111 protein-coding genes and 6 pseudogenes (1 of these 117 cut by a window edge) are annotated in these 111953 nt (G+C 62.2%); 44 read left to right on the top strand and 73 right to left on the bottom strand.

Translation table 11 applies throughout. The features are described from left to right. Window positions 1-422 carry the 5' portion of a TetR/AcrR family transcriptional regulator gene (locus tag RHE_RS06135; protein ID WP_011424536.1) on the bottom strand. The gene continues 196 nt to the left of window position 1, outside the view, so the window shows 422 of its 618 coding nt (coding positions 1-422); its start codon is at window positions 420-422; its stop codon lies beyond the left edge, outside the window. A 116-nt stretch (window positions 423-538) separates the two neighbouring features. On the opposite strand from RHE_RS06135, the gene gstA reads away from it, so the two are divergent. Next, complete coding sequence (gene gstA, locus RHE_RS06130) at window positions 539-1222, top strand: glutathione transferase GstA (protein WP_042119205.1); 684 nt, start codon at window positions 539-541, stop codon at window positions 1220-1222. Between the two features lie 9 nt (window positions 1223-1231). On the opposite strand, the gene nadE is transcribed toward gstA, so the two are convergent. The 4 genes from nadE to RHE_RS06110 form a co-directional block, all read right to left on the bottom strand. Beyond that, entirely contained in the window at window positions 1232-2065 is an 834-nt protein-coding gene (gene nadE, locus RHE_RS06125) for an ammonia-dependent NAD(+) synthetase (RefSeq protein ID WP_011424534.1), read from the bottom strand. 313 nt (window positions 2066-2378) lie between these two features. Continuing rightward, window positions 2379-3584 (bottom strand): adenylate/guanylate cyclase domain-containing protein, encoded by a 1206-nt coding sequence (locus tag RHE_RS06120; protein WP_011424533.1) that lies wholly within the window; start codon window positions 3582-3584, stop codon window positions 2379-2381. Between the two features lie 15 nt (window positions 3585-3599). Next, entirely contained in the window at window positions 3600-5219 is a 1620-nt protein-coding gene (locus tag RHE_RS06115; protein WP_011424532.1) for an MDR family MFS transporter, read from the bottom strand. Window positions 5220-5318: 99 nt separating this feature from the next. Beyond that, a complete protein-coding gene (locus RHE_RS06110; protein WP_011424531.1) occupies window positions 5319-6509 on the bottom strand; it encodes an HlyD family secretion protein in 1191 nt (396 codons plus the stop codon). A 137-nt stretch (window positions 6510-6646) separates the two neighbouring features. Between RHE_RS06110 and RHE_RS06105 the strand changes: the two genes are divergently transcribed. Beyond that, a complete protein-coding gene (locus RHE_RS06105) occupies window positions 6647-7546 on the top strand; it encodes a LysR family transcriptional regulator (protein ID WP_011424530.1) in 900 nt (299 codons plus the stop codon). Window positions 7547-7845: 299 nt separating this feature from the next. Here the strand turns inward: RHE_RS06105 and RHE_RS06100 are convergent, their stop codons facing one another. Continuing rightward, on the bottom strand, window positions 7846-8733 hold the full coding sequence (locus RHE_RS06100) for a branched-chain amino acid aminotransferase (protein ID WP_011424529.1): 888 nt from the start codon (window positions 8731-8733) through the stop codon (window positions 7846-7848). A 251-nt stretch (window positions 8734-8984) separates the two neighbouring features. On the opposite strand from RHE_RS06100, the gene RHE_RS06095 reads away from it, so the two are divergent. The 5 genes from RHE_RS06095 to zwf all read left to right on the top strand — a co-directional run bounded on the left by RHE_RS06095 (window position 8985) and on the right by zwf (window position 15133). Further along, complete coding sequence (locus RHE_RS06095) at window positions 8985-10028, top strand: zinc-dependent alcohol dehydrogenase family protein (protein WP_011424528.1); 1044 nt, start codon at window positions 8985-8987, stop codon at window positions 10026-10028. A 287-nt stretch (window positions 10029-10315) separates the two neighbouring features. Continuing rightward, a complete protein-coding gene (locus tag RHE_RS06090; RefSeq protein WP_011424527.1) occupies window positions 10316-10780 on the top strand; it encodes a cupin domain-containing protein in 465 nt (154 codons plus the stop codon). Between the two features lie 415 nt (window positions 10781-11195). Then, entirely contained in the window at window positions 11196-12476 is a 1281-nt protein-coding gene (locus tag RHE_RS06085; protein ID WP_011424526.1) for a hemolysin family protein, read from the top strand. Window positions 12477-12551: 75 nt separating this feature from the next. Continuing rightward, complete coding sequence (gene tam, locus RHE_RS06080) at window positions 12552-13322, top strand: trans-aconitate 2-methyltransferase (RefSeq protein ID WP_011424525.1); 771 nt, start codon at window positions 12552-12554, stop codon at window positions 13320-13322. A 293-nt stretch (window positions 13323-13615) separates the two neighbouring features. Next, window positions 13616-15133: a glucose-6-phosphate dehydrogenase gene (gene zwf / locus RHE_RS06075; RefSeq protein ID WP_011424524.1), complete on the top strand. Its 1518-nt coding sequence runs from the start codon at window positions 13616-13618 to the stop codon at window positions 15131-15133. Between the two features lie 11 nt (window positions 15134-15144). Here the strand turns inward: zwf and RHE_RS06070 are convergent, their stop codons facing one another. The 3 genes from RHE_RS06070 to RHE_RS06060 form a co-directional block, all read right to left on the bottom strand. After that, complete coding sequence (locus tag RHE_RS06070; RefSeq protein ID WP_011424523.1) at window positions 15145-15462, bottom strand: hypothetical protein; 318 nt, start codon at window positions 15460-15462, stop codon at window positions 15145-15147. Window positions 15463-15581: 119 nt separating this feature from the next. Continuing rightward, entirely contained in the window at window positions 15582-16037 is a 456-nt protein-coding gene (locus tag RHE_RS06065) for an NUDIX hydrolase (RefSeq protein WP_011424522.1), read from the bottom strand. 77 nt (window positions 16038-16114) lie between these two features. Further along, window positions 16115-16507, bottom strand: coding sequence for a hypothetical protein (locus tag RHE_RS06060; protein ID WP_011424521.1), 393 nt, complete (start codon window positions 16505-16507; stop codon window positions 16115-16117). A gap of 198 nt (window positions 16508-16705) precedes the next feature. On the opposite strand from RHE_RS06060, the gene RHE_RS06055 reads away from it, so the two are divergent. The 3 genes from RHE_RS06055 (at window position 16706) to RHE_RS06045 (ending at window position 22215) form a co-directional block, all read left to right on the top strand. After that, entirely contained in the window at window positions 16706-18262 is a 1557-nt protein-coding gene (locus RHE_RS06055; RefSeq protein WP_011424520.1) for a helicase HerA-like C-terminal domain-containing protein, read from the top strand. A gap of 376 nt (window positions 18263-18638) precedes the next feature. Next, complete coding sequence (locus RHE_RS06050) at window positions 18639-20234, top strand: ABC-F family ATP-binding cassette domain-containing protein (RefSeq protein WP_011424519.1); 1596 nt, start codon at window positions 18639-18641, stop codon at window positions 20232-20234. Between the two features lie 460 nt (window positions 20235-20694). Beyond that, window positions 20695-22215, top strand: coding sequence for an ABC-F family ATP-binding cassette domain-containing protein (locus RHE_RS06045; protein ID WP_011424518.1), 1521 nt, complete (start codon window positions 20695-20697; stop codon window positions 22213-22215). A 245-nt stretch (window positions 22216-22460) separates the two neighbouring features. Here RHE_RS06045 and RHE_RS06040 read toward each other — a convergent pair whose 3' ends face one another. From RHE_RS06040 to RHE_RS06030, 3 genes are read right to left on the bottom strand one after another with little or no spacing between them, the layout of a single operon-like run. Further along, window positions 22461-23240, bottom strand: a complete 780-nt coding sequence (locus RHE_RS06040) for a VOC family protein (RefSeq protein ID WP_011424517.1) — start codon at window positions 23238-23240, stop codon at window positions 22461-22463. Between the two features lie 51 nt (window positions 23241-23291). Then, on the bottom strand, window positions 23292-23759 hold the full coding sequence (locus RHE_RS06035; protein WP_011424516.1) for a DUF1579 domain-containing protein: 468 nt from the start codon (window positions 23757-23759) through the stop codon (window positions 23292-23294). Between the two features lie 43 nt (window positions 23760-23802). Further along, window positions 23803-24531, bottom strand: a complete 729-nt coding sequence (locus tag RHE_RS06030) for a DUF899 domain-containing protein (RefSeq protein ID WP_020920728.1) — start codon at window positions 24529-24531, stop codon at window positions 23803-23805. 87 nt (window positions 24532-24618) lie between these two features. Here RHE_RS06030 and RHE_RS06025 point away from each other — a divergent pair, with 87 nt between their 5' ends. After that, complete coding sequence (locus tag RHE_RS06025) at window positions 24619-25134, top strand: MarR family winged helix-turn-helix transcriptional regulator (RefSeq protein WP_011424514.1); 516 nt, start codon at window positions 24619-24621, stop codon at window positions 25132-25134. Window positions 25135-25342: 208 nt separating this feature from the next. On the opposite strand, the gene RHE_RS06020 is transcribed toward RHE_RS06025, so the two are convergent. Then, on the bottom strand, window positions 25343-25765 hold the full coding sequence (locus tag RHE_RS06020) for an organic hydroperoxide resistance protein (protein ID WP_011424513.1): 423 nt from the start codon (window positions 25763-25765) through the stop codon (window positions 25343-25345). Window positions 25766-25890: 125 nt separating this feature from the next. On the opposite strand from RHE_RS06020, the gene RHE_RS06015 reads away from it, so the two are divergent. After that, window positions 25891-26373, top strand: a complete 483-nt coding sequence (locus RHE_RS06015) for a MarR family winged helix-turn-helix transcriptional regulator (protein ID WP_011424512.1) — start codon at window positions 25891-25893, stop codon at window positions 26371-26373. Window positions 26374-26410: 37 nt separating this feature from the next. Here RHE_RS06015 and RHE_RS06010 read toward each other — a convergent pair whose 3' ends face one another. From RHE_RS06010 to RHE_RS05950, 13 genes are all read right to left on the bottom strand, one after another. Further along, window positions 26411-26647, bottom strand: coding sequence for a hypothetical protein (locus RHE_RS06010; protein WP_011424511.1), 237 nt, complete (start codon window positions 26645-26647; stop codon window positions 26411-26413). Window positions 26648-26787: 140 nt separating this feature from the next. Next, complete coding sequence (gene rpsU / locus RHE_RS06005) at window positions 26788-27024, bottom strand: 30S ribosomal protein S21 (RefSeq protein WP_011424510.1); 237 nt, start codon at window positions 27022-27024, stop codon at window positions 26788-26790. A 55-nt stretch (window positions 27025-27079) separates the two neighbouring features. Further along, on the bottom strand, window positions 27080-27364 hold the full coding sequence (locus tag RHE_RS06000; protein ID WP_011424509.1) for a hypothetical protein: 285 nt from the start codon (window positions 27362-27364) through the stop codon (window positions 27080-27082). Between the two features lie 168 nt (window positions 27365-27532). Beyond that, complete coding sequence (locus tag RHE_RS05995) at window positions 27533-27742, bottom strand: cold-shock protein (RefSeq protein WP_011424508.1); 210 nt, start codon at window positions 27740-27742, stop codon at window positions 27533-27535. A 249-nt stretch (window positions 27743-27991) separates the two neighbouring features. Beyond that, entirely contained in the window at window positions 27992-28726 is a 735-nt protein-coding gene (locus RHE_RS05990) for a L,D-transpeptidase family protein (protein WP_011424507.1), read from the bottom strand. Window positions 28727-28863: 137 nt separating this feature from the next. Continuing rightward, window positions 28864-29670, bottom strand: coding sequence for a L,D-transpeptidase (locus tag RHE_RS05985; RefSeq protein ID WP_011424506.1), 807 nt, complete (start codon window positions 29668-29670; stop codon window positions 28864-28866). A 98-nt stretch (window positions 29671-29768) separates the two neighbouring features. Further along, window positions 29769-30467, bottom strand: coding sequence for a nucleotidyl transferase AbiEii/AbiGii toxin family protein (locus RHE_RS05980; protein WP_042118117.1), 699 nt, complete (start codon window positions 30465-30467; stop codon window positions 29769-29771). 55 nt (window positions 30468-30522) lie between these two features. After that, window positions 30523-30726 carry a hypothetical protein gene (locus tag RHE_RS05975; protein WP_244425776.1) on the bottom strand — a complete coding sequence of 68 codons (204 nt, stop codon included), beginning with the start codon at window positions 30724-30726 and terminating at the stop codon, window positions 30523-30525. Between the two features lie 70 nt (window positions 30727-30796). After that, entirely contained in the window at window positions 30797-31720 is a 924-nt protein-coding gene (locus RHE_RS05970) for an alpha/beta hydrolase family protein (RefSeq protein ID WP_011424504.1), read from the bottom strand. Between the two features lie 116 nt (window positions 31721-31836). Further along, entirely contained in the window at window positions 31837-33462 is a 1626-nt protein-coding gene (locus tag RHE_RS05965) for a cisplatin damage response ATP-dependent DNA ligase (RefSeq protein ID WP_011424503.1), read from the bottom strand. 207 nt (window positions 33463-33669) lie between these two features. Then, a complete protein-coding gene (locus RHE_RS05960) occupies window positions 33670-34680 on the bottom strand; it encodes a ligase-associated DNA damage response exonuclease (RefSeq protein ID WP_011424502.1) in 1011 nt (336 codons plus the stop codon). A gap of 49 nt (window positions 34681-34729) precedes the next feature. After that, entirely contained in the window at window positions 34730-35533 is an 804-nt protein-coding gene (locus tag RHE_RS05955; protein ID WP_011424501.1) for an alpha/beta fold hydrolase, read from the bottom strand. Window positions 35534-35805: 272 nt separating this feature from the next. Next, complete coding sequence (locus RHE_RS05950) at window positions 35806-37596, bottom strand: methyl-accepting chemotaxis protein (protein ID WP_011424500.1); 1791 nt, start codon at window positions 37594-37596, stop codon at window positions 35806-35808. A gap of 457 nt (window positions 37597-38053) precedes the next feature. Here RHE_RS05950 and RHE_RS05945 point away from each other — a divergent pair, with 457 nt between their 5' ends. Then, complete coding sequence (locus RHE_RS05945) at window positions 38054-38776, top strand: helix-turn-helix transcriptional regulator (RefSeq protein ID WP_011424499.1); 723 nt, start codon at window positions 38054-38056, stop codon at window positions 38774-38776. A gap of 12 nt (window positions 38777-38788) precedes the next feature. Here the strand turns inward: RHE_RS05945 and RHE_RS05940 are convergent, their stop codons facing one another. Continuing rightward, window positions 38789-41086, bottom strand: a complete 2298-nt coding sequence (locus tag RHE_RS05940; RefSeq protein ID WP_011424498.1) for a sensor domain-containing protein — start codon at window positions 41084-41086, stop codon at window positions 38789-38791. Window positions 41087-41338: 252 nt separating this feature from the next. Here RHE_RS05940 and RHE_RS05935 point away from each other — a divergent pair, with 252 nt between their 5' ends. Then, window positions 41339-42706: a TIGR03808 family TAT-translocated repetitive protein gene (locus RHE_RS05935; RefSeq protein WP_011424497.1), complete on the top strand. Its 1368-nt coding sequence runs from the start codon at window positions 41339-41341 to the stop codon at window positions 42704-42706. A gap of 19 nt (window positions 42707-42725) precedes the next feature. On the opposite strand, the gene RHE_RS05930 is transcribed toward RHE_RS05935, so the two are convergent. Both RHE_RS05930 and RHE_RS05925 read right to left on the bottom strand, forming a co-directional pair. Then, window positions 42726-43190, bottom strand: a complete 465-nt coding sequence (locus tag RHE_RS05930; RefSeq protein ID WP_011424496.1) for a YbhB/YbcL family Raf kinase inhibitor-like protein — start codon at window positions 43188-43190, stop codon at window positions 42726-42728. Between the two features lie 87 nt (window positions 43191-43277). Then, on the bottom strand, window positions 43278-43517 hold the full coding sequence (locus tag RHE_RS05925) for a hypothetical protein (protein ID WP_011424495.1): 240 nt from the start codon (window positions 43515-43517) through the stop codon (window positions 43278-43280). 244 nt (window positions 43518-43761) lie between these two features. Between RHE_RS05925 and RHE_RS05920 the strand changes: the two are divergent. Further along, window positions 43762-44424: pseudogene (locus RHE_RS05920) on the top strand (glutathione S-transferase family protein). Window positions 44425-44428: 4 nt separating this feature from the next. Here the strand turns inward: RHE_RS05920 and RHE_RS05915 are convergent. After that, window positions 44429-45325 (bottom strand): LysR substrate-binding domain-containing protein, encoded by an 897-nt coding sequence (locus RHE_RS05915; RefSeq protein WP_011424494.1) that lies wholly within the window; start codon window positions 45323-45325, stop codon window positions 44429-44431. A 181-nt stretch (window positions 45326-45506) separates the two neighbouring features. On the opposite strand from RHE_RS05915, the gene RHE_RS05910 reads away from it, so the two are divergent. Beyond that, the gene (locus RHE_RS05910) at window positions 45507-45698 is read left to right on the top strand and encodes a hypothetical protein (RefSeq protein ID WP_042118114.1); all 192 of its coding nucleotides are present in this window, start codon (window positions 45507-45509) and stop codon (window positions 45696-45698) included. A gap of 167 nt (window positions 45699-45865) precedes the next feature. On the opposite strand, the gene RHE_RS05905 is transcribed toward RHE_RS05910, so the two are convergent. Together RHE_RS05905 and RHE_RS31490 are read right to left on the bottom strand one after the other, a co-directional pair. Further along, the gene (locus RHE_RS05905; protein WP_011424493.1) at window positions 45866-46327 is read right to left on the bottom strand and encodes a DUF2231 domain-containing protein; all 462 of its coding nucleotides are present in this window, start codon (window positions 46325-46327) and stop codon (window positions 45866-45868) included. A 1-nt stretch (window position 46328) separates the two neighbouring features. Then, window positions 46329-46543, bottom strand: a pseudogene (locus RHE_RS31490) (DUF2945 domain-containing protein). 210 nt (window positions 46544-46753) lie between these two features. On the opposite strand from RHE_RS31490, the gene RHE_RS05895 reads away from it, so the two are divergent. The 3 genes from RHE_RS05895 to RHE_RS05890 all read left to right on the top strand — a co-directional run bounded on the left by RHE_RS05895 (window position 46754) and on the right by RHE_RS05890 (window position 48364). Then, a complete protein-coding gene (locus RHE_RS05895) occupies window positions 46754-47410 on the top strand; it encodes an SDR family NAD(P)-dependent oxidoreductase (protein ID WP_244425775.1) in 657 nt (218 codons plus the stop codon). Further along, window positions 47407-47631 (top strand): hypothetical protein, encoded by a 225-nt coding sequence (locus tag RHE_RS34245; RefSeq protein WP_244425774.1) that lies wholly within the window; start codon window positions 47407-47409, stop codon window positions 47629-47631. Before RHE_RS05895 ends, RHE_RS34245 begins: the two co-directional genes overlap by 4 nt. A gap of 175 nt (window positions 47632-47806) precedes the next feature. Next, window positions 47807-48364, top strand: a complete 558-nt coding sequence (locus tag RHE_RS05890; protein ID WP_011424492.1) for a DUF2087 domain-containing protein — start codon at window positions 47807-47809, stop codon at window positions 48362-48364. A 49-nt stretch (window positions 48365-48413) separates the two neighbouring features. Here RHE_RS05890 and RHE_RS05885 read toward each other — a convergent pair whose 3' ends face one another. Continuing rightward, window positions 48414-48698: a hypothetical protein gene (locus RHE_RS05885; RefSeq protein ID WP_042118110.1), complete on the bottom strand. Its 285-nt coding sequence runs from the start codon at window positions 48696-48698 to the stop codon at window positions 48414-48416. Between the two features lie 41 nt (window positions 48699-48739). Here RHE_RS05885 and RHE_RS05880 point away from each other — a divergent pair, with 41 nt between their 5' ends. The 3 genes from RHE_RS05880 to RHE_RS05870 are packed head-to-tail and all read left to right on the top strand — an operon-like array spanning window position 48740 to window position 51394. Further along, complete coding sequence (locus RHE_RS05880) at window positions 48740-49744, top strand: ABC transporter ATP-binding protein (RefSeq protein WP_011424491.1); 1005 nt, start codon at window positions 48740-48742, stop codon at window positions 49742-49744. A 43-nt stretch (window positions 49745-49787) separates the two neighbouring features. Continuing rightward, a complete protein-coding gene (locus tag RHE_RS05875) occupies window positions 49788-50588 on the top strand; it encodes an ABC transporter permease (RefSeq protein ID WP_011424490.1) in 801 nt (266 codons plus the stop codon). Window positions 50589-50590: 2 nt separating this feature from the next. Continuing rightward, complete coding sequence (locus RHE_RS05870; RefSeq protein WP_011424489.1) at window positions 50591-51394, top strand: ABC transporter permease; 804 nt, start codon at window positions 50591-50593, stop codon at window positions 51392-51394. Window positions 51395-51410: 16 nt separating this feature from the next. On the opposite strand, the gene RHE_RS05865 is transcribed toward RHE_RS05870, so the two are convergent. Together RHE_RS05865 and RHE_RS05860 are read right to left on the bottom strand one after the other, a co-directional pair. Next, window positions 51411-52031 carry a glutathione S-transferase family protein gene (locus RHE_RS05865; RefSeq protein ID WP_011424488.1) on the bottom strand — a complete coding sequence of 207 codons (621 nt, stop codon included), beginning with the start codon at window positions 52029-52031 and terminating at the stop codon, window positions 51411-51413. A 291-nt stretch (window positions 52032-52322) separates the two neighbouring features. Next, window positions 52323-52679, bottom strand: a complete 357-nt coding sequence (locus RHE_RS05860) for a hypothetical protein (RefSeq protein ID WP_011424487.1) — start codon at window positions 52677-52679, stop codon at window positions 52323-52325. 140 nt (window positions 52680-52819) lie between these two features. Between RHE_RS05860 and RHE_RS05855 the strand changes: the two genes are divergently transcribed. Then, window positions 52820-53572 (top strand): DeoR/GlpR family DNA-binding transcription regulator, encoded by a 753-nt coding sequence (locus RHE_RS05855; protein ID WP_020920707.1) that lies wholly within the window; start codon window positions 52820-52822, stop codon window positions 53570-53572. 33 nt (window positions 53573-53605) lie between these two features. Here RHE_RS05855 and RHE_RS05850 read toward each other — a convergent pair whose 3' ends face one another. Continuing rightward, window positions 53606-54613 carry an asparaginase gene (locus RHE_RS05850; protein ID WP_011424485.1) on the bottom strand — a complete coding sequence of 336 codons (1008 nt, stop codon included), beginning with the start codon at window positions 54611-54613 and terminating at the stop codon, window positions 53606-53608. Between the two features lie 370 nt (window positions 54614-54983). Here RHE_RS05850 and RHE_RS05845 point away from each other — a divergent pair, with 370 nt between their 5' ends. Then, complete coding sequence (locus RHE_RS05845) at window positions 54984-56195, top strand: MFS transporter (RefSeq protein WP_011424484.1); 1212 nt, start codon at window positions 54984-54986, stop codon at window positions 56193-56195. Window positions 56196-56290: 95 nt separating this feature from the next. Next, a pseudogene (locus tag RHE_RS34240) lies at window positions 56291-56563 on the top strand (MFS transporter); the annotation flags it as partial. A gap of 76 nt (window positions 56564-56639) precedes the next feature. On the opposite strand, the gene RHE_RS05840 reads toward RHE_RS34240, so the two are convergent. The 5 genes and pseudogenes from RHE_RS05840 to RHE_RS05820 all read right to left on the bottom strand — a co-directional run bounded on the left by RHE_RS05840 (window position 56640) and on the right by RHE_RS05820 (window position 60322). Next, on the bottom strand, window positions 56640-57419 hold the full coding sequence (locus RHE_RS05840; RefSeq protein ID WP_011424483.1) for a class I SAM-dependent methyltransferase: 780 nt from the start codon (window positions 57417-57419) through the stop codon (window positions 56640-56642). Between the two features lie 160 nt (window positions 57420-57579). Beyond that, complete coding sequence (locus RHE_RS05835; protein WP_011424482.1) at window positions 57580-58575, bottom strand: NAD(P)H-quinone oxidoreductase; 996 nt, start codon at window positions 58573-58575, stop codon at window positions 57580-57582. Between the two features lie 77 nt (window positions 58576-58652). Continuing rightward, window positions 58653-59225, bottom strand: a pseudogene (locus RHE_RS32885) (GGDEF domain-containing protein); the annotation flags it as partial. Between the two features lie 143 nt (window positions 59226-59368). After that, window positions 59369-59611, bottom strand: coding sequence for a ribbon-helix-helix domain-containing protein (locus RHE_RS05825; protein ID WP_042118107.1), 243 nt, complete (start codon window positions 59609-59611; stop codon window positions 59369-59371). 162 nt (window positions 59612-59773) lie between these two features. Beyond that, window positions 59774-60322, bottom strand: coding sequence for an HdeD family acid-resistance protein (locus RHE_RS05820; protein ID WP_011424480.1), 549 nt, complete (start codon window positions 60320-60322; stop codon window positions 59774-59776). 171 nt (window positions 60323-60493) lie between these two features. Between RHE_RS05820 and betI the strand changes: the two genes are divergently transcribed. From betI to betA, 3 genes are all read left to right on the top strand, one after another. Then, a complete protein-coding gene (betI, locus tag RHE_RS05815) occupies window positions 60494-61114 on the top strand; it encodes a transcriptional regulator BetI (RefSeq protein WP_011424479.1) in 621 nt (206 codons plus the stop codon). A 1-nt stretch (window position 61115) separates the two neighbouring features. Next, window positions 61116-62579 (top strand): betaine-aldehyde dehydrogenase, encoded by a 1464-nt coding sequence (betB, locus tag RHE_RS05810; RefSeq protein ID WP_011424478.1) that lies wholly within the window; start codon window positions 61116-61118, stop codon window positions 62577-62579. Between the two features lie 168 nt (window positions 62580-62747). Beyond that, a complete protein-coding gene (gene betA / locus RHE_RS05805; protein WP_011424477.1) occupies window positions 62748-64397 on the top strand; it encodes a choline dehydrogenase in 1650 nt (549 codons plus the stop codon). Between the two features lie 11 nt (window positions 64398-64408). On the opposite strand, the gene RHE_RS05800 is transcribed toward betA, so the two are convergent. From RHE_RS05800 to RHE_RS05790, 3 genes are all read right to left on the bottom strand, one after another. Beyond that, on the bottom strand, window positions 64409-64882 hold the full coding sequence (locus RHE_RS05800; protein ID WP_011424476.1) for a DUF6644 family protein: 474 nt from the start codon (window positions 64880-64882) through the stop codon (window positions 64409-64411). A gap of 6 nt (window positions 64883-64888) precedes the next feature. After that, a complete protein-coding gene (locus RHE_RS05795; protein WP_011424475.1) occupies window positions 64889-65275 on the bottom strand; it encodes a DUF6152 family protein in 387 nt (128 codons plus the stop codon). A 116-nt stretch (window positions 65276-65391) separates the two neighbouring features. Next, entirely contained in the window at window positions 65392-65838 is a 447-nt protein-coding gene (locus RHE_RS05790; RefSeq protein ID WP_011424474.1) for an RrF2 family transcriptional regulator, read from the bottom strand. Between the two features lie 419 nt (window positions 65839-66257). Between RHE_RS05790 and RHE_RS05785 the strand changes: the two genes are divergently transcribed. The 7 genes from RHE_RS05785 (at window position 66258) to RHE_RS05755 (ending at window position 74715) form a co-directional block, all read left to right on the top strand. Further along, window positions 66258-66995 carry a phosphoadenylyl-sulfate reductase gene (locus RHE_RS05785; RefSeq protein ID WP_011424473.1) on the top strand — a complete coding sequence of 246 codons (738 nt, stop codon included), beginning with the start codon at window positions 66258-66260 and terminating at the stop codon, window positions 66993-66995. A 114-nt stretch (window positions 66996-67109) separates the two neighbouring features. Beyond that, a complete protein-coding gene (gene cysD, locus RHE_RS05780; protein ID WP_011424472.1) occupies window positions 67110-68063 on the top strand; it encodes a sulfate adenylyltransferase subunit CysD in 954 nt (317 codons plus the stop codon). A 1-nt stretch (window position 68064) separates the two neighbouring features. Further along, window positions 68065-69561, top strand: a complete 1497-nt coding sequence (gene cysN / locus RHE_RS05775) for a sulfate adenylyltransferase subunit CysN (protein ID WP_011424471.1) — start codon at window positions 68065-68067, stop codon at window positions 69559-69561. 436 nt (window positions 69562-69997) lie between these two features. Then, entirely contained in the window at window positions 69998-70270 is a 273-nt protein-coding gene (locus tag RHE_RS05770) for a hypothetical protein (RefSeq protein ID WP_011424470.1), read from the top strand. A 524-nt stretch (window positions 70271-70794) separates the two neighbouring features. Beyond that, window positions 70795-71235, top strand: a complete 441-nt coding sequence (locus RHE_RS05765) for a lipid-binding SYLF domain-containing protein (protein WP_020920698.1) — start codon at window positions 70795-70797, stop codon at window positions 71233-71235. A gap of 442 nt (window positions 71236-71677) precedes the next feature. Beyond that, the gene (locus tag RHE_RS05760; protein WP_011424468.1) at window positions 71678-72319 is read left to right on the top strand and encodes a peroxiredoxin-like family protein; all 642 of its coding nucleotides are present in this window, start codon (window positions 71678-71680) and stop codon (window positions 72317-72319) included. Window positions 72320-72423: 104 nt separating this feature from the next. Beyond that, on the top strand, window positions 72424-74715 hold the full coding sequence (locus tag RHE_RS05755; RefSeq protein ID WP_011424467.1) for a PBP1A family penicillin-binding protein: 2292 nt from the start codon (window positions 72424-72426) through the stop codon (window positions 74713-74715). 73 nt (window positions 74716-74788) lie between these two features. On the opposite strand, the gene RHE_RS05750 is transcribed toward RHE_RS05755, so the two are convergent. Continuing rightward, window positions 74789-75655, bottom strand: a complete 867-nt coding sequence (locus RHE_RS05750) for a LysR family transcriptional regulator (RefSeq protein WP_011424466.1) — start codon at window positions 75653-75655, stop codon at window positions 74789-74791. Between the two features lie 71 nt (window positions 75656-75726). Between RHE_RS05750 and RHE_RS05745 the strand changes: the two genes are divergently transcribed. Together RHE_RS05745 and RHE_RS05740 are read left to right on the top strand one after the other, a co-directional pair. Beyond that, complete coding sequence (locus tag RHE_RS05745) at window positions 75727-76698, top strand: quinone oxidoreductase family protein (protein WP_011424465.1); 972 nt, start codon at window positions 75727-75729, stop codon at window positions 76696-76698. A gap of 231 nt (window positions 76699-76929) precedes the next feature. After that, the gene (locus RHE_RS05740) at window positions 76930-77883 is read left to right on the top strand and encodes an NmrA/HSCARG family protein (RefSeq protein WP_011424464.1); all 954 of its coding nucleotides are present in this window, start codon (window positions 76930-76932) and stop codon (window positions 77881-77883) included. A 62-nt stretch (window positions 77884-77945) separates the two neighbouring features. Here RHE_RS05740 and RHE_RS05735 read toward each other — a convergent pair whose 3' ends face one another. Beyond that, the gene (locus tag RHE_RS05735; protein ID WP_011424463.1) at window positions 77946-78866 is read right to left on the bottom strand and encodes a LysR family transcriptional regulator; all 921 of its coding nucleotides are present in this window, start codon (window positions 78864-78866) and stop codon (window positions 77946-77948) included. Between the two features lie 112 nt (window positions 78867-78978). Then, the gene (locus RHE_RS05730; RefSeq protein WP_011424462.1) at window positions 78979-80016 is read right to left on the bottom strand and encodes a LacI family DNA-binding transcriptional regulator; all 1038 of its coding nucleotides are present in this window, start codon (window positions 80014-80016) and stop codon (window positions 78979-78981) included. Between the two features lie 535 nt (window positions 80017-80551). Between RHE_RS05730 and RHE_RS05725 the strand changes: the two genes are divergently transcribed. The 4 genes from RHE_RS05725 to RHE_RS05710 all read left to right on the top strand — a co-directional run bounded on the left by RHE_RS05725 (window position 80552) and on the right by RHE_RS05710 (window position 84617). Then, window positions 80552-82054: a DegQ family serine endoprotease gene (locus tag RHE_RS05725; protein WP_011424461.1), complete on the top strand. Its 1503-nt coding sequence runs from the start codon at window positions 80552-80554 to the stop codon at window positions 82052-82054. 175 nt (window positions 82055-82229) lie between these two features. Next, window positions 82230-82973 (top strand): SDR family NAD(P)-dependent oxidoreductase, encoded by a 744-nt coding sequence (locus RHE_RS05720; protein WP_042118104.1) that lies wholly within the window; start codon window positions 82230-82232, stop codon window positions 82971-82973. After that, on the top strand, window positions 82970-83878 hold the full coding sequence (locus RHE_RS05715) for a sigma-70 family RNA polymerase sigma factor (RefSeq protein WP_011424459.1): 909 nt from the start codon (window positions 82970-82972) through the stop codon (window positions 83876-83878). The genes RHE_RS05720 and RHE_RS05715 overlap by 4 nt, the downstream gene beginning before the upstream one ends. 538 nt (window positions 83879-84416) lie before the next feature. After that, window positions 84417-84617 carry a hypothetical protein gene (locus RHE_RS05710; protein WP_020920688.1) on the top strand — a complete coding sequence of 67 codons (201 nt, stop codon included), beginning with the start codon at window positions 84417-84419 and terminating at the stop codon, window positions 84615-84617. Window positions 84618-84773: 156 nt separating this feature from the next. On the opposite strand, the gene RHE_RS05705 is transcribed toward RHE_RS05710, so the two are convergent. The 7 genes from RHE_RS05705 to RHE_RS05675 form a co-directional block, all read right to left on the bottom strand. Beyond that, complete coding sequence (locus RHE_RS05705) at window positions 84774-84959, bottom strand: hypothetical protein (protein ID WP_020920687.1); 186 nt, start codon at window positions 84957-84959, stop codon at window positions 84774-84776. Window positions 84960-85151: 192 nt separating this feature from the next. Next, the gene (locus RHE_RS05700; RefSeq protein ID WP_011424456.1) at window positions 85152-85580 is read right to left on the bottom strand and encodes a hypothetical protein; all 429 of its coding nucleotides are present in this window, start codon (window positions 85578-85580) and stop codon (window positions 85152-85154) included. Window positions 85581-85591: 11 nt separating this feature from the next. Beyond that, the gene (locus RHE_RS05695) at window positions 85592-87448 is read right to left on the bottom strand and encodes a hypothetical protein (RefSeq protein ID WP_042118102.1); all 1857 of its coding nucleotides are present in this window, start codon (window positions 87446-87448) and stop codon (window positions 85592-85594) included. Continuing rightward, the gene (locus RHE_RS05690; RefSeq protein ID WP_042119204.1) at window positions 87445-87672 is read right to left on the bottom strand and encodes a hypothetical protein; all 228 of its coding nucleotides are present in this window, start codon (window positions 87670-87672) and stop codon (window positions 87445-87447) included. Before RHE_RS05690 ends, RHE_RS05695 begins: the two co-directional genes overlap by 4 nt. A gap of 4 nt (window positions 87673-87676) precedes the next feature. Further along, window positions 87677-88039: a hypothetical protein gene (locus RHE_RS05685; RefSeq protein ID WP_042118100.1), complete on the bottom strand. Its 363-nt coding sequence runs from the start codon at window positions 88037-88039 to the stop codon at window positions 87677-87679. Next, a complete protein-coding gene (locus RHE_RS05680; protein WP_011424454.1) occupies window positions 88039-88503 on the bottom strand; it encodes a lysozyme in 465 nt (154 codons plus the stop codon). The genes RHE_RS05685 and RHE_RS05680 overlap by 1 nt, the downstream gene beginning before the upstream one ends. Further along, a complete protein-coding gene (locus RHE_RS05675) occupies window positions 88478-88711 on the bottom strand; it encodes a DUF7940 domain-containing protein (RefSeq protein ID WP_011424453.1) in 234 nt (77 codons plus the stop codon). The genes RHE_RS05680 and RHE_RS05675 overlap by 26 nt, the downstream gene beginning before the upstream one ends. 401 nt (window positions 88712-89112) lie before the next feature. On the opposite strand from RHE_RS05675, the gene RHE_RS05670 reads away from it, so the two are divergent. Then, window positions 89113-91098 carry a hypothetical protein gene (locus tag RHE_RS05670; protein WP_011424452.1) on the top strand — a complete coding sequence of 662 codons (1986 nt, stop codon included), beginning with the start codon at window positions 89113-89115 and terminating at the stop codon, window positions 91096-91098. A gap of 215 nt (window positions 91099-91313) precedes the next feature. Here the strand turns inward: RHE_RS05670 and RHE_RS05665 are convergent, their stop codons facing one another. Beyond that, window positions 91314-91526, bottom strand: a complete 213-nt coding sequence (locus RHE_RS05665) for a hypothetical protein (protein WP_011424451.1) — start codon at window positions 91524-91526, stop codon at window positions 91314-91316. A 98-nt stretch (window positions 91527-91624) separates the two neighbouring features. Here RHE_RS05665 and RHE_RS05660 point away from each other — a divergent pair, with 98 nt between their 5' ends. After that, window positions 91625-92623 (top strand): acyltransferase family protein, encoded by a 999-nt coding sequence (locus RHE_RS05660; RefSeq protein WP_042118098.1) that lies wholly within the window; start codon window positions 91625-91627, stop codon window positions 92621-92623. Window positions 92624-92830: 207 nt separating this feature from the next. On the opposite strand, the gene RHE_RS05655 is transcribed toward RHE_RS05660, so the two are convergent. The 3 genes and pseudogenes from RHE_RS05655 to RHE_RS05645 form a co-directional block, all read right to left on the bottom strand. Then, the gene (locus tag RHE_RS05655; RefSeq protein WP_166486924.1) at window positions 92831-93775 is read right to left on the bottom strand and encodes a methyltransferase domain-containing protein; all 945 of its coding nucleotides are present in this window, start codon (window positions 93773-93775) and stop codon (window positions 92831-92833) included. 394 nt (window positions 93776-94169) lie between these two features. After that, window positions 94170-95524: pseudogene (locus tag RHE_RS05650) on the bottom strand (hypothetical protein). A 195-nt stretch (window positions 95525-95719) separates the two neighbouring features. Further along, window positions 95720-96325 carry a class I SAM-dependent methyltransferase gene (locus RHE_RS05645; RefSeq protein WP_244425771.1) on the bottom strand — a complete coding sequence of 202 codons (606 nt, stop codon included), beginning with the start codon at window positions 96323-96325 and terminating at the stop codon, window positions 95720-95722. A gap of 655 nt (window positions 96326-96980) precedes the next feature. Between RHE_RS05645 and RHE_RS33410 the strand changes: the two genes are divergently transcribed. Beyond that, on the top strand, window positions 96981-97136 hold the full coding sequence (locus RHE_RS33410; protein WP_166486883.1) for a hypothetical protein: 156 nt from the start codon (window positions 96981-96983) through the stop codon (window positions 97134-97136). Window positions 97137-97141: 5 nt separating this feature from the next. On the opposite strand, the gene RHE_RS05640 is transcribed toward RHE_RS33410, so the two are convergent. From RHE_RS05640 to RHE_RS05570, 15 genes and pseudogenes are all read right to left on the bottom strand, one after another. Then, window positions 97142-98563 carry a DUF885 domain-containing protein gene (locus tag RHE_RS05640; RefSeq protein WP_011424445.1) on the bottom strand — a complete coding sequence of 474 codons (1422 nt, stop codon included), beginning with the start codon at window positions 98561-98563 and terminating at the stop codon, window positions 97142-97144. Continuing rightward, window positions 98563-99000: a hypothetical protein gene (locus RHE_RS34235; RefSeq protein ID WP_244425770.1), complete on the bottom strand. Its 438-nt coding sequence runs from the start codon at window positions 98998-99000 to the stop codon at window positions 98563-98565. The genes RHE_RS05640 and RHE_RS34235 overlap by 1 nt, the downstream gene beginning before the upstream one ends. Further along, the gene (locus RHE_RS05630; RefSeq protein ID WP_011424444.1) at window positions 98997-100001 is read right to left on the bottom strand and encodes a tail fiber domain-containing protein; all 1005 of its coding nucleotides are present in this window, start codon (window positions 99999-100001) and stop codon (window positions 98997-98999) included. Before RHE_RS05630 ends, RHE_RS34235 begins: the two co-directional genes overlap by 4 nt. Then, window positions 99967-100383, bottom strand: coding sequence for a GNAT family N-acetyltransferase (locus RHE_RS05625; protein ID WP_042118087.1), 417 nt, complete (start codon window positions 100381-100383; stop codon window positions 99967-99969). The genes RHE_RS05630 and RHE_RS05625 overlap by 35 nt, the downstream gene beginning before the upstream one ends. Then, a pseudogene (locus RHE_RS05620) lies at window positions 100380-102204 on the bottom strand (hypothetical protein). Before RHE_RS05620 ends, RHE_RS05625 begins: the two are co-directional and overlap by 4 nt. Continuing rightward, window positions 102201-102908 carry a phage adaptor protein gene (locus RHE_RS05615; RefSeq protein WP_011424442.1) on the bottom strand — a complete coding sequence of 236 codons (708 nt, stop codon included), beginning with the start codon at window positions 102906-102908 and terminating at the stop codon, window positions 102201-102203. The pseudogene RHE_RS05620 and the gene RHE_RS05615 overlap by 4 nt, the downstream one beginning before the upstream one ends. Before the next feature lie 239 nt (window positions 102909-103147). Beyond that, on the bottom strand, window positions 103148-103708 hold the full coding sequence (locus tag RHE_RS05610; protein WP_042118085.1) for a hypothetical protein: 561 nt from the start codon (window positions 103706-103708) through the stop codon (window positions 103148-103150). Window positions 103709-103901: 193 nt separating this feature from the next. After that, the gene (locus tag RHE_RS05605; RefSeq protein ID WP_011424440.1) at window positions 103902-104687 is read right to left on the bottom strand and encodes a hypothetical protein; all 786 of its coding nucleotides are present in this window, start codon (window positions 104685-104687) and stop codon (window positions 103902-103904) included. A gap of 22 nt (window positions 104688-104709) precedes the next feature. Then, window positions 104710-105684 carry a phage major capsid protein gene (locus RHE_RS05600; protein WP_011424439.1) on the bottom strand — a complete coding sequence of 325 codons (975 nt, stop codon included), beginning with the start codon at window positions 105682-105684 and terminating at the stop codon, window positions 104710-104712. A 32-nt stretch (window positions 105685-105716) separates the two neighbouring features. Beyond that, entirely contained in the window at window positions 105717-106754 is a 1038-nt protein-coding gene (locus RHE_RS05595; protein WP_011424438.1) for a hypothetical protein, read from the bottom strand. A 92-nt stretch (window positions 106755-106846) separates the two neighbouring features. Then, window positions 106847-107158: a hypothetical protein gene (locus tag RHE_RS05590; RefSeq protein WP_011424437.1), complete on the bottom strand. Its 312-nt coding sequence runs from the start codon at window positions 107156-107158 to the stop codon at window positions 106847-106849. Between the two features lie 16 nt (window positions 107159-107174). Then, entirely contained in the window at window positions 107175-109280 is a 2106-nt protein-coding gene (locus tag RHE_RS05585; protein WP_011424436.1) for a hypothetical protein, read from the bottom strand. Further along, window positions 109280-110851, bottom strand: coding sequence for a hypothetical protein (locus RHE_RS05580; RefSeq protein WP_011424435.1), 1572 nt, complete (start codon window positions 110849-110851; stop codon window positions 109280-109282). Before RHE_RS05580 ends, RHE_RS05585 begins: the two co-directional genes overlap by 1 nt. Beyond that, window positions 110817-111287: a terminase small subunit-like protein gene (locus RHE_RS05575; RefSeq protein WP_011424434.1), complete on the bottom strand. Its 471-nt coding sequence runs from the start codon at window positions 111285-111287 to the stop codon at window positions 110817-110819. The genes RHE_RS05580 and RHE_RS05575 overlap by 35 nt, the downstream gene beginning before the upstream one ends. 18 nt (window positions 111288-111305) lie before the next feature. Further along, a complete protein-coding gene (locus tag RHE_RS05570; protein WP_004678143.1) occupies window positions 111306-111542 on the bottom strand; it encodes a spike base protein, RCAP_Rcc01079 family in 237 nt (78 codons plus the stop codon). Between the last annotated feature and the right edge of the window lie 411 nt (window positions 111543-111953).

The following is a 111953-nucleotide window of genomic DNA, read 5'->3' as shown; positions in this document are numbered from 1 at the left end:
TCGCCGTCAAAATCGCTGAGGCTGCGGCCGAGCACCTCGCGCACCCGTTCACGCTCGACCGCCTCAGCCGTCGCCGTGCCGATCAGCAGACAGCCGCGGGCGGCCGTTTCACCGTGAAGATAGATCGCCAGCGCGCTTTCATAGACCCGGGCGAGATTGTCGCGCAGCGGCAGCGATGGGTCGAGCGCTTGGGCAAGCGCATCCATGCCGTCCTGGCGATAAGCCTCCAAAGTATCAAGATAGAGATCCTCTTTGTCGCCGAAGGCGCCGTAAAGGCTCGGGCGGTTGAGGTTGGTCGCAGCACTCAGATTATCGAGCGAGGCGGCGGCAAAGCCCCGGTCCCAGAAGACGTCCCGCGCCTTGCCGAGCGCTGCCTTGGCGTCGAAAGCCCTCGGTCGGCCGCGCTTCTTCTCATCCTTCATATTTTGTACCGTCTCGCATTAAATTCTTGACGAAGGCTATTTTATGCGAAACAGTACAGATGTTCAATGATACCGAACAGGCGGCGTCAACCGCCTGCATGAGAGAGGAAATTGCCATGAAACTCTATATGACCGCCGCGGCCTGCTCGCTTTCGCCGCATATCGTCTGCCGGGAGCTGGGGCTCGATATCGAGCTTGTCGAGGTCGACCGGGAAACCCAGCGGACGAGCGACGGCAAGGACTATCTCGCCATCAACGGCAACGGCTATGTGCCGGCGCTGATGCTCGACGACGGCAAGGTGCTGACCGAGGGACCGGCGATCGCACAGTTCCTCGCCGACAGCGTGCCGCAAGGCGCGGCGATGCTGCCCGAGGTCGGCAACCTCAGACGCAACGAGGTGCAATCCTATCTGAATTTCATATCCGCCGAACTGCACAAGCCGATGGTACTGCTGTTCAACCCGGCTTATGCCAGCGTGCATGAGCAGATCCGCGCCCAGGTCGCAAAGCGGCTTTCCTGGCTGAGCGGCCGTTTTGCCGGACCCTATCTGACCGGCGAGGCCTTTACTGTGGCGGACGCCTATCTCTTCGTCTGCCTGAACTGGTCCCCCTGGACGCAGATCAATCTCAAGCAATGGCCGGCGCTGCACGGTTTCATGGCCCGTGTGGCCGCCCGCCCGAAAGTGCGCGAAGCACTGCGGGCCGAAGATCTCCGGGCCTTCGACGTCGATGGCGTCTATTTCGCGCCGAATGCCTATCTCGCCTCGTCGAATTGGACGGGTTCGCCGGTGCAGCCCTGAGCGCGCCCGTCAGAGCACGTTGACGGCCACCGGCAGCGCGCGCTTGTGGGCGGTGGCGCGATAGGCGGCAAGGATGCGGCGACGCGCGATCTCGCCGACCGGCTTGCCTTCGAGGAAATCGTCGATCTCGTCGTAGCTGACACCATAGGCCTCCTCGTCGGGGCGCAGCGGCCGCTGGTCTTCGAGATCGGCGGTCGGGACCTTGAAGATCAGCTCATCCGGCGCACCGAGCCGCTTTGCCAGCAGGCGGACGCGGCGTTTGTTGAGGCCGGCGAGCGGCAGAATGTCGGCGGCGCCATCACCGAATTTGGTGAAGAAACCCATGACGGCCTCGGCCGCATGATCAGTGCCGATGACGAGGCCGCCGAGCGCGCCGGCCAAAGCGAATTGGGCGATCATGCGCTGGCGGGCCTTGATGTTGCCGAGAATGAAATCCTGCCGGCCGGCATCGGCAAAGGCAAGACCGCCATCTTGAGCGGCGGCCAGCATCGCATCCGCCGCCGCCTTGATGTTGACCACCATCGAGCGGTCGGGACCGATCGTTGCAAGCGCCCTCTCCGCATCGGCCTCGTCCGCCTGGACGCCATAGGGAAGGCGTACGGCGACGAATTCGGCCGCATGGCCGCCGCCACGAAGCTCCCGCACGGCCTTCTGAGCCAGCAAAGCCGCCGTCAGCGAATCGACACCGCCGCTGATGCCGAGGACATAGCCGCGCATGCCCGAGCCGACGAGATAATTCTTGAGGAAAGCGGTTCGCCGTTCGATCTCTCGCTCGGGGTCGATATCGGCGGCGACACCCAGTTCGCGGATGATCTCGGCTTGTTCGTCGAACAGCACGGTCATAAGCTCCTCCTCCCGGCTTACGGAATTCCGGCGCCACTATGGCGAAAAGATGGGGGAAGACGAAGCCGTTTCGGGCAGACCTGCCATGCGTTTTATGCAAGGGAGGGTGAGGTTGGTATCTCGTCGGGTGTCGCACCCCCCTCTGCCCTGCCGGGCATCTCCCCCACAAGATGGGGAGATCAGCAAGAAGCTATGCCTCGCCCTCAATTTGCGAATCGTGTGACGGGCAGTTGTTTGGGGAAACCGTCGCGCCCAGCCGATCTCCCCCTTGTGGGGGAGATGCCCGGCAGGGCACAGGGGGGTGGGCTTACACCTACCGCACGATCGTAAACAGCTCCACTGGCTCGGCAAAACCTTTCAGCCCCTGTGCCCCGACCGACATCACATCCCCCGCCCCGGCTTTCTCGCGGAACGGCTCAGACATCAGCAAGGCCTCGCCCAATTCACTGCAGGCGGTCTGGATGCGGCTGACCAGGTTGACGTCGCGGCCGATCAGGGTGAAGTCGAGACGCCGGCCTGAACCGACATTGCCGTAGCTGACCTCGCCGTAGTGCAGGGCGATGCCGGCCTTCACGCCGATGCCTTCGTACTGGAAATGGTCGATCTCATCGAGGATGGCGCGGGCCGATGCCAGGGCAGCGCCGCAGGCGTGGGCCGCAGCGTAGCCGGGAAAGAAGGCAAGCACGGCGTCGCCCATGAATTTCAGCACTTCGCCCCCTTCCCGGGTAATCGCCGGGACGACCCGGTCGAAATAGGCGTTGAGAAGCCCAAGCACGGTGCCGCCGGCGAGTTTATTCGACAGCTCGGTAAAGCCGCGCAGATCGCAGAGCAGCAGGGCGGCCTCCATCGATTCGATTTCGCCCTGGCGGATGCGGCCGGCCAGAATCCGGCTTGCGGTCAGCGGGCCGACATAGGTGTCGAGCAGACTGAGTTCGACCTGGCGAAGAATGCGCAGCTCGCTGGTGTTGCGCAGCGCCGGCAGAATGCGCTCGATCGCCTGACGTTCGGAGGCTGTGAAGCCGACCGGGCGCCTCGTGCCGAAGACGGCGGCGCCGACCGGCCCATCGATTTTGCAGAGCGGTGCGATGACAAGCTGCATCAGGCCACGATCGGCGAAGACGTCGATATGCTGCCAGCGGCCATGCACGCTTTCGCCAGGCCCGACGACCAGCGGTTCCCGGGTTTCCATGACCTTGCGCAGCGGCGTGTTTGATATAGCGACCCGTGCGCCATGTTCGCGATCGTGGATCTCGACCGGCTCGCCCGGCGCCCAGGCGATGGTGCGGCCAACGAGCTCGGGATGCAGCGTCATCAGATGCAGGGTCAGCCGGTCGACCGGCAGGCCGAGCGCCTGAAGCCTCCGGCCGAGGCCGGAGACGAGGCCCGCTTCGTCGAGCGCATGGCATTCGTCGCCGGACAGCCATTCGATGATCGAGAGCAACGCGCCGGTGCTGACGGCGTTGCCGGGGGCCTGCGGCCGAAACCGGTCGACTTCGGGGGCATGGATCGCTGAGGTCATGGCGTTCTCCTCCTTCTAGTGGGCGCCGCCGCCGGAGAGTTGACCGGGTTTTCTAAGAAGCAGACTTGCGAGCAGGGCGACGACGAGGGCGACGCCCAGCAGGAAAAACGTGTCGCTGAAGGCCATGATATTGGCCTGCTTGCGAATTTTGAGCGCGATGGCAACGACAGCCTTGTGGCTGGCGAGCGCCTGGTCGCTGACGCCGTGGTTCATGAAATAGGCCGTCAGCCTGGCGATGCGATCGCGGGTCGCTTCCTCGAAGACGGAGACCGAGTTGGTCAGGATGTTCGAGTGGAACTGCTCGCGCTTCGACAGGAAGGTCTGCAGCGAGGCAATGCCGACGGCGCCGCCGAGATTGCGCATCATGTTAAAGAGGGACGAGGCCGAACCGGCATTCTCCTGCTCGATGCCTGACGTGGCGATCGCCGAAAGCGGTGTGAAGACGAGTGCTTGGCCGACGGCGCGCACGATATTCGGCCAGAACAGCTGGTCGCTCGCATAATCGCCGGTCATATGCACATTCATGAAATTCGAGGCGGCAAAGAGGGCGAAGCCAATGGCGATCAGCAGGCGGACGTCAAACCGTTTCATCAGGCGCGGCACCAGCGGGATGAGCAGCAGCTGCGGAATGCCGGTCCATGCGAGGACCATGCCGATCTGCTCGGAATTATAGCCCTGGATGCGGGTGAGATAGATCGGCAGCACGAAGACCGAACCATAAAGCGCAATGCCGAGCAGGAAATTGGCGACGATGCCGGAGCCGAAGTTGCGGCGCAGCAGCAGCCGGAGGTTCAACAGCGGCTGGGCCGTCTTCAGCTCGATGATCAGGAACAGCGTCAGCGAGACGGCTGATATAACCGACAGGCGGAGGATGAAATCGGAGCTGAACCAGTCCTCCTTGTTGCCCTCTTCCAGTACGGTCTGCAGGGCTGCCAGGCCGATCGCCATGGTGACGATACCCGGCCAGTCTCCCCTGGCGAGCAGCTTCAGGTTCATCGGCGCCCGGTCGAGCGAAGCCCAAAGCAGGCCGACCATCAGCGCGCCCGGCACCAGGTTGACGTAGAAGATGTATTCCCAGCCCCAGTTCTCGGTGAGGTAACCGCCGATGGTCGGGCCGATGGCCGGAGCGAAGGTGGCCGAAAGGGCAAAGAGCGCCAGGCCGATCGGCTGCTTGGCCTTGGGCAGCAAGGTGATGATGATGGTGAAGGCCATCGGGATCAGCACGCCGCCGGAAAAGCCCTGGATGGCGCGTAGGATGATCATCTGCTGCAGATTGGCCGCGAAGGCGCAGGCGACCGAGAAGATCAGGAAGAGGATGGCGTTGACGAGCAGGTAGTTGCGAAGCGAGAAGACCCGCGTCAGCCAGCCACTCAGGGGAATGACGACGATCTCGGCGATCAGATAGGAGGTCGAGATCCAGCCGCCGTCATCCGTGCCGGCGCCGATGGCGCCCTGGATATCGGCAAGCGAGGCATTGACGATCTGGATATTGAGCACCGCCATGAAGGCGCCGAGCGTGGAGCCGACGACGGCCATCCACATGCGCAGTGGGCTGATGGCGGCGGGTTGGGTGGGCGCCGCGATGGCGGGATGCACAGCTGAATTGCTGTTTGCGGCAATCTGAAGAGTGGCCATGGCTGATCTCTTTCCGGCTCTCGCGGAAAGCCTTCTCATGACGAGGTACGGGCGATCATTCGGGAATGATCGGGAACAATTCGACAAAAACAGGCAGGATCATCCGGCGTGACCGGATGTTCCCTCACCTGCCGCTGCCTCGGTCTGGGCAGCCTTGGTGTCGATTTCGGGCTCGACCGACATGCCGGAGCGTAACAGGCCGCTCAAAGCCTCATCGTCGATGACGATCTTGACCGGGATACGCTGGACGATCTTGGTGAAATTGCCGGTGGCATTGTCCGGCGGCAGCAGCGAAAATTCGAGGCCGCTGGCCGGCGATACACTGTCGACATGGCCTCTGATCGCCGTGTCGGGAAAGCTGTCGACCTTGATCTCGACCGGCTGGCCGGGGCGGACATGGGTCAGCTGGGTTTCCTTGAAATTGGCGACGACATAAACGGCATGCAGCGGCACGACTGCCATCAGCTGCGTGCCCGAGGTGACGTACTGGCCGACGCGGATAGAACGGGCGCCGACCGTGCCGTCGACGGCGGCGACGATATTCGTATAGGAAAGATTGAGCTCGGCCTGGTGGGCGGCCGCTGCCGCCCGCTCGCGCTGGGCAATCGCCTGTTCGCGCTGGCTTTGGAAAACCGGCACCTTGTTCTCGGCCGCGACGAGTGCTGCCCGATCGCGTTCGACGGCGGTGGCGGCCTGATCGCGAGCCGATTTGCTCTGTTCGGCGCGAGACTGTGTGCCGGCGCCGTTGGTGATGAGGCGAGCAGAGCGGGCCGCATCGGACACGGCAAAGTCAAGCGAGGCCTGCGAAGCGTCGACCGTAGCTTTCGCCTGTTCGATGACCGACTGCTGCAAGGCAATCTGGGCGTCGATGTTGGTGATGGCGGCCTCCGCTGCCTTGACGTCGGCTCTCGCCTGCGAAAGCGCTGCCTGGAAATCGCGGTCGTCGATGCGGGCGAGAACCTGGCCTGATTTGACCTGGTCATTGTCGTTGACCAGAACCTGTTTGATATAGCCGGCAACTTTTGGCGCGACAGCGGTGTAGTCGGCCTTCACATAGGCGTCGTCGGTGGATTCGATGAAACGGCCAACCGTCCAGTAGCGATAGCCGAAATCGCCCGCGAACGCGGCGCCGGCAAGCAGTGCTGCGGCGATGACCGCACGTTTGAGCATCCTGCCGCCGGTCTTTTCCTTGGTTTTCGCGGCCGAAACCTCGGAAACAGGGGCTTCGGCAATAGGAGCTTCGGCAACGGGCGCCGCTTCGAAAACTTCCTTGCGGGGTAGCTCGACCATCGTACTTTTCCTTCGTCTGTCGCCCCGCTTAGGCGAGGCCTGTTCGATGCGAAGGAAAATGCGCTCTGCCATTCACTTTGATAATCTGCTTAAATCGGGAAGGATCATCAACTCTGAGCGGATAATCCGAGGGCAATATGGATCGGCTGACAAGCCTTGAAGTTTTTGGCCGCGTGGTGGAATGCGGCGGTTTTTCCGCCGCCGCGCGCCGGCTGAACATGTCCGTCACCATGGTCGGCAATCATGTGCAATCGCTGGAGGAGCGGCTCGGCGTGCGGCTGCTCAACCGCACGACGCGCAAGGTCAGCCTCACCGAAACCGGCAAGTATTATTATGAACGCTCTTCGCAAATCCTCGCCGAACTCGATGAGGCGGATCGGACGGCGAGCGCACTGAGCACGACGCCGCGCGGCACGCTGAAGGTCTATACCAGCGGCGCCATCGTGCGTTTCCTGCTGCCCGTTTTCAGTGAGTATATGGAACTCTATCCATCGATCTCAGTCGATTTCAGCGTCGGCGAGCGGATGGTTGATATGATCGAGGATGGCTACGACCTTGTCATCCGCACCCTGCCGCCGGATTCGTCGCTCATCGCCCGCAAGCTGACGCCTTGGCGCCATATGCTCGTCTGCTCGCCCGCCTATGTCGACAGCCATCCTATCCCGAAAAAGCCGTCCGAGATCGCCGATCACAATTGCCTGCAATATGCCTATTACCCTTATGGCGATGAATGGCGCTTCGAGGATGGCGATGGCCGGCAGGAGAGCGTCAAAGTCAGCGGCAATGTCGTCTCGAACAATGCCGAGATGCTGCGCTTCCTGACGCTGAACGGACGCGGCCTCTTCCTGGCGCCAAGCTTCGTCGTGTTCGACGACATCGCCGAAGGACGGCTGATAAGGATCATGCCGGATTACAAACCGGTGGAATTCACCATCAACGCGGTCTACTCCAACCGCAGCCATCTGCCGACCAAGGTAAGGCTGTTCATCGATCTCTTGGCGGAGAGATTTGCGGAACATCGGAAGTGGATGACGTAAGGGGTGTGGGATGGCACCCCCCTCTGCCCTGCCGGGCATCTCCCCCACAAGGAGGGAGATTGGCTGGGCGCGATGGCCTCCCCAAACAACTGGCCGTCACATGAATCGTGAACTTAGGGCGAGGTATCGCTTCTTGCCGATCTCCCCCCTTGTGGGGGAGATGCCCGGCAGGGCAGAGGGAGGTATCCCCGATCTCAATTCTGCCGGCGGAACCGCCCCGGCCCTGCGCTTGCGGTCCGGGCGTTCGTCATTGCAATCGATTCACTGGATCGATTGCTCCCGCTGCGCTGGACCATTCCTCACTCTTCACTCTCGCTTCTTCCGTGGGCCCAGTCCATGTAGAGCTCCAGCGCCTTGCGGGTGACGGGGCCTTGCTGGAGGCTGCGGTCATCGAGGCGAGTGACGCCGACCACTTTGGAATAGTTGCCTGTCGTGAAGATTTCGTCGGCGGCGAGGAAATCCTCGACCGAGAGGGTTGCTTCGACGACGTCGAAACCGGCCTTGCGGAGCAGGCCGATGACGCGGGCGCGGGTGATGCCGGCGAGGAAGGTGCGGTTGGCGGCCGGCGTCATCACCACGCCGTCGCGCACCAGGAAGACGTTCGACGAGGCGGTCTCGACGACGTTGCCGTTGAGATCGCGCACCAGCGCATTATCGAAGCCGCGGTTGCGCGCCTCGGCGATCATGCGGCCGCTGTTGGGATAGAGCGAGCCGGTCTTCGCCTCGGTCATCGCCGTTTCCGGCGACGGGCGGCGATAGGGCGAGACGGTGAGGCTGGTGCCGCCATGGCCGCCCATCGGCGCCTCGAACAGGCAGAGCGCGAAGCGGGTCGATTCCGCATCGACGGAGACAATGCTGCCGGGCGAACCATGTTCGCCCCAATACATCGGCTTGATGTAGATCGCCGTCGCACCGTCGAATTTTCCAACACCTTCCCAGGCGAGTGCGGCAATCTCCTCGGCTGACTTCACCGGCTTCAGCCCCATGGCGAGCGCCGAGCGGTTGATGCGCTGGCAATGCAGGTCGAGGTCGGGCGCGATGCCGTCGAACCAGCGGGCGCCGTCGAAGACCGTGGAGCCGAGCCACATGGCATGCGAGGTCGGCCCGATCAGCGGCGGATTGCCGGGAAGCCATTCCCCGTCGACGTGAGTCCAGGTGGTGGAACGCGGTGATGTATCGACGGCCATTGCTGCTCTCCCTTCAGAATCCGGGAAAGCAAAAACCTCGCTTGCAAGCCGGGTCAAGAACAAATCCCGGCCGGAAATACGGAAGCAAGAAAAATGCCGGGGGACGGCGTCCGGCCGCAACATTCGTGCGCGACACCTGCGGCGTGAGCGATGGGTGCATCAGCAAAAATGATCGAATCTTTGTTGGAATGGCGGGCTGGCGCATGCGATCATCAGGAGAAATCGCCGGACAGCAGCAAGGGAGAACGCCGATGAAAGCCATGTATTATGAAGCCTTCGAGCAGGCGCCGGAAATCCGCACGCTGCCCGATCCGACACCTGCCGAGGACGGCGTCGTCATCGCAGTCGGCGCCAGCGGGCTCTGCCGCAGCGACTGGCACGGCTGGATGGGACACGATCCCGATATCAGCCTGCCGCATGTGCCGGGACACGAGCTTGCCGGGCGGGTCGTCGCCACCGGCCGCGGCGTGATGCGCTTCAAGGTCGGCGACCGGGTAACCGTGCCCTTCGTTTCCGGCTGCGGCCATTGCAGCGAATGTCATTCCGGCAACCAGCAGGTCTGCCCGAACCAGTTTCAGCCGGGCTTCACCCATTGGGGCTCCTTCGCCGAATATGTGGCGATCGATTATGCCGACACCAATCTGGTGCACCTGCCCGATACGATCGAGGATGCGACGGCGGCAAGCCTCGGCTGCCGCTTCGCCACCTCGTTTCGCGCCGTCGCCGACCATGCGCGCACCGGTCCCGGCGAATGGATCGCCGTGCATGGCTGTGGCGGCGTCGGCCTGTCGGCGATCATGATCGCCACCGCGCTAGGCGCCAATGCAATCGGCATCGACATATCGGAGGAGAAACTCGCCTTCGCGCGCGAATGCGGGGCGGTGGCGACGGTCAATGCATCCGGTGTCGCCGACGTGGCCGAGGCGGTGCGCGAGATCACCAAGGGCGGCGCGCATGTCTCGATCGACGCGCTCGGCCATCCCGTCACCTGCTTCAACTCGATCAAGAACCTGCGCCGCCGCGGCCGGCATGTGCAAGTGGGGCTGATGCTCGCCGAGCACGCGACACCGCAAATCCCGATGGCCCAGGTGATCAGCAACGAGCTGGAGATCTACGGCAGCCACGGCATGCAGGCCTGGCGTTACGACGCCATGCTGTCGATGCTGTCGGCCGGCAAGATCGCGCCGCAGAAGCTGATCGGACGGCGGATCAGCCTGGAGGAAGCCGTGCCGGCGTTAATGGCGCTCGACAAGGCCGAGGGCACGGGGATCAGCGTGATTACGCGGTTTTCGTGAGGGAACGGGGCCCTGCCGGCCGGTGGCGGCCGGAAGGGTCGCCTTGGTCTATGCGCCGCTTCCGTGTCGGCGGCATTACAGGATCCGGGTCATTTCCACGCAGCCGGCGCGGCGTTGCCGGGCCCTTGCGGAAGCGGCCGGGCACACCGATATCAGCCGCGACGCCCTCATAAGGCGTATGTTGTCGCGTCGGCGATCTGCCCCCACAACGGGGCGGTTGCCAAAGGCCACGCAAAGGTCTAACGGCTGCGCCCGCTCGAAAAAGCCTGTAAGAAGAAGAAAGAGACATGATGTCCAACTCATTTGTGACAAAGCCTGCGGGCGAAGAGGCGAAGCGCTTTTTCGTCCTCGGCGACCGCATCGAACGACAGGTCCGTATCCGCGGAACCTGGCTCAACATTTTCGACGTCACCGTACCACCCGGCAGCCGGACGCCGAGACATGCGCATGCAAGCCCGGAAGTATTCCGCATTCTCGAGGGTCGTTTGACGATCTGGCGGCTGACCGACAGCGGCCCCGAAGAGATCGAGGCCGGGGCTGGCGACATCGTCACGATCCCGCCCTTCATGGTGCATGGCTATGCCAACCGGGGAACCCGTCCGGCGGTGTTTTCGGCGATCGTCGATCGCGACATGGCCGAATTCATCGAAGCGGAAGGCACGAGCGAGCCGCTGAAAGCCCCCTCGCCCGAGACCATCGCCCGGATGACGGCCGCCGCCAATGCTTATGGGATCACCATTCTGGCGGCCTGACGGTTCGAGCGCGCGATGCCGGTACGTTCGAGCGTCTTCGGCATCACGCAGACACGCGAATTGCCCTGAAACTCCCAGCCAGAAGGCCTGTTCGCCACCGTTTTCGAAACTGTCACATCAAGACGCTATAGGGAATTCGCCCGGCGCCTCTTGCGCGGGGCCCTTTTCACCGCCAAAATTGCGCCATGCCCGATAGCGACCCATTCAGTACAAGCTCCGCCCGGTCAAGCCGGAACGCCGCCGCAGAAGATGCCGGCGCCGACTGTAGACGGTGTGGCGATTTCCGCCTCGCCTCGCACCCAGCCGGGCTCGCACAGAAAGCTTTGCCGATGGGTGATGCGCATATATAGCGTCTCTGCGAAAGCTCCGCCGCCTTGCCGTATGCGGCATTAAAACCTCAACGAATAGGGTCCCTGTGTTTCTGGAAATTGGAATTGTGGCGTTTCTCACCATTCTGAATGGTGTGCTCGCCATGTCTGAGCTCGCCGTCGTGTCTTCTCGAACGGCCCGCCTGAAAGTTCTCTCCGACAATGGGAGCAAGGGTGCAGCTCAAGCCATCAAACTCGCCGAAAACCCCGGCCGCTTTCTCTCCACGGTTCAGATCGGCATCACGCTTGTCGGTGTTCTCTCCGGCGCTTTCTCCGGCGCAACACTCGGCGGCCGCCTGACAGCATGGCTGGAGGCGCAGGGGATGTCATCGACGGCCGCTGACGCCATCGGTGTCGGTTCCGTCGTCGTGGCGATCACCTATCTTTCCCTGATCGTCGGCGAACTTGTTCCCAAGCAGATCGCATTGCGCGAACCCGAATCGGTTGCGGCGAGGGTCGCACCCGCCATGGCGCTGCTTTCAAAGATTGCGCTGCCTCTTGTCTGGCTTCTCAACGCCTCGGGAAATCTCGTGCTCAAGCTCCTCGGCCAGACAGGAAAAGTCGGCGACAACGTCTCTGACGAAGAGATCAAGACCGTTCTGGCCGAGGCGCAATCGGCGGGCGTTATCGAGAGCGAGGAATCGGCGATGATCTCCGGCGTCATGCGGCTGGCGGACCGCACGGCCCGAGCGCTGATGACGCCGCGGCGCGATGTGGAAATTATCGATATTGACGACAGCCTCGATGAAATCCGGGCGCAGTTGCACGGGACGAAGAGGTCTCGATTGCCGGTTCGCAAAGGCAGTTCCGACGAGGTGATCGGGATCCTTCCGGTCAAGGATTTCTACGACTCGATGTCCGAACACGGCAGCGCCGACATCAAGGCTCTGACACAGGACGTCCCGGTCGTTTCGGACCTTGCAACCGCTACCACCGTCATTGAAGCGATCAGGAAATCGCCTGTTCACATGGTGCTGGTGTTTGATGAATACGGCCATTTCGAAGGGATTGTCTCGTCAGGCGACATTCTGGAGGCGATCATGGGCGCGCTGCAGGAGGGACCGGTCGATGAGCAGGCCATCGCTCGTCGAGACGACGGTTCCTATCTCGTCTCCGGCTGGACACCTATCGACGAATTCGCCGAGTTCCTGAACCTCAAGCTCGAGGACGATCTCGAATATCAGACCGTGGCCGGCCTGGTGTTGGAGGAACTGAAACATCTGCCGGAATTGGGAGAGAGCTTCACGAGAGATGGATGGCGCTTCGAGGTCATCGATCTCGACGGCAGGCGCGTGGACAAAATCCTTGTGTCTGAAGTTCGCGACTGAGCGCAACCGGCGCAACATCGACACGATCCGCACCCGCCACATGGAAGACGTGGCCCGACATCAGGAGGTATCGCCATGGCATGGTCCGCCAGCCAATATGCGAAGTTCGAGGACGAGCGCACGCGGCCGGCGCGCGATCTTCTGGCGCAGGTGCCGCTGCAGCACCTTCGCCGTGCCATCGACCTCGGCTGTGGACCGGGCAATTCCACTGAGCTCATCATCGAGCGTTACGGTGCCGATGGCGTTTCCGGCCTCGACAGCGACGCCAACATGCTGGAGGCGGCCCGCAAGCGGCTTCCCGGCACCGCCTTCGTCGAGGCGGATCTTGGCAGCTGGCAGCCGACGGAGCCTGCCGATCTGCTCTTTGCCAATGCCGTCTTCCAATGGCTGCCCGATCATCTCGATATCTTCGAGCGGCTGATGGACGGGCTTTCTGAAGGCGGCGTTCTTGCCGTGCAGATGCCCGACAATCTGGGAGAACCTTCGCATCTGGCGATGGAAGAGACCGCCCATGGCGGGCCCTGGAAGGCCGCTTTCGAGGAAAAGGGCGTGCGCCGCCAGCCGCTGGCTCCGCCGTCCAGCTATTACTCCAGGCTGATCGCCAAAGCCGCCCGCGTCGATATCTGGCACACGATCTACAATCATCCGATGGCAGACGCGGCGGCGATCGTCGAATGGGTTAAAGGCACCGGACTGATGCCCTATCTCGCTCGGGCCGGCGAAAAACACCGCGAGGCTTTTCTAGCCGATTATCTGGAACGGATCGAAAAGACCTATCCGAAGATGTCGGATGGCCGGGTGCTGCTGCGGTTTCCGAGGATCTTCATCGTGGCGGTGAAGGGGTAAGCGGACACTGATCATTGCACTCCGTTTTACGCCGATCCAGGTCCCCTCCCCACAAGGGGGAGGGACTAACGTGCTGCACCGCTTCACATAATCTTCCATCGCAGCAATTCGCGGAAGGGTAGCAGCCAGCGCAGCTTAGCCCCTCCCCCTTGTGGGGAGGGTTGGGGAGGGGTGTTGGGCAGGCGGATGAGGCGCGCGCCCCGCACGCTGTCAAATGCCTGTTACCCCTCGCCGCCTATGTTGCGGCGGAACCGCCAGGCTTTATAGTCGGACACAAATCTCGGAGATGACACATGAACGCTGCCCCTACCCCGCCGGTCACTCTCGTCATCTTCGGCGCCACCGGCGATCTGACGCGCCGGCTGCTGGTGCCGGCGATCATCAACCTGACGCGCCAGCGCCTCGTCGGCGACGATCTCCACATCCTCGGCATCGGCATCGAAGCGGGTGACGACGGGTTCCTGCGCGGCCGGCTCGATGCCTTCCTCGAGCATCTGAACGGCGAGGAGCAGACGGTCAAGGACGAGGCATGGGAAAGTCTGCGCGGACGCATCTCTTATATGGCCGGCGATTTCACCAAGGAGGATATTTTCATCGAAATCGGCAAGCGGCTGGGGCCGAACGCCAATGCCGCCTTCTATCTGGCGGTGCCGCCGTCCTTCTTCGGCACCATCATCGAGAAGCTTGCCGCCCATGGGCTGACCGATGAAAGCGAGGGCGTTTTCCGCCGCGTCGCCATCGAGAAGCCATTCGGCACCGATCTCGCCTCGGCGCGGGCGCTCAATGCGCAAATCCTCGCCCAGATCGACGAAAGCCAAGTCTACCGGCTCGACCATTTCCTCGGCAAGGAGACGGTGCAGAACCTGATGACGGCGCGTTTCGCCAACATGATCATCGAGTCCTTGTGGAACAGCCGCTATATCGATCACGTGCAGATCACCGCCGCCGAGATCGTCGATGTCGGCAGCCGCGGCAAGTTCTACGATGCGACCGGTGCGCTGCGCGACATGGTGCCGAACCACCTCTTCCAGCTGCTGGCGATGATTGCCATGGAGCCGCCCAACAGTTTCGATGCCGAGGCGATCCGCAACGAGAAGAGCAAGGTGCTGAAGGCGCTGCGGATCTATACGCCCGAGGAGGCAAAGACGCATGGCGTGCGCGGCGCCTATGCGGCCGGCCCGCTGAACGGGGTCGATCTTCCCGCCTATCGCGACACCAAGGATGTTTCGCCCGACAGCCGCACCGAGACCTATGTGGCGTTGAAGCTCTATGCGGATACGTGGCGCTGGGCGGGCGTGCCCTTCTATCTCAGAACCGGAAAGGCGCTGACGGCGCGCGACACCGAGATCGTCATCACCTTCCAGCCGGTGCCCTTCGCGCAGTTTCGCGAAACCGAGGTCAATCGCCGCCTCCCGCCGAACCGTCTGGTGATCCAGGTGCAGCCGGACGAGGGCATGAGCATGGAAATCTCGATCAAGTCGCCGGGGCTTTCGGTCGATACGACGCCCGTGTCGCTCGACTTCCGCTATGCCGACAAGTTCGATATCGGTAAGACCACCGGCTATGAATCACTGCTCTATGATCTCTTCATCGGCGACCAGACGCTGTTCCAGCGCGCCGACGGCATCGAGGCCGGTTGGGCGGCGGTGCAGCCCTTCCTCGACACCTGGGCTGGGGATACGAGCACGCCCGAAGCTTATGCGCCGGGCAGCATGGGACCGTCCTGTGCCGACGCGCTCATCGAGCGCGACGGACGCAAATGGCATGAACTCGGCGTCATCCCGGACGGCGACGGCAAGAACGGCAAATAGGCCCGCCTGAATTATTGACCTTGGCGGCATGCGGGGCTGACGGAGGCGCCGCTATTGCCGCCTTGCGTGGCAAGCGCGCCGCGGGCCTTGCGCGGCGGACAGCGCGCCCAGTCAACGCGGCCGCTCGGAGCGCCGTTGTCGACGCTGCCGGTTTCGATCGAGTCGAGCGGAATGATCAGCCAGCTTTGCGTCTCGGCTCCGGGCGCGGTGCCGAGCGGCGGCGTGCCATCGAAGCGGCCGCTGGCGTCCATGCCCATATTCGACTGGGCAAGAACCGGGGCGGAAAGGCTGAGGAGAGCGATCGACGTTGCTGCAATGAACCTGCGCATGATGCTGTTCCTTCTGGTGTCGGCGATGCGGCAGAAACAGCCATTCTACGCCCCTTGTTCCCTATCGGGCAGGCCCGGGTGATCAAAGTTTGGCGAATGGATTAAAAACGTCCCTGGCCTCAATCAAGCCAGCGCGACAGCAGCTTTTCCAGCCCTGTCGGATAAAGATCGATGCCGGCATCGCGCAGCATGACGCGGCCGAACCAGCGTGCCGTCGCCGCCGTCTCATCCAGTTCGCAATAGCGGATTTCGTCACGATCGTAGAGGGTTTTGTCGGCCAGCTCGACATCGGCGGCGAAGATGAATTCGTGGCCGATTGCACCATGGTGCTCGAAGATGTTTTCGAGAAGGTGCCAGGAACCGACGATGCGGATCGCCGTCTCCAGCTCCTCATTGAATTCGCGGTGCAGGGCCTGTTCACGTGTCTCGCCGAATTCGATCGAGCCGCCGAGCGGGCGAACGCCCTTGATGCGGCCGCTGTCATCCTCGACTTCCGCGGCGAGCAACCGGTTCTCTCGCCAGGCAAGGCCGATCACTTTCACCCTGATCTGCTGCGGCGGGCGCCAGACGGTCATGCGGCTCTCCTTGAGGGCGCGGACAAATAGAAAAGCCTCGCAGCGAATACCGCGAGGCTCCTATGTTCGACCGTCGTTTAGACGAACTGGCTGAGCCCCGGAACCGAGGCGACGACTTCGTCGACGACCTCCTCGCCGGCATATTGCTTGGCAATGGCGATGGTTTCTTTGGCGAGCGAGGTGATCTCGCCCATGCCGAGGCCCTCGCCCATCAGCTGCTGGCCGAGCGCCATAATGCCGCCGCCGCCGAGCGAGCTCATCAGCCCGCCGAGCAGACCGCCGCCGCCGGCGCCGGCGCCATTGAACTGGGCGACAAGATCGGCGCCGCCCGGAATCGCCTCGATCATCCGGGCCACCGGACCGTCGGCGGCCTCGCGCTGCAGGAAGCCGAGCATCATGCCGAGCGCCTTCTCCGCCTGCTCCGGGGAAATACCCACGCGATCGGCGATATCAGTCACAATTTCATTCATTCTCAGCCTCCTATTATTTTGACGTTAACGTCAACGTTATTCGAGATTGGAGTACAACTCAAGCCAGCGATTTCGCTTCCCATGCGAACAGTTGTCCGCATCTGCCTGCCTGCTTATAACAGGGAAACGATGGTTCGATGAAGGCAGCGCAAGCCCGGCCTTCTCACAAACGGCGGCAGAGCCGAAGGGAGCATGGGGATGATCGAGGACGGCAAGATTTTCATCGGCGCGAGCCGCAATCCCGACGACAGCATCAACAAGCCGGAATATCTGGATCTGAAGTTCGGCAACCGCCACGGCCTCGTCACCGGCGCCACCGGCACCGGCAAGACGGTGACGCTGCAGGTGCTGGCGGAAGGCTTTTCCCGGGCCGGCGTTCCGGTCTTTGCCGCCGACATCAAGGGCGATCTTTCCGGCATCGCCGCCAAGGGGGAGCCCAAGGATTTTCTCATCAAGCGCGCCGAGCAGATCGGCTTCACCGACTATGAATTCGACCAGTTTCCGGTGATTTTCTGGGATCTGTTCGGGCAAAAGGGCCATCGCGTGCGTACCACCGTTGCCGAGATGGGGCCGCTGCTGCTCGCCCGGCTGATGGATGCCAGCGAGCCCCAGGAAGGCGTCATCAACATCGCCTTCAAGATCGCCGACCAGGCCGGACTGCCGCTGCTCGATCTCAAGGATTTCACCTCGCTACTCAACTATATGGGCGAGAATGCCACCGAGCTTTCCAGCCAGTTCGGTCTGATCTCCAAGGCCTCGGTCGGCTCGATCCAGCGGGCGCTGCTCGTGCTCGAACAGCAAGGCGCCGAGCACTTCTTCGGTGAACCGGCGCTGAAGATTTCCGACATCATGCGCACTCACACCAATGGTTACGGCCAGATCTCGGTGCTTGCCGCCGACAAGCTGATGATGAACCCGCGCCTTTACGCCACCTTCCTGCTGTGGCTGCTGTCGGAGCTGTTCGAGGAACTGCCGGAAGTGGGCGATCCGGAAAAGCCGAAGCTCGTCTTCTTCTTCGACGAAGCACATCTGCTCTTCAACGACGCGCCGAAGGTTCTGATCGAACGCGTCGAGCAGGTGGTGCGGCTGATCCGTTCCAAGGGCGTCGGCGTCTATTTCGTCACGCAGAACCCGCTCGACGTTCCGGAAACGGTGCTCGCCCAACTCGGCAACCGCGCTCAGCATGCGCTGCGCGCCTATTCGCCGCGCGAACAGAAAGCGGTGAAGACGGCGGCCGATACGTTCCGCCCGAACCCGGCCTTCGACTGCGCCACCGTCATCACCAATCTCGGCACCGGCGAGGCGCTGGTCTCGACGCTGGAGGCTAAGGGCGCGCCGTCGATCGTCGAGCGTACGCTGATCCGCCCGCCGTCGGGCCGCGTCGGCCCGCTGACCGACGGCGAACGCCAGCAGGTGATGGACAGGAGCCCGGTTCTCGGCATCTATGACGAAGACGTCGACCGCGAATCCGCCTTCGAGATGCTGGCGGCGCGCGCCAAGAAGGCGGCGGAAGCTGAGGCCGCCAAGCGGGCGCAGGAAGACGCGGCCGAACAGCCGGGCACGACCTCCGGCTGGACCCTGCCGGGCTTCGGCGGCGATGACGACAACCGTCAGGGCCGCGGCACATCGCGCGGTAGATCCGGCTACCAGCGGGAAACGGTGGTGGAAGCGGCGATGAAGAGCGTGGCGCGCACGGTCGCCACCCAGGTCGGCCGCGCGCTGGTGCGGGGGATATTGGGGAGCCTGAAGCGGTAGAATTGCAATTCTGACTGTTTTGAGGGCCGGTTCTCCATCTGCGCCGCGCCCCCTCATCCGCCTGCCGGCACCTTCTCTCCGCTGGGGAGAAGGGAAGCAGGCCGAGAGCTTTTGTGTAGACGACAGGTGGTTTAACAGGGCAGAACATCGCCACATCTCGCTTCTCCCACCGGGGAGAAGATGCCGGCAGGCAGATGAGGGGGCGCCGAATTCCTGCGCTTCCTTTGCCCTGGTGTAAGGCACCTGCCCCGCCTTGAACCTTCAGCCTTTCTTCCCTAAATTACCCGGCATCGACCATTTAACAGGATGTGTGCCGCAATGGATTTCAACCCGATCGCAATGCCAGTTCGCCTTGCCAACGGGGAAATCCATATCCATGCCTGCATCCATCACCCTCTCGCAAATTTCCTGGGCCACGCCTGACGGGCGGCCGCTTTTTTCCGATCTCGATCTCAGTTTCGGCAGGGACCGCAGCGGTCTCGTCGGGCGCAACGGCGTCGGCAAGACGACACTGCTGAAGCTCATCTCCGGTCAGATCCGGCCGCAGTCTGGAACGGTAGCTGTCAGCGGCAGCGTCGGGGTGCTGCGTCAAAGCGTTCAGGTCGCGGCTGACGAAACCATCGCCGATCTCTTCGGCGTGGCCGCGGCGCTCGAGCTTCTGCGTCGTGCCGAAGCCGGCGCGGCAACGGCCGACGAGCTTGCCTCGGCGGACTGGGCGCTGGAGCCACGCATCGCAACCGCGCTCAACCGGACGGGACTCGACGCGGAGCCGCAGACGCTGCTTGCCGCACTCTCCGGCGGGCAGCGGACACGCGCCGCGCTTGCCGCGCTCATCTTCAGCGAGCCGGATTTCCTGCTGCTCGACGAACCGACAAACAATCTCGACCGCGAAGGCCGCGAAGCGGTGATCACGTTGATTTCAGGTTGGCGGGCCGGCGCGGTGATCGTCAGCCATGACCGGGAATTGCTCGAAAGCGTCGATCAGATCGTCGAACTGACCTCGCTCGGCGCGACACGCTACGGCGGCAACTGGAGCCACTACCGCGAGCGCAAGGCCCTCGAGCTTGCCGCCGCCCGGCATGATCTTGCCGATGCCGAAAAGCGCACGGCGGAGATTGCCAGGAAGGCGCAGGCGAATGTCGAGCGTCAGGCACACAGGGACAGCGCCGGGCGAAAAATGGCCGCCAAGGGCGGCATTCCGCGCATCATGCTCGGCGGCATGAAGGAGCGGAGCGAAACCACCGGCGGCGACAATGCGCGTCTTGCCGAACGCCGGCGCGCCCAGGCCCTCGAAGAGACCAAGGCGGCGCGCGAGAAGATCGAGATCCTGCAGCCGCTATCGGTGAGCCTGCCGCCGACGGGGCTGCCGGCCAGCAAGATCGTGCTGAAGATCGACGGTGTGACGGCAGGTTACCGGCCTGATGAACCCGTCATCCGCGATCTCTCCTTCGACGTGACGGGACCGGAACGCATCGCCATTACCGGGCCGAACGGCTCGGGCAAGACGACGCTGCTCGCACTCATTACCGGCGAGCTGAAAGCCTGGGCCGGCACGGTCGCGGTGATGACCGGTTTTGCGATGCTCGACCAGAAGGTCGGCCTTCTCGATCCGTCAGCCTCGATCCGCGACAATTTCCGCCGGATCAATCCGCAGGCGGATGAAAACACCTGCCGGGCCGCGCTGGCCCGCTTCATGTTCAGGGCCGATGCGGCGCTGCAGACGGTTTCGACGCTCAGCGGCGGCCAATTGCTGCGGGCCGGCCTTGCCTGCACACTCGGCGCCGCACCACCGCCGCTGCTGATCCTCGACGAGCCCACCAACCATCTCGACATCGACTCGATATCGGCGGTCGAGGCGGGTCTCGGCGCCTATGACGGGACGCTGATGGTCGTCAGCCACGATGAGACGTTTCTCGAAAATATCGGCATAACGCGGCGGCTGGAATTGCCGGGCGGCGATACGGGTGGGTGATTTTAGGGGGAGCTGCCTTTCCCCAGCGGCGCGCACCTCTCGCGCCTGCGGTTATGAGCGCGGCATCCTCCAACGTCCCTCATGCTGAGGTGCGAAGCCCGAGAGTAGCCTCGAAGCACGCCCCAACATTGCTTCCTGCATCCCTCTGACGTCGCCTCCCTTGCCTGATTTTGCCGTCAATGGTATTTCCCTCCTGCAACTCTTTCGAGAAAGGAGGATCACGTCATGCAGTATTATTTCCGGCATCATCGCCAGCGTGGTCCCGTCGACGCCCTGTAAATGCGTTTGCAGGGCTGACCAGAGACGCTTTCACATCTCTTCCTGGTCTGCCCTTCGTGGCCGATGCGCCGCCGTCAGATGACAGCGCGCATTCCTCTTATTCCCGGGCCTCAAAGACGCAATCCGTGATGGCTTGATGCCGCCGATTGCGCTTGCCCCCGGTCAGGACCAGAGAACGAACATGACCCTCATCGCTATCCGCAATCTCGGCGTGACGCTGGGCAATCCGCTGTTTTCCAACCTCAATCTCGTCGTCAATTCAGGCGACCGCATCGGCCTCGTCGCCGCCAACGGCCGCGGGAAATCCACGCTGCTGGCCTGCATCACCGGCGCGCTGGAGCCGAGCGAGGGCGAGATCACCAAGGCCCGCGGGCTGACGATCGGCCATGTCGCGCAGAATGTGCCGGCCGCACTTTCCGACACGCCATTCTATGATGCGGTGCTGCAGGCGCTGCCGGCCGATCAGGCCGAAAGCGAGAGCTGGCGCGTCGATGTCGTGCTGGAATCGCTCGAAGTGTCGGAGGTGATGCGCGGCCGGCCGCTGAAGCAGTTGAGCGGCGGCTGGCAGCGGCTGGCGATGATCGCCCGCAGCTGGGTCACCGAGCCAGACGTGCTGCTGCTCGACGAGCCGACCAACCATCTCGACCTCGAAAAGATCGCGCAGCTGGAAAGCTGGCTGAATGCGCTGCCGCGTGACGTGCCGGTCATCCTCTCCAGCCACGACCGCGCCTTCCTCGATGCGACGACGAACAGGACGCTGTTCCTGCGGCCGGAGCAATCGCCGGTCTTTGCGCTCCCCTATAGCAGGGCCCGCGCAGCACTCGACGAGATCGATGCCGCCGAAGCACGGCGCTACGAGCGCGACATGAAAACGGCGGAACAGCTGCGCAAGCAGGCCGCCAAGCTCAACAATATCGGCATCAATTCCGGCAGCGATCTGCTCGTCGTCAAGACCAAGCAGCTGAAACAGCGGGCGGAGAAGCTGGAGGATGCGGCCAAACCGGCGCATCTCGAACGTTCGGCCGGCGCCATCCGCCTTGCCAACCGCGGCACGCATGCCAAGGTGCTGGTGACGTTGGATGACACGGCGGTGACGACGCCGGACGGGACGCTGCTCTTCAAGACCGGCCGGCAGTTCATCTGCCAGGATGACCGCATCGTACTCCTCGGCCTCAACGGCGCCGGCAAGTCGCGGCTGGTGACGATGCTGAAGCAGGCGATCGAAAGGCCGGAGGCGGCGCCGAACGGGATCAAGGCGACGCCGTCGCTGGTTCTCGGCTACGGCGATCAGGCGCTCGCCGACCTTGCCGACCGGGACACACCGATCGGCACGATCATCCGCCGCTTCGATGTCGGCGACCAGCGGGCGCGGGCCCTGCTTGCCGGGGCCGGCATGACGGTCGACATGCAGGCAAAACCGATCGGCCAGCTGTCCGGCGGCCAGAAGGCGCGGCTCGGCATGCTGGTGCTGAGGCTGACCGAGCCGAATTTCTATCTGCTCGACGAGCCCACCAACCACCTCGATATCGAGGGACAGGAGGCGCTGGAGAATCAGTTGATGGCGCACGAGGCGAGCTGTCTGCTGGTCTCGCACGACCGCAGCTTCGTGCGGGCGGTGGGAAACCGCTTCTGGCAAATCGAGAAGAAGCGGCTTGTGCAGGTGGAGAGCCCGGAGGGGTTTTTTGCTTCTGTGGCGGGGTGATGGATGGCGGCGGCGTGCCGTGTGGCCGCCTCATCTGCCTGCCGGCATCTTTGCCTGGGTCGAGCCACGGGTCTCGACCCGTCCTTCGGACCCCCATGGGGAGAAGGGATCTGCCGTACTGTTTCCTCCATCGCAAACGGCAGCGGCAAGAAGAGGCCGCTGCCGCAACTCCCCTTCTACCAATCGGGGAGAAGGTGGCCCGAAGGGTCGGATGAGGGGGCCTTACGGTACTACCGCCAATATCACTACCGCTTCGGCGCCACCAGGCAGAAGAAGGCGCCCTGGGGATCGGTGGCCTGGATGATCCAGCTGCCACCGGGGACTTCCATCGGGCCGTTGACAACCTTGCCGCCGCCTGAGGTGACGCGTTCGATCGCCGCGTCAAGCGCCGGCACGATGAAGTAGTAGCACCAGAAGGTCATCGGCAGGTTGTCGGGCTTGGTCATCATGCCGCCGGTCTGCCGGCCATCATGGGCGAAGATGTAGTAGACGCCCATCGGCCCCATGTCCATTTCGCTGTCCTTCGTCCAGCCAAACCGCTTGGAATAAAAGTCCAGCGCCTCTTTGCCATTGCCGGCGTAGAGCTCGCGCCAGCCGATATTGCCGGGTGCGTCGGGGGCCAGTTCCGGCCAGGTCTGCTCCATCGGCGCCGGCGTCATGATGCAAATGACGGCGCCATGTGGGTCGGCGACGACGGCGAAGCGGCCGATCGTCGGGATGTCTTGCGGCGGCCGGCGCACCGCCCCGCCATTGGCGGCGAAATCCTTTGCCATCTGGTCGACATCGTCGACGCCGACATAACCCGTCCAGTTCGGCGGGATGCCCTGGCCTTCGAGCTCGGCCGGAAACTCCATCAGACCGGCAACGCCGATACCGTTCGCTTCGAAGACCGTATAGGTCGGCATGCCTTCCACCTTCATTTCGGAGGTGGTCCATCCGACGACGGAGCTGTAAAATTTTGCGGCGGCTGAGGTGTCGGGGGTCATCAGCTCACACCAGATGAACTTTCCATGCGTCTTGGACATCATGCTCTCCCTCTTCTGGCGCCGCCCTTTCGCTTGGGCGCGCCGTGATTGTCAGATTTTGCGGATGTAATGTGCTTCCATGAACTGCTTCCACGAGCCGTCCTCCTGCTTGGCGCTGGAGGTGAAAGTCCGGTGATTGTCGTCGACGAAAGTGATGCGCTCGCGGTAATCGGCGAAGCCATCGCCGCTGAAGTCGGGTCCAGTCGTATAGAGGTCGAGCACATTGCCGGAGGCGTCGACCTCGCCCTCATAGACCCACATATAGTCCATCATGCTGCCGATCCAGCTGCCGACATATTTGCCCTTTTCGGCGTTGTAGCCGAGCGTCAGGATCGTGGAGGCCTGCTTGCCATTCGGCATGGGTCCAGTCCCTTCGGCGACGAACCAGATGCCGTGCAGCGAACGGACGGTCTCCGTCCAGTCCTTGCCGTCGGACATTTCGGGTGCGGTGACGCTCCAGTCGCCGACCAGCCTTTCCAAAAAAGAATGCTCTTTCAGCACTTCGGCCGTCTTCATCATTCTCTTCTCCCTTCGAGTGACGATATTCCAGATGTTTGATGGCTCAGTGACAGCAGGACGATGTCTTCGGAGCATCCTCATATTCGTCATGACGGCGCACGAAATTCATCGTGCTTTCCTCGTTGCGGCCCTTCGGCGCGCGGTCGAGGATCATCAGGGTGCCGATCAGTTCCTCCGGGCCGCGGGCATAGCTCGAATAGGTATGGAAGATCTCGCCCTTGTCGCTGCGGTAGAAGGCGCTGAGGCCAGGCAGTTCGTCATGGGCCTGGGCCGGCTCGATGGCAGTGAAATTATAGAAGACCCTCTCTTTGGCAAGATCCTCCGGGGTGAAAGAGACGTGATAATCGAAATTGAAATCGTTGGCGAAGGACGAGACCCATGGAAATTTCCAGCCCATGCGGCTCTTGTAGGCGGCGATCTTGCCGAGCGGAGCACGCGAAACAGCGACCCAGGTGACGTCGTGATGATTGAGATGCGGCAGCGCCCCATCGATGTGATCCGACAGGAAGGAGCAGCCGGTGCAGCCGGCCTCCCAATCCGGCCCGAGCATGAAATGATAGATCAGCAGCTGGCTGCGGCCGTCGAAGAGATCGGCAAGCGACTTCTTTCCCTCGGGCGTGTCGAAGACATAATCCTTGTCGACCTTCACCCAGGGCAGCGCCAGGCGCTCGGCGTTGATGCTGTCGCGCAGCCTCGTCGCCTCCTTTTCCTTCAAGAGCAGGGCGCGGCGGGCCTCAAGCCATTTCTCGCGGGAAACAACCTCATTCTGCATGGGATGCGCCCTCCTCCGGCGCAGCCGGTGAAGCCGGCTCATCTCCTTCTCCTTGACTAAATACATTGATATCAATAGAAATAGAGCATGTCAAATTCGGTTGAAATTCCCTTCTCTACAACGCTGCTGGTGCGCGATACCTGCCTCTGCCTGCATGCGCAGCGGGCGGCGCGGGCGCTCGCCCGCCTATTCGACGACGCGCTGCGGCCCGCAGGGCTGACCAACGGGCAGTTTTCGCTGATGATGTCGCTCAACCGGCCGGAGCCTCCGCCAATGGGACCGGTCGCAGCGCTCCTCGCCATGGACCAGACGACGCTGACTGCGGCCTTGAAGCCGCTGCAGCGCAAGGGCTGGGTAAGCGTGATGGAGAATCCGAAGGACAGGCGCGGCCGGCTGCTTGCCCTCACCGGCGAAGGCAGGACGGTGCTGGCAAGGGCGCTGCCGATCTGGAAAGACACTCATGCGGCGCTCGATCAAAAGCTGCCGGACGGAAGCTCCGCGCGGCTGCGGCAGGACTTGCAGACAGTGTCGGGGATGACGGGGGAGACGCCGAAGCCGGTCGTTCGCCGGTCGCGTCACAATGGGCGGGCGACGGGCGAATAGGACGGCCGCCTCTCATCCGCCTACCGGCACCGACCGGGTGGAGACAAGTGGCTCGACCCCGGCAAGGCTAGGGTGAGGGGCAGTTCTGGCGCGAACCGCCGGAGAACCGAACGCCGAGCACTCCGTTGATGTCGTCAGCAGCAGAAAAGCGATGGCCCCGACCGAAGCCGAAGGCCATCGCCCGCAGTTGTTGCCCAGCGCGCCTGGATCAGGCGACGGTGACCGGAACTTCGGTCGAGGTGCGCATGGCGTGGCTGTAGGGGCAGACGATGTGGGCTGCGGCAGCGAGCTTTTCGGCGGTTTCGCGCTCGAGGCCAGGGATATTGACGGTCAGCGCCACTTCGATGCCGAAGCCGGTGCCGTCTTCGCGCGGGCCGATGCCGACCTTGGCCGAGACGGTTGTGTCTTCCGGAATCTTGACCTTCTGCTGGCCTGCGACAAATTTCAGAGCACCGAGGAAGCAGGCGGAATAGCCGGCAGCGAAGAGTTGTTCGGGGTTGGTGCCGGTCGCGCCGTCGCCGCCGAGTTCCTTGGGAACGGTCAGCGTCACGTCCAGAACGCCGTTTTCGGAAACGGCGCGGCCGGCGCGACCGCCGGTGGCAGAGGCTTTGGTCGTATAGAGAATAGGCATGACGGTCTCCTTAGGTTGGCCCTTCGATCGGGGTAGTGTTTTACTAACGCACAATTAAATTGTACGCAAGTGAATTTCGCAAATTGCATTTCAAGAGTGGAAAGAGGACAATCGGAGCCTCGGGGATGACGAATATGAAAGCGCAAACGACAAAGACGATGGAGATACCTGAGGAGGAGAAGCGGCTGGAAAAGCAGCTATGCTTCGCCGTCTACGCGACGGCGCATGCTTTTACCCGGGCCTATAAACCGATCCTCGACAGGGTCGGTCTCACCTATCCGCAATATCTGGTGATGCTGGTGCTGTGGGAACGCAGCGCCCTGCCAGTGAAGACGATCGGCGAGCAGTTGGACCTCGATTCCGGCACGCTGTCGCCGCTGTTGAAACGGCTGGAACAGAGCGGGCTGATCAAGCGCATCCGCGATCTGCGCGACGAGCGGCAGGTGATCGTGTCGCTGACGCCGAAGGGCGAAGCGATGAAGGGAGAGGTCGATACGATCATGACGGCGATCGGAAAAGCCGCCGGCTGCACGATCGAGGAAATGGCCGAGATGCGCGACATGCTGCACCGGCTGCGGGCCAATCTCGGCCGGGCCGGCGAGGGCTGAAAGTCCCTGCCCCGAGCCCATGGCGGCTATGGCAGGATCAGGAGCGCCGCTTTGCGACCTTCGCAGTTGAGCGCCGCTTTTTTGCAGGCGGAGGTGAGGCTTCCGCCCCTTCGGCGGCCTGCTGCAGACGCAGCGCCCTCAGCTTCTCCGTCTTCTTGTCGCGGGCCGATGCCTCGGCTGCGATAATGGCGCGCGCCGTGTGATCGGTGGCCTCCGCCTTGTCGCGGGACGACAGCTTGGCGGGGTTGAAGAATTCTCCCTTGGTGGCGGTCATGTGCCCCCTTTCTCAGATGATGGCGGCGTTTGATCCTTGCATTGCGGCTGCCAACATCATCTTACGGCCAGGACGCGATTCCACAAAGCCGAGATGTGGCGACCGGCCCGTGACACCACGGCCGGCATGCCACGGCCGGATCAGCGAGCGCGGACAGCCTTTTTCGGCGCCGGCAGCAGGCCCTCGCGCTGCAGCTTCTTGCGGGCAAGCTTGCGCTGGCGGCGAACGGCCTCCCCCTTTTCGCGGGCACGCTTCTCCGACGGCTTCTCATAGGCGCTGCGCGCTTTCATTTCCCGGAAAAGTCCTTCGCGCTGCATCTTTTTCTTAAGCACACGCAACGCCTGATCGACATTGTTATCCCTGACGAGTACCTGCAAACGAATATCCTTCCTGTTGGCGGCGAGGCCGCTGTCATATGATGAAAATGGTGGGCTACTTGCCCATGCGGATTCCCGAAAATTTCAGCCACGGCTCGGCGTCATCGGCTTTGGCAGCCGCCTCGAGTGACGCCCGCCGCGGCGATTCCCCGATGTCGATATCGTCCTCGGTGATGCGGCGCTCGAAATTCTCGCCTGTGAACTGAACGCGATATTGCACGTGCCCGTGATCGTTGGGCAGGATGCTGGCGATCCGGCAACGCTTGTCTGCCTTTGCCGTGCGGGTCAGGCCGGACTTCAGCACGATCATGTCGCCGACTCTATAGCTTGATCTGCTCATTCAGCGTCCCTCAACTCTTCGGCTGCTCAATTTCAAAACAAAAAGGCCGGGCTTGAACCCGACCTCTTTCAGTCATTCAGCCACAAAGCTGCCTTTGATGGTCAGCGCGCTGCCAGTACATCCGTGGTCAGCTCGCCGCAATCCGTGGTCAGCCCAGACGAACGGCAATCATGCGGCCTGAAGGTTATCGGCCGAATTCTTGCCGGACCGCTTGTCGCGGACCAGATCGTAGCGGACCTTCTGGCCTTCGGTCAGTTCGCGCATGCCGGCGCGTTCGACTGCCGAAATGTGGACGAAAACATCCGTGGAACCATCGTCGGGCTGGATGAAGCCAAAACCCTTGGTGCCATTGAACCACTTGACGACGCCTGAATTCATAACGATCTCCTTTTCAACCGTTAGAGTGCACCCGGGGAAGGATGTCCGCGGGCAATATCGATGTTGAGAGAGATCTGACGAAGCGCATTCAGCGCACGGACAAAGGTCGCAAGCAATATTCGATAGGCCCCATGTAGGCTGTTTATCGAATTAAGCAATGCTATCTCGAAAATAAAACTTCTCCGGGCGGACGACAGATGCCGGACGAAGCGAGCTGAGGCGGCCGGATCGCGGCCGCCTCAGCGGCAGTTACTGCCAGACGACGATCGGCGCCTTTGTCGGGACGCGGTCGTAGAGATCGATGATATCCTGGTTCAACAGCCTGACGCAGCCCGAGGAGACGGCCTTGCCGATCGAGCGCCAGTCGGGGTTGCCGTGCAGGCGGTAGAGCGTGTCCTCGCCGTTCGAGAAGATATAAAGGGCGCGGGCGCCGAGCGGGTTCTTCAGGCCCGGCTCCATGCCGCCGTTCTCGATCGAATATTTGACCAGTTCCGGCTGACGGGCGACCATCTCGTTCGGCGGCTTCCAGCGCGGCCATTTCTGACGCCACTGGATGACGCCCGACCCCTGCCAGGCGAAGCCCTCGCGGCCGATGCCGACGCCGTAGCGCATCGCCATGCCGTCGGCCTGGACGAGATAGAGGAAGCGCGACGGCGTATCGACGACGATGGTGCCCGGCGGCTGGCCGGTGGGGTCGAGGACACGCTGGCGATAGTAGCGCGGATCGATCTGTTCATAGGGAACGGCGGGAATGAGGAAGCCGCCGTCTTCGATCGGGCCGTACATCACGGCAAGCTCGGGGCCGCTCGGCACGCTCGAGGCTGCCGGCGACTGGAACAGGCGGCCCGGCGAACGGTAGATGATCGACGTGTCGCCCGATGTCACGGTGTTGGCGGAAGAGGCGCAGCCGGTGAGCGCCGAGGCGGCGGTCAGTGCCGAAAGGGAGAGAAAGCTGCGGCGGGAAAGATGTCTATCGGAACTCATGACGCGGGACTGATTTCCTGTTGATGCGGGAATCCATTACGACATCATGAAATCTATCGGCTTGCGCCAAATAAACCATAGCTTCACGCAGACGTGTTCCTGGTGGAACCGACGATATGAAGAGCGCTGTTGCAGCGCTACATCACAACGATCTCCGCCTTTGCGGGAAGCCGGTCGTAGAGGTCGACGACGTCCTGGTTCAGCATGCGCACGCAGCCCGACGATGTCGCCTTGCCGATCGACTGCCAGTCGGGCGTGCCGTGGATGCGATAGAGCGTATCCTGGCCGTCCTTGAAGATATACATGGCGCGCGCGCCAAGCGGGTTCTGAAGCCCGGGATTCATGCCGCCGTTTTCCGCCGAAAAGGCGCGAACTTCCGGCTGGCGCGAGACCATTTCGACCGGCGGCGTCCAGCGCGGCCATTTCTGCTTCCACTGGATGACGCCACGGCCCGACCAGGCGTAACCGTCGCGGCCGAGCCCGACGCCGTAGCGCATCGCCTTGCCGTTAGGCTCGACGAAATAGAGGAAACGCGCCTTGGTATCGACGACGACGGTGCCGGGGCGCTCGATCGTCTGATAGTCGACCTCCTGACGCAGGAATTGTGGCTGAACGCGGCTGACAGGAATCGCCGGCAGGGTGAAATCCTCGTCGCGCAGTTCGCCATACATCGCCATATGCAGCGGGTTCGTGACGGGCAGGCCGTAGGTCTGGTGGAACTGGGTCTTGTAGAGTTCGCGCGTCTGCGGCACCGGCTGATCGGGGATCGGCCGCACCCGGCGCGGATCGACGCCCGGCGGCTGGTAGAAGACCGGCGAGGTTTCCTGGACGAAGCGGGCGGGCGAATCGGCGGCGACATCGGGGATCAGGATGTTGCAGCCACTGAGCGGCGCGACAGCAATCATAAGCCCGGCAATCGGGAAAACCCGGCGCAGAAAATTCATGGGACCACCCTATCAACGATCGGCAAGACAGCGATATCTGCCGGCAGGATGGCACCCGCGGCTGGCGCGAGGCTGGCGTCGGGGGAAAAGCCGGGAGATTAAACGGACCAGAGCCGTTGCGCTTCGCGGCGAAGGGCGGCAATTGCCCGTACGGCAAGATCGCCGTCCATCTGCAGGACGCTTGCGGCATGCCTCAATTCCGTCTCTTCCTTAAGCTTCGCCAGGACCCAGCCGATCTTGCGTTCGATGTCCTGGCCATAAGCTTCGGTCGCCTTCAGAACGGCGACAGTGGGAATCTCCACGTAGCGGGTGAGAAGCATCCCCAGATCGATAGCATCACGGTAGGCGACAGTCCTGTCCTGGCAGCGGTCTGCGTTGGCGAGCAGCTTTTCGGCAAACATGTCAGGCAGCGACAGCATTGGAACGTTCAGTCGCGAATCGAAAGTGCCTTCAAGCGCGATCCGCGCCTCACGCACGATTTCGAAGCGAATAGCCTGATCTTGGAGAGTAAGGACCGTACGTATGCCGTATTGGTCGGTCCTGAAGTCCCTGAGCGTCGTGACCGGCTCTCCGAAAAAGGCTCCTGCTCCGCTTTCGATCGCCGCCAGGCGCAGGACGCGATATCCTTCGCCATCCGCACAGAGAAAATCGACGTCAAGCGACAGCCGGTATTCATCGAGATTCATGACGATGGCTGTTCCGCCGGCAAACCAACACTTATTGGCCAGAAAAAAATCCGCCCGCATCAGCCGAAGGGCCGCAGCGATGGTGCGATGTTCGGGACGTCTGAATTCCATAATGGCCACCTGGTTTCCGCCCAAGCCTAAATACGAAGGATAAAGAAACGGAAAATCAGGAGACGAGCAGGACGCCGTTGCCATAGGCGGCGGTCAGATGGCGGATCAGTCGCTTCTCCCGCTCAGTCAGCCTGCTAGCATCGACGAAACGCCAGTTGCGTTCATACAGCGCAAAAACCTCCGAGGCAGGTATCGCGCGCGCGGGGTCACGATTCCAGACGAGCCCTTTCAGCTCGGGGAAGTCGTTCGGCACGATCATGGTCTCTGCGTCCGTCGTCATACGGGGAATATAGGCCCAATGGGCCTGCATTTGAAGCGGCGGCGAAAAATCAGGCCGCCACTCCATGGAAGAAGCGGATGCTCTGTTCGATCTCGGCCGGCAGCGCCGAGGTGTGGTTGCCGGTGACGGTGTCGGTTTCGATGTGGATGCCCGCGGCGCGGGCGCGGCGAGCGAGCAGATCGGCGCGGTCGTTGAAATGCGACTCTTCCGTGCCGTGAACCACCCGGATGGGGCATTTGAAGCTGTGGGCGTAACAGAGCGCCGAACGCACCTCGAATTCATGCGCATTGCTGTCGTCGAAACGAATGTCCTGGGGATAGCGGCTGAAGAAGCGGAAGGCGTTGGGATTGCCCGATATCGGCGCGGCGGCGCGGAATTTATGGGTGCTCATCGCCGTCAGCATGGTCAGCGTGCCGCCGATGCTATGGCCGGCGATGAACAGGCGGCCGGGATCGACGCCCGGCAGATGCGCCAGGCGCTCGGTGGCGGCCAGCACATCGTCGACCTCATCGTAGAAGCCGGAGAAATTGCCCATCTGGCCGTTCTCGCCGCGCAGCGACGGCATCATCACGACATAACCCGCATCCATATAGGGCTTCATCAGCTGCCAGTGGCCGATGCCCATCGCATTGCCGCCATGCAGGAAGAGCACGGCGGGGCTGGCGGTGCGACCGCGCTTGTATCTGGAGACCCAGGCGGCCAGTTCCAGCTCGCCGCCATAGCCGGAGCGGTAGAAGATCTTCTCGGCGTCGGCAGGCGCGGTCAGCGGTTCGTATTTGTCCGGCGCCGGCCCCTTCTGCAGGAGTTTCGTGCGGAACCGGCGGCGGACCGCGGCATAGTCGTGCTTGGCAAGGCGCGGCTCGTCCGGCACATCGAAAGCGGCGGCCATGCGCGGCAGGACGAGCGCACCGGCAAGCCCCGCCAGGACGGCGCGGCGTTGGCGGAAAAAGGAATTTTGTTCATGCGAGCTCATGACGCAGCACCCAAATCACCTCCCGGCACATCAGATTTGCACCGGAAAACTGGCGCCGCCAATACACATGATGTTGAAAATATTGCCCTGCGTCATTGTTGCGCAGGCCCATCGGCTCAGCCGGGCTTGGCGTCGATCATGGCGATCAGCGTGCGCAGCCGGTCGGCCTCATACGGAGGTTTGTCGGGGCGAAGGCGAGCGATGCGGGGGAAGCGCATTGCGACCCCCGATTTGTGCCGCGTCGAGCGGTTGATACCCTCGAAGGCCACCTCGACGACGAAGCCGAAATCCCTGTCGGCCCGCACCGCCCGCACCGGCCCGAAACGCTCGGTCGTATTGTTGCGCACGAATTTGTCGAGCAGCTCGAGCTCGGCATCGGTGAAACCGAAATAGGCCTTTCCCACCGGCACCAGCTGTTCGCCGTCCTCGTCATCGGCCCAGACGCCGAAGGTGAAATCGGAATAATAGCTGGAGCGCTTGCCGTGGCCGCGCTGTGCATACATCAGCACTGCATCGACATTATAGGGATTACGCTTCCACTTGAACCACGGGCCTTTCATCCGCCCGGCCTGGTAGATGCTGTCGCGCCGCTTGATCATCACGCCCTCGATGACCGGATCGGGCGGGGCGGCACGCAGAGCGTCGAGCTCCTCCCATGAGGAGAAAGGCACGAGCGGCGAGAGGTCGAACCGGTCATGGGGGGCGCGGTCGATGATATCGGAAAGACGCTCGCGGCGATCGACATAGTTGCGGCCGCGAATATCCTCCTCGCCGTCGAAAAGCATGTCATAGGCGCGGATGAAGGCGGGGTAGTCGTCGAGCATCTTCGCCGTCACCGTCTTGCGGTTCAGCCGCTGCTGCAGATCGGAAAAGGTGCGGGTCGGGCTGTTGGAGCGGGCAGTGCCGCCGACCAGCAGCTCGCCGTCGACGACGCCGGAAAAATTGATCGCCTCGAGAATATCGGGAAAGGCGCCCGATATGTCGTCGCCGGAGCGGGAATAGATCTTGCGCCGGTCGCCGGAGCGGGAAAGCTGAACGCGAATGCCGTCCCATTTCCATTCGGCGGCATAGTCGGCCGGGTCGAGACCTGTCAGGTCCCCCTCCTCCACCGCATTGGCGAGCATGACCGAATGGAAGATCGCCGGTGAAGCCAGGGCCGGTTTGTCGCCGCCGCCCGCCAGCCATTGGAACAGCGTCTCGTAAGGCGGCTGCAGGCCGTGCCAGAGTGTCTCGATCTCGGCGACGTCCTTGCCGCCGAGATCGGCCAAGGCCTGCTTGGCAAGACGGGCGGAAACGCCGATTCTAAGCGCGCCGGTCGCAAGCTTGATGAAGGCGAAGCGGCCGGAGGAATCCAGCCGGTCGAGCAGATCGCGGACATAGCCGCGCACTTCGGTGCGGCCGAGACCGTTCATGCGGGTGACGACCTCGCCCAGGCGTGGCTGGGCAAGCGCCGAGCGGTCGATATCCCGCTCATTGTCCCAGACGAGCGAGATGGTCTCCGCGAGATCGCCGACATAATCATAGGAATAGTGGAACAGCACCTCGTCCATGCGCTCCAGCACCAGCTCGCGCAGCATGGCGGGCTTGACGTTGCGCACCTCCAGAGTGCCGGCGATCGCCGCAAGGCCGTAGCCGCGGTCCGGATCGGGCGTGTCGCGGAAATAATCGGTCAGCAGCTTGAGTTTGCCGTTGCGGCTGGGGGTCAGAACCAGACGGTCGAGCAGGTCGGCGAAGGCTTTCATGTCGGCCCCCAGGCTCGAGAAAAAGACCCCTCCCCAACCCCTCCCCACAAGGGGGAGGGACTAACGCGTGGCGCTGCGTCGGCCCAAATCGACGCTGCTGCATGCTGCGCCGTCTGAGGTAAAATGCGGTGGGCGCAACACAGTAGTCCCTCCCCCTTGTGCGGAGGGGTTGGGGAGGGGTTTTGATCCAGCACACGGCTCATCGCCTCAATCCGCCTCATCCTCATAGCCCACGAGATGCAACGGCTTCGCCTTGATGCCTTGCAGCTGGCACCAGCGCACCAGGGCCTCCTCGCGGCCGTGGGTCACCCAGACCTCAGCCGGATGCAGTTCGCGAATGGTTTCGGTCAGTTCCGGCCAGTCGCAATGGTCGGAGATGACCAGCGGCAGTTCGACGCCGAGTTGTTTGGCGCGCTGGCGCACCATCATCCAGCCGGAGGCGAAGGCCGGCAGCGGCTCGTTGAAACGCCGGGCCCAGCGGTCGGCGAAGGCCGATGACGGGCCGATGACGACGGCGCCCTTGAAGGCGGACTTGTCGCGGCTTTCGATCGTAGCGGGCTGCAGCTCGCCGAGATCGATGCCTTGGCCGACATAATAGTCGCAGAGCTTTTCCATGGCGCCGTGGATATAGATCGGCTCGGCATAACCGGCATCGCGCAGCAGTCGGATGACGCGCTGGGCCTTGCCGAGCGCGTAGGCGCCGACCAGATGGGTGCGCTCGGGAAATTGCCGCAGCGAGGCCAGCAGCTTGCCGGTTTCGTCGATCGGATCTGGATGATGAAAGACCGGCAGGCCGAAGGTCGCCTCAGTGATGAAGACATCGCAGGCGACCGGCACATAGGGCGCGCAAGTCGGGTCGGGGCGGCGCTTGTAATCGCCGGAGACGACGATGCGGGTGCCGTTCTTCTCGATGGCGATCTGGGCCGAGCCGAGCACATGGCCGGCGGGATGAAAACTTACCTTGACGCCGCTGATGAGCAGCTCCTCGCCGAAATCGGCAACCTGCTCGCTGGCGCAGAAGCCCTCGCCATAACGCAGGCGCATGATGTCGAGCGTCTGGCGGGTGGCAAGCACGTTCACATGGCCCGGCCGGGCGTGATCGGAATGGCCGTGGGTGACGAGCGCCCGTTCGACAGGCCGCACCGGATCGACATAAAAGCCGCCTTCCGGGCAATAGAGCCCTTCCGGGGTGGGATAAAGCAGCGCATCAGCTCTCATGGACCAAGAGATAGCGGGAAACGGGCGCGAGGCCAGAGGGCGCGATTCATCAAGGGAGCGCGCCAAGGAAGGACAGCGCCGCCGCATTGAACTCGGCCGGCCGCTGCAGCGGCGCGAAATGGCTCACACCTTTGAGATAGATCATCTCAGCGCCCGGAATGCTGCGGGCAAGATATTCGGCATGCTCGCGCCTGATGAATTCGTCGTGCTCGCCGAGAACGATGGCAACCGGCACCTCGATCCTGGCGAGATCGGAAGCCTGGTAGTTCGGCTCGGTGCGCATCATCAGGCTCACCGCGTCGACGAAGGAGTTGAAATCGTCCGGCGTCGCGGACACGGCCGCATAATCCTTGGCGTGGCGAGCGAAGCATCGGTCGATGACCGGGGTCGGAACGAATTCCAGCGTGCCGCTCGGATCCATGTTGCAGGCGAAGAAGAAGACGCCCTCGACACGCGACGGCGCGGTCATGGCGAGGATCAGCGCGATGCAGGCGCCGTCGCTCCAGCCGACGAACGCCGCCGTTTCCAGCCGCAGTTCGTCCATCACCGCCAGCACGTCGGCAGCCATCAGCTCATAGCTGTAGGGACGGTCATCGCGAGTGCTTCGGCCATGGCCGCGGCTGTCGATCAGCACGACGCGGCGGCCGTTGGCAAGCAGCCCCGGGACCTGGTAGCCCCAGTTGCCGCTATGGCCGAGGCCGCCATGCAGCAGAATGACGGCTGGACCTGTCCCGTGGCTCGCATACCAGATGCGGGCGCCCTCGCGCCCGACATGGCCTTCGACAGCAGCCGGTGGCAACGGCGCGGCCCCATGCGCTTCGAAATGGATGAGTTCGTCGTCCTGTTGTTCCATTGTGATGCCAGTCCTCTCCGCGGATAACCGCGGATAGAAAAGCCGGAAAACAGTCCAAGAACAACCAAAATCGCTTTCTGGCTGTTGTGTCCTTCGATGCAATCAGGGGGAGCAAGACGAACAGGAGGCTTTGCTATGGCCTTGGGGCAACCGCACTCGCGGCGGCCGGCATGCAGCTGGCGCGGCTGCCGCAAAACTATGCGGCAGGCATTTGCACGAATGAGATCGAGACGATCGGACGGCTCCTGGAATGAGGCGGAGCGCCATCCGCCTCAGAACTCCTCCCAGTCGCCGCTGGCGACTGCCGCGTTGCCATGGAAGGCTGCGCCGACCTTTGCAGCCATTGCCCGCGGCGCCGATGCGACAGACCTGGAAGCGGCAGTTGCCATAGCGGGACGCGATTGCCGCGCGCCCGCGCTGCCGATATTGAACTGTCCCAGCAGTTGGAAAAGCGCGTCCGCTTCCCTGGCGAGACTATGTGCGGCAGCCGTCGATTCCTCGACCATAGCGGCATTCTGCTGCGTGCCCTGGTCCATGGTGTTGACGGCGGTGTTGATCTCCTTCAACCCCGTCGCCTGCTCCTTCGAACTTTCAACAATCGCAAGAACATTGCTGTTGACCTGCTGCACCTGGGCGACGATCTCTTCGAGAGCCTTGCCGGTTTCGCCGACTAATGTCACTCCGCTCTTCACATGCTCGTTGGAGGCCCCGATCAGCTCCTTGATCTCCTTTGCCGCTTTGGCGGAGCGCTGAGCAAGCTCGCGAACTTCCTGCGCGACGACTGCGAAGCCCTTGCCGGCATCGCCCGCGCGCGCCGCCTCGACGCCCGCGTTCAGCGCCAGGAGATTGGTCTGGAAGGCGATTTCGTCGATGACGCCGATGATGTTGCCGATCTCCGCGGACGATGACTCGATCTTGCCCATCGCATCGACGGCGCTGCGGACCACCGCCCCGGACCGCTCTGCGTTCTCACGGGTCCTTCGCACCAGTTGGCCGGCCTCCTGAGCGCGGTTGCTGGAATCGGAGACCGTTGTGGTGATCTCTTCCAAGGCGGCGGCGGTTTCCTCGACGGAGGCCGCCTGTTGTTCCGTGCGCTTCGACAAATCGTCCGAGGCGGCGCGAACTTGCTGGGCGCTGGCAGCGATGCCCGTCGCGTTTTGAGCCACGACCTGCATCGCGGTGCGAAGCTTGGTGACCGCGGCGTTGAAGTCGGTGCGGAGCCGTTCCAGTGTCGGAATGAACGGCGTTGCGACCTCCTGGGTCAAATCGCCGCCGGACAACGCCGTCAAGGACGACGCCAGCTGATCGACATTGTTGACGCGGGCAGTAACGTCGGTTGCGAATTTGACGACCTTGAACACCTTGCCGTTCATATCGAAGATCGGATTGTAAGAGGCTTGGATATAGACCTTTTTTCCACCCTTGCCGATGCGCAGGAATTCATCAGCCACGAACTCCCCGCCTGACAAACGCTCCCAGAAACGCCGATAATCGCCGCTGTTTGCGTAAGCGCTGTCGCAGAACATGGAATGATGACGGCCCTGGATTTCCGCAAGCTGATAGCCGAGTGCCGACAGGAAATTTTCGTTCGCCGTCAGGATCTCGCCTTTGGGCGTGAACTCGATAATGGCCTGGGCGCGCGACAGTGCGCTCAACTTGCCGGCATCTTCAGCGCTTTGCAACTTCTGCTTGGTGATATCGGTGGCGAACTTCACCACTTTGTATGGTCTTCCGCCACTGAAGACGGGGTTATAAGAGGCTTCGATCCAGATTTCCTTGCCACCCTTGCCGATGCGCTTGTACTGGCGCTGATCGAACTCGCCTCGGCCGAGCCTCGCCCAGAACTCGCGATACTCGGCCGACGAGGCTTCTGCCGGCTCGACGAACATCCGGTGGTGCTGTCCGACAATCTCAGACAGCTGGTAGCCGAGCGCGGCACAGAAATTGGCATTGGCCGTCAGGATCTTGCCGGTAAGGTCGAATTCGATGATCGCCTGTGACCTGCTCATTGCGGCCAGTATGGCCTTGGCGTCAGATCCGAAGCCCAATGCTAAATTTTTCATTCTGTTCCCCTAACTCAAAATCCACGCGCTCGATTGCCGCGACCCATGATGGGCTTCGCCGGACAAGCACCCCGAAAATAAAATCCATCAAATTCTTTAAGTATCCATTAACCGCACACATCCATCCGATGCGCCGACCGCGTCTGGGTGACAACAAAAAACTCGTATTAAAACAGTCACTTGGGCCGCAGCACTAGCAGAGTTCCAGTGGCAACGTGAGATCTCCCGGCGCCTATTTCTCGCCTAACCGGCCCCGAAAACCGGACGGCGCATTTACTGTCTGTTAAGCATCGATCGTTCTAATTCTTGGTGTTCCCGGTAGCGGGCCCTCCGACTTCCTCTGCAGCGCCGTGTTGCACCGCAATTCGAGCGCGCAAAAATCGGCGATCGCATGGGCGGATTCGGTCGGCACATCAGCGACCAATCAGCCGCAAGAATCTGGTGATCGGAGAAAGACATGGAGCTCGAGGCCCAGTTCAATCGAATTGAGGAAGCCGCCGCGGGCTTCAACACGCATTATGAAGTCTTCAAATATATGAAGGGCCTCACTCAGGGTCTGGGAATGACCGCTTTCCTGATCATGACGCTGCCGACAGTCGATTTCGTCGAGATTGGCGCGACAAAGATCATCACCAACTGGCCGGCGGAGATGGTCGATTACTATGACGCCCATAACCTGATGGTCGACAGTCCGGTCATCCGGCGGATGCTGAGATCGACCAGCCCCTTCAACTACGATGTCGAGGCGATCAATACCGATCGCGGAGAAGGCAAGAAGTCCACCGTCATCGATTTGTTCAGGCGGTACGGCATGGAAAAGGGAGCCTATTTTCCCGTTCACGATGCCGCGGGCGGACGCGGTGCGATGTCGATTTCGGGGTCGCGGAATTTCAGCATGGTCGAAATGGCGAAGCTCCTGTTTATCGCGACGCTCATCTATGATCGGCTGTCACAGCTGACATTGAACGAGAAACACAAGCCGGTTGCCTTTACGCAAAGCGAGCTCGACTGCTTGAGGCTGACGGCTGGCGGCAGGAAGAGCAGCGAAATTGCGAAGCTTCTCGATCTGTCGGAAAGCGCGGTCAACAATCAGATCGGCAGCGTGATCAGGAAGCTGGGATGCACGACGAGAACACAGGCGGTCGTCAGCGCTCTGCGTCTCAATATCATTCGGGTTTAGAGCGTTTCCTCGTCAGATCGATTGCGCCTGCAGCAACAGGGTAGCCGCCTCGGGCGAAACGGGCCTCGAGAAGCGATAACCCTGCGCCTCTTCGCAGCGCGCCTGCCGCAGAAAATCCATCTGGGCGTCGGTCTCTACGCCTTCGGCGAGGACCGACAGTTTCAGCGTTTGCGCCAGCGAAATGACGGCTGAGGCGATGGCGACGGCCGTTTTGTCGCCGGGCAGGGCCTCAACCAGCGAGCGGTCCATCTTCAACCGGTCGAAGGGGAAAGTCTTCAGGGCAGCAAGGCTCGAATAGCCGGAGCCGAAATCGTCGATCGACAGGCGAACGCCGATCGCGCGCAGCGATTCCATCATGGCGAGTGCCCGCTCGGCGTCCTGCATCACGACGCTTTCGGTGACCTCGAGCTCCAGCCAGTGGGATTGCAGGCGGTGGCGCTCCAGTGCCTCGGCGACATGACTGGCAAAATCCGGATCGGCGAACTGCTTGGCCGAGACGTTCACGGCGATCGTCACCGGCGCCAGGCCCATATCCTGCCAGGCGCGCGCCTGGCGGCAGGCTTCGTTCAGCACCCAGAGGCCGAGCGGAACGATCAGGCCGGTCTCTTCGGCGAGCGGGATGAAGTTGACGGGCGGCACCCTGCCCTTTGCCGGATGATTCCAGCGCACCAGCGCCTCGATGCCGGTGATGCGGCCGGTGGCGACATCGACCTGCGGCTGATATTCCAGGAACAGCTGATCGCCTGTTATCGCCTGGTGCAGTTCCTCGTGCTCGCCGAGTGGCATGCCGAGGGGCGCGCCGTCGCCATCATGATGCTGCAGCGTGTTGCGGCCGAGCTGCTTGGCGCGGTACATGGCGCGGTCGGCATTGGCGAGAAGCTCTTCCGACGTTGCGCCGTCGACCGGAAAGGCGGCGACGCCGATGCTCGAGGTAATTGCGATCTCGCCGCTCGCGCCGTGTATCGGCCGATTGATCGCCTTCTGCAGGTCGCGAAGGCGGCGCGCAATGCCGGCATCGTGGCTCGACTGGTGGACGAGCACCACGAGGAATTCGTCGCCGCCGAGCCGCACGACCATATCGGAGGCGCGGATACAGTTGGCCATGCGGGTGGCGATCTCTTTCAGCACCTCGTCGCCGGCGGCATGGCCGCGGCCATCATTGACGTCCTTGAAATTGTCGAGATCGATATAGGCGACGGTGACCTTGCGGTTGTTGCGCCGGGCCTGGTCAAGGATGCCGGCCAGCCTTTCCTTCAGAAAGGCGCGGTTCGGCAGGCCGGTGAGATCATCATGATGAGCCATGAAATGGATGCGATCGTCGACGCGCTTGCGTTCGATGGCGATGCCGGCGATGTGGGTGGCGAGCGCCACCAGCCTCATTTCATGCTCCGTCGGACGGCGCACCTCCCTGGAATAGAGGGCGAAGGTGCCGAGCACATTATTCTCAGAGGTAGCGATCGGCGTCGACCAGCAGGAGCGAAAGCCGAAAGGGGCAACCAACGCGCGGAAATCCTCCCAGAGCGGGTCGCTCATCACGTCCTCGACGATGACAGGCTGGCCGCGCCAGGCGGCGGTGCCGCAGGAGCCGACCTTGGGGCCGATCGTGACGCCGTCGATCAGGCGGCTGTAGCCGCCGGGAAGATTGGGAGCCGCGCCGTGATAGAGCCTGGTGCCCTCGCTGTCGAGCAGCAGCACCGATCCGTCGATGCCGGTCAGCTGCGCCTCGATCATCAGCACCAGCGCCTCGAGGATCATCGGCAGCGGCTCGTTGCGGGCGATCATTTCGAGCAGTTTCGCCTGGCCGCGATGCAGATCCTCCTGGAGTTTGCGCTCGGTGATATCGCGGGAAACACCGATCAGCCCGACGATTTCGCCGCGTTCGTTGCGCAGCGGAATCTTCGAGGTCAGCCGGCAGACTGGCCTGGGGCTGCCTGGAAGAACGACCGTTTCCTCCATGTCGATCCGGGCCTGGCCGGTTGCCATGATCTGCTGCTCGATATCGAAATGGCGGCGCGCCGCTTCGAAATCGAACAGGTCGAAATCACGCTTGCCGGCGATCTCTTCGGCGCGCCTGAGACCGAGGCTGGCGGCGGTGACGGCGTTGGCGAAGACAAAGCGGCTGTCACGATCCTTGACGTAGAGGAAGTCCGGAAGTTCGTGGATAATCGCCTTCAGGCGCAGGTTCTCAACGCCTTCCGAGAGGTGATGGGCGGTCGACGCCATCATTGCCTCGGTCGCAGCAACGAAACGCCGCGTTTCGGCCGTCAGGAAATCGTCAGATTCCCGTTGCCTGGCACTCGCTTCGTGCATGACGCCATTCTCCTCCAGCGGCTGAAGGCCCATTCCGCAACATCCAATGTATTTTCACGTCAAAGTAGTCCGCATTCCCTTCGGGTTGCTTAAACGAAAGGGTGAACGACACACCAATATAAGCGGCGAGATCCTGCCATCGGCCCCTGTCGCACCAAGAATTTCGGATTGATGTGCAGGGCCTGTGCCAAAAGAAGACAGGCGGGCTGGCACGTTTTCTGCTACGGGCGCGTCATGACAGGAGCGCCAGGAATGCCTTCACGCCGCGACATGCTTCTCCTTCTCGCCGCCTCGGCGGTTGGGGGCGGGACATCGCGCGCGCTTGCCTCGCCGCTGACGGCCGCCGCTCAACCCGATCTGCGCGGCACGATCGACGCGGTGGAATATCGCGCCGTTCCCGAAAGCGGCGACCGCAAGACCCGCAACCTGGAGCAGATGATAAAGCAGGCGGCGGCCGAGAACGTGCCCGTCTTCCTGCCGCCCGGCACCTACCGGATCTCCAATCTCACCTTGCCCGACAATACCCGCATTACGGGCGTGCCCGGCGCGTCGCGGATCGTCTATACCGGCGACGGCCGTCTGTTTGCGGCCGAGAATGTGCGGCGCATCGAGCTTTCCAATCTCGTCATCGACGGCGGCAACCGCTGGCTCGACGATTATGCCGGCGGGCTCCTGCAATTTACCGGCGTCGACGAGGTGCTGATCGACAATTGCGAGATCGGCGGCAGCCGCAAACACGGCCTGCAGCTGGAGCGCTGCGGCGGGCGGATCGAACGCAGCCGCATTTCGGGCGCTGCCCAATCCGGGCTCTACGCGGTCGATTCCGCCAATCTTTCGGTCACCGGCAATACGATCGCCGATTGCGGCAATGGCGGCATTCTCGTGCACCGCTGGAAGAAGGCGGAGGACGGCACGGTGGTTTCCGGCAACCGGATTTCCAACATCCGCGCCAATGACGGCGGCACCGGCCAGAACGGCAACGGCATCAATGTCTTCCGGGCCGACGGGGTGATGGTGGTGAACAACCATATTTCCGACTGCGCGTTTACGGCAATCCGCGCCAATTCGGCCTCGGACGTCCAGATCAGCAGCAACCAATGCCGGCGCTCCGGCGAGACGGCGATCTACGTCGAATTCTCCTTCGAAGGGGCGGTCGTTTCCGCCAACATGATCGACGGAGCGGCGAACGGCATCTCGATCGCCAATTTCGACGAGGGCGGCAGGCTCGCAAGCGTCACCGGCAATGTCGTGCGCAATTTGACGCTGAATGGCCCCTACAAGCACGAGGTCGGCTTCGGCATCGGCATTGCGGCGGAAGCCGATACGCTGGTGTCCGGCAATGTGATCGAGGGCGCGCCACGCTGGGGCCTGCAGATCGGATGGGGGCCTTATCTCAGAAATGTCGTCGTCAGCGGCAATGTGGTGCGCAAGGCGCCGGTGGGATGCGCAGTCTCGGTCGCCGAGGGGGCAGGCGCAGCCGTCATCACCGACAATATCTTCCAGGAGGTTGGCGAAGGGGCGGTCCTCGGCTTTGAGTGGGACCGACAAGTCTCCGCCGAAATGGCGGGCGGCCGCGCGCCCTATACGCAGCTGACCGTCGAGCGAAACCGCGTGTCCTGACACGCGGCTCCGCCTTTGCTCAGTGCGTCTGATAGGTGCCGGTGACGGTCGCTTCCGCCAATGCGTGTTTCTTTGCCTCCGCCCACATCGCGCTGATACCGGCGGCATCCGGGACAGAAAGCTTCGGCACGTCGAGGGCCGCGAGGCGGAAGATGTAGTGATGTGGGCGATCGCCTGCCGGCGGCTGCGGGCCATCGTAACGGGCATTGCCGAAATCGTTCTTGTAGAAGCGCGGCGCCTGCTCCGGCGCCGTATCGACGCTTTCGGCAAGTGCGCACCACTGCGCCGGGATATTGGCAATGCCGCAATGGCGGAACGTGCCATGCGGAGCATCCGGATCCTCAACCATCAGAGCAAAGCTCCTGGTCTCCTCGGGGGCGCCGCTCCAGGTAAGCGGCGGAAAGAGGTTCTCGCCGGCGCGCGCATATTTCTTCGGGATCGGCTGATCCTGGGCAAAAGCCTTGCTGATCAATGTCAAAGTCATGACATTTTCCTTTCTGATCGGGGCTCCTTTTCTGATCCGGGCTCCTTTCTGATCGAGAGTTCCGTTATGTTCGGGGCTCCTTCTTCGTCAGGGGCGACCGCTTCCCTTTTTATGCTCGCTCTCCTGATTGCGGCCGCGCACCATGGCCCGATCATCATTGCGGGGGTCCGGGTCGGCCTTCAGATCATTGCCTTTGCGATAGGCTTCCTTCGCCTGCTCATTGCGTTGCAGATCTGCCCTGGCGTCAAAATCCTCGCCGGCATTTGCGGTTGTCTCGCGTTTCTCGATGACACGAAGCTGTTGTTCATGCGTCTTCCTGCCCGTCATGAGTTCCTCCTTTGCTGGCCTGCGCTGCGAACGCGGCTCATCGCTTGTCGGCGCCTCGGCGGCGCCAATCTCAGGGTCCAACCCGCCGGCTCTCTCATTGTTCCCCCTGTCCGGGCAATTGTGCTCGATCCGGTCGGAAGGCCCCCGGCCGCATCAAAAGCTTTCATCGTCCCATCAGCGGCGAGGACTTTTCCGGGGGTGATCCGGCGTTTACGGTTTCTGCGACACAGCGAGGGATATCGTCATGCTGACAATCTATGGGGTCTACCGATCGCGCGCTTCGCGCGTCTACTGGATGGCGGAGGAGCTCGGGCTCGAATTCCGCTCCGTGCCCGTGCTGCAGGCCAGGCGGCTCGCCGACCGCTCGCCGAACAGGCGCCGCTCAACACGCATTCGCCCGATTTCGCCGCCCTCAACCCGATGGCGCAGATCCCCAGCATTCGCGACGGCGACCTCGTCATGCACGAGTCGCTGGCGATCAATCTCTACCTCGCGCGCAAGCATGGCGGGCCGCTTTCCGGCCAAACCGTCGAGGAAGACGGATTGCTGGCGATGTGGACGATCTGGGCGGCCTCGCAGGTCGAGCCGCATTCGGTGCGGATCGTGCTGACATGATAACGGGCTTGAGAGCAGCGAGGACGGCAAGCAGACGATCGCCGCCGCCTGCTACGGGCTGCGCCGGCCATTTGCGGCGCTCGAAGGTCACCTTGCCGGCAGGCAGTGGATCGTCGGCTATCGCTTCACCGTCGCCGATCTCAACATCGCCGAGGTGCTGCGCTATGCCCAGAGCGAGACGGATCTTTTCGACGCGCATCCGAACATCAAGGCCTGGATCGAACGCTGTCAGTCCCGCCCGGCTTACAAAGCGATGCAGGCGGAACGCAGCAAGGAGCCGATCGAGGTCTGAGGATTTACGCGAAAAGCGCCAGCGTGCCGGCCATTTCCTCGCGGATCCAGGCCTTGAAATCCCTGACCTTCTTCGGCTCGCGCACACCCTCGGCAGTGATGAAATAATGACCGAAGCCGGTCTTGGCGCGAATGCCGAAGGGGGCCGCCAGCCGGCCCTCGGCCAGCGAAAAGCCCGCAAGCGTCTGCCAGGCGAGCATGACGCCCTGGCCGGCGATCGCCGCGTCGAGGCAGAGTGAGGCGTCGTTGAAGACGTGGCGCGTCGAAAGGGTCGCGCCTGACAGCCCCGCCTCGCGCATCCAGATTTCCCAACTGAACATGGCGCGGCCATCGATGACCGCAGGCAATGCCAGGATATCTGCGGGTGCACGCAGTTTCGCCGCCATTTCCGGTGAGCAGACGGGAAACACCTCCTGCTCCAGCAGCAGCTCGGCATTCACGTCAGGCCATCTGCCATCACCGACGCGGATGCCGATATCGACATCGCCGAGGGAGGGATTGATGAGATTGGTCGTCGCATCCAGCCGTAGCTTGATGTCGGGATGGCGCTCGGCGAAGCGATCGAGCCGGCACACGAGCCAGCGGGCGGCGAAGACCGGCGCCACCGAGATGGTCAGGATCGTATCGTCCTTGCGTCTTGCGATCGAAACCGCCTGAGAAAGACGGGCAAAGCCATCGCCGAGCGCCGAAAGCACCGGCCGACCGGCTTCGGCGGCGATCATTCCCCGGGCAGTGCGCTCGAAAATCACTTGCCCCAACTGGGCTTCGGCCTTGATCACCTGCTGGCTGACGGCGCCGACCGAGACGCCGAGCTCATCGGCGGCTGCCTGCAGCGAGCCGAGACGACCGACCGCCTCCAGCGCCCTGAGGCCGTTGAGATGGACGCTATTCAGGTTCTTCATATAGTTTTTCTATAACGGCACCGCGGTAATCTCAATTGAAAAAGCACCGGCACGAGCAGACATTATAAGCAGCATACAGGATCCCGCTCGACCGGCGATGGTGCGATGGGCGGGAGAGCTTATTTGGCACCAGCCGCTGGGTGGTCACCTTTCCGCGCCGCTGGAGAATGCGAGGCTTGCCATGTCGTGGCTGAAGTTTTTCTTGAATCCCACCCTTGCGACGGGCGCGCAGATCGACGCGGCCTGGAAGGATGACCCGCTGCGGCATCCCGAGGTTCAGCGCATGTCGCTGCGCGAGATCGCCGATCTACCGCTCGGAGTGGGGACCGGTTTTCATGCCGAGACCAGGTCGCAGCTAGCAAAATGCGCGTGAGCACCGCTCCCGCGCTTTTGCTGAATTTGCCTTATGCCGGTGTCCGTTAAAGGCAGATGCCCGCCAGCAAATCACCGAACGGAGCGCCTCGATAGCCTCATTCTGAGGTGCCCCGCTGGGGCCTCGAAGGACGAGGCGGGCATGCTGCCGTTGACGCATGCCGTCCATTATCTCGTCGGATTGGTCGGATCCTCGCTGACGCCGACGCGGTGGCGATAGACCATTTCCCAGCCTTTCCAGCCATTGAACAGAAGAAGGGCGGTGGCGATCAAAGACAGCACCAATCCGGTCGGGACGATGAAGTCGCCGCCTTCGGCCAATCGGCGCCAGAGGTTGACGGCCTCGATCAAGACAAGGACGACATTGCCGATCATATGGAACCAGGCATCGCGCAGGTCGCGAATGCGGCTGTCGCCGACAAAGTCGACCAATCCGGCAACTGCCGCCAGCGCCGCCATGACCAGCCCGGCGCCGAGCATCCAATTGGTCGCAACTGCCCAGGCCGGATCGCCCGATCGAGTGTAGACGATGTCGACGACAAACGTGCCGACGAAGGCGGCGACCGGGAACGGGATCAACATCGGATGGATCGGATGACCGGCAATGCTCATAGTGCTTTTCGGGTTCATCCTACTGTCCTCCGACCTTTTTCAATGCCTCTTGCCTGTGGGCAGCGACATGATCGCTCTCGTCGCTCTTGATCTCGTACTGGGGCGATGCCTCCGTCGCCCGGCGCCGATGGCCCTTGTCATCGAAAACCGGGTGTGGATCGCGATGATGCAGCCGGAGACCTGCCCGGCCTCCGTATTCCAGGCGACGCGATCTCCCCGAGCAAATTTGGCCATGTCGAACAACTCGCGAGATTCCAGTGGCACCTAACATCTGAGCCGTCTTGTTTGTTCCCGTGATAATCGACAAGCTGAAACCTGCGGCTGTGGAGAAGAGACGCCCGCAGACAAAGGTCCGCGCCTCGCAAAAAGCAATCGCCCGGCAGAAGCCCCTCTGCCAATATGCGCTTATCCGCGTCGATCGCCAGCTCATCAAGGAGGCCCACCATGAAAGACATCGTCGCTTTGGTCACCGGCGGAAGCCGCGGCGTAGGCCGCGGCATTGCCCTTGCTCTGCTTGCCGAAGGCGTCACCGTTCATGTGACCGGCAGGACGCGTTTCGAGGCGGAAGCAAAGCAAGCGGGATCGGCGGGATCGCTCGAGGGGCTCGAGCTTGAAGCGGCAAAACTGCCGGGGCGCCTTTCCGTCCATCGATGCGATCACGCTAGTGACGGCGACAGCGAGCGAGTGTGCGAAGCGATCCGAGCCGGCGGCAGGCTTGATATTCTGGTGAACAATGCCTGGCCAGGCTATGAACGTATGGTGGAAGACGGAGAGTTCACCTGGCCGAGGCCATTTTGGGAGCAGCCGGTTTGGCGGTGGGAGGCGATGATTGGCACCGCGCTCAGGGGCGCTTTCATGACCTCGCGCGCCCTCGCTCCATTGATGATCTCGGCGCAACGCGGCCTCATCGTCAACATCTCCTTCTGGGCGGCCCAGCTCCACGAAGGCAATGCGGTCTATGGAATAGCCAAGGCTGCCGCCGACAAGATGCCGCTGACTTCGCGCATGAGTTGCGCCCCCACAATGTCGCCGCCGTTGCGCTTTATCCGGGGCTCGTCCGCACCGAAGCCGTTCTTGAGAACGCCGAGCATTTCGACATGAGCAATTCGGAATCGCCTCAGTTCATCGGCCATGTCATTGGCGGGCTGTGGCGCGACCCGCTGCTGATGTCGAAATCCGGGCGCGTGTTGATCGCCGCGGCGGTGGCGCATGAATACGGCATCGCCGATGTCGATGGCACCCGGCCGGTTCCGCTTAGCGCTGCCGACTTTGCCGGAAACGCCGGGCCCTCTGCCGGAGCCAGCGAACTGCAAGACGGTTGAAATATCGAGGGCGCGATGATAGTTGCTGCGTCGGGTCTGCAGTTCACCCAGGCATCGCCGTTCTCCGGAACACGCTAAACCTGACAATGACCGAGATATGGACACCAATCCCGTGCCATGTCGGAAGGGCGATCACCGATAATCCATCCGGAACGGCACGATCAAAGGATAGGTCATGTCCAGAAAACTCATTCCGCTCCAGGTGAGCGATGCCTCCGCATTTGCCAAGTCGCTTCGCCTGCAGCTCTCCGGTCATGAGGGGTTTCCCTCTCACCTGCAGTTCCTGAACATGCTGGCCCGGGCTGCCGGTTACGGCAATTTCCAGAGCCTGCGTACAAAAACCGATCCCGCAGAAAGCGAGCGGCACCTGCCGGCATCGGCGCCTGCCGCCGATGCCGAGATCGACCGGAAGCACATCGATCGTGTTCAACGCAGCTTCGACGAAGAGCTTCGCCTGATGCGCTGGCCTTCGCGGCGCATGGATCAGATCACGGCGCTCTGGCTTCTCTGGTCGCAGATACCCTCGGCAAGGGAGATGTCCGAACAGGAGGTTAATGCTCTTCTTCGCGACAGGCACCTGTTTGGAGATCACGCCTTGCTGCGGCGGGAGCTCTGCGAACTCGGCCTGATGCGCCGGACGCGCGACGGCAGCGTCTACAGGCGCGTTGATCGGTCGATGCCGATCAACGCGGCGACGATCCTGCGTCAGCATTCCTCACGCCAGGCACACTAACCACCGTTGCGGAGGCGCCTGATCGAAGACAGCCTTCGATCATGGCGCCTCATTCTTCTTCCGTCTCATCGTCGCCGGCCTGTCGTTTGCGGCGCGAGCGAAGATTGCCGAAGCCCATATAGTGATCGGCATCCGTGGTGTTCCATCGGCCGGCAAGGACGATGATCGCGATGGCCGCGACGACGATGAGCAAGGCGTGCATCCTGTCCATGCCATCAATGTAGCGCAGGCGGGGATCGGTCAAAGGTGGTGGCGACATCGGGCCGAAGTGATCCAAACGCAACTTCAGCTTGAACGAATCCCACTTCGCGCTAGCCTGCGTTCGCAAGCCCATCGCCGCCTGAGTCGGCTCGCTTCATATCCGAGGGAATAGACATGCCGGCTTTGATCGAAGCACGGGGCGTCAGCAAGCGCTTCCGGCAGCACAAGAGATTTCCGGGTCTGCTCGGCGCCTTCAAGACGCTCGTGACGAGCGAATATACCGAGGTTCAGGCCGTTTCCGATATCGGCTTCGATATTACGGCTGGCGAGGCTGTCGGTTATCTCGGCCCGAACGGCGCCGGCAAATCGACGATGATCAAGATGATGACCGGTATTCTGGTGCCGAGTGCCGGAACGCTTACCGTGCTCGGCCGCACGCCGCATCTCTCCCGGATGGACAATGCCCGCGAGATCGGCGTCGTCTTCGGCCAGCGCAGCCAGCTGTGGTGGGACCTGCCGCTGATCGACAGCTTCACCCTGCACCAGCGCATCTATGATATCCCGGCCGCCCGCTATGCGAACAATCTGCGCCACTTCAGCGAACTGCTCGACCTCTCGCCCTTTCTCGACCGGGCGGTGCGCCAGCTCAGCCTTGGCCAGCGCATGCGCGCCGAGATCGTCATGTCGCTGCTGCACGATCCGAAGATCCTCTTTCTCGACGAACCGACGATCGGTCTCGACGTGGTCGCCAAGGATGCGGTGCGGCGCTTCCTCGCCGAGATCAACCGCGAACGCGGCGTCACCATCATCCTCACCACCCACGATCTGCAGGACATCGAGACCATCTGCCCGCGGCTGATCATGGTCGATCACTCCAGGCTGATCTTCGACGGCGAGTTGAGGAGCCTGCGCGCTGCCCTCGGCTCGGCCCGGCGGCTGACGCTGGAATTTGCCAGCGACCCCGGCCCCTTGCGGCTCAGCACCGCGTCGCTCGTCAGCGACGAGGGCCTGCGCAAGGAATATCTGATCGAGCGTGAAGACGTGTCGCTGGTCAAAATCCTTTCGGAGGTCGGCAGCGACCGCGACCTCAAGGACGTGGCGCTGCACGAGCCTGACATCGAAGAGGTCATCCGCACCTTCTACCAGGGTCGCAACGCCAGGGCGGCCCGGGCCTCATGAGCGCCTATCTCGCCTTCACACGCAACGCCCGGGCGCCGACACCATGAACGCTTATCTGGCCTTCACACGCAGCGCCTTCCACGCGCAGCTCGCCTACCGCAACGAGGTCTGGGCCAATATTTTCGGCAAACTGGTGCAGGTCGTCGCTCGCGTCGCCATCTGGCTCGCCGTCTATGCCGGCGCCGGCGCGACCGTGGTCGACGGCGTCTCGCTGCAGCAGATGGTGACCTACGCCCTGCTCGGCGGCGCTGTGATGGGTGCCACCCGCCCGGAAAGGGTCATCGGCGAGATCGGCCGCTCGCTCAAAACAGGCGATATCGCCGTCTGGCTACTGAAGCCGCTCTCCTATCCGCTCTATCTCTTCGCCAATGAATGCGGCAGCTTTTTCTACCGGCTGGCGACGCAGGTGATCCCGACCGTTGTCTTCACCGCCCTGTTCTACGGCATGCTGGCGCCGGAAAGCCTGTTTCACGGCCTGATGTTCATCGTCTTCTGGGCGCTGTCCTTCGTGCTGATCTTCCTGATGTCCGCGCTCTTCGGCCTCATCGCCTTCTGGCTGATGACGAGCTTCTCGCTAGACTGGATCCTCGGCGCCCTGCTGCATCTGTTCTCCGGCCTGCTGGTGCCCTTCTGGTTCTTCCCCGAGCCGCTGGCGACGATCGCCCGCCACCTGCCCTTCGCCTGGGTCGTCTATTATCCCAATGCGGTCTATCTCGGCAGGCTCTCGGTCGCCGACACCTGGCTTCATCTCGGCCTCGGCCTCGGCTGGGCCGGGCTGTTCCTTTTGGGCGTGCTCCGGCTCTGGCGCCTGGCGTCGCGCCGCATCACCGTCCAGGGAGGCTGATCGTGTTCCTTCATCACCTCCGCGTCATTCCGCTCCTGGTGCGCATGCATGTGCGCGCACAAATGGAATATCGCGGCGCCTTCTGGCTCGACCGGTTTGCGCAGATCCTCTCCTATGGCAGCGTCTTTGCCACCATCGGCATCCTGCTTGCCCGCTTCCAGACGCTTGGCGGCTGGACCTGGCCGGAACTGGCGCTGCTCTTCAGCTTCCAGCTGCTCGCCTATTCGCTGGGTGCGGCGATGAGCTTCGTGCAATTGCGCGATCTCGAGGAGCTGGTGCGGCTCGGCACCTACGACACGCTGCTCATCAAGCCGTTCAGCCCCTGGGCCTATCTGGTCTTCTCCGGCCTCAATATCGGCTATGCCGGCCATATCATCCTGGCGGTGCCGCTGCTCTGCTGGGCCGTCCTGTCGGTCGACTTCGCCTGGTCTGCCGCGTCCGTGGCGTTCCTGCTTGCCGCAATCGTCAGCGCGACGCTGCTCACCGGCGCGATGATCACCATGATCGGTGCGACGGCACTGATGTGGGTGCGGTCGAACCACCTGTTTTCGATCTTCTTCGGCTTCTGGGAGCTGACGCGTTATCCGCTCAACATCTTTCCCGGCAGCATCCAGCTGACGCTGATCACCGCTGTTCCCCTGGCCCTGACCAGCTCGGTCCCGGTCGGCGCCCTGCTCGGCAAGCCCATCCCGATCCTCGGCGATTGGGCCGTGCCCGTAACGCTCGCCGCCGGCCCGGTCTGGGTGCTCATGGCCGTGGCCCACTGGCGCTACGCCACCCGCAAGTACCAGGGTGCGGGCGGCTGATGGCGCTGACCCCGCCTTAGCCCCGGTCGAAGGCCAGCGCCCGCTGAACGGCGGGGCGCTGCAGCATGCGGGCGTGGTGGTCGCTGACTTTTGCAAAGCGGGCGGGATCGACGCCGTCGGCGGGCAGCCAGTCGGTCATGACGAAGAGATAGGGATCGGCGAGCGAATAGGTCTCGCCCATCACCCAGGGGGCGTCGAACATCGTCTCTTCGATCAGCGTGAAACAATCGGCCATATTCTGCGGTACCTTGGCCTTCATCGCCTCGATTGCCGCCGGATCGTCGGTCCAGCGCGAGCCGCGCCGGCGATGGGCATGGTTCACATGCACGGTCGAGCAGAGATAGCTGTTGAAGGATTGCAGCCGCGCCATTTCGAAGGCATCGCCGAGCGGCGCGAGCTTTGCGGTCGGGGCGCTATCAGCGATGAAGCCGAGGATCGCCGGTGTTTCCGTCAGCACGCCGCGATCCGTGACGAGCGCCGGCACCCGGCCCTTCGGATTGATCTTCAGATAGTCCGGCGAACGCTGCTCGCTATTGGCGAAGCTGAGCTTCTTCGTTTCGAAGGCCAGGCCGGATTCCTCCAGGGCAATGAGGCTTGCAAGCGCGCAGGTTCCGGACGCGTAATATAATGTCAGCATGGTTCTCGTCTCCCTTTCGGCGCCAGATATAGCGCAGGGATGGCTGCGCCGGAACGGGGGAGATGAGGTTTGCTTTGTGTCGGAGTCGCCCCTCATCCGGCTGCCGCCATCTTCTCCCCGTTCTGACGGGGAGAAGGGAATATGCCGCGACCTCTCGGTCCCCCTCGGGCCTCTCGCAGGGCACGTCCCCTCTCCCCGTCAAAACGGGGGTCCGCAGGACGGGTCGAAACCAGCGGCTCGACCCCGGCAAGGGCTAGGGTGAGGGGCAAATCACCGGCACAAACTCGCCGCTCAGCCGCAACCCGGCACATCCTCCAGCCGGTGCCAGACCGGGATGCCACGTCCTCTTGCGATGCGCACGTCGTTGTCGGCGCCCTTGGACTCGCCGGCCAAGCGCAGCACGCCGTCGCAGAGCTGCAGCAACCGGCCGGCGACCGGGTGGAAGATCTGCTCGTAGAGCGCATCGCCGACCGCTCTGCCGCCGGCGGCGTGCCAGATCGGCAGGGCCACCCATTCGCCGATCATCGGCACATGGCCCGCTTCAAACAGCTTATGAGAGGGTTCCTCCAGCCGCTTCAGGTTGGCGGCCATCTTTTCCGGGTCGTCGCCCGTCCCGGACCGATAAGGTCCGGCAATCAATATCAACATGATCCACTCCATCGCTCCGCTTCTGCGCGAGCACTCCCGGCTTCATGCGCGGGATTTCCTGAAAATGCACGATATTTATTGAATGTCGAGTCATTTCGTGCAATATCATGCCACCTCGTTCATTTTCGTGCGGAAAGACGATGCTAACGACGCAACGCAAGACTCTGATCCTCGACATTCTGCGCCGTGACGGTCAGGTGATTGCCAAGCGCGTCGCCGAGGATTTTTCGCTTTCGGAAGACACGATCCGGCGCGACCTCAGGGAAATGGCAGCGGAAGGGCTCTTGAAACGGGTGCATGGCGGGGCGATGCCGGTTTCGCCCGATCTGCCGGATTTCACGGCGCGGCGCAGCGTCTCGTCCGAGGTCAAGGCGCGGCTCGGAGCCGCGGCGGCGGCGATGATCAAGCCGCGGCAGATGATCTTCCTCGACGGCGGCACGACGACCGCCGAAATCGCCCGGCATTTGCCGCGCGACATGGGGCTGACGGTCGCGACCCACAGTCCGACGATCGCCGCCGAGCTCGAGCACCATCCGGCCGAGGTGATCCTGACCGGCGGGCGGCTCTACAAACATTCGATGGTGGCGGTTGGGGCAGCAGCGATGGCGGCGATTTCGCAGCTGCGCCCCGACCTGTTCTTCCTCGGCGTCACGGCGGCCCATCCCGTGCATGGGCTTTCCACCGGTGATTTCGAGGAAGCGGCGATCAAACGGCATATCGCCCGCTGCTCGGCCGAAACCCATGTGCTGCTAACGGAGGAGAAGTTCGACCTCGTCTCGCCCTGCCCGGTGCTCGGCATTGCCGAGGTGGCCGGGCTGATCGTGCCGGCCGAGATGCCGGCCGAGCGGCTGAAGCCCTATCGCGATCTCAACGGCACGATCACTGCAGCCTAATCATCGTGCGAAAACCACACACCGTTTTCGGCATCATGCCGAGAAGACGGAGGTCGCTCTGATATCGCCGACATGGATGCCGTTCCAGTTGCGCATCGGCATTGCGGCAAAGGCCATCAGGGCGGCATGCACCGTCTCTTCCGTCTCGAAGAAGCGGGCGAGTGTCGCCGCCACCATGGCTTCTGCGGCGCGGGTGGCGCCATCCTCGGATTTCAGCGAGATGCCAATGCCCTTTTCCGGGATCGCGGCGCAGAAGACACCCTCGGCGCCTGTCTTGACGAAAATGCGGCCGGGAGCGATCTGCATCAGTTTCGTGCAGGCGCGGCCGGAGCCGGCGACATAGAAGGGCTCGGCCATGCAGGCCTCGATCAGGCGGCGGGATGCTTTGGCGCGTAAGGGTTCCAAACCGGTGCCAGTCGCCATCCTGGCAAAGCCGTGGGCCAGGTTGCGCAAAGGCATGGCATAGGTCGGGATGGAGCAGCCGTCAGTGCCGCAGCTCTCGGCGCCGAGCACGGCGCCGGTCAGTCTTTCCATCACTGCTCGGATCTCGACCTGCAGCGGGTGCTCGTAGCCGACATAGCCCTTCGGGTCGATATCGCGGTGGCAGCAGGCGCAGATGAAGCCGGCATGTTTTCCCGAGCAATTGTTGTGCAGCGCCGTCGGCGCGTCGAGCGAACGGGCCTGCTGGATCAGGACTTTCTGGTTCATCGACCAGTGGGCGCCACATTCCAGCGCTTCGACATTCCGGCCGGCGCGCGACAGCATCGAGGCGGCAAGCGCCACATGTTCTTCCTCGCCATTATGCGAGGCGCAGGCGAGCGCCAGTTCCTTGTCGCCGAAGCCATAGGCATCCGCCGCACCGCTCTCGACGAGCGGCAGCGCCTGCATAGCCTTGCAGGCCGAGCGCGGAAAGACGGCGGTGTCGATGTCGCCGAGCGAAAAGAAAAGCTTGCCGTCGCCATCGACGACCGCCACCGCGCCGCGATGACGGCTTTCCACAAGCAGGCCACGGGTGACTTCAACGGTGACGGGATTGGTCATGGGCTCTCATCCTGGTGCTGGCGGGATGCGGCAGGCATAACGCGTCACGCGGCGAAAGCCAACGGGTTTGGCTGGGCGCTCAGAATCGGGGTGATGGCCGTGACACGGACGCGACGTGCGGCGGAGTAGCCGACGGGTGCGCCTCCTTGGTCAAGTTCTCCCATCCTCCGCCTGGGAAGTCGCGCCTTCTGCCGGTCGAGCCCCTACCGTCCGTCCTTCCTGGCCTTGAGCCTGGAATCCAGCCCCGGGGCTCGACCGGCAGCTTCACCTCATCCCGACACCCCATAACAAGAATTGACCGAAGCGATCGAAAACTATCGTTTCTCCGATGTGTGGGATCCGGCTAAGAGTGGTGCGTCAGGAACCGTCCATGTCATCCAGCTTCTCCCTCATCCTGCGCGACAACAGGATCCGCATTCCCGCCGTGACGCTCGTCGCGCTTGCCTTTACCTACGCCTCGACCGTGCCGTACCAGTCGATCATCGGGATCAACGAACTGGACTTAAGCAACGGCGCCTATTCGGCGCTGGTGTTCTTCTCGGCGATCGTCAACGTCACGACCAGCCTGACGCTCGGCATCTGGTCGGACAGGCTGAAGGAGCGCCGGCCGTTGGTGCTGGCGCTTTCGGTCGCCGGCATGCTCGGCTTTGGATCGATCGCAATCATCCACAGCCCGGCAATCTTCATTTTTTCGACGCTGCTGCTGGTGCCGATGAGCGGCTCCACCTATTCGCTGCTCTTCGCCAGCCTGCGCGCCAGGACCAACCAGATGGAGCGTGGCGAGGGCGCGGCGGTGACGGCCACGGTGCGGGCGCTGTTTTCCGGCTCCTGGGCGCTGGCGCCGGGGCTGATCGGCCTTTATCTCGTCAATTCCCCATCGATGACGCCGGCCTATGGCATCGCCGCACTCGCCAGCTGCACCTGCTTCTTCCTGTATTTCTTCTTCGCTCCCGGCAATGGCACCGCCGGCCCTGCTCCCGATGCGGTGGGTTTTCTCGCTTCGCTGAAACGGATCTTCATGCCGCGCGTACTGATCCGCGTCTTCATCATGTCGCTGCTCTTCGCACTGCAGCGGCTGAACGGCATGCTGCTGCCGCTGATCATCACCCGTGCGGCGGGCGGAAGCGTCGCCGACGTCGGTTTCATTGCCGGGCTGACGGCCCTTCTCGAGATGCCGTTCATGATGATGTGGGGCATGGCGCAGCGGCGCTTCCGCACCGCGCATGTGCTCGCCTTCGGCGCGCTGATCTACTGCGCCTATCTGCTGCTGCTCGGATTTGCGTCCTCGCCCTGGCACATCTATGCGCTGCTGCTCGTCAACGCCTGCGGCGCGGCGGCAATTCTCGGTGTGCCGATCACCTATCTGCAGGATCTGATCGCCGACCGGCCGGGGCTCGGAACCTCGCTGCTCTCGCTCAACACCTTCATCGGCACCGGCATCGCCGCCGGGCTCTTCGCCTTCGGCACCCGCATCACCAACTATTCCGGCACCGCCTTCGTCGGCGCCGGCGCCGGTCTAGCGGCGATCGGAGCGCTGCTCTATCTCGAAAGCGAGCGGCGCCAAGCGCGGCAGCCGGCTTGATGTGCCTGCCGCTCGTGCGCAGTAGCTGTAGCGGCGGAGGGAGCGCGGGGGCCGTCATTATGTGGCGTTGCACCGCAAGATGCCCCTCGGCGGCCATGTTCATGATGGGCTCCGGCATCGGTCTCGGCTGGGCGCATTTCGTCGCCATGGTGCTGAAGCTCGTCGTCAGCAACGAACAGGACAAGGCCTCGGCGGCAATCCCAACGATGAGCTCGCTTGGCGGCGCCTTCGGTGCGGCCTTCGCGGGCGTTATCGCCAACGGCGCCGGCCTCGTCGATCCGGGCGGTGTCCCAGGAGCGCCGTTGGCGGCGCATTGGCTATTATCTGCTGATGGCGCTGGGGGCATCGTCGCGATTGCGACGACGATTCCTGAGATACAGGTGAAATTGAAAAAGGCGCCTCGGCTTCGGGGCGCCTTTTCACGACTGAATGATTTCCGTGTTTTCAGGCGACGTTGCGCTCCGGTTCCGGCTCCTGCTGGACGACCTCCTGCTTCACGCCGAGATAGAGGACGGAGCCGCGGCCGATGCCATAGGTATCGCAGACCTCGGCCGTCAGGAACTCAGTGATCGGAACCTGCTGGACCGCCAAACCGGCCCGCTGGATCACGTCGATGAAGCCGGACCTTGAGAAGATGCGCACATGGTCGTCCTGGCCGAAATGCGCCCAGCGGCCTTCCGGCGTCGTCACCTCGGGATTTTCATAAGTTTCCTCGATCGACAGGCAGATCGGCGCCATCAGGATGGCGATGCTGTGCGGCTTGAGAACACGCCGGATTTCGGCGGTGGCACGCACCGGATCGTCGACATGTTCGAGCACATGGGAGCAGAGGACGAAGTCGAAGCTCTCATCGGCATAGGGCAGGTTATGGATATCAGCCTTGTCGTCTGCCTCCGGCATATGCATGTCGCAGCTGCGGTAGAAGATATGCGGGTGGCTCTTGAGCCAGAAGCTCAAGGCCCGACCCGGCGCAATATCCAGGAACCGGAAAGCATGCGCATGGTTGAGGCGCTGGAATACCGGCGTCAGGAACAAAGCGTAGAGCCTGTCGCGATCGGTCGAATGACAATTGGGGCAGCTATAGGCCTGATGGTTGATCGTCTCGAATTCATCGATGCGATAGGGAAAGCCATGTTCGACGGCCTTGTCGATGTAGTACCGCGGAAGCGGTACGAAATGCGGAATTCTGCTACGGCAGATGGGGCAGGCGTGGAATAGAGCCATTGTATTCCTCGTAGGGACCTTACAACGCGCAAGCAACGCCACATCAGGATGCGCAGTTTCGGGGCCGGGTTTCGATCAGACGACTGTTCAGCGACCCGGAGACTCACAGACAGCCAGGATCAGTTTCACCTTGCCGATGAATGCTGGTCCGAAGCTGACCTCAAACGGTGAGCATGACCTTGCCGACATGGCTGCCCTCTTCCAGCAGCCGGTGCGCATCGGCGACATCCTCGAAGGCGAAGACCTTGTGGATCACGGGGGCGACGGTGCCGGCCTCCAGCAGCGGCCAGACCTCGGAGAGCAGATCATCGCGGATGGCGCGTTTCTCCTCGGCCGTGCGCGGGCGCATGGTGGAGCCGGTGACCGTCAGGCGCTTGACCATGATCGGAGAGAGATTGACCTTTTCGGCGACGGCCCCGCCGAGGAAGGCGATGATCGACAGGCAGCCGTCCTTTGCAAGCGAGGCGATGTTGCGCTCGAAATAGGCGGCACCGATCATATCGAGGATGATGTCGACGCCTTGGCCGGTCTCGGCCTTGATCACCGCGGCGAAGTCCTCGCTCCTGTAGTTGATCCCTCGTTTGGCGCCGAGCCTTTCGCAGGCCTCGCATTTTCCCGTCGAGCCGGCCGTGGCATAGACCTCGGCGCCGAAGGCGCGGGCGAGCTGGATCGCCGTCGTGCCGATGCCGCTCGTGCCGCCATGGATCAGCACGCTCTCGCCTTCGGTCAGTCCGGCCATCTGGAAGAGATTGGCCCAGACGGTGAAGAAGGTCTCTGGAAGCGCCGCGGCTTTCACAGCATCGTATCCCTTGGGAAAAGGCAGGATCTGACCGGCCGGCAGGAGGCAATATTCGGCATAGGCGCCGCCATTGGCGAGGCCGCAGACTTTGTCGCCGACGGCATAGCCGCTGACGCCGGGCCCGACCCCGACGATTTCACCGGAGAGTTCCAGCCCGAGAATCGGGCTCGCATCCTTGGGTGGAGGATAGCTGCCCTGACGCTGGGCAATATCGGGACGGTTGACGCCGATCGCCTCGGCGCGCACGAGGACCTCGCCTTCGCCGGCGACCGGTAGCGGACGCTTGCCGATCACCATCACATCCGGTCCGCCGAAGGACTTGAGATCTACGAAACGCATTTCCTGAGGCAATGACATGGCGCGACCCTCCTGATCCCGAGGGCTCGGAATAAATCAGCCGGGCCGGCTTGGGAAGGCTGCAAGCGGCAAGGGCGTCAATTCGCCTCGCCCAGGAAATGGTAGGCGAGGCCCTCCTCGCTCTCCTTGGCGGCCGACTTGATGACGGCGATTTCGGCGCTGACGCGGTTGAGATCGTCGATGACGAGGCCTTCCGGCAGCTCGAGAACGCCGATCGAGCAGCGCATCAGCGGGAACAGGGCTTCGGCGCCGGTGCGGTCATGACAGAGGATGCGGCCGGCGGAGAGCGAGATCGCGTGGTCGCCGAGATGAAAGCCGTAGGCATCGTTGAGCGGCTTGAAATTGTCGAATTGGCGGACCTCATCGCCGTCGCGGCCGGACTGGCGCATGAAATCGCGGATGGCGCGATTGCCTCGCAGGCCGGTCAGCGGGTTCTGGTCCTAGGCGGTCTTCAGCTGTTTCTCATTAATGACCTTGATCAGCGAAGCGGCTGAAACAACGCCGGCATACCGCATATTGTCGGTCAGGATCAGGCAGTTGCTGCCCTCCATATTGGCGAATATCGCCATCAGTTGCTCGGCTTCGCTGTCGAGGCCGACGATCGGCGCCATCTCGACGAAATGCGAAATGGAGCGCTCGTGGGGCCGATCTCCACTGCGACTTGTTCTTCTTGGTCAGGAACCTGCCGCAGAAGGATCAACGAACCCTTTCGTCAATATGAAAGTTTGGTGAAAGGCGCGACTCGTCTGCACGCGTTCCGCGTGAATTCGAATTCCCCAGCACAATCAGTCGCTCAGGCGGAGCGACGGCGCTGCGCCTCATGATCGGCAAACATTTCGGCGACGCATCTGCCGCCGGAGGCTACGCTCTCGTCGTCGAGGAGATCTGCCTTGATTTCGCCGAGCTTGCGGGCGGTATCCCAGAGGCGAAGCGCCTCTCGGACGACCTCACTGCTTGAGGCGTAACCACCCGTGTCGACGGCTGCACGGATGCCCGCTGCCTGTTGCGGAGAGATGGAAACGGTGACCATCGGCATGAACTTCCTCCCTTTTTCTTCAGCAGTACCCTGCCTTTTGGGGGACGCATGACCATTTGCGGCTATCGTGCGGGACCATCCGCTCCTGGCGGTCGGTCCATAACCCCTTCAGTCTAATCCCCTGCCATGTCCTTGTCAAAATGGGCGTGTCGAAAAAAGCTTTCAGCTACGGATGCCGAGTCCGAAGGCGATCATCGTCGAGCCCTGCACAATCAGATCGGCTGCCAGGAAAAGGCCGAGGACCCAAAGGCTGTTGACCGGCCAGCCGAGCGCGATGACGAAACCGGCAAGGGCGGTGATAACGCCGCTTGCGACGATCCACATCCAGCCCCTGGCGGGCTTCATGCGCCTGCCGACCCAGGTGCGGAAGACCCCGGCGATGACGAGGGCGAGCGACAGAAACAGCGTCAGCGCCGCCGATGTCAGGATCGGATTGACGAAGGCTGCGATGCCGGCAAGCACATAGAGCAGGCCGCTCAGCACCCAGAAGAGCACATGATCCCAGCCGCGCACCTGAAAGGCATGGACGAGATAGATCACGCCGCCGAACAGCATGAGCATGCCGACATAATAGACTGAAACGACAGTTGCGAGCATCAGGTTGCCGAGCGCGATCAGACCGCAGACCAGGAGCAGCACGCCGAGGCCGACGAACCAGATCCATTTCGACTGCAACTGGGATGCCGGCGTTTCGTTGAAGACATCGGCCATAAACGCACCTCCCCGTAGTTTTGAAATATGTTGCAGCAATGGCCCGGGGGAAGATGCGGCCGCGTGCGGCACGTAAGAAAGATTTTTGTTGATTGATCAGTCAATCAAAAATAATATGGCGAAAATACATGGCGCCGTTTTCAGGGAGTTGCGGTCTTGCCGAAGGTTGGAATGGAGCCGGTGCGCCGCAAGGCGCTTGTCGATGCGGCGCTGCGGGTGATCGGCGATCACGGCTCGCTGGCTGTCACCATGTCCGATATCGCCCGCCGGGCCGGCGTCTCGCCGGCTCTCGCGCATCATTATTTCGGCAGCAAGGAGCAGTTGCTGATCGAGACGATCCGCTCGCTTCTCAGGCAGCTGCGCCGCGATACGGTGGCGGCGCTGAAGGCGGCGCGCACGCCGCGCGAGCGGCTTTCGGCCGTCATCCGCGTCAGCTTCCATGCCGACCAGTTCGCTGCCGACACGATTGCCGCCTGGCTTGCCTTTTATGCCGAAGCGCAACGCTCGGAGGAGACGCGGCGCTTTCTGGTGATCTATGCCCGCCGCCTGCGCTCGAACCTGCTCGCAGACCTCAAGGCGCTGCTGCCGGCTGACGCCGCAGAACGCATCGCCGAGGGCGCTGCGGCGATGATCGACGGGCTCTATATCAGGCAGAGTCTGAAATCGGCGCCGATCGGCATCGAAGCCTCGATCGCGCTGACGGAAGATTATCTGAACGCGCTTCTGGCCGCCACCTCCCCTTCTCCCCGAGGGGAGAGGGACGACCACATCGAACACCCTAAGGACAAATGACATGAAAGCCCAGCCGAAAGCGTCGCACTTCATCAACGGCGAATATGTCGAGGATACCGACGGCACCGTCATCGAGAGCCTGTATCCCGCCACCGGCGAGGTAATCGCCCGGCTGCATGCGGCAACGCCCGCAATCGTCGAAAAGGCGATTGCCGCGGCCAAGCGCGCCCAGCCGGAATGGGCGGCGATGAGCCCGATGGCGCGCGGCCGCATCTTGAAGCGCGCCGCCGACATCATGCGCGAGCGCAATCGCGAGCTTTCCGAACTGGAGACGCTCGATACCGGCAAGCCGATCCAGGAGACGATCGTCGCCGACCCGACCTCGGGCGCCGATGCCTTCGAATTCTTCGGCGGCGTCGCACCGGCGGGTCTTAACGGTTCGCATATCCCGCTCGGCCAGGATTTTGCCTATACCAAGCGGGTGCCGCTCGGCGTCTGCGTCGGCATCGGCGCCTGGAACTATCCGCAGCAGATCGCCTGCTGGAAGGGCGCGCCGGCGCTGATCTCAGGGAATGCCATGGTCTTCAAGCCCTCCGAAAACACCCCGCTCGGCGCCTTGAAGATCGCCGAGATCCTGCATGAGGCGGGGCTGCCGAAGGGCCTCTTCAACGTCATCCAGGGCGACCGCGACACCGGACCACTGCTCGTCAACCATCCCGACGTCGCCAAGGTGTCGCTGACCGGATCAGTGCCGACCGGGCGGCGGGTGGCAGCAGCAGCAGCAGGCAGCCTCAAGCACGTGACGATGGAGCTCGGCGGCAAGTCGCCGCTCATCGTCTTCGACGACGCCGATCTCGATTCGGCGGTCGGCGGGGCGATGCTCGGCAATTTCTACTCCACAGGCCAGGTCTGCTCAAACGGCACCCGCGTCTTCGTGCAGAAGGCTGTTAAGGCCGAGTTCCTCAAGCGGCTCAAGGCGCGCACCGAGGCGATGCTGATCGGCGATCCGCTGGATGAGGCGACGCAGATCGGTCCGATGGTTTCCTGGGCGCAGCGGGAAAAGGTGATCGCCTATATCGAGAAGGGCAAGGCCGAGGGCGCGACGCTTGTCGCCGGCGGCGGCATTCCGAACAATGTCTCCGGCGAAGGCTATTACGTGCAGCCGACGGTCTTTGCCGACGTCACCGACGACATGACCATCGCCCGCGAGGAAATCTTCGGGCCTGTCATGTCGGTGCTCGATTTCGACGATGAGGATGAAGTCATCACACGCGCCAATGCCAGCGAATTCGGACTCTCCGGCGGCGTCTTCACCGCCGACCTCAGCCGCGCCCACCGCGTCGTCGACCGGCTGGAGGCCGGCACGCTCTGGATCAACACCTATAATCTCTGCCCGGTGGAAATCCCCTTCGGCGGCTCGAAACAATCCGGCTTCGGCCGGGAGAATTCGCTGGCGGCGCTGGAGCATTATTCCGAGCTGAAGACGGTTTACGTCGGCATGGGGCCGGTAGCGGCGCCTTACTAAGTCAGCGCAAGCAGCCCCCTCATCCGCCCTCCGGGCACCTTCTCCCCCAGGGGAGAAGGGGAGTCGAGAGGCCGCGGCACGTCCCTTCTCCCCTCGGGGAGAAGGTGGCGGCAGCCGGATGAGGGGGCGACGCGGCGCGACGGCTGAAGCAAAAACGAGAGAAAAACCATGCAAGCAGATTTCGTCATCATCGGCTCGGGTTCCGCAGGTTCCGCCCTCGCCTACCGCCTCTCCGAAGACGGCAAGAATTCCGTCCTCGTCATCGAGGCCGGCGGCAGCGATTTCGGGCCGTTCATCCAGATGCCGGCCGCACTTGCTTGGCCGATGAGCATGAAGCGCTATAATTGGGGCTATCTCTCGGAGCCGGAGCCGAACCTCAACAACCGGCGCATCACCGCGCCGCGCGGCAAGGTGATCGGCGGCTCGTCCTCGATCAATGGCATGGTCTATGTGCGCGGCCATGCCGAAGACTTCAACCGCTGGGAAGAGCTCGGCGCCAGCGGCTGGGCCTATGCCGACGTCCTCCCCTATTTCAAGCGGATGGAACATTCGCATGGGGGCGAGGAGGGCTGGCGCGGCACGGACGGGCCGCTGCACGTACAGCGCGGCGGCTTCACCAATCCGCTGTTCCGCGCCTTCATCGAGGCCGGCAAGCAGGCGGGCTTCGAGACGACCGAGGATTACAACGGCAGCAAGCAGGAAGGCTTCGGCCTGATGGAGCAGACCATCTTTGCCGGCCGCCGCTGGTCTGCCGCCAACGCCTATCTGAAACCGGCGCTGAAGCGCGACAATGTCGGGATCGTCTACGGCCTGGCGCGCCGTATCGTCATCGAGAACGGGCGGGCAACCGGCGTCGAGATCGAACGCGGCGGCAGGACAGAGGTGGTGAAGGCGAACCGCGAGGTGATCGTCTCGGCCTCCTCCTTCAACTCGCCGAAGCTTCTGATGCTGTCGGGAATCGGGCCGGCGAAGCATCTGAAGGAGATGGGCATCGAGGTGAAGGCCGACCGGCCTGGTGTCGGCGCCAACCTGCAGGACCATATGGAATTCTACTTCCAGCAGGTCAGCACCAAGCCGGTATCGCTCTATTCCTGGCTGCCCTGGTTCTGGCAGGGGGTGGCGGGCGCGCAATGGCTGCTGTCGAAGGGCGGGCTCGGCGCCTCAAACCAGTTCGAAGCCTGCGCCTTCCTGCGCTCCGCACCCGGGCTGAAGCAGCCCGACATCCAGTATCATTTCCTGCCGGTGGCGATCAGCTATGATGGCAAGGCGGCGGCGAAAAGTCATGGCTTCCAGGTGCATGTCGGCTACAACCTGTCGAAATCGCGCGGCAGCGTGACGCTGCGCTCGCCCGACCCGAAGGCCGATCCGGTGCTGCGCTTCAACTATATGAGCCATCCGGAAGACTGGGAGAAGTTCCGCCACTGCGTGCGCCTCACCCGAGAAATCTTCGGGCAGAAGGCCTTCGACGCCTATCGCGGTCCTGAGATCCAGCCGGGCGAAGGCGTGCAGAGCGACGAGCAGATCGACAGCTTCCTGCGAGAACATCTCGAAAGCGCCTATCACCCCTGCGGCACCTGCAAGATGGGCGCCAAGGACGATCCGATGGCGGTGGTCGATCCGCAGACGCGGGTGATCGGCGTCGACGGCTTACGCGTCGCCGACAGCTCGATCTTCCCGCATGTCACCTACGGCAACCTGAACGGCCCCTCGATCATGACCGGCGAGAAGGCCGCCGACCACATCCTCGGCAAACAGCCGCTGGCGCGCTCCAATCAGGAGCCCTGGATCAATCCAAGGGCGGCGGTCAGCGATCGGTAACAGCCTCGGCGTCAGAGAAATCCGATCCACCGCCCGGCCAATAGAGCGGCGATCCAGCTCGCCGCCGACAGCGCTGCAGAAAAGCGCAGGCCCGGCCGGATGCGGCCGCTGGTGGTGAGTGTTTTCCACCCTTGCCCGAGATAGACCGCAAGGAGGTTGAGAAGGCCGAACCCGATCAGGGCGAGCTTGGCCAGGAAGGCGGGATTGGCGGCATATTCGACCGCCCGCACGCTGAAGAGGCCGAAGCCGGTGAGGATGGCCGCGGCAAGGCCGACGCCCGCCGCGCGCGACAGAAATGGCGCGATGATCTGCGCCGGCACCTTGCGGAAGAAGCCGGCGAGCCTGAGATCGAGCGGCAGGATGGCACCGACGAGAAGCCCGATCGCCAGGATATGGGCGGCGTTGACGAACATGTAGAGCGTTGCGGAGCGCCTGAGCGCAACCGCGGGCGCTGTGGCCGACAGCCATTCGAGGACGGCGATCACGGCGGATCAGTTCGTCCGGATCCGGTCGGGATAGATATCGTACCGCTTGTCGCCGATGCTGATGCGCACGGCCTTCATCCGCTTCTCGTTGCGATCCTGCGAACGGTTGCCAAGCGCGACCACCTGATCACCGGGCTTGGCGACACCCTCGACGAAGCCGGAGCGTTCGGTTTGGCGCGGATTGCCGAGTTCGACACGCCAGAGGCCGTCATCGGCGGTGGCGACATCCAGCGTCGGATGCGGCCCGCCCCACGATATTTTATCGATCCTGCCGCGTAGCTCGATCTGCTCCGCCTCGGCCCACGACCAGCCGTGATGGGCGGCAGCGCTGGTTGCAAGGGCAGCAGACAGACCGACGGCGGCCAGCACCTGCTTTGTCGAAAGTGCGAACATGATTGTTCTCCCTACCCGAATGGGCAGGCAGGTGGAGCATTGTGGCGGCGAGAAAAGCCATTTCACCAAATGTTGAAGGAGAGAGACGCCCAGCGCCCGTCCTCGAGCCCTGATGCTCAGGCGAGCAGGCGGGTGACTTCGGCGCCGTGCCTCGGACCGACGGCATCGGCGATGGTCGTCGAGAACAGCACCTTGCGGGTGGCGTCGGCGACCTTGGCGAAGACGTGGCGGATTTCGCAGGTCTGTTCGCCGTCGCAATCATCGCACCTGCGGTAGGCGGTGATCGACAGGCACGGCAGCGGTGCGATCGGACCATCGATGATGCGCAGGATTTCGCCGAAGGTGATGGTATGGGCGGGCTTGAGCAGGAGATAGCCACCCTGCTTGCCCCGGCGGCTGACGACGATGCCGTGATGTTTCAGGTCGAGCAGGATCTGTTCGAGGAACTTCTTCGGGATCTTCTGCTGCGCGGCAATATCGGAAATCATCACCGGTTCGTCGGCATCGGCATCCGCCAGAACCGTCAGCGCCCGCAGCGCATATTTCGCCTTTTGCGTAATCATCTCAGACCATCGACACACAGACGGCGCGCATTTCCGCGCCGCTTCACGAGCACATTCGCCTCTATGGCACAACCAGCATGAACGGAATTTGAACGCACCAGCAGAAAGCCTTGAGGGACAAGCATTTTTGGCCTTATTTTTCACGATCGACCAAGCCCTTGCAATCTACGCCAAATCAGCGCCTTCCGCATCTTTTTCGGCATCACTTCAGATTTCGGATTGACAGGCTGCGTGTAACTCTACTAATTTTATAGACATTCAGGCAGCGAGGCGGATTTTCTCCGCCGGGCGGCTGTTTTTTTGCATTGCGGCAGCTTCGGAGAGATATTTGCTCTTCCGGCCGCAGCTTTCGAAATCCCTTTTTCTGTCCGATCCAGGCTTGAACTGCGATACTCCGGTCAACTAAGGACAGGATTCTCATGACTGTTATCAATCCGAACGCAGCCGAGGCGCTGAACGACAAGCTGGCAGGCCTCGACCTCGCCGGACGTCTGTCGCTGGTGGCAGGCCTTGGCGGCCGCGTGGTGTTCACCACCTCGCTCGGCATCGAGGACCAAGTGATCACCGCCGAAATCGGCACGCACCGCCTGCCGATCGACATTGCGACGCTGGAAACCGGCCGGCTTTTTGCGGAGACGCTGGCGCTGATCGACGAGACCGAAGCCCAATACGACATCCACATCCAGCGCTTCGCACCTGAGAAGGCCGATATCGACGCCTATGCTGCGCAATACGGCCTTAACGGTTTCTACGAGAGCGTCGAAGCCAGGCATGCCTGTTGCGGCGTGCGCAAGCTGAAGCCACTTGCGCGTGCGCTCGAAGGGGCGACGATCTGGATCACCGGCCTGCGCCGCGGGCAATCGGCCAACCGCGCCGAGACGCCCTTTGCCGAATATGACGCCGAACGGCACCTGGTGAAGGTCAATCCGCTCGCCGATTGGGATATGGAGGCGATCAAGGCCTTCGTTTTGGAAAACGGCGTGCCGGTCAATCCGCTGCATGCCCGCGGCTATCCCTCGATCGGCTGCGAGCCCTGCACCCGGGCGATCAAGCCCGGCGAGCCGGAGCGCGCTGGCCGCTGGTGGTGGGAGCAGGACGAGAAGCGCGAATGCGGCCTGCATGTCGCCGAAGAGGCCTCGGTGGTCGCCGCGCAGTAATCAACCCTCACGGCTTTCCCAATCAAGGCGCGCGATCGCCGCAGCCTTTGGGGAAGCCAACATCAAAGAATTGTTCGCGGGCAGCCGCAAACGACCGATAGCCTGGAGTAAGACATGCCCGATAGCCGTCCGGATACGGAACTCAGCAACCCGCAGAGCGCCAAGGCGCCGCTCGACCCGCATCTGAAGGCGCTGGAAAACGAATCCATCCATATCTTCCGCGAGGTGGCGGCCGAATTCGAGCGTCCCGTCATGCTCTATTCGATCGGCAAGGATTCCTCGGTGCTGCTGCATCTGGCGCGCAAGGCCTTCTATCCCGGCCGCGTGCCCTTCCCGCTGCTGCATGTAAACACCGGCTGGAAGTTCCGCGAGATGATCGCCTTCCGCGACGAGACCGCCAGGAAGTACGATCTCGACCTGATCGAGCACATCAATCCGCGCGGTGCGGCCGAAAACATCACGCCGTTCACCCATGGCTCGGCCGCCTTCACCGACATCATGAAGACCGAGAGCCTGCGCCAGGCGCTCGATGCCGGCCAGTTTGACGCCGCTTTCGGCGGTGCGCGGCGTGACGAGGAAGCAAGCCGCGCCAAGGAGCGCATCTATTCCTTCCGTACGCCCGATCACCGCTGGGACCCGCGCAATCAGCGGCCGGAACTCTGGAACATCTATAACGGCATGATCCGCAAGGGCGAGAGCGTGCGCGCCTTCCCACTGTCGAACTGGACGGAAGTCGATATCTGGCGCTACATCCAGGCCGAGGACATTCCGCTCGTTCCGCTCTACTACGCCAAGAAGCGCAAGTTCGTGGAACGCGACGGCATGATGATCCTGGCCGAGGATCCGCGGCTCGAACTTTTGCCCGGCGAAGTGCGCCAGGAAGGCATGATCCGTTTCCGCACGCTCGGCGACTTCCCGCTGACCGGCGCCATCCGCTCGCAGGCGACCACGCTGGAAGAGGTGATTGCCGAACTCGAGATCGCAACGGTGTCCGAACGCCAGGGCCGCGCGATCGACCGCGACCAGTCCGGCTCCATGGAAAAGAAGAAGCGTGAAGGATATTTCTGAGATGACCGCAGCCAACACCGCCGTCTCGGCCGCAACCGTCGCCAGCCTGCCCGCCGCCGAGCCGCAGAAGGCTCAGCGCGACTCGCGCCCGCTGCGCCTGATCACCTGCGGCAGCGTCGATGACGGCAAGTCGACGCTGATCGGCCGCCTGCTCTGGGACACCAAGGCCGTCAAGGAAGACCAGGCCGCAACGCTGCAGCGCGATTCGACCGGCAAGCAGAACGATCTCGGCCTGCCCGACTTCGCGCTCTTGCTCGACGGGCTGCAGGCCGAGCGCGAACAGGGCATCACCATCGATGTCGCCTATCGCTATTTCTCGACCGACAAGCGCTCCTTCATCGTCGCCGACACGCCCGGCCACGAGCAATATACCCGCAATATGGCGACCGGCGCTTCGACCGCCGATCTCGCCATCTTGCTGGTCGACGCGCGCTTCGGCATCCTGGAACAGACGCGCCGCCACGCGACGATCGCCTCGCTGCTCGGCATCAAGCAGTTCGTGCTTGCCGTCAACAAGATCGACCTGACGGGCTACGACCGCGCCGGCTTCGAGAAGGTCAGCCACGAATTCCGCGAATTCGCCCTGTCGCTCGGCGTCAAGCAGATTACCGCCATTCCGATGTCGGCGCTGAAGGGCGAAAACGTCGTCTATTCCGGCCAGGGCGCCATGCCTTGGTACAGCGGCCCGACGCTGGTGGAGACGCTGGAACTTGCCACCGTGCGCTCGTCTCAGACGGTCGGCTTCCGCCTGTCAGTGCAGCGTGTGTCGCGTCCGGGCGAAAGCTTCCGCGGCTATCAGGGCACGGTTGCCGGCGGCTCGGTCAAGCCGGGCGATAGCGTCATGATCCTGCCGTCGGGCATGGTCGCCAACGTCTCCAAGATCGTCACCTTCGATCTGGTGCGCAATGCCGCCGTCGCCGGCGACGCGATCACGCTGGTGCTCGACCGCCAGGTCGACGTGGCGCGCGGCGACATGATCGTTTCGATCGACGCCCAGCCGCAGGTCGGCCTTGCCTTTGACGCGCAGATCGTCGCGCTGCAGCCCGAGGGCATCGAGCCCGGCAAGCGCTACTGGCTGAAGAGCGGCAGCCGCCGCCAGCGCGTCCAGGTGCAGCCGTTAAGCCAGCTCGAATTGAAGACCGGCACGTGGAACCCCGCCCAGCGGCTCTACATGAACGCGATCGGCAAGGTGCGGCTTTCCTTCGACGAAGCGGCAATCTTCGACCCCTACGAGCAGAACCGGCAGTCCGGTTCCTTCATCCTGATCGACCCGGAGACCAACAACACGGTCGCCGGCGGCATGGTGACCGGCAAGCGTAGCGAACTCGGCGGGCTGCACACCGGCGACGCCCGCGTCATCCTCTCGCTTCCGGCCGATCTCGCCGAGCAGATCATGGCCAGCGAACTCTTCGCCAGCCGCAGCCATGAAGCCGAAGTGCGGCGGATGACGGCAGCCGAAGCGGCCGAACTCTGGTCGAGCGCTGCGAGCGATATCTGATAAGAGATAGGGGGCCAGCAAGACTGGCCCCTTATGCGAGGCCAAATCCGCTGGCTAAGGGCTGGCGGATTCCTCGCGAAAGACGCTGTCGCAAACTTGATGAAATCGATCAGATCATCGGACGTTGCACGCCGGCCCGAAGCGGCCGAACTACTAGGGCTTAAGTCCTTTGCCTTGTCCCGCATTTTCCAAGCCACTTAGGCGGGATCAGATTAATCGCAAGACCCGCTCTCAGACTTGAGTCCAAGAAATGGTCGCGCCTGTAGGTCGTAGATCTTATGAGCGACGACCGCGCAAAACGAACTTGCCGCGATCGGGCGAAGCGGCGTGATTGTTCTGCAGGCGGTTGGCTCACGAGGATGTGATCAAGAACCGGCGAATATCGACGGTGGCCAGCGTGTTGTCGTCCAGGGCGCAAAACGAAGGAGTTCTTGCGATGAAAATCCATCCCTTGACTACAGCGGCGTTCTTGCTGTTTTCCATCTGCGGCATTGCCCAGGCGGACGACCACCTTTTCCAGGCGGAACAGCATGGATTGAAGTCCGGCAGCACGGCAGCGTCCACGACGCACGCCTTTACGACCAACAGTGCCGGTCACAGCGGTACGTTGGCGCCCGGTCAGGGAAGTCCGTTCACCGGACACGACACCCAGACGCCAGCCACTGACACGGACGCCGCCAACGAGCACGCCAACGTGAAGCCCCGCTGAGGAGGCCAACGGTCACTCAGCGCGAATTGCGATTAGGCTCATTCCGTTCGGTAGATCGATTTTGAAGGCGCAGCGATTGTGTTCTTGCGTCTTCATTGTGCACGACAGTCCGCTCCCGATCGCAGCGCTCGGCGTTCGTCACGTCGGAACCAGGGATGGCCTCGCGATTGCCGCCAGTTTTCTGGTCCTTGCTGCATGCGGGCGGGTCGTCTAACCGCTGATGCCCTGATGAGCATCGCTCTTGCGACTAACCTGATCGACAGGGGGTTGACGATCACCTTCCATCATCGACAAATGATCTCGATTTCGCAATGCTCATTCAGCCGAGCGTTGGCTGCCACGGGCTGCCCTGCCACCAAGACTATGTTTGCCATCGGCTTCGTTTTATGGCCTCTTTCTCCCAGTCGGATCCTGGCCCCGTGCTTGGAACCAATGACGGGCGAGACTGTTTCAGCTGTGACTTTGGCATGACGCTGACACGCCCTCCTGGCGGGGTAAGCCTCGATTTTGAGGAGACTTGCATCATGAAATTTTCATCTAGAATTCGTTCAGTCGCGGTTGCGGTTATCGCTGCAGCAGGAATGGGCTTTGCCGGCTCCGCGCATGCCGACAGCGGTACGATCAGCTTCTCAGTCTACAAGGCTGCCTTCTTTGTGGGTGGTTCTGGAGGCGAAGGCACGCTGACCTTCCATGGTCGCCGCTATCCCATCTCTGTCGGCGGCATCTCGGGCGGCCTCGCCTTCGGGGCTTCTAAGACCAATTTCCACGGTACCGTTCGCCATATTCGCCGCGCTCGAGATGTGACGGGGGTCTACGGTGCGGCGGGCGGTGGCGGCGCGGTCGGCAAAGGGGCCCAGGTGATTGTCATGACCAATGACAAGGGCGCCCAACTTGAGCTCACAGGCAAGCAGGTAGGCCTGCAAGTCAACGCCGATCTCAGCGGTATTGCCATCACGGTAAAGTAAGGGCGGTCACTCCGTTCGTCGTCCCTGCGCGCCTTCGCCCGCGAAGCGACCAAGGCGCGTCGAAATGCTGGCGCGTGCCGGAATCGGTGGAAATCCTGATCACGGAAATCGGCAAGGAATTCCTGGGCGGTCGGTGGCAAGCTGAAATCTGATGCTTGAGCCACGATCCGCGGCATCGAAGGCTCGATCTGCGGAACGCCAGAGACCAACAAAGAAAATTGAGGGACGGCCCGCTAAAAAATCGGAGTTTTCCAGAAAGTGGACTTTCTCAATTCACGATTCGCTGTTTATCGCTTGCCCGCGGGCTCATGTGAGACCATTTTAGATTGGATCCTGGCGGTGCGGTAAGACGAGAGGTCAAGCCTGCAATGCCCACTCTCGACCTCGAAGCACTTAAAGTGGCGCCTTTTCTCGACTGATCCCCGAGCGAGGAGGTTGTCCAATGTCCACGCGCTATGTCGACCATCCGCTGCAACCGGGCGACCGGGTCCCGAACGTCGAGTTCGATGCGATCTCGCGGGAGGGGAAGATCGCACTAGATGATTTTCGTGGCCACAGCCCATTGTTGATCGGTTTGTTTCGAGGCCTGCATTGTCCGTTCTGCAGGCGCCATGTCGCGGCCATGGCATATCTCAACCCGATGCTGCGTGAGAAAGGCGTCCAATCCCTGGCTGTTGTAAACACCCCGGTCGAACGGGCGCGACTTTATTTCCGCTACCATCCGATACCAGATCTTCTTGCAGCTTCCGACCCGGTAAAGGCTTCGCACCAAGCCTTCGGCTTGCGCGAGGTCGGCATCGACACGGTCCTGGCGATACGGATCGATCTTCCGGGCGAGTTGCCCGAGCCCATGAACCCGATTGCAATGGACGAATTTATCAACAAGAAGGAAGGATATCAGGTTACGGAAGCCGATCAGCAGATGATGACGGCTGACCACGGGCAGCTTGTCGGTCAGTTCCTCATCGACCGGGAGGGCATCGTGCGCTGGAGCTTCACTGAAGTTCTGGAGCCTGGCCTGCAGACATACAAGGCCCCGAATTCCCAGGAATTGATATCGGTAGCTTCCCAAGTCGCACTTTGAGCCATCAATGTCATAGGAGCAGTCCTTCGGGGCCTTTTGCGGTAGAACACGCGGCATCACCCGGCTATAAACCTCATGCTGCGTAGCCTTTTTAGCGGTAACCGATGCCCAATTCTCCCGAATCCTCAGGTGAAAGCGTTAGTAGTTCGAGCTCGGGTCGCAATCAGAACCTGGATTCTCCAGCGCAAGCGGCCGCCTCGGATTCAGCAGGAACCACCCAAGTCGACGACGCGAAGCCGCCCCACGGATCCTTCGACCAAACCAGGCGAGCCGCCAGAACTCTGTTGCGGGCGATACGCCAAGATGTGCAGGCAAGTTCTGCCTTGGCAAAGATCAAAACGACCGCATTGCTTTGGGGGACGAAGCTCGGGAGGCGGCCTGGAACAGCGTGGGCTCCCCACAAATGGATGACGACAGCCTTGGTCAAAGCCGGGCGCGGCATTCGCGAGCGGCGCTCAACACCGCGTGAAGGTCGATGGAGCGCATCGCTCATTGGGGGCTGGCGGAAATTCGCTCTCGGGTCCATCCTTCTTGTCTGCCTACTCGTCGGAAGCGTGCTGGTGTGGGCACTGAAAGACGTGCCCTGGAGCGAAATCCGGGATGGAACGTTAAAGCCTGTCGTCGTTCTGGAAACCGCCGACGGTATGCCGCTGGTAAGACAAGGACCTTACCAAGGGCCATATGCCCGCTACGACCAATTTCCGCCCCATCTGATCGATGCCGTCCTCTCAATCGAGGATCGCCGGTTCATGGATCATTTCGGCATCGACCCCAGGGGCATCGGGCGGGCGCTTCTGCGGAACTTGCAGGCCGGCTCGGTGGTGGAAGGCGGCAGCACCATCACCCAGCAACTCATCAAGCTGCAATATCTCGACAGCGACCGAACCATAAAACGAAAGATCCAGGAAGTCGTCATCGCCTTCTGGCTGGAGTGGAAGCTCGGCAAGGCGGAAATCCTGACGCGCTATCTCAACAGCGTTTATCTCGGCGCCGGCGCCACCGGCATGCCTGCCGCCGCGCGCATCTATTTCAACAAGGACATCGGCGCCCTCACCCTGCCGGAGTCGGCGATGCTGGCAGGGTTGCTGCGGGCGCCGAGCCAATGGAATCCCATCGACAATTTCGAAGGCGCCCGGCAGCGCACCATGGTCGTTCTCGACGCGATGGCGGCCAATGGCAAGATCACCGCGCCACAGGCGATGGAGGCCAAGACGAGCTTTGCCAAACTGCACCCGACGACGCCGACGCCGCGCTCTGGAAGCTGGTTTGCCGACTGGATTTCGCCGCAGGCAAGCGAAATTGCCGGCGCCTCGCCAGGTTCGACCACGGTGCGCACCACGCTGGTGCCGCAGTTGCAGCAGATCGCCGAGCGGGTCGTCAAAAAAGCGCTGGATGGTGAAGGAAAGACGGTCGGAGCCTCGCAGGCCGCCCTGGTTGCCATGACGCCCGACGGCGCGGTCGTCGCAATGGTTGGCGGGCGCGACTACAAGGCGAGCCAGTTCAACCGCGCCGTCACTGCGATGCGTCAGCCGGGTTCCACCTTCAAGCTGTTCGTCTATTACGCGGCGTTGAAGGCTGGGTTCACCTTGTCCGACCAGGTTCTGGACGCGCCGATAGACATTGACGGCTGGTCGCCGGAAAATTCCGGTGGCGACTATCGCGGCTGGGTAACGCTTGCCGAAGCCTTCGCGCGATCGCTCAATGCCGCGTCCGTGACACTTGCCGAAGAGGTCGGTCTGGACAATGTGATCGCCGCAGCCCGCGAACTCGGCATCGACGCGCCACTGGCCGATACGCCGTCCCTGGCGCTTGGCACATCCGAAGTCAATCTGCTCAACCTCACCAGCGCCTATGCGTCCGTCCAACTCGGCAAGGCACCTGTCAAGCCATGGGGCATCATCGACTTCCAGGCCGCCGGGCAGCCGCAGACGTTTCGGGTTGGCCAACAATCAAAGCCGGATGTCGATCTTTCACCCTATCAGTCGGATCTCCTCGGCCTGCTGCAGATGGTGGTCGAGCGCGGCACCGGACGCGGCGCAGATCCCGGCAGGTTTGCGGCCGGCAAGACCGGTACGAGCCAGGACAATCGTGACGCCTGGTTCGTCGGCTTCACGGACGCGCTCGTCGTCGGTGTCTGGGTCGGCAACGACGATGACACGCCGATGAAAGGGGTGACCGGCGGCGGCCTGCCGGCGCATATTTGGCGAGACTTCATCCGCGAGGCGGCGAGCGAACGCACGCTGAACGGTGTGCAATCGAGCGAAGCGGTCGTCGATGGGCAAGGCGCGCCGCAGTCCTGCAACATCAGCGCCTGCTCGCGCAGCTACCGCTCCTTCCGGCCGTCCGATTGTACCTATCAGCCCTATTCCGGCGGCCGACGGCTTTGCGAAAAGTAATGTGGCTTCAAAGCGCCGGCCATGCTCGCCCGGCGTGCGGTGTTTCCGATCAGCTGCAGCAGGTGCCTGCACGTTACTCCTCCAGAACCTTTTTCAGCGCATCGATGACGACGCGAATGGAGGGGACGTCTTTGATATCCGAATGGACAACCAGCCAGACCTCTCTCGTCAAAGGATGTTCCGTCTCAATGCGCTGCAGGCCGCTGGACTCCGCGACGACGAAATCGGGCAGCATGACGACACCTGCCCCTAAATTTGCGATTGCGGCCTGAAACTCCAGAACGGACGATCTCACCGCGATCGGCCGGCCGGCGGCGAGCTCGACCAGCCGCAACTGCTGCGGTGAGGCATTCATGGTTTCGTCGTAGCCGATGAAGGTCCAGTCCTTCGGTGGGACCGTTTCGAGATAGGTCCTTGATGCGTAAAGGTGAAAGCTTGTCTCGCCGAGCTTGACGATCGAGTAATCGCCCTCCTCGGGACGCGACATCCGCACGGCGATGTCGGCCTCTCGCCTGTTCAGCGAGGCGAGGCGCTTTTCTCCGACAAGGGTGATCTCGACGCCGGGATGGTCGCGCCTGACGGCCGCGATCGGCTGTGCCAGCAGCACGCTCGAGAGTGCGGGGGGCGCGCTGATCCTGACGTGACCGCGCAATTCCGTGGTGCTGCTGCGACCAAGCTGCTCGATGGCCGCTGTATGGACCGCGACCAGAGCTGCGTGCCTGGCAACCTGTTCTCCGTCCCGGTTCAAACTGATGCGCCGTCCGCGCCGGTCGACGAGCTTGCGACCCAGGCTGGCTTCAAGCGACGAAATCCGCCGGCTTACCGTGGCGTGTTCGACGCCGAGCTGCTTTGCGGCGCCAAGCAGCGTTCCCGTCTGGGCAAGCGCCAGGAAATGCCGAAGATCGTCCCAGTCGATATTTGTGAATTCTCTCCCAGTCATTGTGAAACAATAGGGAATTTTCACACACCATGCCACCGCTTAATCTGCCGGCATAAAGGAGAGCACGAGCGATGACCGACCAAATCATATGGCTGAACGCCCCCGGCGACGTCACCCAGTTCCATGTCGAGCGGCACCATTGTGAGCCTCCCGGGGACGGTGAGATCAAAATTCGTCATGAGGCGATCGGAACCAACTTTCTCGACATCTATCACCGCAGGGGCCTCTATCCGATGCCGTCCTACCCCGCGGTGATCGGCGCCGAGGCGGCGGGCATCGTCGAGGATGTCGGCGCCGGCGTCTCGATGTTCGGAAGGGGTGACCGCGTCGCCTATGCCGGGCCGCCGGTTGGCGCCTATCGTTCCGCGCGGAATATTGCCGCTGAACGGGCGATCAAGCTGCCTGATGCCGTATCCGCAAAAACGGCAGCAAGTTCGCTCCTCAAGGGCATGACGGCCTACATGCTGCTGAAAAAGACTTATGATGTGCGTGCCGGAATGCAGATTCTGATTCATGCTGCCGCGGGCGGGCTCGGCAGCATCCTCGTTCGCTGGGCCAAATCGCTCGATGCCACGGTGATCGGGACGGTCGGTTCTGCCGAAAAGGCCGCGCTCGCCGCGTCCTGTGGCGCCGATCACCTTATCATTGGACGAGACGCCGATATCGTCGCGGAAGTGAAGCGGCTGACGAACGGGCTCGGCGTAGACGTCGCCTATGACGGCATAGGCGGCGACACGCTCCTCAAAACCATACGCTCTGTCCGGCCATTCGGCATGGCTGTCACCATCGGTCAGGCCGCCGGCGCCATTCCGCCCGTGCCGGTCGAGGAGCTCCGCCCGGGCAAGTCCCTCTGCCATCCGAGCATCATGGCCTGGTGTGCTGACATCGGACAGTATCGTGAGGCAGCACTCGCTGCAGTGCGAGCGATGGAAACAGGAATCGTTTCGCAAATCGCTGCCGAATACCGTTTGGCCGATGTTGCCAGAGCGCACGAAGAGATGGAATCCGGACGCTCGGCGGGCGGTATCCTGCTGGTACCCTGAGCAACAGAGGCGCCGGCAGAGCCTTTGCTTCGCTGGCGCTTCCGGCCATGCCGTTCTGCCATTTATCCAGGAAACGGCATTATCTTATGCATTACAGCTATCTACAGCCGTAGTCCCTGTTGAGCTAAAGGTGCCTTCCATTGGGTGGCCATCGGCATCGGCCGGCCGCCCACCGGCACGAAGACCCCCAGTTCTCCAGCCGGCAGCCAATGACAGGGAAGGATGAAAGCCATGTCTATAGACAACAAGCCACTGATCGCGGTTACCGGTGCAACGAGCAAACAGGGGCGCAGCGTCGTTGCGACACTTCTTGCAAGCCAGCGGTTCCGCGTTCGTGCTTTCACGCGGAGAAAGGATTCGCCGGAAGCTTTGCGTCTGGCGAAACTCGGCGCCGAGATCGCTACCGTGCCTCTCGAACTCGGCCGGCAGAAGGATCTCGTTGCTGCATTCAAGGGCGCGGCCGGCGCCTTTCTGATGACGCCGCCGATCGCCCCGCCGGAGACAAGCGAGGCGCCTCTCGGGCGGCAGCTGGCGGATGCCGCCGTGGAGGCCGGTGTCAAGCACATTGTTTTCAGCACGCTGGAGAATGTCGACAAGATCACCGGCGGGACGAAATATGCGCCACATTTCACCGATAAAGCCCGCGTTGCCGATTACATTCGCGGCCTGCCGGTCTCGCATTCCTTCATCATGCTGGCATTCTTCTACACCAACCTTCTCGAATATTACGCCCCGCGCATGGAGGGCGACACCCTGCTCCTGCCGATTTATCTTCCCGAAGATTTCGCCGCACCTTTCGTCGATCCGCTGACGGCGACCGGGCCTGTCGTCCTCGAGATCTTCTCACACCCCGAGCGCTATAATGGTAAGACGCTGCCGATCGTCGGCGATATCATTTCTCCCCGCGAGATGGTCGAAACCTTTCAACGCGTGACCGGCCGCAAGGCCGAGTATCGGAATGCTTTCACCAGAGAGGGGCTGCTGACCTATTTTCCGGAGTTTGCCGCCAACGAATTTCTCGTTCGAGAGATTCTCGGGATGGTCGAATATGCTGTCGAGTATGGCTATTTCGGCAAGGAGCATGACCTCGAATGGAGCCGGCGCCTGGCGCCGGAGACGCTCAACTGGGAGCAGTTTCTGCGGACGTCGGGATGGCGCGGCGACAAGCGCTCTTTCGGAGGCTGAAGCCTGTCCCCGCAAAAGCGCGGCAGCGATTTTGCGGGTAACGATCCCTTGAAAACAAAGACTTACGATGGCCGGATTCCCGGCAGCTTGGCAACCTCGGCGGCAAGAAAGTCGACGAGGAGCCGAACGCGGGCAATGGCCGCACGCTCGGGAACAATCAGCAAGCTTACCGGAACCGGCGAAGGCCGATGGTCTCCAAGCACGACCTCGAGGCGGCCGTCGTCGAGAAGATCGTGAACCAGCCAGAGATGGGTAGGACCAATGCCGCGTCCGGCGGCAAGGGCTGCGCGCGCCGCAAGCCCGTGGTCGACACGCAACCGACCGCTAACCGGGATCACCAGGCTGGTGCCATCGGGAGCGGAAAGAAGGAGCTGATTGCTGCCTGCGACGTTGGACATCACGACGGTTTCGTAGCGTGACAGGTCGGCCGGGCGCTCCGGCCGCCCCTGGGCGGACAAATAGGCCGGAGCGCCGACCAGCAGCCGCTGGCTCTCTCCGATCGCATGAAGCTTCATCGAGCTGTCGGCGAGAGGGCCAAGACGCAGCGCCACATCAACCCCTTCGCGAACCAGGTCGATCCGCTCATCCGTCAGGTTGAGGTCGACGCGGATATCAGGATGCCTGTCCTGAAAATCGAAGATCATGCGCGTGACATGCATGACGCCAAGCGCCGCCGTACAGGACAGGCGAACCGCGCCAGCGGGGGCCTGACGTGCATCTCTGGCTTCTTCCGCAGCCTGTTCGACCAGGCGCAATATCTGAAGGCAGTTGGTATAATAGCGACTGCCTTCCTCCGTCAGGGTGACCCGCCGCGTGGTGCGGCTGAGGAGGGCCACGCCGACAGCCTCCTCCAGTTCATTGAGGTGCCGCGTCACGGTGGATTGGCCGACGCCCAGCTCCCTTGCGACCATCGACAGGTTGGCGCGCTCGGCGACGCGAACAAAGGTCCGCATTCTGTCGAAAGACAAGCCTACCTTATCCATTTTTCAGCACAATGGTCACCATATTGTCCGTATACGGAATAATTGGAACGATTCCTAGCGCCGGCTTCAGCAAGGCTCGGCTCAACGTCTATTGTCGCGGTGCCGTAACAGGTTACCGGGTCGAGCCCCGGGGGATGATCGAAAAGCCGCAATCGACCCTGTCTTCGTCAGGCGGTTCGTCGCGGATGGCGCGCAGCAGCATGTCGGCGACGCGGTAGCCGATGTCCTGGCGCGGGATGTACACCGTCGTCAGCGACGGCTCGACGAAGGCGGAGAATTCCAGATCGTTGAAGCCGCAGATGCCGACCTCCTCCGGCACGCGGATGCCGCGCGCCTTGCATTCGATCAGGACGCCGAGCGCCAGTTCGTCGCTCTGGGCAAAAACGGCATCGACATCGGGCACGCGTTCGATCAGCCGGGCAAACAGTTCCCGGCCGAGGCCGGTGCGGCTTGGCGCATCGCCGCCGATAATGAGAGCGGGGTCGAAACGCCCCGCGTCCCGCATCACCGCCTCGTAGCCTTCTATCCGCCGGCGCGAGCGGACATCGGCGCCTCGGCCGAAGAAGGCGATCCTCCTGTAGCCCCTCGACAACAGGAAGCGGGTGGGTTCGGCGCCTGCCCTATAATGATCGAGGCCGACGACCAGCTTCTGCGGCTCCTGGCTCAGATCGGTGACATGGGCGATGGGACAGGCAGCATTGTCGATCAGCGGCAGAAGATCGCGGTAGGATTCGGCGCCGGCAATGATGACGCCGGCCGGTTTCTGCGTCAGGAAGGATTTCAACAGGCCGGCCTCGCCCTCGGCATGGTGCAATGTATTGGAATATTGCACGGTGAGATCGGTGTCGCGGAAACGATCCTCGATACCGACCATCAGATTGGTAAAGCCGTATTGGTGCAAGGCGGGCGTGATGACGGCGACGGTGCCGTTGTGGCGGCCGGCCAGCGCCCGGGCGGCAAGATTGGGAATATAGCCCATCTCCTCGACCGCACGCAGGATCTCCTCGCGCAGATCCTCGGAGACGATTTCGGGATTGCGCAGAGCGCGCGAGATGGTGATCGCGCTGACGCCCACCTTCTTGGCCACATCGCTGAGCTTCACAGGCGCGTCGCCCCTGGGCTTCCTCCCCCACTCCACCGACTTGCTCATCGTCCCCCGTCTGCCGTCACGGGACTCGACCACCGCCGATTCTCCCCCATTTACGTTCTGAAGAAGAAATAATTTAGATTCTACTAACATCTGATCGTCGTGACATGTTCCTGCAGGCCAAGGATCATCTGCCGGCAATTACGGACGCGGACGGCGGGCGGATCACCGATCGGCGGCGATAAGCACGCTTATTGTCGACGGAATTTCGAGAAGAAGCCATGCTGCCGGCGGGAAAAGGCCCGCCCTTCCCGCTGCGCGCCAGCCTCTCGAAAAGCAGGGTTAAACCCAAGAGAAACCTTACAAATCGGCAATACAAACATGATCGATATTTAATTTGTAAATCGGGCCGGCGCGATCATATGAATCGGCAAGCGCGAATTCTTCCATTCGCCAGGCCGCCGCCCGCGACGACTGCGCGTGTCCCAAGAGGAATTGGCGCCATCCGCTATTCGACGCCAGGTCCCATGACATGGAACCACGACGCCATCAAAAGCCAATCTTCTTCGAGAGGGCGACCGCCCAAGGGATTATCGCCATGTCACACATCCTCCTCAAATACCGCACCGCAGCGCTCGTCGGAGCCGCCATCATCGCCGGCGCGGCCTGCCTGCCCCTTGCGATCAACAGTTCCACCGCACTGGCCGCTCCCTCCGATACCGGCGGCATCCTTGCCGCAAGCGGCTCCTTCGCCTCCGTCGTCGACGCCGACAAGCCTGCGGTCGTCACCATCACCACGACGATGAAGACGACGGATGTCAGCGCCGATCAGCAATCGCCGATGGACGAGCAGTTCCGCCAGTTCTTCGAGGACCAGGGCATTCCGCTGCCGCGCCCGGCGCCGCAACAGCGCGGCTCCCAGCATGCGATGGCGCTCGGCTCCGGCTTCATCATCAGCCCCGATGGCGTCATCGTCACCAACAACCACGTCATCGACAATGCCCTCGACATCAAGGTGACGCTCGACGACGGCACCGAACTGCCGGCCAAGCTGATCGGCACCGATCCGAAATCCGATGTCGCCGTGTTGAAGATCCAGGCCGGCAAGCCGCTGCAGACCATCGCCTGGGGCGATTCCGACAAGCTGAAGCTCGGCGACCAGATCCTGGCGATCGGCAATCCCTTCGGCATCGGCACCACGGTGACGGCGGGCATCGTCTCGGCGCGCGGCCGCGATTTGCACAGCGGACCCTATGACGATTTCATCCAGATCGACGCGCCGATCAACCACGGCAACTCAGGCGGCCCACTCGTCGATCGTGAGGGCAAGGTCGTCGGCATCAACACCGCCATCTATTCGCCGAACGGCGGCAGCGTCGGCGTCGGCTTCGCCATTCCCTCCGACGAGGCCAAGGCGATCGTCGCCAAGCTTGAGAAGGATGGTTCGATCAATCACGGCTATCTCGGCGTGCAGATCCAGCCGGTCACGAAAGACGTCGCCGATGCCGTCGGCCTCGACAAGACCGGCGGCGCGCTGGTCGCCGCCGTCTCCGCCGATACGCCGGCCGCCCATGCCGGCCTGAAGCCCGGCGACATCGTCACCTCGGTCGGCGGCGAAACCGTCAAGACACCGAAGGACCTGTCGCGCCTTGTCGCCGATCTCTCGCCGGGCACGCAGAAATCGCTCGGCGTCTGGCGCGACGGCAAGACCATCGATCTCAACGTTACCGTCGGCGCCAATGCCGACGGCCAGAAGCAGGCCGCGGCGACAAGCCCGGAAGCGCCGGGCCGGGCCTCCGGCCAGCCGAGCCTCGGCATCGGCCTTGCCGAGCTGACGCCGGATGTGCGCCAGCAGATCAACCTGCCGCGCTCCGTCAGCGGCGCGGTGGTCGCCAGCGTCAATCCGGACAAATCGGCGGCTGCCGCCGGTATTCAGTCGGGCGACGTCATCGTCTCGGTCAACGACCGGCCGGTCCACAATGCCCGCGACGTCAAGGCCGCAATCGCCGAAGCCGGCAAGGCCGGCCGCAAATCCGTGCTGCTGCTCGTCGAACGCGACGGGAATAAAACCTTCATCGCTGTGCCATTTGCCGCGGCCTGAGGCATCCGGTGTGGCGAAAGCTGCAATGAAAAAGAAAGGCTCGTGAAGACCCAGCCGACTTTTTGACGCCGGCTTCCACAAATCGCAGATTGCGTTGACTCTTTTCACCTCCTTGAAACGTCTTTGTCGCGACCGTCGTCGAGCGGTCGAAACCGACCCGAATGAGGACTGAGAAATGGATCTGGAAGGAAAGCGAATTGTGGTCGTCGGCGGGAGCCGCGGCTTGGGGAGTGGGCTCGCCGAGGCATTCGTTGCTCGCGCGGCCGGCGTCACCGTGGTCGCCCGAAAGGCGACGGCTATGCGGGGGCCGGCTGAGCAACCGCCCGTCACCGCCATATCGGCTGATGCAACTGATGCCGACGCGGCGTGGCGGATCATGGAGCAGACGCGACCTGATGTCGTCATCATGAATGCCGGTGCGGAACCGCCCATGGAACGAATCGACCGGATTGGCTGGGAGGCATTCACGACGAACTGGAATGTGGACGTCAAGGCCGCGCTGCATTGGGTACAGGCTGCCCTGACCGTGCCGATGGCGCCGGGCGGGCTCGTCGTCCTGATCTCCAGCGGAGCCGCCGTGCAGGGGTCGCCGCTATCGGGAGGTTATGCCGGCGCCAAGCGCGCGCAGTGGTTCATTGCAAAATATGCCGATGGCTTGTCGGCGGAACTCGGCCTGGGTTTGCGGTTCCGGGTCCTCGTTCCCCGGCAGATGTTCGTTGGAACTGGTGTGGGCGATACTGGCATTGGGGCCTATGCTGCGAAGGCGGGTCGGACATTTGCCGAACAGGCCGCCACCTGGCCGAACATGACGCCGCGGGCTTTCGGTGATACGGTCGCCGAACTGATCGGCAAATCCGGCCTCGCCGAGGCCATGGTCTATGCCGTGCGTGGGGATACGGGTGTGACGGTCATCGAATGACGGAAGACCCAGCTCTCGGGGCCGCAGAGAGAAAAACTCTGCTCGCAGACCTGGCCAGGGAAGCGGACGCGCTTCGCCCCCAACTGCATCGCTATGCTGCTCGTCTGGTGGGTTCGGTGATCGACGGCGAGGACGTGATTCAGGACGCGTTTGCCAGGGTTTTTGCGACGGCTGGCTCGATCCCGCCGGGCACGCCGCTGCGACCGTGGCTATTTCGCATCGTCCACAATCGAGCCATGGATGCTCTGCGCCAGCGCAGTACGCGCCGGTCGGAGCCGCTTGAGATGGCCTTCGATCTGGCCGATATAAGCGCCGCCGGCCCGGAGGACGCGCTGATCCGGCGGGACACGGTGCGGGTCGCCCTGGGTCATTTTGCAGAATTGCCGGTGCCGCAACGCAGCGCGGTTATCCTCAAGGATGTGCTGGGAGAGTCGCTTGCGGATATCGCAGCGCTGCTGGATCTGAGTGTCGATGCGGTCAAGGCCCATCTGTCGCGCGGTCGGGCAAGATTGCGCGCGATCTCCGACGTGCGGTCCGAGGTTGCGCCGTCGCCAAGTCCCGAGGCCCTCAACTTCGCAGCGCTCTTCAACGCCCAAGATTGGGACGCGCTGCGTCGCTTGCTGGCCGAAGACGTTCGGCTTCGTCAGGCGCGACGGCCGGAAATCTCGGGTGCCGCCGACGTCGGTCGATTTTTCACCTATTATGCCGGATATCCGCTGGTCAGGGTCGAACCGGCCTGGCTGGAAGGCCGGGAAATATTGCTGGTATCGGCCGAACCGTCGGGCGGTCCTGCCTATTTCATGCTGCTCGAATGGCGCGGGCAAAAAATAAGCCTGATCCGCGACCATCGTTATGCGACCTATGTCATGGATGGTGCTGATGTCATGCCGGCCGCATCGCGGTGACCGATACTGGTCGAGACGAGCTTTCTCGCGGTCCGCTATGCGTTGCAACTTGCGGACATTTCGTAAAACATGACTATTCCCGCCATGGGGCTGTCAGCGGGCATGGCTGAACCGTAAAATCTTAGCGATCCCACATTTACGTTACCGGCTGGTCGCGAAGACGGGCTTTTTTCGTGGCTGTCCGGCTCCGGCACAGAGCTGCGCCCGGCCCTCGCAGCATATGGTAAATGGCGGTATTTGCCACGAAAAACCGAACGGACCGCCGGGTTTTTTGTACCGGAAAGCGACACGGAAACAAGGTGTTGCGCCATTGCCTGACAAGCCCGCAGACGGATCGTCAACTGCCGCTGGACGAATTAACCCTACTGGCTTACCTTAATATCAGCATCAACTTGAATACATCCCGCCCTGTGACATCGTATTTTCATGATCGCTAATTTGTTCCGGCACGGCGCACCGGAACGATGACCCGCCTTTCCCGAGAGGACGGGCTTCATGCACCAAGGATGCGCCGCAACATCAAACGGAGGGGTACGCCATGAATAACATTGTGGAATTTCGTGCCAAATGCCCGGACGAGAAAAGCCTTTCCGACTGCCGGGAGGCGCTTGAACCGCAGGTCATGAAGATCATTGCCGAGGCCGTCGGCAGGGGCTATCCGCCGGCCGAAGCGGCCATGGTGGTCGCCGACATCGCCGACGACTATATCCTGATGCTGTCGCGCGAGTTGCGCCATTGATGGCTCTGAGTGCGTGCGCAGAAACCACACGCCGATAGCCAGGGAATCAGTGGACCGCGCAGCGCCTGCCGGGGTAGCAGGGGTACAGGAGACGAGACCAGCCGCGCGGCCCGGCGATCCAAACGCCGGATAGTGCCGGAAGTTCCGGCTCCGGCGCTATCGCCATTTCGGCAGGCGCGGCGGCGCGTTGGCCTGAATCTCGTGCAGCGGTGCGTGAGACCCGAGCAGCTTTTTCAGCTTCTTCTCCTCCGCCGGACCAATCCCGAACTTGCGGCAATGCTCGGCAACATCATGTTCCCGGGGCCCGGGAATACGAACTTGGCGATTGCTCATGCTCTTCATGTCTGTTTCCTCCTTGAAGGGGTAACAAACAGGCGGCAGTTTTGTTCGTTAGAAAAGTCTAATTTTAGTAAGCCGTGCGAGAGAGCAATATATCAGCCGAGCTGACGCCGTTTTGCTGCGTTTGACTTGCCGGCATTCGCCGTCAGTCGCCATCGGTCGCCAGTCGCCAAGCAGCGCAAAGTGGCGCACCGCTCAACTGATCTTCAACCAATGCCTGAGCGCCGCCACCGCCCCGTCGCTCGCATAGGCAATGACCCCGCCCGTCGTCAGGCCGGCGAAGGCAATCAGCCCGGAGATGCCATAGCCGATCGATTTCATCCGTTTCCACTCTTCGAGCGCCGGACCGACCGTCTCGTGGTTCTTCTCGACGGTTTCCCTGAGCGTCAGGATCTCGTCGCGGATCTGCGCGTCGGCTCCGCCGCGGATCGCCGCCCTGGTATCGAGGTGGGCGATCTGCCTTGCCTGTTCGTCGAGCCGCTTGTGGATCACGGCTCGGCTCTCATGGGCATTGGCCTTTTCATCGCTCATCTCCTGGCGCAGCAGCGCGACGTTTTCCTCGATGCCGCTCAGCCTTCCCTCGACGCGCCCGAGGGCGCGCAGGATATCGTCGTTGGATGTCATGGCGGGGCACCTCAGGAGTTGAATTTCAGCTTCTCGGACTGGGCAATGCCGCTCGAAATCCGGTCGATCATGATCGGCTGCGGGTGGATGAAGGACACCGGCGAAAGCTCCCCGACACACGGCGCCGGACGCACCACGGAGCCGGCGGGCAGAACGACGGCGCTCAAGCCTTGATAGGTGATGACGTTGCCAGCGATGCTGGCCACGACCTGCGTGCTCAAGCGAGCCAGGCCGTCCGGACCGGAATAGATGTGCAGCGTCTGCTCGGGCCTGAAGATGCTCGCATCCGCGACGACGATCTGGTTATAGGGGGCAACGCCGTCAGTTCCGGCCTGCGCGGTCAATGTCGTGCTCGCGAGCTCCAACATGCCGGGCCAGACACCGCCTCTGGAGGGGGAGACCCAGGCTGCGTAGGTATCGATTGCCGCGTCGCAGCAAGCCGATGTCTGCGCAAGGATATCATCGCGAAGCCGCCATTTGCCCGAAGCGTCCGTTCCGTCCGACGGCCAGCTGTTGTTGGCGCCATAGACCTGATATTCCGCCCCCAGGCCGAGATCGTTGCAGGTGATTGTCCCGCTCGCCGGCGAGGTGCCGCCGGCGAAATTGTAGGTGAAGGTGTTGGCGTCGACGACCGCTATCACATAGCTTCCATTGTAGGCGGTCGGCGTCGCTCCCGAAATACTGACGGTCTGGCCGGTCGCCAGTCCGTTGAGGCCGCTTGCGATGGTCGCCGTGGCAACCGTGCCGACCGAGGTCAGCGTGATGTTGCGGGTAACGGTCGTGCGCCCCAGCGGCGGGAAGGCGACGATTCTGACGCCGGCATATTCGGCGCGCAGGCGGGTGACCAGAGAGCGGTAGTTGGTGGTGAAGAACTGCGTATAGGTCGAGGCCGTGTCGTTCTGCCCCATCTGATTTGTTATGACCGTGAACGGCCATTTATTGCCGTTGAAGGCAATGATTTCGCGGATGATGTCGCGGCGCCTGGTCGCGATCGAAGAGCCGCTGCCGGTATATTCGCGGACGGAACCGGCGCCGGGCATGCCAACCAGGCAATGGGGAATGCGGCCCGGTCCACCATCCTTGTCGAGCCAGCGGCGCAACCAGCCGAGATTGCCGCGCATATCGGCTGCGGACGAATATTCCTGGCGCGCCTCGCCGATGCTGTCGCAGAAAGCAAGCGCAACCGGCCTTCCGTCCCAGTCGCCCTTGGCGACCATGAAATCGGCCCCCCAATATTGCGGCTGCGCCTGTGTGCCATAGCCGGTATCGAGGGCGGCGGTGCTGTCGGCGAGCGGGCTATCCTTGAAGGCGAGCAGGCTGGCGAGATCGCCGGCGCCCCAGACACGTTCGCTGCGATGCTTCTGGATGCGGTAGACCGGCCAGACCTTCTCGCCGACGGCGGTGTGATAAAACAGCCAGATTTCGATTTCGCTGTCCGGCGCAACATCGGGAATGGTCAGCTCGTCCGTCCAGGCGCCGTTCGTCTGGTCGGCGACGGTGACCGTGGTCGAGCCGGCGAAGCTGCATTGGTAAAAGATGCCGGCGACGCGGATGAACATGGCATCGGCGACCACGGAATTGCCCGGCGCGCCGATCGTGCCGGTGACGACGGTTTCCTGCGGCGAATTTCCGCCTTCGGTCGAGGCGAAGCCGGAGAGATGGAAGCGGAAGGTCCGCATCTTGTATTGCGGCGTGTTGACGACGATCTTGGTGCAGACATAATTCGTGCCGGAGGCGGCGGTGACGATGCCGCCCGACGGCATGCGGTTGCGGGTGGCGAAGAACATGTAGCGGTCGGGGTCTCCGGCGCTCCCGCCCGCGCCATTCAGCAGCGGATTGGCAAGAGCGAGCGAAATGGCATTCATCATCGGCGTGTTCCGTATCGGCTGGTGAGGTCATCATAGAATTTGACGCTGCGCCCCTGGCGGGCGTTGGCGCGGTCGAGCGCCTGGCGCTCGCGGGCGAGGATCGCGATCAGCGGCTCGCCCTCAAGGACAGGCGCATGCCCTTCCTGCTTTCTCAAATCGTCCGGCAGCGGCGGCAGCACGATGCCGGCTGCGGCCTGCCCCCTGGCGACCGCCGCATTGTTCAGGCGCTCAGTGGCGGAGCAGCCAGTCACGATCGGCAGCAGTGACAGCGCAAGTGCGGTTCTTTTGCGAAAGCTCGAGTTCATAGGATCGGATCTCGTTTTCCAATGTGTCTCTGGCGGCCTGCTCGGCGGCCTTTGCGGCCTCCAGGCGCTTGCGGTGCTCCTCACCGGCGCCGGCTGCCGCATCGCGCTGACGCTCCATCTCGGCCGCCCTGGCTTCGGCGGCGGTCTTTTCGGACATGAGGACGTAACCGGCGCGCGCCTGACGCGCCGCCGAGGGGTAGCCGATCGAGACCGCATAGAGGCGATAGATGGCAAGGCCCGCGGCAATGCCGGCGCCGATCTTCAGCGTATCGAGGAAGCCGAACATCAGGTGCCCTCCAGGCAGAAGGCGCGTTCCTTCTGCCGGCGGCGCGTCAGGCCGGGAAAGGTGATGCCGGCGGCGCGGTTCCATTTAAGGAGAGCCTCACAGCCCTCGGCGGTCCTGCCCTGGTTGATGAGCCGGACCGCGCTCGAGCCGCAGGCCGCCCGGACGCCGACATTATAGGCGAAGGAGGTCAGCGCCACGAAGCGGGCATCCGGCAGGGGGGCCGTGACGCACTGCTCGATGCCATTGGCGTACCGCCGCAGCTCGAGCGAAAGCAGCGCCCTGCACTCTCCCACTGTCTTGTAGTCGCCCGGCTTCACGCCATTGGTGCTGCCGTAGCAGATTGTCCACGGCTGGCCTTGAGTGGCCGGGTCAGGATAGGCGTGCTGCCGCAGCCCTTCGAAGCTTCCGACCCAAGCAACGGCCATCGCGGCCGCGGCACTACCCTTCTGCAGGCGGTTTGCCATTCAGTTCTCCTGAAATTTTCTGCTGGACGAAAATGCGGGCGACGATCGCCGCCGCAGCGAAGAGCCCCGATGCCGTGGACATTGCCGGATACCCAGGTTGCCGCGAGGACATTGGAGACGGCTCGAGGACGATGAAGAGCAGCGCCAGCGCCATGAGGCGAACGCTCCAGGCGCGCCTCAGCACCGCGCGCCAATTATGGACGAGCATGGGGTGGGCTCCAGATTCTGAATGTGGCGAGGCACTCGGCCCCTGCGTGGAGACGGCAGCGAGAGTTTTACGTTCAATGGTACGTGGTGGTCTTCCGCCGAGCGGAAAAAGGGGTGTGTAGTTCCTGAGTGTGATAGTGCATCATCACGGCAGCGCCCGCATAACGCCGCGTCTTCGAACCATCCTCGCTGGCAATTGACAAAGAGGAAAAATTTTCATTTATGCCGGGCGTTGCCCGCGGCGGCAGGGAGACCGATCCCTATCCGGTCTTGGCGATCGGAATTGAGACTGCTCCGTGGCGGGTCTTTGCTGCTACGAGTTTTTTATTTCCGATCTGATGGTTCGCGAGCTTGCATCGATGCCGCCCATGAGCGGGAACGCACAAGGGGAAACATCCGGTCATGACTGTCCTCGCCGCCTGGCTTGTCATTGCAGCGATTTTACTATTCGGCCTGACCCTTCATCGTGCGCTTGTGCTTCGGTTGAACCGCGGCATTAATCCTTCTTTTCGTGACGGGACGGATCTGCTCCTCAGCGGCGTCTTGCCGGGACTTGCGCTCGTCGGCGGTTTGGCAACTGCTCTTGGGGCGATTCATTTGTTGCGCGCGGAAATCGTGCTGCCCCTTGCTGCCATGTTGATGATCTGGCGCCGGGATGATGTGCGGGCGATTTTTGGCGATTTGCGCAATTTGGCCGTAATGGGTGTGCGGGCGACCGCCAAGGGCAATCCATTCCCGCTTTTGGCCTCAGCTGCATTTATTGCCTTGACGGGGGTAATGTCGGTCACAGCGCTTTTCCCGGCAGGATCAGCTGACGTTTGGGCTTTTCAGATCCCACTCGCCCAAAGCATCGTTTCCCATGGCGGCTTCGTCTCGCCGCAGATGAACAGCAATTTTTACGGAAACATACCGCTTTTCTTCAATGTACTTTTTGCTTGTGCACTATTGTTCGTCGACCATTGGCTCGCTGCGGGTCTGATGAATGTGGCGATATTCCTCGGATTCCTACTGCTGCTCACAAGTTGTGCGCACCGCTGGCGGGCGGCCGGATTATTGCTGGTTTTCTTCCTGATCGCGTTCCAGCCCTTTTTTACACCGGGCGCCGCAGCTCCTCTGACAGACCTTCCCAGATCCTGTTTTTCGGTTGCCGCCGTCCTTTATCTTTGGCGTTACCTTGAGACCCGCAGGCCTTCAGAGATTGTCTGTTGTGCTTTGCTCTTGGGTGGGGCAGTCGGTGGCAAATATACCGAGCTTCAGATGGTGGGATTGATCGGCTTGGCGCTCTTGCCTTCGATCTTTCGCGGCAAACTGCCATTTTCGCTTTTTTTGACTTGCCTGGCCGCGTTTTTATCCCTTGCGGGCTACTGGTACGTCAGAAATCTCATTGTGCTCGGGAATCCGATCTATCCTTTCTTCTTCGGGCATCCCGGACTTTCGGACCAGTGGATGGCGGCTTATCGCATCGAAGTCGGCCGTGCATTCGATCCGGCAAACCGGGTTTTCGTCACCGATCTGACAACCCTTCAAGGCTGGCATGACTTTTTCTTCATACTGCATGATTGGTTTCTGGATCGCCGCCAATATGCAATCGTCGCTCTCATCCTTATCGTCGGTGCGTTGATTGCGTCGTTTAGAAGGATTTTCCTGCTCGTCGCGATGACTGCTGCGATGTTCATCATCTGGTACGCCGTCATGTTCAACCACATACGATGGGCAACGCCCGCTTACCTATTGTATTACTCCACGGCGTATATCGGCGCGAGCTTGATAGTCGAGAAAATTGCAGCGAGCAGTGCTGCCCAGTCGTTACTCGAAATGTCGGCCCGTCTGCGGGAAGGACAGAGGGCCGTCAACGGCCATTTGTTCGCGTTTGCGGTGGCGCTCGTTACTGTCGTTGCGTTCTGTCATCCTGCCGTTAAATACATGTCTCGCCCCAAACGCCAACCCTATTCCTGGATGGAGCAGGGCGTCATGGATGTCCTGATTGGCCGGCAAAAACTCGATGATTTTCTGGGAGCCCAGCGTGAAGGTTACACTGTCTATCGCTATGTCGCGGCAAATGATTTGAGGATCGTATTTCAACCATTCGATACGGGTAGTACTTTAATTGCCGCCGCCTATACGGGAGGCAGAGATAAAGGGTGGTTGCTGCCGCCTTATATCTTTCCTGAATCCGCAAACGATGTGGACGCCTTTGTCGAGCGCAATCACATCCGGTACTTTATCCGGGTAACAGAGAAACAGCATATAGTGGCCGATCGCATCGGCGCCGCCAAGTATGCGTTGGCGGAAAAAACCATATCACGAATGTTGCCGGAATCGACTTTGCTGCTGAAAGACGCATTTGGGTGGGAACTGTACCGGTTCAACGGTTTTCCCCTACAATGAAATCGGACGCGTCCGCAATTTGCTTAGGTGTTTGGTCTTGGAATGGCCTGGTGCGGATTGATTTTGAAGATTGAGGGGTCTTTTGTCCAGGCATTGCGGGCGCTGCCATAGCAGATCGTCCACGGCTGGCCTTAAGTGGCCGGGTCTGGATAAAGCATGCTGCGGGAGCCTTTCGAAGGACCCGACCAAATGCAACGGCCATCGCGGCTGCGGCGCTACCTTTCTTGAGCCTGTTCGTCTTTGAGATTCTTCTGGTGGATGACGCGCGCGATGGGAGACATCAGAAGGATGCCGATCGACAGCCATTTCGGGATGAAGTCATCGAGGTGCGGCACGACATACGGCAGCAGTTCCAACAAGCCAAGTAGACGCACCACATGGACAGCGACCACGTGAGCACCGCGGCGCTTGTTGCGGATCAATTTCATGGGGTTTTTGCCTCAGTGTCGGCGGCTTATTAGAGTACTCGCAAGTACACTAATAATTGTCTCTTGATAAAGTATTCGCGCCGAGGTTACTTGGCCGCATGCATTCACTTCAAAATTCGGGCAAAGTCGAAGGTATCGATACCGTCAGAGCGGTTGCCGCCCTGTCTGTTGTATTCGCGCACCTTCTTGGCCCGGCGATGCCCGGACTTTCGAAATACCTCTTCACGGGCCATCCGGCGGTAATTGCCTTCTTTGTAGTCTCGGGCTTCTGCATCCACTATCCGTACCGGGCGCGCATGCTTCCGGTCGGGCCATTCCTTGCCGGCCGCTTTATTCGGATAGTGCCGCCAGCCGCCGCAGCCTTCATCCTGGCGCAAGCGCTGGGTATGCGAGCCTACAATCCGATCGACGGCTATATTCTCTGGTCCGTCGTTTGCGAGGCAATTTACTACTGCCTTTATCCCCTTATCCTAGCCATCTCTCGCCGGATTGATTGGCCCTTGCTCATCGTGGCATCTGTCGTGGCCGCATATGGCGTAGCGATAGGCGTTGGCTCTGACCAATACGGAAACGCCAAAGCCTACGGACCACAACTCAATTGGGTTGTCGGGATCCCCGCATGGCTCCTCGGCTGCTACCTTGCTGAAAATCTTCACCGTCTGAAGCTGCCAGGCCATGTTTGGGGCTGGCGCGCCGCGACTGCCGCAACTGCTTCTGCTCTCTATTGGGCGACGATGAACACCGCAGCCGGCTTTTACCTGACCATGGTGCCGTTCTCGGCGCTCGCCGCTTGCTGGATACTGGTGGAGATCAGGAACGCCTCTGAAAGAGGCCCCATCAATGTCTTGGAGACCATCGGTGAGGCCTGCTTTTCAATTTACCTCGTCCACGTCATCGCGGCCGCGGCAATTGGATGGTTGGTGACGACGCCGATCGTCGTTTGCGCCCTGTCGCTGGCTCTCGCCTATCCGTTCTACCGATGGATCGAGAAGCCGTGCCATGCCGCCGCACGCCGTGCCAAAGCAAAGATGGAGGAGCTAGGGGCCAGACGTCGCTTGGAAGAACGCGATGGGATCGCGATAAGCGACGGTGCGTAGCCGCTCAAAGGTGCTGAGGACCGATTCCTGCAACAGCGAAATGCCAAACTGACGCAACTGTAAAAGCGCAAGCTAATGAAGAATGCTGCGCCGACTAGCTACACTACAATTCAATCGCGCCAAACATTCACCACTAGGTATGATCCCACAAACTGGCCCAAACTGCTGAACTGGCCGGCTGAATTGGGAAGGCCGCTAACGGATCGATCACTTGGTAAGGACATAGCAGTGAAATGCACTGCTGCCATCATTTTTTTGGCCTATAGCAGTGAGAGGATTTGCAAACATCCGGAGTGCATCTACCCACTCTGCTTTTATGCTTGGCAACTTCTGAGGATCGACGCTCGCAACCATGCTCATGAGCGCCGGAAACATCGGTCGAAAACCAATATCCCATGCTTGGATTACCACTTTGGGCAGGTGTTGTGAATGGTGAGAAACCGAAAGGCCTGCGCTTCTAAAAATCTCCCGCCAAGCATCATCTGATTTTGACTGCTTTATGTTATCGCTCAGTCTTCCGCGGTCTAACAATTCAAGCCACTTCCACTGCTCATCCTTGGTCTTGGCATATAAGGAGTTATAGAAGCTGAACTGTGGAAGGGTTTCATTCGGTAGCATCAGGCAGATCTTGCCGCCGGGCACCAAAATTCTTCCCAGCTCAGACATGACCTCAGCCGGATTATCCAGCCAATAGACGATGTTAGAAAAGATCGAGCCAAACGAATTACTGTCGAAAGGTAGGGGCGCGTTTCCATCTCCCTCGATCGTTTCCTTATAGAAATTCAGCGCCGCCGCTTTTCGAAGTAGATTAGCTTTATGATCGAAGCCGACGCTTATCTGGTACGAAGGAGAGCTCGCCACGAGGGGATCGTAACTCTCATCATAGGAGTCATACACGTCTACGTTCTGATAAAATCGGTCAAGTTTCTCCGTCTTTTGAAATGCATCGAAGCCTGCGCTAAACCGCCCCCCCGCTCTAATGAACGAAAAGACGCCGTCTCCGCATCCAAAGTCTAGCGATCTCCCTTCGAATTCGAAGCCCTTCATCGCCTCGATATCCAAATACCTCCAGATAGCGGTCTCAGGCCGGAGCCAGAACACGCTCAACAACTGCTCTAAAATCGAAGTCACTTGATCACCGCTATCGCTAATTTCATCCCTGGGCTATACGATGGAAGGCAACGCGGTTCAACGCGGATGTACGGTTGTCCTGCGTAAAAGCCGGGGCCGAAGCGGACCTCTCAGCAGATGAACGATTTCTCTCGGCGTGTGGAACCGCGAACCGAAACGAGAGTAATCATTGCAAAAGACGTGGCATCAATAATGGCGGTTTCAAGCTTACAATTTGCCGCCTCCTGAAAAAATGCGCTGATCTGCGCCGCCGAGAAGCGTATGTCGCAAACCCCGCCGCCATCATGTGGCTATCCTTGACGAAGGTTCCGCTATAGTCGAAGGTATCCGGCGTTTCGCGTCCTGCTAGGCTACTTATAACACCACTAGCGCGGAGGATCGGCCTGCGAAGCGTTAGCCGGAATTGCAAAAGGCACTATGCAGCCCTCCCACACGGGAAATAGAAGCCATCGGTCCACATCCATATATTGCCGGCTGCGCCCGCGACTTGGCGGATTTGCTTGTTCGTGTTTGTCCATATATCCGCTGAGCCGATGGCATAGTTGCCGGCGACCTGGACAGAGCCGACGTTGCCGCCGTCATTGCCGATGCTTGCAGCCAGTATTCCCTGTGAGGGATCTGAAAAAAGCGCGGCGGCCGTCGTGGCGGAGGAAGTATACTGGAATCTCAATTTTGCCTTCACCCGCGCTCCATTTGGCACTGTCAGTGCCAGGAATGTCGAGGTTGTAGAGATAGCGGCATTGGCAGCATCCTTGACCGGCGTTACAAAGGTATATTCGTCACGTGGATACAGAACAAACGGCCGAATGCTCGAACTTCCATCTGTTAGCACGACGCCGATGCATTTCACGATCGTATAGCCGGTAAGCAGTGTCGTAGTGATGCCGCCGATGATCGGTGAGGTCGAGAAAACCACGTCGAAAGACAGGTCGGCATCCTTGCGCAAGGCGTAGGCAAAGTATGTCGCATTTGCTGCGACGGCGCCGGCATCGAGGCCGCCCGCGCCCGTTCCGGCCGCAAATGTTCCGGTCACCCTCTTGGCAAATGACGCCGCGCTGGACACGAAACTCGCACCCGACCGGGCCGAGCCGGAGGCAAAGTCGATATGGGTGTTCGGGTTGGCGCCGTTGTTGGAAAGGATGAGGCCGACGACGAAATCGCCGACAGCCGAGCTGTCGGCTTTACTCTGAATCCTGGAATAGACCTTGTCGGTAAAGAAGGCGGCGCCCGAACATATGATGTTGACGCTATGGCCGTCCTTGAGGACAAGCGTAGCCGTGCCATCGATCGTCTCCGACCCCGTGGGATCAATCGTCACGTCCCCACCATCGGCAACGATGAATAGTGCCAGTTTGCGCCGAGCGTTGCCGCTGCGCTGAGGGTGAGCGTCGCGGCCTGGGTAAAGCGATGGACCGCATTGTCGTCGGACGCAACCGCCGTGTAATCCCCTGACTTCGCCGCATAAACCGACGCTTTGTCGAACCCGACGTCGACGCCGTTCTGCGTGAACCCTAAGAGCCCGCCGCCCTTCAGATAGAGGCCGGTCTGGGGATTGGTGGCGAAACCGATGCCGGGCGCTGAAGCCGTGCCGCTTGCCGTTTTAAGTGGCGCGGTCATCGGCGCCGAGCCGTCGCGCGGCAGCGAGTTGGTGATTTCGTTGCCGAGGTCGGTAGTCAGCGCGTTCCAGGGTGCCGGGTCGATGACCTGGCCGACAGAAGGCGTCGTTCCGGCGGGTTTCGAATAGACGCCGGTTGATGGATTTCTTGGCATTCATCATCTCCAAAGAAAAAGGCCCCGCGATTGCGAGGCCATTGTGGCGTGTGTAGCGATGCCTGGTGACGGGCGGCGCGGGTTGATTAGCCAAGTCGAGAGATCGACTGCCCCGGTCCGACACCTCAAGATCGCGGATATGGAAACGCAGCGTCCTCCCTTAAGACGGGCACTTGAGTTTGTCCGCTGTTGAGGTCAGGCAACGCGGGAAAAGACGGCTCGAAAGAGACGCCCTGTTTTCCGCCTTGTTTTCTGAACGTGGGACTGTCGTCTCTTGAACAAGAGGTCGGCTCCATAGACATCCGCGCGGGTACCGATCACGCCACTGTTGCGGCCTTCGAAGCGAGCAGTGAGATCAAAGCCCATTTCGTCGGCTATTCCCTTTAATAATGCTTCTGAAATGGTCTGGTGCGGATAACGTATCTCTATGTTGTCGAATCCTTCAGGAACCGGGCCAGCGCCATTATCGAAAAGCCGGGACGACTGGACGGTGAAACGCTTTTTTTTTGAGAAGGCATTCCGCGCCAGATAGGCGTAACGAGTTGTCCGGCTCAGAGCCTCCCGCCACAATTGTTCCGGATCAGCAAGGTATTGAAGCGTGCCGCTGCTGTAGAATACGTCAAACTCAGCCGGCAATTGGTCGGAATACGATATCGCCGGCCTTAACGCCTGCGCGGCGTCAGCCACGGATTTTGTCTCTACCACTGTGAATGACCAGGCGGGGAACTGCTTTTGCAAAACGGCGCACAGTTCACCAGCGGATCCACCGAAATCAACGAATCGGCCGGACGGGATATCCATGGCCGGCAGAAGTTCCGCGGGTGTTTGGACATAGGACTCTTCCTTCCCAATCAATTGCCGCGACCGTTCTATCCGGAATGCTGTGAGATGCTCATCTCCATACGCGGGAGCTGCCGCCGCGGCTCTTCTCCATGATCTGTACGACCTCTCACGCGTCCGCCAGTGATTTACGGCTGCAATTGCGGAACCAGGTAGAACCTTTTTGACGAGAAGTTTGAGCATAGAGGCCTGCATGTGGACTATTGGCAAGTGGCAGTCGAAGATGAACTGACCGTCTACAGCACTAACGGGCGCCCCGCCACCAATAGTTTTACCTCTGCGTGATCTCAATTTAAAGTACTAACAAGTCTCTTATTTCGAGGTGGCCTGTTTATTCCGTGCCGAGCCGTCGCGCGGCAGCAAGTTGGTAATTTCGATTCCGAAGTCGGTGGTCAGCGCATTCAGGGCGCGGGGTCGATGACCTGTCGCTGATAATCTCCAAACAAAAAGGCCCCCGGCAATTGACTCTTGGGCGGCGCACTTGGTTTGATGGTGACGCTCGCAACATTGCTGCCGATGGCCATCCCAATGCAGATCGCCTGCGGGTGGCTGCCATTATGAACTCCACAGGCTCCCAAGCGCTCAGGAAAGATTTTTGATGAGGAAATTCATATCGATGACACTGGGGACGATGATGGCGATTGGCGGTGCATCAGTCGGCGGTTACATGTTCCTGCATGCCAGCCAACCGGTCAAAATGATTATTTGGGCCATGCCGATAAGCGTGATGGCATTGGGGGTTGCCATTTTGTGGGAAGATATGCGGGGATAGCCCCATCACCACCCACCCCCGCCATTTTGCTGCTGCGGCTGCTGAGAAAGCAATAAAGCTCTTACGAGTGCCTCCGCCTTCGGTTGGCGGACGACTTCCTTCGGCGCCGCATTCAGCGTGGCCTCGTAAAGCGGGGAACGCTGCCGAACCATTCGATCAGCGGCAGACAACGCCCGCCATGTCAGGATATTCGACAGTTCATTACTGCCCTGGCCCAGGACCGTCGGGACCAAAGCACCCACAGCCGCGCCGCTGGCGGTGGCTCCGGCGCCGCCAGTCTTGCTCGCCACCGCTGCCGCGGCGCCGCCGGCCGCCGCGCCCAGCATCCTGGCCATACCGCTTCCGCCCTCCAGAAATTTTCCTATCCGACGCGTGACGTTCTGGGCCGCGCTTCCCTCGGCAATGGTCTTGAGCGCTGCCAATTCTTCGGGAGAAAAGCCGAACATCTCCTGGTCCTGCAGAAGCGTCGAGGCAACACGTTGACGAATCGCATCGGCACCGTTCTCGGCCGAATTATGCCGTACAGCGCGGGAATCTGGAGATCTATCAGTCCCGTTCAGGATATCGGAACGCTTTGCGGCTGCGGAATTGCCGCTTGCGGCCTTAAGGGCGTCGGCCGCGTCAGTGGCCTTTCCGGCAACGACCGTCGCCGGATCGGCAGCCTCAATGAACTCGTCCAATTCTCGAATAACTCGCGACGCTGCAGCTTGATCGTTCGGATCTTTGACGTTTTGGACTATTTTTTCGAACGTCTTGCGGGCTGCGTCCAATCCCTCGATGCTCGCGAAGCTGTCTTCCGGAGGAGTGGAGAGCTTGGCGAGAATTTTATGAGTCTTCCCGGCGATGTCTGCGTCGAAACCCTCTTTTTCGAGCTTCGTTTTGGCTGCCTCTGCCATTGTTTTTACGGCATCGGCTGAGTAATCAACACGACTGTTACGCATCGTCTCGAAGTTGCGATTTGCTTCGGCATAGAGAGCGTCGCCGGATGGCGGCTCCAGCTTATCTGGCTTTCGCAAGTTCTTGCTCACGCCTGGGACGATCGCCTCTCCTGAGCGAAGCCCCGGCGTTGCCGGTGTGAAGATCGACGCAAATTCCAACGAGCGGCCAATGCCCTCCATGGTCGGCCTCCCATCTGGGCCAAACATCTGTACCTTGCCGCTGTAGACGTCACCCGGAAGCATGAAGGCGGGTTTTGCCATCCCCAGAATGCCGGCGGCGCTATCGAAATATCTGTTCCCGTCGCGGTCCCGGCTGATCGGCCAAAGTTGTCCGATATGACTCTTATCTACAGGTGGAGGGGCGCTATCTGTGGGCTGAGGGAGACTCCGCGATAGCTCATCAACCAGAAGACTCTGGTCGTCCGGAGAGAGGCTCAAAAAGCTGTCGTCGACGGTCAATTTCTGGCCATTAACCTGGATTGTCGCCATTACTGTTCAATGCTCCACAAGGTGCCGTTCGGTGTTTTGCGCATGCTCGAAGGCGTGGTTTCAGCAAGGGCGACAGGGGTAGCCCGTTGTCCCGGAACGACCGAGGCAGCGACCGGTGGAGTGACCGCTTTCGCTTGTCCTGACGCTACGGGAGTGGCATCGGCCGGGTTGAGCTTGTCATTGCGATCGAATGCTTCGTCGGAGGAGATGATCGGTGGGGGAGCTTCAGCCGCACCCGCACGCTGCTCCTTATCCTCCTGCCTGAGCGCCAGCCCGCCCATCACGGCCTGGACGAGACGCGCCGCCCCTTGCCACGGCGATTGCACCGGGCTCGTCTCCATGCCCTGCTGCAGCACGGCATAGGCCAGCCGCTTGCGCTCGTCGCTGATCTCATTTTGTGTCTTGCCGGTATCGCCGCCGAAGAGGAAACCCCTCATGCCACTGCCCTTTCGTTGTCGACGCGGTCGAAGCCGTCCGCATGTTCGAACACCGCGTCCGGGTGGATTTCTCGCACATCGTCGGACATCAGGCCGAGCTGCATCGGGCCGCCCTCCTTGTAGCGGAAGGCGTAAACCGGCAGGCCGTTCTCCAGCGTGCCGACGCGTTTGATGTCTTGCTTCAGCCGCCGGTCGGATTTCGCCCAGCCGCCAAGGAGTGTTCCGCCGAGGCCGAAGAGGCCGCCCATGGCGGCGTTCGATTGTGCGAGCTGCTGGTTGTAGATGCCCATCTTCTGATTGAAGTTCTCGTTGATCAGCCCGGCCTGGTCGACGGTCGGAAGCTGCGTCGTCGGCGTGTTGACGTAGTTCGGCTGATGCACCTGCGAGCCCGACATCAGCGCCGAGATCTCGTTCAGCGGCTGGTTGCGCTCGGTCAGGATCGAGTTTTGCGCATTCGAATGCATGTCGCCGAGATATTGGTCGGAGGCGGCCTGCTTGCGGGTGGTAAAATCGCGCATGGCGTTGTCGTAAGCCGCCGAGCCGATCGCGATGCCCTTGTCGGCCAGGCTCTGCTCGAGGCTCGCCTGGTCGCGGTCCCACTGGTTGTTGAAGCCGGATTGCCAGTGATCATTGACATATTTGTCGACATTGCCGGCGCTGAGATCGACATTGCTGCCGAGGATGCCGGAGACCTTGGCGGTCTGGTCGTTGGCGAGCCTGGCAAGGCCGAGCTGCGTCTGCTGGGTCTGATCGTAGATCGCCTGATTCTCGGGCGAATAGGTCTGATAGGCGGAATAGGTCGGCAGCTTATAGGTCTTGCCGTTCTGGTCGGTCATTGTCTGATAGCCGGTGACCTTGTATTCCAGCGAACCATCCGGCGTGTACTGGTTGGTGTGGCTGAGGCCCGCATTGGCGATGGCGGTGTCGACATTGGTGGCCGTCTGCGCCGCTGCGGTCTGGGTCGGATCAGGCGCCTTCGGGGGCTTTGGCGTGGAGACCATAGGGAAAATCCTCTTTGATGATTCCGTAAAGCAGGCCGTCGCAATCGCCGAAATAGCCGCGCTGGCGGCCTTCCGGCTGCGCACCGAGCCTGGCGAGCAGCGTCTGGGCGTTGCTGTTGTCGGCGCGGGTGCGGCAGGTGGCGCGGCGGCAGCCGAGCTGGCGGGTGACATAGTCGAACACCGCCCGCAGCAGCGTCAGCGACAGCCGGTCGGCGGCAAGCGAGATCTCGACATCGTGCCCGGTCCAGACGTTGAAGACGAAGCCGGCGATGGTCCGGCCGCGATCGACATGGGCAAGCGTGGTGTAGGGCGGGTGAAACGTGACGCCGATCCTGGCGCCCACCCAGGCGGCGATCTCCTCGCGCGGTTCGCTGACGATCAAATCGGCGCGCCCCGCTCGTAAAGCACCGAGCCGCCGACGACGGCGGCTTCCGAGACGGAGCCCGACGAGCCCGAGATCAGTGCCCGGATCGTCGGCGCCAAGGCCGAACCGGCGCCGCCGGCGGAGGCGAATTTGCGCACCAGCGAAATGCCGGGGAATTTCGCGACACCCCAGACCGCCGTTCCCCATTTCGCCGCCGCATTATTCTCGACCGACGACAGCAGCGCTGTCGGCACCTTGGTTTGGTAGTCGACCGAAATGCCGCCATACATCAGTGTGGAAACGCCGATCTGCGCCGTCACGCCGATCAGCTTCGAGAGCTTGGTCGAGAGCCCGTCGCCATATCGGCTCCAGGCGCCGACCATCAGCGCATCGATCGCCGCGCCATTGTCGTTTGCCCCCACCTCCGCCTCATAGAGCGTGCCATCGGCCGCACCGAAGAACAGCCGGTCCTGCCAGGTCGCCCAGCAGGAGGCCGGCATGCCGACGAAGCGGCACCAGGCGCCGGTCTCGGTGTTCATCACATATTGATAGGGGCCGAAGGAGGACGGCAGGTTGACGATCGCCATCTGCCGCGCCGGAAAGCTCGCAAGCTGCCATTCCTGCGAGGTCGTGCCGGTTGCGGCCACCGTCTCGCGCCAGGTCGGGCCGATTCTCGCGGTGATCGCCCCGAGGCTGGTGGCGCCGCGATCGAGCTGCACGGCCTTGGTGATCGGCACGATGCCGTCGGTCGTCATGATCGCCAGATCGGCGCCGACCGAGAGCAGGCAGCGGTCGCTGCCGAGTGGCCGGCCGAGTTTGAAGGTGCCGATCAGGCCCCAATTCGCCGCACTCGAAGGGTCGGATCCCTGGAAGACGATCACCTCGCCCTCCGAGGAGATCAGCACCAGGCACTGCTGCAGGCCGGTGGACACCGGGATCGTCCACACGTTGATCGCAACAAGCGTGCCGCCATATTTCATGTTGCCGCCGACCGGCAGCACCGTCGCCGCACCGCTGACGGCGTCGGTGGCGAGATACCAGACATTGGTTGAGTTCTTCTCGATGAACCACAGGCGCGAGCGATAGGCGGTAACGGCGGCAAGCAGCGAGGCGTCCGGTATGCCTGTAATCATCGTCGAGGCGACATAGGGCGTGGCGACCGCGCCCCTTTTCGAGCTGCGCATTGGTGACCGTTCCCGTCACGGTGACGACAAGCGTGCCGGCCGCCGGCGTGAAGGAGAGCGACACGCGGTTGCCGGCGCCTGTGCCGTTCAAGCTGCCCGAGAAGGCGCCGGAAAGCGTGACTGAGCCGGTGCCGAAGAAGCTCAGCGTATAGGCCGTGTTGCGCACGGCGACATTCTGGGTGGCGAGTGCTGCCGTGCCCACCAGGAAATTATTCGTCCAGGAGGTGCCGTTGAAGATCAGCGGCGTATCGAGGCCGTTGACGAGGCGCAGGAATTCCTGGCCGGCCGGATTGGTATATTGCTGGACCGACCAATGGGCGCTGGCGAGGCCCGAGACGACCGGCGCGCCCGCCGCACCGCCCACCGTGACGTCGAAGATCTTGTCGCCGGCGGCGGCAAACAGCCGGTTGCTGACGCCGGAATAGGGAATGACCGTCTGCACATCGGCGCCGAGACCGGTTGAAAAGGCGAGGAAGCCGTAGCGGGCGCGCACGCGGTTTGCCTCGGGAAAGAAATTGTCGAGCTGGAAGGCCGCATCTTCAGGCATATCGGCCATCTCGACATCGGTCCGCCAGCCGCCGATCGGCGCGATCCAGTCTTTGCCTGGTGAAACGCGGCGGGTGCGCCCGTTCGGGGGGACAGGTCTGCGGGTCATGGATTTTGTACCGTGATCGTGCCGGGCCAATAATTTTCGGGCGTCTGCCCCCGCGACGGCAGCGCGAGGTCGACGGGGCTTGCGGCGCGGTCGGCGCAGATGGCGGCTTCCTTGGTTCGTTCGAAGCTGGCGAGCTCCTCGCCATAGTCGAGGCCCTTGGCCCGCTTCCAGCGCCAGATCAGCGACAGCTCGAGCAGCTCTTCGGGAAAATGCGCGGTATCGGTGTCGTTGGCCCAGTTGCCGGCGGTGTTCGGGCCGCCGTTCAGCGCCACCCAGAAGCCGGAGATATAGGCATATTCCATCGTCTCGCCGGCAACATTCGGGTAGATGTCGAGCCTGCCGCCGGCCATGCGCCAGATCTGCGGCACCGGATTGGCGTTGAGGATGGTCTGGCGCTGCCAGCTCTGCGGCTCCACCGGACCGTTGAGCGCCCAGAGGCGCGAGACGTTCCAGATCCGCGCATTGGCGACGAAACGGTCCCAGGCGCCGGGCGGCTCGTCCGGCTCCGGATTGGCGCCGGTCGCCTCGAATTGCCGCCGCACCATCAGCGCCGACCAGTCATGCGCCCGCATCAGATCGCGGCCAGCGCGGGTGGAGAGGATGCGCAGCTGCATGATCTGCGGATCCGCCGAGGACATGACGGCCGTCGGCGGATCGAGGTCGATCTCCGCGCAGACGTTCTGAATGATGGTCAGGAGCGACATGCGGGGTCTCCGGTTCAGCGCGGTTGGCTGCGGAAGGTGAATTTACGTGAGGGTTGTGCCGTGTGGCCCCCTCATACGCCCTACGGGCACCTTCTCCCCGAGGGGAGAAGGGGGGATGCCGCGAGGTCTCGATTCCCTCTTCTCCCCAGCGGGGGTCCGAAGGACGGGTTGAGACCCATGGCTCAACCCCGGTCCGTGCCCGTAGGGCGGATGAGGGAGCCGCTTGCGCCAGGTCTTCTTTAGGCTACTTGCCGGCTGCGGCTCTTGCCCGTTTCGCTTTCGAGCGCCTCGAAGCGGGCGGCCATCTCCTTCATCTGCGCCTGCAGGCGGCTCACCTCGTCCTTCAGCCGCTCGTTTTCGGCGGCGAAGGCAGAAGCGGCGCTGGAGTTTTCGGCGGTGGCGAGATAGGCACGGGCGGCGGCGGTCAGCTCGTTGGCGCCCATGCCGATCTTCTGCTTGGCGGTGTCCGAAAGTGCTGCGAGCTGCTCGACGGTATAGATATTGACCGCCTCCAGCTCCTTGATCTGGCTGGGCTTGAGATAGGGCCATTGTGCCAGCGGCGTGCCGGTCAGCTGCTCGCGGGCAGCAGCACCCTCCTTGAAGCGCTTATAGGCGTCGGCAAAGCGCAGCCTGTCGTTGTCGGTCACCTCGCGATAGACCTCGGTGTGCTTGTCGCCTGCGATGAAGATGCGGACGAATTCCTTGTCGGCAAAAATCGGCCGGCCTTCCTTCTCGGTCAGAAAGGTCTGTTCGACCGGCTCGAGGCTGAAGGAGGCATAGATTCCGGTGTTGTCGGGCATGTGCTGGTCTCGCTGTTGATGGCGGGGAGATGGGATGGGCGGGGGAAACATCTCCTCTCGTCATCCTCGGCCTTGTGCCGAGGATCTGCTACGCATCGAACGGCAGCAGATGCTCGGGACAAGCCCGAGCATGACGCAAGAGAAGTTTGCGGGCCTTGTCAGTTGAACGGGCGCCGAAACACCCGCCGATTGCTTAGTTCACCTTCGACAGGAACGGCCGCATCAGCGTCGCCTCCAGCACGCCCGTCGCCGTGATGGTGATAGCAGTGCCATTGGCCGTGGCATTTGCCGAGAGCGTGATGCTCTGGATGACGCCGTTCGGGCTGTAGGTGATGCCCGCAATCGTCGTGCCGCCCGCAATCCCCGTGCCGGCGACGGCCGCGCCGATGAACGGGCCGGAACCGGCATTCAGGCCGGCGAGACCCGTCAGCAGGCTGGAGCCGTTGACCGTCGTTGCCGTAAACGTCTGGTTGGCGGCGGCAAAGTTGACATTGGCGATCGCCTTGGTGCCGACCGTTGCCGAGGCAGGCGCGCTCGCCTGGCCTGCGGTGGTGGTGGTTTCGGCAACGACGAGAGCCGCCGTTGCACTCGCCACCTGAGCCGGCGCCTGGCCGTTGCGCTGCAGCCAGAGGTAATAGGTGCCGGCGGCCAGGGTCACGGCGCCAACCGGGCCGCCGGTCAGCGTCGGCGGCTGGGCGGCACCGGAAAAGACGCCGCAGCGCTGGCCGACGACGGCGCCCGCCGTGGTCAGCAGCGAAGCGACATAATCCCTGGTCCACTGGAACCACTGACCGGGCTGAAGGGTCGTCTGCGCGGCCAGCACCAGCTGGCAATAGACCCATTCGGATTCACGATCGCCGCCGGCGACGGCGCCGAGGGCAAAGTTCGGCCCGGGAATACCGGAGCCGGAAACGATCGGGCCTTCGACGACGAACGGGTTCGCGCCAAGACGATCGGTCTGCGAAATTGCGATGGTCATTGGAGTTCTTCCTTTCGTTCGATCAGGCGAACAACACGCCCTGCAGGAAGGCGTTGTTCATGGTGAGGTTGCCGGCGAAGCCCATCAGCTGCACGAAGGCATCCTGGTTGGTGTTCATGCGTTCGTCGCCGATCGGGGCCATGTCGCGGTCGCGGTGCGGGCGGTAGAACAGGTATTTGGTGTTGAGGAAGAACATCTGGTTGGAAGGCGCGCCGCCGCCGAAGCCGCCGTCGAAGATGACGTCGGCGCCCATGTACTGCAGCGACTGGAAGCCGGCCATGCCCTTGTCGGCCGAGGTGATGCGCTGGATCGCCTGCAGCGATTCCCAGTAGAGGCGGAAGAAGTTGTTGTCGGCGACGACGAGATCGGGGGCGTCGGAGCCGCGCACGCAGGACATATAGAGCCGGTTCATGTAGCTCTGGATGTTGGCATTGGTGGCGGCCGCACCGCCATCGGCCGAGGCGGAGAATTTCTGGTTGCGCCAGAAACCCCAGGTGGCGCGCGAGATGCCGCCGACCGTGCCCGAGGTCGGCGAGGTCGAGATCAACAGCTGCAGGCCGCCGATCTGCCGGCCGCCATCGGCCGTGCCGTCGGAATAGCAGTCGAGCGCGATGTTGTTTTTCAAAGTGGTTTCGGCATTCTCGATGCGCTGCTCGAGCAGGTCGAGGATCGCATCCTCGCCGGAATTCTGCAGCTGTTCGAGACCGGACATCGAGACGGCGACCGCAGCCTGCTTCAGGTCGTATTCGGCGGCGGTGATGACGTCGGAGGGCTGGACGTTCAGGATGTCGTAGCCGGAATAGCGCTTGAAGGTGCTGTTCTCCTGGTACTGCAGTTCCTGGACGATGGTGCGGCCGCCGGAGACGGGCTTCTTGCGGCCGCGGCTGTTCAGACGGGTGAGAAGACCGTTGTTCTTCGTCACGTCGTCGGCGACCGTGCCGCTGCGGTTGCGCAGCGTCGTGGTGACAATTTCAGAGAGGTTGGGCGAGATGGGCATCGATCATTCCTTTGATCAGACTTGGCCTTTGATCAGACTTGGCCGCGCGAAAAACGCATGGCGTCGCGCAGCGAGTCGCGGATGGAGGTAGGCTGGCCTCTTGCCGCATCGCGGGTCGGGCCCGGGGCGGAAGAACCAGAGATAGATCGCGAGGCGCGGCGGGCTTGATCTGCCGCTGCGGCCCTCTGGGCATGCTGTTCTCGGACCAAGGCCGGTGCAGTCTGGCTGATCAACTGCTGGCGAATGTCCGGTCGCATCCAGCATGCGGCGTCGTAGGCGTCCTGAAGTGTCGACGCCCGCCCCGCATTGATGAGGGCAACCATGTCGTCGAGAACGTCTTCGGCATGCGCATTGGCCGGATCGGAAAGAAAGGCATCGACTTGAGTTTCGGTGTCTCTCTTCCTCAAAACATGTTCGACCGTGGCCTCGACATTGATGGGCCCGGTCTGGCGCTGGAGCTCACGCCCTGCGTGCTGGCGCTGCAGGGCCTCCCCCGTCTGCCCGTTGACCAGGGCGTGAAGATTGACGCCGGCCACCTTGGCGACGTGCAGGACGGTGTTGACGGGATCGCGGATCAGCGCGTTTTCCCATTCGATCGCCCGGCGCATGACATCGGCATGGGTCAAGCCGGCCTGGCGGACGATCGGAGTGAACTCCTCAAGGCCTTTGTAATCCTGCAGCACGCGGAAGCCGCGATCGACCTCCTGTTCCCGCTTGGCGATCGCCGCCTGCACTTCGCCAGGCAGGCTTGAAAACTGCGCCTTGGCCTCCGCCGACCAGCCGGGCGGAACCCGGTTGCCGATGGCGGCGGGCTGCTCGCCACCCTGCCCCCGGCTCTCAGCCTGCGGCGTCTGCTGTCGCTCGGCCGCGGCAGCGGCCTGCTCCTGGCCTTTGGCGATGAAGCGGCCGTTTTCGCCGTCGCGCGGCCGGACCGCTAGATCGTCCGGTCCCTGTGCTTCGACGGTGTCGATCGCCGCCTGCAGGCTGTCGCGGATGCTCGCCGGCTTGTCGGTCGATGCGCCAAAATCGCCGCTGCCGCTGCCGGCCTCGTTGAAGTCGTCCATATCCATTGGGAAAATTCCTATTTCGGGGATTGATGCCCGTTAGAGCTTTTATGCATGTCGTTATCCCGGAACCGCTGCACACTTCCGGGCGACATGCATTAGGCGTTGTATTCGGCGTAGACCCGCCGCAACTCGTTGCGGATCGCCTTCCGGTCCGCTTTGGGTTTTTCGATCGGCTGCGGCTCCTCATTGCCGATCTCGACCAGGCCGGCCGCCCGGTAGGCGGAACGCAGCTTGGCTTTCGAGGTGTAATGCCGGCCGTCGTGCATCGACTGGATCTCGATGCTGTCGCTGACGAAATGCGGCGCGGGCAGATCCGACTGGGCGAGGTTTTTCACCGGCATGCAATTGTGCGGCCACGTGTCGAGCTGATGCCAGCCGCCGCAGACGCGGCAATAACGTTCTCTCATGCTGTTGCTCCCGGGCTTACTGATAGCTCGCGCGCATCTGTTCGACCGCCTGCGCCGCCGCCTCGCTGCGTGCCTGCTCGACGGCGGCGCGATGCTCGAACTCGGCTTGCGCGACGCCAAGCTCGGCTTTCCGCTGTTCGGCGCCCGCTTTCACTTCAGCGGTCTTCAGCTTGAGCATCTCGGCGGGCGAAGGCTGCGGCTCCGGTTTCGGCGCGCTGGCTGCCCCGGAGAGCTGCGCGCCCACCTGCTCCAGCATGCCTTCGAGCTGGCGGCCGGCGCGGAAGCCGCGGGCGGCAAAGAGCAGTGTTTCGACCATGACCGGCACCAGCAGCGGGCTCTGCTGCGCCATCGCGCCGGCCTGCTGCATGAAGCCGCCGACCATCTGGACGAATTCCATTCGGCGCTGCTTTTCGGCATTTTCGTCCGGCTCGATCGTCGAATCCGTCTCGATCTCGATCTGGAAACCGCGAATGCTGTCATTGCGCAGCAGCTGCACCACCTCGTCGATCGTCGGCTGCCCCATCATCTGCTGCAGCTGCGGCGGCAATTCGGGCGGCGCCATTTCGGGGGACGCCATTTTGGGGGGCGATTGGGCCGGCCGTCCCATCTGCTCGGCTCGCATCGCCGTCTGCTGCGCCGCCATCTGCATCTGCTGCATCTGCATCTCGACCTGCTGCTTCTCAGCCATCGTCGGCAGCTTGATGCCGCTCACCAGCATCAGCGTTTCCGGCTGGAACTGGTCGCAGATGATTTCGCCGGCGAGGCGGATGATGTCGCGGGCAAAGCGGGCAAGCTCGGCCTGGCGGTCGCGGATGCGGATCGAGCCCCACTGGCTCTTGATCCGCTGTGCCGTCGCCGTCTCGGACGCCTGGGTATCGCCGCGGACGATGTCGGAGATGCCGGTGATCTGGTAGACATCCTCGATCAGCTGCTTGCGCGCCGCCATGCAGGCGACGATCACCTTCTGCACCTCGTCGATCGGCAATGTCACGACCGCTTTCGAGCCGCCCTTGTCGGTGAACGCCGCCCATTCCGGGATCGGCACCATCACCATGTCGTTTTCAGGCCGCATCGCCTTCTCGATCGCCGGCGAGATCGCGCCGTCGCCGGAGGGATAGAACACTTTCAGCCGCAGCTGATCGGTCAGCTTGTTGATGCGTTTGGTCAGAAGATCGATCTCGTCGCATTGCTGCTGGTAATAGACGTAATCCGGAACCGGGATCAGCGAGCTGGTCGAGACCGTGCCATAAGCCGGGCGCGGGCAAGGCCAGAAATGCGTCAGCTCGAGCGGCGGCTCGGAAACTTCGAGCGCCACCGGCGAGCCGTCGGCAATCCAGACGGTATAGTTCTCGCTCTTGCACCAGATTTCCCAGACATGGGTCTTGCCCTCGTTTTCGGCGCGCTCGGCCTGGCTGGCGCCCTTGCCGCCCGCTGCCGCCTGCGCCGCCCCGGAGGCCATCGCCTCACGGCCGAAGCGTTTTTCCATCTCCTCGTCGGCCATGGGCACGCGCCGGGCCACCCAGGTCACGTCCTTCCAGCGGCGGGCCGGCGAGTGCAGGAAATCCGACCAATGGACATAATCGATGCAGACGCGCTCGTCGGCGATCGCCTCCATCGAGGGACCGCCCATCTCGCCGGACAGGCCATCCGCCGGCGGGTCCGAGGGCGCCACGCCCATGTCGAGCGGCTCGAAATCGGCCTCGTAGCGCAGCCACACCGTGCCGCGGGCGCAGAGCAGGAAATCGTCGCGTACCGCCCGCATGATCGAATCGAGGTCGGCCTCGTCGCCTGTGTAAGCGAGATTGCGCTCGACGATTTCCGAAGCGATGCGCGCCACCGGCTCGGCATCCTTGAAGCGGCGCTCGACGACCGGCTGCGGCATCCGGGCATAGACGGCCGGCTGCAGCACCGCGGTATTGGCCCAGAGCATCGGAAAGCGGCGCTTGGCGGCGCTCGTCTGATCTGGTTGCTGGTCGAGATAGATCTTCTCGATCTTGGCGCAGCGGTCATGCCAGGACTTGAAATAGCGCTGGGCGCGTTCGAGCTCCTGCTGCCAATGGGCGCCGACCTTTGCCGGATCCCAGCGCTCTCCGCCCTCAAAAGCCGTTATCTCGTCTTCCATCAAACACGCTCGCTAAAGGTCGGGGTGGACTCGGCAAATTCGTTGAATGTCATCGTCTGGAAGGTCGGCGGCGGCTTACGCTCGCGCTTCAGCGGTTCGGGCGCCAGGCCGGTGAAGATGATGGCGAGACCGCCGAAAGCATCGGCGCCGTGCGAGGCCCAGTTGTGCAGCGGCTCGTCGCGGAAGACGCCGAGATCCTCGTCCCAGTCCTTGCGGTAGTTGCGCAGGCATTTGATGCCTTGGGCGCAGCCGGCCTGGTCGAACTCGACCTTGGCCAATATGCGCCGCGTGCCGTTGATGCGGTCATGGACATAGGCGCGCTCGACCTTGCGCACCGTGCCGAGGCCGCGCGCCTTGACCTCTTTCAGCATGATTTCGATGCGGGTCATGCCGCCGCGCGTCCATTCCCGCACCTTGATGTCGTGCGGCATGTTGTGGACGCCGTAGACATAACCATGTCCGGCGGCCCGGCGCTCCAGCTCGTCGAGCATCCCGTCCATGCCGGTGCCGGTATGCTCGAAATAGCCGATCATCCTGACGCGACCGGGCAGCACCTGAAAGAGCCAGACACTGTTGGCATCGTCCATGCCGATATCGGAGATGGTGTGGACGGGGTAGCCCTCCACATGCGGGAACACGCCGATGCGCTCCTCGGCGTCGGCGATCGCCATCTGATCGGCATAATAAGCGCCTTCGACGCTCGCCTCAAAAGCTTCGGCCGGCGTCGAGGGATATTCGCGCTTCATGTCGCCCAGCTGGACCTCGGCCTTCTTGACATACCAGGCCTTCTGCCCTTCCGTCAGCGCGATCCCCTGCTCGGCGAGCTCACGGAAATATTTGACGAATGCATCGCTGATGATGACGCCCTCGGGCGCGATCGAATATTGCGGCTCCTTCCACCAGGGAAAGAAGTGGAACTTGAAGTCGAGCTCGGTCAGCGCGAGCGCCTGGCGCTGCTTGACCTGCGCGTCCTCGCAGAGCGAATAGAAATGCCCCTCCTGGCCTTCCGCCGTGCTTTCGACGAAGACCAGCTGGCCCGCCTGCACCGTATTCAGGGCGCCGGTTCTGACTTCCCGCGCCTTGTCGGGATATTTGGCGCAGAGCTTTCCGTATTCGGAGATATGCAGATATTGTAGTGTGCCCGAGCGCAGCGACGTGCCGACGCGGATGCTCGAATTGTTGGCGAGCAGCAATTCGCTCTGGTTGGTCCTGACGACAGGCACGGCGTTGCGGATGCCCTCGGGCAGATTGTCATAGGGATATTTGATCTTGTCCCGAAAAATCGTCTGCACGTCGCCGAGCGTATGGGCGATGGTGCCGGCTCGGATATCGCGGTTGAAGACGCAGGCGTCGAGCATGAAGATCTGGATGAAGGTCGTCAGCCCCAGCTGGCGGGCCTTCAGGAGCACGTTGAGATAATGCATCTCCTCGAAAAGGCTCATCTGCATCATGTTCATCTCGAACCTGACGCGCCTGCCCGCCTTGTCGGTGATCCAGTAGAGATTGTTCAGCCGCCAGCGCCAGTCGGAAAACCGGTCAACCGCCGTTTGGAAGTCCGCGCGTCCTGCCATTGACGACCTCCAGCAATTGCGAGACTTCGCCGGTCACGCTCTGTTCGGGCTCGACCTTGGTGCCATATTTCTTCGGCCGCAGCTTTTCGGCGACCCATTGGCGGGTGGCGATGCGCAGCTGCGAACGCCTGATCGCCTCGCCATTTTCCTGCCAGCCGGTGGTCTCGCCGGCCGCATTCTTCTTTTCGACCCAGTCGTCGCTGCGGTCGTCGGCGATCTCGACCAGCTCGTCGACGAAGCTGTCGGCCATGATCTCGCGGGCCAGCGCATATCGCGCGCGGAACGCCGCCTTCTCCTCGTCCGCCAGCCAGGACAGCACCGTCGATTTCGACGGCATGTCCTCATCCCGGCAAATCGAGCGCAGGCTTTCGCGGTCGGCAATGCGATCGCAGATCTTCTCGGCCAGCGCCTGGCTGAACTTGGTCGGTCTGCCCATCGGTCGGCGTCTGAACGCTCAGAACAATGCGACGATATTCGACGCCGTCGTCCCGGTCAGCGCCACGATCGCGGCATGAACGGGCAGGATCGTCCCGGCCGGAACGCTCTTGAAGATAACAGGATCCACGTCGCGCCGCGGCGCAATTGCCACATCGCCGGCCGTGCCGATATAAAGCGCGCGGGCGCCGACAATGGCGCTATCGTTCGGCGTCACCACCGCGGCCCGCGAGGCCGGCGCAATCGAGGCGTCCATTGCAGTTCTCCTTGTGAGGGGCGGATGTCCATGCCGACGCGGCTCGGTCCCGATGTGATCGAACATCAGGGGCTGAGACGGACAAATATGGCGGGATCAACGATGATCTGAGGAGGCGCGAGACCGAGTCGGCGCCGACCTGAGCGTCGACATCACCTCTCGATTCAAATTTCGCAGCTTGGATTTGCGGTAGTGATAAATGATCTGCCGGGGGGTGATCAAGCGCTGATTGTCGGTCTCGCGCCAGGGTGAAATCGAGCCTTCTCGACCACGGTGGACCCCAATTCCAGGCTCTCCTCCGACAGGTTTGGCAAAACGCCACCCCACCCTCCGTCATCCTCGGCCTTGTGCCGAGGATCCATGCCCGGTTCTGATGGAGGCCGACGTGGATCCTCGGGTCAAGCCCTGGGA

Origin of the sequence: Rhizobium etli CFN 42 (assembly GCF_000092045.1) — a bacterium.
GTDB classification, from domain to species: Bacteria; Pseudomonadota; Alphaproteobacteria; order Rhizobiales; family Rhizobiaceae; genus Rhizobium; species Rhizobium etli.
The sequence above is the reverse complement of the archived record's forward strand: the minus strand, read 5'-3'. Positions and strand labels throughout refer to the sequence as shown.

Coding starts and splice junctions, on each gene's coding strand:
- gstA (WP_042119205.1), top strand. CDS start 539: ATGAAACTCTATATGACCGCCGCGGCCTGCTCGCTTTCGCCGCATATC.
- nadE (WP_011424534.1), bottom strand. CDS start 2,065: ATGACCGTGCTGTTCGACGAACAAGCCGAGATCATCCGCGAACTGGGT.
- RHE_RS06120 (WP_011424533.1), bottom strand. CDS start 3,584: ATGACCTCAGCGATCCATGCCCCCGAAGTCGACCGGTTTCGGCCGCAG.
- RHE_RS06115 (WP_011424532.1), bottom strand. CDS start 5,219: ATGGCCACTCTTCAGATTGCCGCAAACAGCAATTCAGCTGTGCATCCC.
- RHE_RS06110 (WP_011424531.1), bottom strand. CDS start 6,509: ATGGTCGAGCTACCCCGCAAGGAAGTTTTCGAAGCGGCGCCCGTTGCC.
- RHE_RS06105 (WP_011424530.1), top strand. CDS start 6,647: ATGGATCGGCTGACAAGCCTTGAAGTTTTTGGCCGCGTGGTGGAATGC.
- RHE_RS06100 (WP_011424529.1), bottom strand. CDS start 8,733: ATGGCCGTCGATACATCACCGCGTTCCACCACCTGGACTCACGTCGAC.
- RHE_RS06095 (WP_011424528.1), top strand. CDS start 8,985: ATGAAAGCCATGTATTATGAAGCCTTCGAGCAGGCGCCGGAAATCCGC.
- RHE_RS06090 (WP_011424527.1), top strand. CDS start 10,316: ATGATGTCCAACTCATTTGTGACAAAGCCTGCGGGCGAAGAGGCGAAG.
- tam (WP_011424525.1), top strand. CDS start 12,552: ATGGCATGGTCCGCCAGCCAATATGCGAAGTTCGAGGACGAGCGCACG.
- zwf (WP_011424524.1), top strand. CDS start 13,616: ATGAACGCTGCCCCTACCCCGCCGGTCACTCTCGTCATCTTCGGCGCC.
- RHE_RS06070 (WP_011424523.1), bottom strand. CDS start 15,462: ATGCGCAGGTTCATTGCAGCAACGTCGATCGCTCTCCTCAGCCTTTCC.
- RHE_RS06065 (WP_011424522.1), bottom strand. CDS start 16,037: ATGACCGTCTGGCGCCCGCCGCAGCAGATCAGGGTGAAAGTGATCGGC.
- RHE_RS06060 (WP_011424521.1), bottom strand. CDS start 16,507: ATGAATGAAATTGTGACTGATATCGCCGATCGCGTGGGTATTTCCCCG.
- RHE_RS06055 (WP_011424520.1), top strand. CDS start 16,706: ATGATCGAGGACGGCAAGATTTTCATCGGCGCGAGCCGCAATCCCGAC.
- RHE_RS06050 (WP_011424519.1), top strand. CDS start 18,639: ATGCCTGCATCCATCACCCTCTCGCAAATTTCCTGGGCCACGCCTGAC.
- RHE_RS06045 (WP_011424518.1), top strand. CDS start 20,695: ATGACCCTCATCGCTATCCGCAATCTCGGCGTGACGCTGGGCAATCCG.
- RHE_RS06040 (WP_011424517.1), bottom strand. CDS start 23,240: ATGTCCAAGACGCATGGAAAGTTCATCTGGTGTGAGCTGATGACCCCC.
- RHE_RS06035 (WP_011424516.1), bottom strand. CDS start 23,759: ATGATGAAGACGGCCGAAGTGCTGAAAGAGCATTCTTTTTTGGAAAGG.
- RHE_RS06030 (WP_020920728.1), bottom strand. CDS start 24,531: ATGCAGAATGAGGTTGTTTCCCGCGAGAAATGGCTTGAGGCCCGCCGC.
- RHE_RS06025 (WP_011424514.1), top strand. CDS start 24,619: ATGTCAAATTCGGTTGAAATTCCCTTCTCTACAACGCTGCTGGTGCGC.
- RHE_RS06020 (WP_011424513.1), bottom strand. CDS start 25,765: ATGCCTATTCTCTATACGACCAAAGCCTCTGCCACCGGCGGTCGCGCC.
- RHE_RS06015 (WP_011424512.1), top strand. CDS start 25,891: ATGACGAATATGAAAGCGCAAACGACAAAGACGATGGAGATACCTGAG.
- RHE_RS06010 (WP_011424511.1), bottom strand. CDS start 26,647: ATGACCGCCACCAAGGGAGAATTCTTCAACCCCGCCAAGCTGTCGTCC.
- RHE_RS06000 (WP_011424509.1), bottom strand. CDS start 27,364: ATGAGCAGATCAAGCTATAGAGTCGGCGACATGATCGTGCTGAAGTCC.
- RHE_RS05995 (WP_011424508.1), bottom strand. CDS start 27,742: ATGAATTCAGGCGTCGTCAAGTGGTTCAATGGCACCAAGGGTTTTGGC.
- RHE_RS05990 (WP_011424507.1), bottom strand. CDS start 28,726: ATGAGTTCCGATAGACATCTTTCCCGCCGCAGCTTTCTCTCCCTTTCG.
- RHE_RS05985 (WP_011424506.1), bottom strand. CDS start 29,670: ATGAATTTTCTGCGCCGGGTTTTCCCGATTGCCGGGCTTATGATTGCT.
- RHE_RS05980 (WP_042118117.1), bottom strand. CDS start 30,467: ATGGAATTCAGACGTCCCGAACATCGCACCATCGCTGCGGCCCTTCGG.
- RHE_RS05975 (WP_244425776.1), bottom strand. CDS start 30,726: ATGATCGTGCCGAACGACTTCCCCGAGCTGAAAGGGCTCGTCTGGAAT.
- RHE_RS05970 (WP_011424504.1), bottom strand. CDS start 31,720: ATGAGCTCGCATGAACAAAATTCCTTTTTCCGCCAACGCCGCGCCGTC.
- RHE_RS05965 (WP_011424503.1), bottom strand. CDS start 33,462: ATGAAAGCCTTCGCCGACCTGCTCGACCGTCTGGTTCTGACCCCCAGC.
- RHE_RS05960 (WP_011424502.1), bottom strand. CDS start 34,680: ATGAGAGCTGATGCGCTGCTTTATCCCACCCCGGAAGGGCTCTATTGC.
- RHE_RS05955 (WP_011424501.1), bottom strand. CDS start 35,533: ATGGAACAACAGGACGACGAACTCATCCATTTCGAAGCGCATGGGGCC.
- RHE_RS05950 (WP_011424500.1), bottom strand. CDS start 37,596: ATGAAAAATTTAGCATTGGGCTTCGGATCTGACGCCAAGGCCATACTG.
- RHE_RS05945 (WP_011424499.1), top strand. CDS start 38,054: ATGGAGCTCGAGGCCCAGTTCAATCGAATTGAGGAAGCCGCCGCGGGC.
- RHE_RS05940 (WP_011424498.1), bottom strand. CDS start 41,086: ATGCACGAAGCGAGTGCCAGGCAACGGGAATCTGACGATTTCCTGACG.
- RHE_RS05935 (WP_011424497.1), top strand. CDS start 41,339: ATGCCTTCACGCCGCGACATGCTTCTCCTTCTCGCCGCCTCGGCGGTT.
- RHE_RS05930 (WP_011424496.1), bottom strand. CDS start 43,190: ATGACTTTGACATTGATCAGCAAGGCTTTTGCCCAGGATCAGCCGATC.
- RHE_RS05925 (WP_011424495.1), bottom strand. CDS start 43,517: ATGACGGGCAGGAAGACGCATGAACAACAGCTTCGTGTCATCGAGAAA.
- RHE_RS05915 (WP_011424494.1), bottom strand. CDS start 45,325: ATGAAGAACCTGAATAGCGTCCATCTCAACGGCCTCAGGGCGCTGGAG.
- RHE_RS05910 (WP_042118114.1), top strand. CDS start 45,507: ATGTCGTGGCTGAAGTTTTTCTTGAATCCCACCCTTGCGACGGGCGCG.
- RHE_RS05905 (WP_011424493.1), bottom strand. CDS start 46,327: ATGAACCCGAAAAGCACTATGAGCATTGCCGGTCATCCGATCCATCCG.
- RHE_RS05895 (WP_244425775.1), top strand. CDS start 46,754: ATGAAAGACATCGTCGCTTTGGTCACCGGCGGAAGCCGCGGCGTAGGC.
- RHE_RS34245 (WP_244425774.1), top strand. CDS start 47,407: ATGAGCAATTCGGAATCGCCTCAGTTCATCGGCCATGTCATTGGCGGG.
- RHE_RS05890 (WP_011424492.1), top strand. CDS start 47,807: ATGTCCAGAAAACTCATTCCGCTCCAGGTGAGCGATGCCTCCGCATTT.
- RHE_RS05885 (WP_042118110.1), bottom strand. CDS start 48,698: ATGGGCTTGCGAACGCAGGCTAGCGCGAAGTGGGATTCGTTCAAGCTG.
- RHE_RS05880 (WP_011424491.1), top strand. CDS start 48,740: ATGCCGGCTTTGATCGAAGCACGGGGCGTCAGCAAGCGCTTCCGGCAG.
- RHE_RS05875 (WP_011424490.1), top strand. CDS start 49,788: ATGAACGCTTATCTGGCCTTCACACGCAGCGCCTTCCACGCGCAGCTC.
- RHE_RS05865 (WP_011424488.1), bottom strand. CDS start 52,031: ATGCTGACATTATATTACGCGTCCGGAACCTGCGCGCTTGCAAGCCTC.
- RHE_RS05860 (WP_011424487.1), bottom strand. CDS start 52,679: ATGTTGATATTGATTGCCGGACCTTATCGGTCCGGGACGGGCGACGAC.
- RHE_RS05855 (WP_020920707.1), top strand. CDS start 52,820: ATGCTAACGACGCAACGCAAGACTCTGATCCTCGACATTCTGCGCCGT.
- RHE_RS05850 (WP_011424485.1), bottom strand. CDS start 54,613: ATGACCAATCCCGTCACCGTTGAAGTCACCCGTGGCCTGCTTGTGGAA.
- RHE_RS05845 (WP_011424484.1), top strand. CDS start 54,984: ATGTCATCCAGCTTCTCCCTCATCCTGCGCGACAACAGGATCCGCATT.
- RHE_RS05840 (WP_011424483.1), bottom strand. CDS start 57,419: ATGGCTCTATTCCACGCCTGCCCCATCTGCCGTAGCAGAATTCCGCAT.
- RHE_RS05835 (WP_011424482.1), bottom strand. CDS start 58,575: ATGTCATTGCCTCAGGAAATGCGTTTCGTAGATCTCAAGTCCTTCGGC.
- RHE_RS05825 (WP_042118107.1), bottom strand. CDS start 59,611: ATGCCGATGGTCACCGTTTCCATCTCTCCGCAACAGGCAGCGGGCATC.
- RHE_RS05820 (WP_011424480.1), bottom strand. CDS start 60,322: ATGGCCGATGTCTTCAACGAAACGCCGGCATCCCAGTTGCAGTCGAAA.
- betI (WP_011424479.1), top strand. CDS start 60,494: ATGGAGCCGGTGCGCCGCAAGGCGCTTGTCGATGCGGCGCTGCGGGTG.
- betB (WP_011424478.1), top strand. CDS start 61,116: ATGAAAGCCCAGCCGAAAGCGTCGCACTTCATCAACGGCGAATATGTC.
- betA (WP_011424477.1), top strand. CDS start 62,748: ATGCAAGCAGATTTCGTCATCATCGGCTCGGGTTCCGCAGGTTCCGCC.
- RHE_RS05795 (WP_011424475.1), bottom strand. CDS start 65,275: ATGTTCGCACTTTCGACAAAGCAGGTGCTGGCCGCCGTCGGTCTGTCT.
- RHE_RS05790 (WP_011424474.1), bottom strand. CDS start 65,838: ATGATTACGCAAAAGGCGAAATATGCGCTGCGGGCGCTGACGGTTCTG.
- RHE_RS05785 (WP_011424473.1), top strand. CDS start 66,258: ATGACTGTTATCAATCCGAACGCAGCCGAGGCGCTGAACGACAAGCTG.
- cysD (WP_011424472.1), top strand. CDS start 67,110: ATGCCCGATAGCCGTCCGGATACGGAACTCAGCAACCCGCAGAGCGCC.
- cysN (WP_011424471.1), top strand. CDS start 68,065: ATGACCGCAGCCAACACCGCCGTCTCGGCCGCAACCGTCGCCAGCCTG.
- RHE_RS05770 (WP_011424470.1), top strand. CDS start 69,998: ATGAAAATCCATCCCTTGACTACAGCGGCGTTCTTGCTGTTTTCCATC.
- RHE_RS05765 (WP_020920698.1), top strand. CDS start 70,795: ATGAAATTTTCATCTAGAATTCGTTCAGTCGCGGTTGCGGTTATCGCT.
- RHE_RS05760 (WP_011424468.1), top strand. CDS start 71,678: ATGTCCACGCGCTATGTCGACCATCCGCTGCAACCGGGCGACCGGGTC.
- RHE_RS05755 (WP_011424467.1), top strand. CDS start 72,424: ATGCCCAATTCTCCCGAATCCTCAGGTGAAAGCGTTAGTAGTTCGAGC.
- RHE_RS05750 (WP_011424466.1), bottom strand. CDS start 75,655: ATGACTGGGAGAGAATTCACAAATATCGACTGGGACGATCTTCGGCAT.
- RHE_RS05745 (WP_011424465.1), top strand. CDS start 75,727: ATGACCGACCAAATCATATGGCTGAACGCCCCCGGCGACGTCACCCAG.
- RHE_RS05740 (WP_011424464.1), top strand. CDS start 76,930: ATGTCTATAGACAACAAGCCACTGATCGCGGTTACCGGTGCAACGAGC.
- RHE_RS05735 (WP_011424463.1), bottom strand. CDS start 78,866: ATGGATAAGGTAGGCTTGTCTTTCGACAGAATGCGGACCTTTGTTCGC.
- RHE_RS05730 (WP_011424462.1), bottom strand. CDS start 80,016: ATGAGCAAGTCGGTGGAGTGGGGGAGGAAGCCCAGGGGCGACGCGCCT.
- RHE_RS05725 (WP_011424461.1), top strand. CDS start 80,552: ATGTCACACATCCTCCTCAAATACCGCACCGCAGCGCTCGTCGGAGCC.
- RHE_RS05720 (WP_042118104.1), top strand. CDS start 82,230: ATGGATCTGGAAGGAAAGCGAATTGTGGTCGTCGGCGGGAGCCGCGGC.
- RHE_RS05715 (WP_011424459.1), top strand. CDS start 82,970: ATGACGGAAGACCCAGCTCTCGGGGCCGCAGAGAGAAAAACTCTGCTC.
- RHE_RS05710 (WP_020920688.1), top strand. CDS start 84,417: ATGAATAACATTGTGGAATTTCGTGCCAAATGCCCGGACGAGAAAAGC.
- RHE_RS05705 (WP_020920687.1), bottom strand. CDS start 84,959: ATGAAGAGCATGAGCAATCGCCAAGTTCGTATTCCCGGGCCCCGGGAA.
- RHE_RS05700 (WP_011424456.1), bottom strand. CDS start 85,580: ATGACATCCAACGACGATATCCTGCGCGCCCTCGGGCGCGTCGAGGGA.
- RHE_RS05695 (WP_042118102.1), bottom strand. CDS start 87,448: ATGATGAATGCCATTTCGCTCGCTCTTGCCAATCCGCTGCTGAATGGC.
- RHE_RS05685 (WP_042118100.1), bottom strand. CDS start 88,039: ATGTTCGGCTTCCTCGATACGCTGAAGATCGGCGCCGGCATTGCCGCG.
- RHE_RS05680 (WP_011424454.1), bottom strand. CDS start 88,503: ATGGCAAACCGCCTGCAGAAGGGTAGTGCCGCGGCCGCGATGGCCGTT.
- RHE_RS05675 (WP_011424453.1), bottom strand. CDS start 88,711: ATGCTCGTCCATAATTGGCGCGCGGTGCTGAGGCGCGCCTGGAGCGTT.
- RHE_RS05670 (WP_011424452.1), top strand. CDS start 89,113: ATGACTGTCCTCGCCGCCTGGCTTGTCATTGCAGCGATTTTACTATTC.
- RHE_RS05665 (WP_011424451.1), bottom strand. CDS start 91,526: ATGAAATTGATCCGCAACAAGCGCCGCGGTGCTCACGTGGTCGCTGTC.
- RHE_RS05660 (WP_042118098.1), top strand. CDS start 91,625: ATGCATTCACTTCAAAATTCGGGCAAAGTCGAAGGTATCGATACCGTC.
- RHE_RS05645 (WP_244425771.1), bottom strand. CDS start 96,325: ATGGATATCCCGTCCGGCCGATTCGTTGATTTCGGTGGATCCGCTGGT.
- RHE_RS33410 (WP_166486883.1), top strand. CDS start 96,981: ATGACACTGGGGACGATGATGGCGATTGGCGGTGCATCAGTCGGCGGT.
- RHE_RS05640 (WP_011424445.1), bottom strand. CDS start 98,563: ATGGCGACAATCCAGGTTAATGGCCAGAAATTGACCGTCGACGACAGC.
- RHE_RS34235 (WP_244425770.1), bottom strand. CDS start 99,000: ATGAGGGGTTTCCTCTTCGGCGGCGATACCGGCAAGACACAAAATGAG.
- RHE_RS05630 (WP_011424444.1), bottom strand. CDS start 100,001: ATGGTCTCCACGCCAAAGCCCCCGAAGGCGCCTGATCCGACCCAGACC.
- RHE_RS05615 (WP_011424442.1), bottom strand. CDS start 102,908: ATGTCGCTCCTGACCATCATTCAGAACGTCTGCGCGGAGATCGACCTC.
- RHE_RS05610 (WP_042118085.1), bottom strand. CDS start 103,708: ATGCCCGACAACACCGGAATCTATGCCTCCTTCAGCCTCGAGCCGGTC.
- RHE_RS05605 (WP_011424440.1), bottom strand. CDS start 104,687: ATGACCATCGCAATTTCGCAGACCGATCGTCTTGGCGCGAACCCGTTC.
- RHE_RS05600 (WP_011424439.1), bottom strand. CDS start 105,684: ATGCCCATCTCGCCCAACCTCTCTGAAATTGTCACCACGACGCTGCGC.
- RHE_RS05595 (WP_011424438.1), bottom strand. CDS start 106,754: ATGGATATGGACGACTTCAACGAGGCCGGCAGCGGCAGCGGCGATTTT.
- RHE_RS05590 (WP_011424437.1), bottom strand. CDS start 107,158: ATGAGAGAACGTTATTGCCGCGTCTGCGGCGGCTGGCATCAGCTCGAC.
- RHE_RS05585 (WP_011424436.1), bottom strand. CDS start 109,280: ATGGAAGACGAGATAACGGCTTTTGAGGGCGGAGAGCGCTGGGATCCG.
- RHE_RS05580 (WP_011424435.1), bottom strand. CDS start 110,851: ATGGCAGGACGCGCGGACTTCCAAACGGCGGTTGACCGGTTTTCCGAC.
- RHE_RS05575 (WP_011424434.1), bottom strand. CDS start 111,287: ATGGGCAGACCGACCAAGTTCAGCCAGGCGCTGGCCGAGAAGATCTGC.
- RHE_RS05570 (WP_004678143.1), bottom strand. CDS start 111,542: ATGGACGCCTCGATTGCGCCGGCCTCGCGGGCCGCGGTGGTGACGCCG.